The sequence below is a fragment of the Klebsiella sp. CD33 genome (genome assembly GCF_051992865.1).
GTDB lineage: Bacteria > Pseudomonadota > Gammaproteobacteria > Enterobacterales > Enterobacteriaceae > Klebsiella > Klebsiella pneumoniae.
In genome coordinates this window covers 3,285,961-3,401,303 of sequence record NZ_CP197023.1, presented here as the reverse complement: position 1 = coordinate 3,401,303, position 115,343 = coordinate 3,285,961, and the positions used below count along the sequence as shown (strand labels likewise).

The following is a 115,343-nucleotide window of genomic DNA, read 5'->3' as shown; positions in this document are numbered from 1 at the left end:
ATATGGCCGCTTTCGACAGCCCCAGCGCCTGGCCGGACTCCCACTGGCCCTGCGGAACCGCTTTCAGCGCGCCGCGCAGCGTTTGCGAGGCGTAAGCGGCATACAGCAGCGACAGGGCGATCGCCCCGCAGAGGAACGGGCTGACGTCAAAGTTCTCAATCTGCATCTGCACCGGGATCTGCGTGAACCCGAGCGGGATGGTGAAACCGTCAGAGAGCGTCAGCAGCAGCTGGGAAGAGCCGAAATAGATAAACAGCACCACCAGAATTTCCGGTAGCCCGCGCAGGATGGTCACTATGCCGGTTGCAAGCCAGGCTACCGGGCGCCATTTCACTGACTCCAGTACCGCAAAGAGCATCGCCAGGACCAGGCCAATGACGAGCGCGCAAACGGCAAGGCCGACGGTCATCCCGGCGGCGCTTGCTAATGGAAAAATTTCGTTCATTCAGTCTTACTTCTGGAACCATTTGTTATAGATGGTCTGGTAAGTGCCGTCTTTCTTCACTTTTTCCAGCGCAGCGTTAAATTTCTGCTGCAGGTCGGTGTTGCCCTGACGTACGGCAATGCCCAGCCCGGTGCCGAAATAGGCTTTGTCGGTCACTTTATCGCCCACGGCCGCCAGCTTCGGATTGCTCTTCAGCCATTCGGTCACCACGGCGGTGTCACCAAAGACCGCGTCGATACGACCGTTCTGCAGGTCCAGCTTCGCATTCTGGTAGCTGTCGTAAGGCACGGTAGTGATTTCCGGATGTTTATCGGTGATGAATTTCTGGTGGGTGGTGCCGTTCTGCACGCCCACTTTTTTGCCCTTCAGCTGGTCAATGCTGGTGAACTTACCCTGCTGGCCGACGAACAGCGCCGAGTTGTCATAATACGGGGTAGAGAACAGCACCTGCTTTTCACGCTCCGGCGTGATGTCCATCCCGGCCATGACCGCGTCGAAACGGCGGAATTTCAGTCCCGGGATCAGGCTGTCAAAGGCCTGGTTGGTGAAGGTACAGGTGGCGTCGATCTCTTTACACAACGCGTTCGCCAGATCGACATCGAAACCGACGATCTGGTTGTTGGCGTCCACCAGCTCAAACGGAGGGTAAGAGGCCTCGGTGGCGAAACGAATGGTCTGCGCGGCGGAAGCGGAGAGGCTCATGCCTGCGAGCAGGGCGGCAATCAGTACTTTTTTCATCGTCATTTCCCCGAAAAACATCAATGTGAAAGATAGTTTTTAAACGCGTCAGTTTGCGGATGCGTGAAGCAGGAGGCATCCCCTTGCTCGACGATATGGCCATTTTCCATATACACCACCCGGCTGGCCGTCTTGCGCGCCACTTCAACTTCGTGGGTGACGATAACCTGGGTAATGCCGGTTTCAGCCAGCTCGCGGATGATGCTGACGATCTGGGCAGTGATTTCCGGGTCGAGCGCCGCGGTAGGCTCATCGAACAGCAGAACCTGCGGCTCCATCATCAGCGCGCGGGCGATGGCCACCCGCTGTTGTTGGCCGCCGGATAAATGCAGCGGGTAACGATCGCTGTACGGCTTCAGACGCAGGCGCTCCAGCAGCTTCTCTGCGCGAGCCAGCGCCTGATCCTTGCTTAACCCCAGTACGCGACAGGGGGCCTCGATCAGGTTCTGCTGTACCGTCAGGTGCGGCCACAGGTTGTATTGCTGAAAGACCATGCCGACGTTCTGACGCAGCTCGCGAATCGCTTTATCGGACGGCGCTCTGGTGAAGTCGAATTGGTTGCCGGCGATGGATAACGAACCGGACCGCGGCATCTCCAGCAGGTTGAGTACGCGCAGCAGCGAGCTCTTCCCGGCACCGCTGGGGCCGAGCAGCACCAGCGTTTCCCCCTGCGGGCAATCCAGCGTGATGTCGAACAGCGCCTGGTGCGCGCCGTAGAAGCAATTAATGCCGTTTAGTTTAATACTCATCTGGGCAGTCTGATACGAATAGCTATTGAGGCCGCAAATACTACCTTTGGCAGAATAGTTATGCAATATTTATGCGTTAAAAGTTAAATCTAAACCACGTTTAGCTTTAAAATTAGCACAAAATATGGCCTGGTGGGTGAGGGGGGCGCAAATGTCGGCATTCCTGGGGCGAATACCGACATTTTACCGGGGTTATCGTTTCAGCGGCGTCGCTTCAACTCCGGAATCAGCGTTTCTCCAGACTCTGTCGCAGCGTCCCGGCTGGCGCATGGCTGTTGTTGCCGAGATAGCGAACGTCATCGACGGCCCAGCACTGGCCTTCCTGGATCATCAGCACTTCATCTTTCCAGCTCTGGGTGCCCTGTTTCAGATCGACGCGCAGCGGAATATTGCGCGCATCGCGGTTCGGGATGGTGGAGGCGCTGGCGACCACGGCGCTGTCTGCCGGGGTGCTGCTGCTGGAGAACGGATTAGCCTGCAGTAATTTGCTGTTGGCGGGATCCTGGCGGGCGTCATTGAGTAACTGCGCCAGGCCGTCGCTCAGATAGGGGCGCAGCGCCGCCGGATCCTGAGTACGATTCTGGATCTGGGTGTCGTAGAATTTTTGCGCTACGTCGTCAGGGCCGCCTTCGACGCAGGGGCCGCTGCGGGTGCCATTATCTTTATAGGCCGGGGTGACGGTCGTACAGGCGCTGAGCGCCAGCGCGCAAGGGAGAAGTACAGCAAAAAGTTTGTAGCGCATGATGATTTCCTTATAAGCGAACTACGTTTTCAGTTTCCGTTAAAGCATAGCGTATAGCGTGCGGATTGTACTTGACGCAAAGAGCTAAGACCTTGATGTGGCTACAGCCTTAGGGCGGGAAATCGGCACGGGGATGACAGAATTCCGTCAGGCGCTAAAAGGCAGGGCAGTATAAAAATAAACTTAATTTTCCCGTGAACAAGAAATATTGCCCCGTAAAATAGGGAAATGGCTCTTGAAAGATAAGGGTAATTATTTCTTCTTATAGATGCGAGTGGCGACGTGCATTTTTTTATCCGTATTACCGGAGGAGGGGACAATGACGCCCCCCTTGTTCATTTGTTTTTTTAATCAGCTCTTCACGGGCATCGTTGGATGCGGTTTGACCAGTAGAGGAAATGGCGCCGATTTTGGTATATTGCGTATGGACTTTATCAAAAGCTGTTTTGTTAAAATTTCTGCGGAGACGGCATTGGCCGCTTAAAACAATGCTGTACCTGCCACTAAAGCTGCATATTTAATATTCTTAGCCCCTATTGTTTATCTCGCTATCATCATGCTCTTGTTTGCATTCACCAATGAATGATTCAGATTGAACTCACACTGCTTTTTGTAAGCAAAATGCTGCAATTTAATGACGATTAGTTAACGCTTTTTAGCAAAAAGATGACGTATTTCGCAGTGCTGATGCTTGTTTTTTGAGCCGGTTACCTATCGGGAGCGGACCAGGCTATTTTCTTCGGTCGTTAGCTGAAAATCACCCTGAGAGGCCGGAGCTGAGGGGATAGGGCGCTGACAGACATTCCCGGTAACATGGTTTATCATATAGAAAAGCAGGGGCTGCGCCCATGGTCATGCAGGTCACCAGGGAGTTAAGATGTTAACAAATAAGCGAGAGCGCGCCCGGCAGCAGCGAGCCGCGTTGTGGGCCACCAGAGATAATGTCCAGCGCCATGCGCTGTCCATGAGTATGCCCTGGCTGGCCTTTGTCAATATCGCTTTTGCGTTAATGATTTTCTTCCGCAATTTTATCTTTACCTATTTTGATAAGAGGCTACTGACGCACCGGGCGGTTATTCCTTATATCGAAGCGGCGTTGATTGCGGTTATTATCATTTCGGCCATTTTAGTGATTATTGCCCTCACGCCGCGACTGGCGCAGGGACGATATACGTTGAATATCATCACCGGGCTGCTGCTGGCGCTCAGTCTGTGCTGGTCCCTGAGTAATTATTGTTTTATTTTTTTCTGGACCTTGCCCTTTGCCTGGCCGCTGCTGGTGATATTAATGACTACCGGCCTCACCGCGCTGTATCACCATTGGCCCGGCATAACCGCTTTTATGCTGCCGCTATGGGTGACCGCCTTGCTGGCGGGAATACAGCTCCACTATCACACCGAGATCCGCTTTTTGATCCTCTGGGCCATTTTTACCGCGATTTTGCTGTATGGCCGACGTATTTTGCAGCGCTGGTATGACGAAGCCTGGGATACCCACCAGGAGAATATGCAGCTTATTCAGCGGCTGGAAAGTATCGCCAACCAGGATGCCTTAACCGGAACCGCTAACCGTCGGGCGCTCAATGCTTACCTGGCGGCGATCTGGCAGCAAAAAACGCCGCTGGCGCTGATGATGATCGATGTCGATTATTTTAAGCGCTATAACGATCGCTATGGCCATCAGGCTGGTGATGAGTGCTTATCTTCTGTCGCGCAGGTGCTTAAAATGGCGGTCCGGGCGGAGGGCGATCTGGTGGCTCGCTACGGCGGCGAAGAGTTTGTCGTCGTGTTGCCCGGGGTGTCCTTAGCGCATGCCACCGCTATTGCCGAGCGCATTCAGCAGAAGATCCGCGAGGCAGGCCTACCGCACGCCGCTTCGGCGGTGGCGTCGGAGGTCACCGTGAGTATCGGGATCGTCGCCTCCGATGGCACGGTCCCGATAGAGACGCTGATCGCCCGGGCGGACAGTGCGCTGTATCAGGCGAAAAATAAAGGACGTAATCAATGGTCTTATTAACCCGGAGACGCTGCCGGGCAAGGGAGAAGGGATGAAACGGATGATGCGGATCGTGCTGCTGGCGCTGCTGCTAACCGGCTGCGCTGGGGAAAAGGGCATTATCGATCGCGGCGGATACCAGCTGGACACCCGTCATCCGGCGCAGGCTGCCTATCCGCGAATAAAAGTGTTAGTGATCCACTATACGGCTGACAATTTTGATGTCTCGCTGGCCACGTTGACCGATAAAGAGGTCAGCTCCCACTATTTAATTCCTGAACAGCCCCCGCGTTATCAGCATAAACCGCGGATCTGGCAGCTGGTGCCGGAAGAGGATTTAGCCTGGCACGCCGGGGTAAGCTACTGGCGCGGCAGTACGCGCATTAACGATACCTCCATTGGCATTGAGCTGGAGAACCGCGGCTGGCAGAAGACGGCGGGCGTCAAAAGTTTTACCCCCTTTCATCCGGAACAGATTGCGGCTCTGATCCCGCTGGCGCGCGATATCATCGCCCGCTACCACATCGCGCCGCAGAATGTGGTCGCCCATGCGGATATCGCCCCGCAGCGCAAAGACGATCCGGGGCCGTTATTCCCCTGGCAACAGCTGGCGCAGCAGGGGATCGGCGCCTGGCCTGACGAGCAGCGGGTGGCCTTTTATCTCAACGGGCGGCCGGCCAGCGAGCCAGTGGACCCCGAAATCGTACTGGATTTGCTCTCGCGCTATGGCTATCAGGTGACGCCGGAGATGACCCCCGCGCAGAAGAAGCGGGTGATTATCGCCTTCCAGATGCACTTCCGTCCGCAGCGCTGGGATGGGGTAGCGGATGCGCAAACCGAAGCGATAGCCGAGGCGCTGTTAGAAAAATATGGCCAGGGTTAGCGGTGTAGTTTACCGTGGTCGCGAAGCCAGGCGGCGGTGCGCACGATGCCGTCGTCAAGCGTCACCACCGGCTGATAGCCCAGCTCGTCCTGCGCGCGGGTGATATCGAGCGTAAAATCAAAGTTAAGCTTGGAGACGCCGTAGTGGGTAAACGCGGGTTCTTTGGCGGTTTTATCGCCAAAGCGCTCCATGCTGCGGGCGATAATATCCAGCATCGGATAGGGAACTGAGCGGATCCGGCATTTGATGCCGAGCTCGTCGATCAATTTCTGCACGATGCTCCGCAAGGTGCGCGGTTCGCCGTTGCTGATATTCCACGCGCGGGCGGAGGGAAGATGATCGCAGGCCGGCTGGCTCGCCAGCCACATCGCATGTACGGCGTTTTCATAATAGGTCATGTCGACCAGCGCACTGCCGCCGCGCGGGAGCAGGACGCTGCCATAATGCTGCATCATTTGCGCCAGCCGGGGGATAAAGACTTTGTCGTGCGGCCCAAACAGGCTCTGCGGCCGCAGAATGGTAAAACGGGTATGCGGGTTGGCCTGCGCTAGCAGGTTGATCACCTCCTCGCTGGCCGCCTTGCTGCGGGCAAACTCGTTGGCGAAGCGGTGTGGACGGAAATCTTCCTGGATATCACGATGATGGTGATAATCAAAATAGAGCGATGGCGAAGAGATATGGACGAAATTGCGCACTCCCCATGCCACTGACCATTCGCCCAGACGACGGGTGGCGCGGACGTTAGCGAGATCGAAAGCCTGCTGAGTGCCCCATGGCGAGGTAAAGCTGGAGCAGTGCCATAGGGTATCGATACCGGCGAGCATCACTTTAGCCTGCGAAGAGACCAGCTCGGTTAAATCTGCCGGGATGAATTCCGCCCCCATTTTGCTCAGAAGCTTGCCCATCGCTTCGTTGCGCCCGGTCGCTCGCACGCTGATGCCCTTGTTGCGCAGATATTCCACTGCGTTGCGGCCTAATCCGCTGGTCGCACCGGTAACCAGTACCTTCATATCACTCTACTGTCCCAGAAAAGAATTTCGTGCGCATTTTTCCGTGATTCTCCCGACTATGCAATGAGAATCATGAAAGAATAACGCTTATCCTTCGACTCTGCCTGAGATTTGTTCGGCCAGCCGGGCGATGCGTTGCGCCATACCGCGGAAAATAAACAGGTGCGCCGGGATCATCAGCAGCCAGTAGATCAGGCCTGGCATACCGTGCGGGTGCCACCAGGCGCGCACGTCCAGTTCACGACGATCGCCTTTATCGTTAATGGTAAAGCTTAATCGGCCCAGCCCGGGCGCTTTCATACCGAATAGCAGGGTGAGCTGTTTTTCTTCCTCCACGATAATTACCTTCCAGCTGTCGACCGTATCGCCGGTTTGCAGATAAGCGCGCTGCGGCCGCCCTTTGGCCAGCCGGTGGCCGACCAGCAGATCCATCGCGCCGCGGGTTTTCCACAGCAGATTGCCGAAAAAATACCCCTCTTCACCGCCGATTTGGTTAACGACCTGCCACAGGGCCTGGCGGCTTGCCTGAGTGACGACGGTGCAACCTGCCTGCTTCGGATAGTAGCCGTACTCCGGTCGCCAGCGGGCGAAAGCCTGATCGTCGTAGCCCCAGTCGCTGGAGTTTACTAACTGCTCTTCTTCTTTCAGCGTGCGGCGAACCGCCTGATCGAAGGGGATCAGCGTTTGCGGGATCAACGCCCGCAGCGCCCGATCGTCAGCGATTAGATCGTGCTTCAGCCCCTGAATCAGCGCCTTGGCGATGGTCGGCGGCACCGAGGTGATGACATTGAGGAACCACACCGAGATCCAGCGCGTCGGCAGGGGAATGGGAATGAGCGGGCGATGTTTACCGCTGACGGCCATAAAGCGAATGAACTGCTGCTGATAGCTTAACACCTCCGGACCGGCGGCTTCGAAGACGCGGTGCGCATCGGAGGGATGATTCAGCAGCTCAACCAGGTCAACGAGCAGGTTTTCCAGCGCGACAGGGGTGGTACGCGAACGTACCCAGCGCGGAGGGGTTAGCACCGGCAGGTTATAAACCATGTCGCGCATCACCTCGAAGGCGGCGGAGCCGGCGCCGACGATAATCCCGGCCCGCAGCTCGGTCACCGGCACGCCCGACTCACGCAGGAGATCGCCGGTAATCTGACGAGCGCGCAGATGGTCGGACTGCTCCTGCGCCGGGGCCTGCAGCGAACTGAGAAATATCACCTGGCGCACTGATGACTGACGCAGGGCATCGCGCACATACGTCGCCACCCGCCGCTCATGGGCGATAAAATCACCGCCTTCGCCCATGCCGTGGACCAGATAATAAAGGGTATCGATACCGGTGAGTAGCGCAGGCAGGTCCTGCGGTTGATTGAGATCGACTGACCGGCAGGTAACGCCGGGCAAAGCGAGTTTTTGCAATCGGTCGATATGGCGTGCCGCCGCCAGCACCGGATAGCCCCGCGCGCTTAATGCGCGCACTAAATGCTGGCCAATATAGCCGCTGGCGCCGAGCACCAGAACTGATTGCGACACGCCTGACTCCTTAGCGTTGTAAAAAAGCCTGCCAGTGGGCGACCACCTCGCTCAGCTGCTGACGGTTGACATCCAGGTGAGTGACCAGACGGACAACAGGCGAGGCGTTAATCAATACCCCCTGCGCCTGCATAAACTTGCCGAGCGCCGGGGCCTGCTCTTCGCCGACGCGAACGAACAGCATGTTGGTATCGTGACGGGTGACGTCGGCGCCGATAGCACGCAGCTGCTCCGCCATCCACGCGGCGTTGTCATGATCCTCCTGCAGGCGCTGCACGTTATTTTTCAGCGCGTACAGCCCGGCGGCGGCCAGGATGCCCGCCTGGCGCATCCCGCCGCCGACCATTTTCCGCCAGCGGACGGCGCGGCGAATGTACGCCTCGCTGCCGAGCAGCAGCGAGCCTACCGGAGCGCCAAGCCCCTTTGACAGGCAGATGGTGAAGGAGTCGCAGTATTGGGCGATATCGCGTAACTCGCAGCCGTAGGCCACCACGGCGTTAAAGATGCGTGCGCCGTCGACGTGCAGCGCCAGATTGCGCTGGCGGGTAAACGCCCAGGCTTCCTGCAGATAGTCGCGCGGCAGCACCTTACCGTTATGGGTGTTTTCCAGGCTCAGCAGGCGGGTGGGGGCAAAATGGATATCGTCGGGTTTGATTTTCGCTGCCACTTTATCCAGAGGCAGCGAACCATCCGCCGCGGCGTCGATCGGCTGCGGCTGAATACTGCCGAGGACCGCCGCGCCGCCGGCTTCGTACAGATAGTTATGCGCCCCCTGGCCGACGATATACTCTTCGCCGCGCTGGCAATGGCTGAGCAGGCCAACGAGGTTGGCCTGGGTGCCGGTGGGTAGAAATAGCGCCGCTTCTTTGCCGGCCAGGTCGGCGGCATAGCGCTGCAGTTCATTGACGGTAGGGTCGTCGCCATACACATCGTCCCCGACCGGGGCGGCCATCATGGCCTCCAGCATGGCGCGCCCGGGACGGGTAACGGTATCACTGCGTAAATCGATCACGGCTTTTCCTTGGTCTGGTTCAACGTATTGCTTCTGTTTTACCTGAGCCAGTTGGTTTTCGCCAGTTCGATGACCTCATCGCCGCGCCCGCTGATGATCGCCCGCAGCATATACAGGCTAAAGCCTTTGGCCTGCTCCAGCTTGATCTGCGGCGGGATCGCCAGTTCCTCTTTGGCGACGACGACGTCGACCAGCACCGGACCGTCGGTGCGGAAGGCGGTCTGCAGCGCTTCATCCACCTCGGAGGCTTTTTCAACGCGTATACCTTTGATACCGCAGGCCTCGGCGATGCGGGCGAAGTTGGTATCGTGGAGCTCCGTACCGTCGGTGAGATAGCCCCCGGCCTTCATTTCCATCGCCACGAAGCCCAGCACGCTGTTGTTAAAGATGACAATCTTCACCGGCAGCTTCATCTGCGCCAGCGACAGAAAATCGCCCATCAGCATGCTGAACCCGCCGTCGCCGCACATGGCCACTACCTGCCGCTCCGGCGCAGTGGCCTTGGCGCCGATGGCCTGCGGCATGGCGTTGGCCATTGAGCCGTGGTTGAACGAGCCCAGCAGGCGGCGTTTACCATTCATTTTGAGATAGCGTGCCGCCCAGACGGTCGGGGTGCCGACATCGCAGGTGAAAATGGCATCTTCATCGGCAAAATGACTGATCTGCTGCGCCAGATATTGCGGGTGAATGGCTTTATCGCTGGGTTTAGCCAGATCGTCGAGCCCTTTTCGCGCGTCGCGATAGTGCTCCAGCGCCTTATCGAGGAAGTGGCGATCGGTTTTCTCTTCCAGCAGCGGCAGCAGCGCCTTCAGCGTCGATTTAATATCGCCCACCAGCGCCATGTCGACCTTACTGTGTGCGCCGATGCTGCCGGGGTTGATGTCGATCTGGATAATTTTCGCGTCGGTTGGGTAGAAGGCGCGATAGGGGAACTGGGTGCCCAGCAGGATCAGGGTATCGGCGTTCATCATGGTGTGGAAGCCAGAAGAGAAGCCAATCAGCCCGGTCATGCCCACATCGTACGGGTTGTCGTACTCCACGTGCTCTTTGCCGCGCAGGGCGTGGACGATGGGGGCTTTAATTTTGGCTGCGAACTCCACCAGTTCCTGGTGGGCGCCGGCGCAACCGCTGCCGCACATGAGCGCGATATTGCTGGAGTAGCGAATAAGCTGCGCCAGCTTGCGCAGCTCTTCTTCCGCCGGGGTGACCGTCGGCAGCGGCGCATGATACCAGTGGCTGCTGGCGCTTTCCGGGGCGGCCTTCAGTGCCACATCGCCGGGTAGCACCACCACCGAGACGCCGCGGTTAATCACTGCCTTACGCATCGCCACTGCCAGCACCTGCGGGATCTGCTCCGGCGTGGAGACCAGTTCGCAGTAATGGCTGCACTCGCGGAACAGCTCCTGAGGATGGGTTTCCTGAAAATAGCCGCTGCCGATTTCGCTGGATGGGATGTGGGCGGCGATGGCCAGTACCGGGGCATGGTTGCGATGACAGTCAAACAAACCGTTAATCAGATGCAGGTTGCCCGGTCCGCAGGAGCCGGCGCAGACCGCCAGCTCGCCGGTCAGCTGCGCTTCCGCGCCAGCGGCGAAAGCGGCGACCTCTTCGTGCCGGGTGGGCATCCAGTCGATGGTGCCCATGCGGTTAAGGCTATCGCTCAATCCATTGAGGGAATCTCCGGTGACGCCCCAGATACGTTTCACGCCGGCCTGTTCCAGCGTTTTGGCAATGTATGCCGCCACGGTCTGTTTCATGATCTCCATCTCCTTTTTTTGATAACGCCTTCAAGCTTAGATGAAACTGACCGCAATGTAACCGATTACCCCTGATTTTTTGCTGGTTTTATTCCTCTCCGGCTGCGCATACTCTGGAAGTACACAGGATGCAAAACAGGATGCACATCAAATGGTTAAAGGATTGTTAAACACAGTAAATTGCAGGCTGTCGCATGATGACGCCGGTAAACTCTTGTTACGACTTGCCGTCGGCGGCTTAATGCTTTTCCATGGAATCCATAAGCTGATAGATGGTGTGGATGGCATTAGCGGGATGCTGGCGGCGCAGGGATTGCCCGGGTTTATCGCCTACGGTGTGCTGGTGGGGGAAGTGGTCGCTCCCTGCTTGTTAATTCTCGGCGTCCTGACCCGCCCGGCGGCGTTGGTGCTGGCGTTCACCATGGTGGTGGCGTGGCTGATGGTCGGCTTAGATAAGACGTTTGCGCTTGATGCGGTGGGAGCGTGGGCCATTGAGAATCTGGTCTATTTCTTTGTTGGCGCACTGGCGATTGCGCTACTCGGCGCGGGGCGTTATTCGCTGGCCGGTCAGTCGGCCTGGCGGTAAAAATGCCTCATTCGTCCTGGGGCGTAAAGTCGATACTGTTGGCGATTTGCAATTTTTTCAGTCCGGGAAAGCGTTTATCTCATGTCGCCTGAGCGTTTGTTTATTGTCGCCAGGGATTTTCCCGGAGGCGGCGCATTGCGCCTTCTCTGGGCTACCAAATCGCACAGCGCTGTAGCCCCGGTAAGCGGTAGCGCCACCGGGGATTTTGACCTCAGGCGAGAACCAGATCGCTCTGCGGATGACAGGAGCAGGCCAGCACATAGCCGTCGGCGATTTCGGCGTCGGTCAGCGTCATGGTGCTGGTGACGCTGTACTTCCCGGAAACCACTTTGGTTTTGCAGCAGCCGCAGACGCCGGCGCGGCAGGCGACGGTCACCGGCACTTTATTGCTCTCCAGCGCGTCGAGCAGCGTAGTGCCCACCGGCGCGTAAAACTCGCGCGCCGGCTGCAGTTTAGTAAATTTCAGCCCGCTGGTGGCGGCCTCAGCCACCGGGGTGAAGAATTTTTCCTTAAAGAAGCGGGTGACGCCCAGGGCGGCAACATCCTGCTCGACCTTCTCCATATAAGGCGCCGGGCCGCAGGTCATCACGGTGCGGCTGGCTAAATCCGGCACGCTCTGCAGCATCTCCCGGGTCAGACGGCCGGCGACAAAACCGTGCGTCGCGTTGTGCTCCGCTACCAGGGTGACCGGGTAGTTGCGCCACTCTTCGGCAAAGATTACATCTTCCGGCGAACGCACGTTATAAATCACCTGTACGTCGGCCTGCGGTCGATGCTTAGCCAGCCAGCGGCGCATCGCCATGATCGGTGTCACGCCGCAACCGGCGGCCAGCAGCAGGAATTTATCTTCCGCTTTATCGTCGCAGGTAAACTCGCCCATCGCATCGGACAGCCAAAGGTAATCGCCGCGTTTGACCTCGCGGGTTAACCACTGCGAACCCGTACCCTCGTCAATACGGCGAACGGTCAGCGTAATGTATTCGCTGACCCCCGGCGTCGAGGAGAGGGTATAGGCGCGCAGCGTTTCCGCCGAGTTACGCACGCTAACCAGAGCGTACTGGCCAGCGCGGTACGGATAGTAATCGTGGCACAGCAGCGAAAGGGTCCACACGTCCGGGGTTTCCTGGTGAATGTGGTGAACCTGCATCCGCCACGGGCACTGGGAGGTTGGCATAGTCATCAGGGACTCCTTAAGCGCTCAGCAGCTGCTGCATATCTTGTTCCACGGTGGTCACGGAACGCAGACCAAACTTCTCATTGAGGACCGCCAGCAGATCCGGGGTGAAGAAACCTGGCGCCGTCGGACCGGTGACGATGTTTTTCACACCCAGCGACAGCAGCGTCAGCAGGATGACGATCGCTTTCTGTTCGAACCAGGAGAGCACCAGCGACAGCGGCAGATCGTTGACGCCACAGCCCAGTTTCTCCGCCAGCGTGACCGCCAGAATAATCGCCGAGTAAGCGTCATTACACTGCCCGGCGTCGACCAGGCGCGGCAGCCCTTCGATATCGCCAAAGTCCAGTTTGTTGAAGCGGTATTTACCACAGGCCAGGGTCAGGATCAGGCAGTCATCCGGCACGCTGGTGGCGAAATCGGTGAAGTAGTTACGCTCCCCGCGGGCGCCGTCGCAGCCGCCGACGAGGAAGATATGGCGCAGTTTTTCACGACTGACCAGATCGATCAGCGTATCCACCGCGCCAAGCAGGGTCTGACGGCCAAAGCCGACGGTGATCAGATGCGGGATTTCGCTGTACGGGAAGCCCGCCATCTGCTGCGCCTGGGCAATGACCGGGGAGAAGTCTTCGCCTTCCAGATGGTTCACACCCGGCCAGCCGACGATGCTGCGAGTCCAGATGCGATCGTCGTAGGCGCCGACGGTCGGGTCGATGATGCAGTTAGAGGTCATCACGATGGGGCCCGGGAAGCGGGCGAACTCCACCTGCTGGTTTTGCCAGCCGCTGCCGTAGTTGCCAATCAGATGTTTGAATTTACGCAGCTCCGGATAGCCGTGAGCCGGCAGCATTTCGCCATGAGTATAGACGTTGACGCCGGTGCCTTCCGTCTGCTCCAGCAGGTTATACAGATCCTTCAGATCGTGGCCGGAGATCAGGATGCACTTCCCTTCGGTGGCTTTAACGTTGACCTGAGTCGGCGTCGGATGGCCGTATTTGGTCGTTTCACCGGCGTCGAGGATGCTCATCACTTTGAAGTTCATCTGGCCGATTTCCATCGAACATTCGAGCAGCGCATTCATATCCGCAGGCCAGGTGCCCAGCCATGCCATGATTTTATGGTACTGGGCATAGATAGCGTTGTCGTACTGGCCGAGCACGTGGGCGTGCTCCATATAGGCCGCCGCACCCTTCAGACCGTACAGGCACAGCAGGCGCAGACCGAGAATATTCTCGCCGATGGCGGCTTTATCTTTATTCGGGGTATAGTCCGCCGCCTGACGCTGCAGGTCGCCCAGATCGTCGCTGACCAGCTGCAGGTCGGCGACCGGGCTGTCGACCGCGGCGCTGGCATCGATCGCCAGGCATTGCGCTTTCAGCGCCTCACGCAAGGCAATTGCCTGGCGGGCGTAGCCGACGATGCGCGGGGAATCGAAGTTAACGTTAGTCAGGGTGGAGAAGAAGGCGCGAGGGGCAAAGCTGTCGACCTGATGATCGATAATGCCATATTCGCGCGCTTTAAGCGCCCAGGCGGACAGGCCTTGCAGTGACGCAATCAGCAGATCCTGCAGGTCCGAGGTTTCCGCTGTTTTACCGCACATCCCCTGCGCGTAAGAGCAGCCGTTGCCGGCTGGGGTACGAATGGTTTGTTCACATTGCACACAAAACATGGTCACACCTTTAAAGTTATATTTGATATACATGTTTAAGGTTATGCCGCGCGGCAACGGGTGAAAAGGTATTTCTCAGACAACTTAAAGGGAGATTGATTTAGCGCAAATTTGGCGGCAGGAGGGCTGCCGCCAGCGGGTGCTCAGGCGGTAAAAAAGGCGATCAGGATCGGGACCAGCAAACTAAGCAGAAAACCGTGCACGATGGCGGCAGGGACGATTTCGACGCCGCCGGAACGCTGCAGTACCGGTAAGGTGAAGTCCATCGAGGTGGCGCCGCACAGCCCCAGCGCCGTGGAGCGGCTGCGGCGAATAAGGCCCGGAATTAACATGATGGCCAGCAGCTCGCGACAGAGATCGTTAAAGAACGCCGCGCTACCGATCACCGGGCCAAAGGATTCGGTGAGTAAAATACCGGAGAGCGAATACCAGCCGAAACCGCTGGCCATTGCCAGACCGGTCTTTAACGGCAAACCGAGAATAAAGGCGTTAAGTATCCCGCCGAGTAATGAACTGGCCGTAACCACCACGGCGACGATCATTCCCCGGCGGTTAAGGACTATTTGTCGCAGACTCATTCCATTATTGCGTAATTGGATACCGACGAGGAACAGGAGAAAAATCAACGTATATTCGCTGGCTTCTGTCGCGTGCTGTAAAAAAGGCAGTCTGGTCAGACCGAGCAGAAAACCGAGCACGACCACACCGCACAGCTGCAGCGATTCCAGGGCCATGGCCAGGCGCGAGGGTAATTTCTCCTGACGATGCTGACTGCGCCATGGCATTTTACTTTCCAGCCACAGCAGGGCGGCGATATTACACAGTAAAATGATAACCACGCTCACCGCGGCGTAATGCAATATTGCCAGCAGGTTGCTGGCCAGATTGTCGAGGAACGCCAGGCTGATACCCATAAAAAAAAGGATTACATAGACAATCCAGCTGAGCATGCGGTTTATCAGCTTTAGCGCGGAGGAGTGACGAAGAGGCAGTAAATAGCCGACGACCAGCGGCAACAGAATAATAAAGAGTCCCGAAAACATGAACGATGCAGCCCTTGCATGATGAGAATAGCGCCCATGACACTACCCAAATCACCGGGCCGAGTAAAGCTGTCGCCAGAAAGAAAAAGCCCGGAGACCCGGGCTTTGAAAAGCGTTAATCGCGTTTTTCCAGCAGGGTGCGATACAGCACGCCGCCGAGGATCCCGCCGACGATTGGCATGACCCAGAACAGCCACAGCTGCTGCAGCGCCCAGCCGCCCTGGAAAATTGCCACCGCGGTGCTGCGCGCCGGGTTGACCGAGGTGTTGGTGACTGGAATGCTGATCAAATGGATGAGGGTCAGCGCCAGGCCGATGGCGATGGGGGCAAAGCCCGCCGGCGCATGTTTATCGGTCGCGCCATGAATAACCAGCAGGAAGCCGCAGGTCAGGACAATTTCAATGACGATAGCCGACAGCATGGAGAAGCCGCCCGGGGAGTGTTCGCCATAGCCGTTGGAGGCGAAGCCACTGGCGGCGGCATCAAAGCCGGCTTTACCGCTGGCAACCACGTACAGCACCGCCGCGGCAATAATTCCGCCGACCACCTGAGCGATAATATAGCCAATGACCTCTTTTGCCGGAAAACGGCCGCCGGCCCACAGGCCTAAGGTGACCGCCGGGTTGAAATGCCCCCCGGAAATATGGCCGACCGCAAACGCCATGGTTAATACCGTTAAGCCAAATGCCAGCGCGACGCCGGCAAAACCAATACCAAGCTCGGGGAAAGCCGCGGCGAGCACGGCGCTACCGCAGCCGCCAAATACAAGCCAGAAGGTGCCGAAGCATTCGGCTGCTAATTTTCTGAACATAACCACCTCAATTAAATTGTTTACGCGCACGAGCGGACCGTGCCGGTCTTTATTTATCGTGATAAGGGATGACGATAAAAATAAAGCGGCGTTATTCTAGAGATAATCGCCATCCCGGAGCCAGTTAAATATATTGATATTATTTGATTTAGGGCAAGGTGAGTGGATTCCTTTTGCCAGTTTAGCCTTTCCTTTATCCATGGAAGATTATCAATAGTGTAGATCATAACGCCTGAAATAAAACTATTTTGCTTGATGAATAATCAACAGTCGGTAATAGGCGATAAGTGAGTAATTTTATGAATATATTTAATCCGCTGAATATGAGCCACGGATGCGATTAAGCAGAGTGTCATCTTGCCTCCGCCCTCGCTATACTGTTGATTACTGAAGGAGAGTGGTGGTGTAGCGGAGGGGATATGCTTCTTGAGCGCGTAGAAATCGTCGGTTTTCGCGGTATCAATCGTTTGTCGTTGATGCTGGAGCAAAATAACGTCCTGATCGGGGAGAACGCGTGGGGGAAGTCCAGTCTGCTTGATGCGCTGACCCTGCTTTTGTCGCCGGAGTTCGATCTTTATCACTTTGTTCGCGATGATTTCTGGTTTCCCCCGGGCGACATCCAGGGGCGCGAACACCATTTGCATATTATCCTGACCTTCCGCGAAACGGAGCCAGGCCGCCATCGGGTCCGGCGTTTCCGTCCGCTTCAGCGCTGCTGGGTGCCTTGCGATGACGGGTATCACCGGGTGTTCTATCGCCTGGAGGGCGAGCTCGCCGAAGATGACAGCGTGATGACCCTGCGGAGCTTTATCGATGGTGAAGGCGAAGCGTTGGTGCTGGAGGAGATTGATGAGCTGGCCCGACACCTGGTGCGTTTGATGCCGGTGCTGCGCCTGCGCGATGCGCGCTTTATGCGCCGCATCCATAACGGGACGGTACCGCACTCGCCGCAGATAGAGATCACCGCCCGTCAGCTGGATTTTCTCTCCCGCGAACTGGTCAGCCATCCGCAAAATTTATCGGACGGTCAGATCCGTCAGGGGCTATCGGCCATGGTGCAACTGCTTGAGCATTACTTTGCCGAGCAAAGCAGCGCTCAGACGCGGCATCGCCTGATGCGGCGGCGCTCCCATGATGAACAGCGCAGTTGGCGTTATCTGGATATTATCAACCGGATGATCGACAAGCCCGGCGGGCGCAGCCATCGGGTGATCCTGCTGGGGCTTTTTGCCACCCTCCTGCAGGCGAAAGGGACGGTGCGCCTCGATCGCGACGCGCGACCGCTGCTGTTGATTGAAGATCCCGAGACCCGTCTGCATCCGATCATGCTTTCCGTCGCCTGGCACCTGCTGAATTTGTTGCCGCTGCAGCGTGTGACCACCACCAACTCCGGAGAGCTGCTGTCCCTGACGCCGGTAGAGCAGGTCTGCCGGCTGGTGCGTGAGTCGACGCGGGTATCGGCGTGGCGGTTGGGGCCGGGCGGAATGAATGCCGAAGAGAGCCGGCGCATTGCTTTTCACATCCGCTTCAATCGCGCCTCATCGCTCTTCGCCCGCTGCTGGCTGCTGGTGGAGGGAGAGACGGAAACCTGGGTTATCAACGAACTGGCCCGGCAGTGCGGTCATCATTTTGATGCCGAAGGGGTTAAGGTGATCGAATTCGCCCAGTCCGGCCTGAAGCCATTGATCAAGTTTGCCCGCCGGATGGGGATCCAGTGGCACGTGCTGGTGGACGGCGATGAGGCAGGGAAAAAATATGCCGCGACGGTACGAGGTCTGCTTAATAACGATCGCGAGCTGGAGCGCGACCATCTGACCAGTCTGCCGGCGCTGGATATGGAACACTTTATGTATCGTCAGGGATTTGATGACGTTTATCATCGGGTGGCGCAGATCCCGGATAATGTCCCGATGAATATGCGGCGGGTGATCACCAAAGCCATCCATCGCTCATCCAAGCCGGACCTGGCGATTGAGGTGGCGATGGAGGCCGGCCGCCGTGGCGTGGACGCTGTGCCGACGCTGCTGAAGAAAATGTTCTCACGGGTGCTGTGGTTAGCCCGCGGTCGTGCCGATTAATCTCACCGTCGTCGTCATTTACGGCGGCACAAAGCTCTCCGGCAGCTAAACAAAACGTCATTGACGAGAAAAATGGGTGTCCTGTTGCCAGCGGGTTTCGATAGAATCACCGCCTGGAGCGGCAGGGAAACAGCAGGAATCGGAATATGAAAGTGAAGGGAAAACGCAGGACCGTCTGGTGGCTGTTGGCGATCGTTGTGCTGGGGCTGGCTATCTGGGGATGGCGGATCCTCAATGCGCCGCTGCCGAACTACCAGACGCTGGTAGTTCGCAAAGGGGATCTCCAGCAGAGCGTGCTGGCCACCGGCAAACTGGATGCCCTGCGAAAAGTTGACGTCGGCGCCCAGGTCAGCGGACAGCTGAAAACGCTGCACGTCAATATTGGCGATAAGGTTAAAAAGGATCAGTTGCTGGGGGTTATCGATCCGGAGCAGGCGCAAAACCAGATTAAAGAGGTGGAAGCGACGCTCATGGAGCTGCGCGCCCAGCTCAATCAGGCGCGCGCGGAGAGCAAACTGGCGCAAGTGACTCTGGCCCGTCAGCAGCAGCTGGCGCAGCGCCAGCTGGTCTCGCGGCAGGACCTTGATACCGCGGCCACCGATTTGGCGGTGAAACAGGCGCAGATCGGCACTATTGAAGCGCAAATAAAGCGTAACCAGGCGACGCTCGATACGGCGAAGACCAACCTCGATTACACGCGGATCCTGGCGCCGATGGCCGGCGAAGTGACGCAAATTACCACCCTGCAGGGACAGACAGTGATCGCCGCCCAGCAGGCGCCTAACATTCTGACGCTGGCGGATCTCAGCACCATGCTGGTTAAAGCGCAGGTCTCTGAGGCGGATGTCATCCACCTCAGACCGGGGCAAAAAGCGTGGTTTACCGTGCTGGGCGACCCGCTTACCCGTTATGAAGGTAAACTGAAAGACATTCTGCCGACGCCGGAAAAAGTGAATGACGCCATCTTCTATTATGCCCGCTTCGAGGTACCGAACCCGCAGGGGATCCTGCGCCTCGACATGACCGCGCAGGTGCACATTCAGCTGGCTGAGGTGAAGAACGTGATTACTATCCCGCTGAGCGCCCTGGGCGACGCGGTAGGCGATAACCGCTACCACGTTCGACTGTTGCGCACCGGTGAGGTCAAAGAGCGTGAGGTTATCATTGGCGCCCGCAATGATACCGACGTCGCAGTGGTGCAAGGTCTGGAAGAGGGCGACGAAGTGATCGTCGGCGAGAGCGCGAGCGGGGCGGCAAAATGACGGCGCTGCTTGAGCTGCGAAATATACGTCGCAGCTATCCTTCCGGCGACGGCAGCGTTGAGGTCCTGAAGGGGATCACCCTCAGCATCCATGCGGGTGAGATGGTGGCGATCGTCGGGGCCTCCGGCTCGGGAAAATCGACGCTGATGAATATCCTTGGCTGCCTCGACAAACCCACCAGCGGCACCTATCGGGTGGCGGGAACCGATATCGCGCAGCTGGATGGCGATGCGCTGGCCCGTCTGCGGCGGGAACACTTTGGCTTTATCTTTCAACGCTACCATTTGCTGTCCCATCTGACCGCCGCGCAGAATGTCGAAGTGCCGGCGGTGTATGCCGGCAGTGAACGGCGCGCGCGCCTGGCGCGCGCTCATGAGCTGCTGGTGCGGCTGGGGCTGGGCGAGCGCGCCGACTATCAACCGTCACAGTTGTCCGGCGGTCAGCAGCAGCGGGTCAGTATCGCCCGCGCCCTGATGAATGGCGGGGAGGTGATCCTCGCTGATGAACCGACCGGCGCGCTGGACAGCCATTCCGGCGAAGAGGTAATGGCGATCCTGCACCAGCTAAAAGCGCAGGGGCACACGGTCATCATTGTGACCCACGATCCGCAGGTCGCCGCTCAGGCGGAGCGGATCGTCGAGATCCGCGATGGCGAGATCGTCCGCAACCCGCCCGCCAGCCGCCAGGGCGGCGGACTGCGCGCCCGTCCGCAGGCGGAGCCTTCGGCGTGGCGTCAGTTTACCAGCGGCTTTCGCGAAGCGCTGGTGATGGCCTGGCGAGCGATGGCGGCGAATAAAATGCGTACCCTGCTGACCATGCTCGGCATTATTATCGGTATTGCCTCGGTGGTGTCGATCGTGGTGGTGGGGGATGCCGCCAAGCAGATGGTGCTGGCAGATATTCGCGCCATCGGCACCAATACCATTGATGTGTATCCTGGTAAGGATTTTGGCGACGACGACCCGCGCTATCAGCAGGCGCTGAAGTATGACGATTTGCTGGCGATCCAGAAGCAGCCGTGGGTGCGCTCCGCCACGCCGGCGGTTTCAAAAAGCCTGCGCCTGCGCGCCAACAATATTGACGTTGCCGCCAGCGCGGAGGGGGTCGGTCCACAGTATTTTAATGTCTACGGCATGACCTTTAGCGAAGGCAATACCTTCAATGAACTGCAGCTCAACAGTCGGGCACAGGTGGTAGTGCTCGACAGCAATACCCGTCGGCAGCTGTTTCCCAATAAAGCGAAAGTGGTGGGAGAGGTGATTCTGGTGGGCAATATGCCGGCCACGGTGATTGGCGTTGCGGATGAAAAACAGTCGATGTTCGGCAGCAGCAAAATTCTCCGCGTCTGGTTGCCCTACACCACCATGGCGGGAAGAGTAATGGGCCAGTCGTGGCTGAACTCCATCACTGTGCGCGTTCATGAAGGCTACGACAGTGAAACCGCAGAGAAACAGCTGCTGCGTCTGCTGGAGCTGCGGCATGGTAAAAAAGATGTATTCACCTGGAATATGGACAGCGTCTTGAAAACCGCCGAAAGGACCACACATACCTTACAGCTGTTCCTGACATTGGTGGCGGTGATTGCCCTGGTGGTCGGCGGGATTGGCGTAATGAATATTATGCTGGTGTCGGTGACCGAACGAACCCGGGAGATCGGCATCCGCATGGCGGTTGGCGCCCGGGCCAGCGATGTGCTGCAGCAGTTTCTCATTGAAGCGGTGCTGGTTTGCCTGGTCGGTGGCGCGCTGGGCGTAGCATTGTCGCTGATGATCGCCTTTATTTTACAGCTGTTTCTCCCCGGCTGGGAGATTGGTTTTTCTCCGCTGGCGCTGCTGACGGCGTTTCTCTGTTCGACGCTGACCGGGGTGCTGTTTGGTTGGCTGCCTGCGCGCAACGCGGCGCGGCTCGATCCGGTGGATGCCCTGGCGCGAGAATAGGCGGGGCGAGAAATAAAAATGCCAGTCAGAAGGACTGGCATTTTATTAGCAGGATGTACACAATGAAGCAAAAGAGTTATGCAGCCGTTTCCGCTTCCACAGGGACGATCACGCTGGCGTGGTTGCCTTTTGGCCCCTGGTGAACATCAAACCGAACGGCTTGTCCGGCTTTTAGCGTTCTGTAACCATCCATCTGGATGGTGGAGTAATGGGCGAAAATGTCTTCGCCGCCGCCCTCAGGGCAGATAAAACCGAACCCTTTGGCATTGTTGAACCACTTAACAGTACCCATTTCCATACTTCGACATCCTTCGTAAATCTTTATTAGTAAGATGGAATGAACCGGTGGTGGAGTGACGAGTTGTTCAATTGCTCGCCAACTCTCGCCACTACAATTTAGAGAAATACGAAAACGCGTCAAGCGATTGAGGAGGGGGAACGGCGAAAAATGCGTCAAAATTTGAAGCAGTTAACGCTATTGCCGGGGAATGTGACAGCCGTCGCGGATAGAAGCGATAGATGATAGTTATCTATGATCTATTGTAGATTTGTGATGAGCATAACCTCTGGTCATCGACAGGCCTCCGCCTGTTGGCAACAGCAACCGATGATGAACACTGACGATGAGTAAGAGAGATTGGCTGGACTTCGAGCACCTGGTTGACGACGAAGTTCGTGATGCGATTAAACCGCCATCTATGTATAAAGTGATATTGGTCAATGATGACTACACTCCGATGGAGTTTGTTATTGACGTGTTACAAAAATTCTTTTCTTATGATGTTGAACGTGCAACGCAACTGATGCTCACGGTTCACTATGAAGGTAAGGCGATTTGTGGCGTGTTTACCGCGGAAGTGGCGGAGACCAAAGTCGCTATGGTGAATCAGTACGCGAGGGAGAACGAGCATCCATTGCTGTGTACGCTGGAAAAAGCCTGAATACAGGCATGAAAATTGGGGGAGGTGCCTATGCTCAATCAAGAACTGGAACTCAGTTTAAATATGGCTTTCGCCAGAGCGCGCGAGCACCGTCATGAGTTTATGACCGTCGAGCACTTGCTGCTGGCTCTGCTAAGCAACCCCTCGGCCCGTGAGGCCCTGGAAGCGTGTTCAGTGGACCTGGTGGCATTGCGTCAGGAACTTGAAGCCTTCATCGAACAAACCACACCCGTTCTGCCAGCCACGGAAGAAGAGCGCGACACCCAGCCGACGCTAAGCTTCCAGCGTGTGCTGCAGCGCGCCGTCTTCCACGTACAATCTTCTGGCCGCAGCGAAGTGACCGGCGCCAACGTGCTGGTGGCGATTTTCAGCGAGCAGGAGTCGCAGGCCGCCTACCTGCTGCGTAAACATGAAGTGAGCCGTCTTGATGTGGTGAACTTCATTTCTCATGGTACACGCAAAGACGAGCCGAGCCAGTCTTCCGATAACAGCGGAAGCCAGCCTGGCAATGAAGAGCAAGCCGGCGGGGAGGAACGTATGGAAAACTTCACCACCAACCTCAATCAGCTTGCTCGCGTCGGCGGCATTGATCCCCTGATCGGCCGTGAAAAAGAGCTGGAGCGCGCGATTCAGGTCCTGTGCCGTCGGCGGAAAAATAACCCGCTGCTGGTGGGGGAATCCGGCGTCGGTAAAACCGCGATCGCCGAAGGTCTTGCCTGGCGTATTGTGCAGGGCGATGTGCCGGAAGTGATGGCCGACTGCACTATCTACTCGCTCGACATTGGCGCTTTGCTGGCAGGGACCAAATATCGTGGCGATTTTGAAAAACGCTTCAAAGCGTTGCTCAAACAGCTGGAGCAGGATACCAACAGCATCCTGTTTATTGATGAAATCCACACCATTATCGGTGCGGGGGCGGCGTCTGGCGGCCAGGTCGATGCGGCTAACCTGATCAAACCGCTGCTTTCCAGCGGCAAGATCCGGGTGATCGGCTCCACCACTTACCAGGAGTTCAGCAACATCTTTGAAAAAGATCGTGCGCTGGCCCGCCGTTTCCAGAAGATCGATATTACCGAACCGTCGGTGGAAGAGACGGTCCAGATTATCAACGGCCTGAAGCCGAAGTACGAAGCGCACCATGATGTGCGTTATACCGCCAAAGCGGTGCGTGCGGCGGTTGAACTGGCGGTGAAATACATTAACGATCGTCATCTGCCGGATAAGGCGATTGACGTCATTGACGAAGCGGGCGCGCGGGCGCGCTTAATGCCGGTCAGCAAGCGTAAGAAAACGGTTAACGTGGCGGATATCGAATCAGTGGTGGCGCGCATTGCGCGGATCCCTGAGAAGAGCGTCTCCCGCAGCGATCGCGACACGCTGAAAAACCTGGGCGACCGTCTGAAAATGCTGGTCTTTGGACAGGATAAAGCCATCGAGGCGCTGACCGAGGCTATTAAAATGGCGCGCGCCGGGCTGGGCCATGAGCACAAGCCGGTGGGATCGTTCCTGTTCGCCGGGCCGACCGGGGTCGGGAAAACCGAAGTGACCGTCCAGCTGGCGAAGGCGTTAGGGATTGAGCTGCTGCGCTTTGACATGTCCGAATATATGGAACGTCATACCGTCAGCCGTTTGATCGGGGCGCCTCCGGGCTACGTCGGCTTCGATCAGGGAGGGCTGCTGACCGATGCGGTGATTAAACATCCGCACGCGGTATTGCTGCTTGATGAGATCGAAAAAGCGCATCCGGACGTGTTCAACCTGCTGCTGCAGGTGATGGATAACGGGACGCTGACCGATAATAACGGCCGTAAAGCGGACTTCCGCAACGTGGTGCTGGTGATGACCACCAACGCCGGGGTGCGGGAAACCGAGCGTAAATCCATTGGCCTTATTCAGCAGGACAACAGTCCGGATGCGATGGATGAGATCAAAAAGATCTTTACGCCGGAGTTCCGTAACCGCCTCGACAACATCATCTGGTTCGATCATTTGTCTACCACGGTGATCCATCAGGTTGTCGACAAGTTTATCGTCGAGCTGCAGGTCCAGCTGGACCAGAAAGGCGTCTCCCTGGAAGTGAGTCAGGAAGCGCGCGACTGGCTGGCGACGAAAGGCTACGATCGGGCGATGGGGGCACGTCCAATGGGACGCGTCATTCAGGACAACCTGAAAAAACCGCTGGCGAACGAACTGCTGTTTGGCTCGCTGGTCGACGGTGGTCAGGTCACTGTCTCTCTGGACAGCGACAAAAATACGCTGACTTACGACTTCCAGAGCGCTCCGAAGCACAAACCGGAAGCGGCCCACTAAGGCGATATCTTCAATGTAAAAAAACCGGCCAGGGGCCGGTTTTTTTTTGCTGACGGCAGAAATGAAAAGACCGGGAATTATCCCGGCCTTCAGCATCTAACGCCTTAAGGGCGAAAACAATCAGCGACTACGGAAGACAATGCGGCCTTTGCTCAGGTCGTACGGGGTCAGCTCAACAGTCACTTTGTCGCCCGTCAGAATGCGGATGTAGTTTTTACGCATTTTACCGGAGATATGCGCGGTTACCACGTGACCGTTTTCCAGTTCTACGCGGAACATAGTGTTAGGCAACGTTTCAAGTACGGTGCCCTGCATTTCAATATTGTCTTCTTTGGCCATCTAGTCCTCTGGGGTATCACTACCGTAGTTTTGAACCGGCAAGATAATGCCGAAGTTCATCATGTAAGTAAAGTTTTACGTATCTACCCTGAATCATTCACCTTGCCGCAAGGCGCATAGTCAGCGCAGCGGCTACGGAAATATGACGGGTATGAATCGCCGAAGTAGTTTTGGCGCATTGCCCGGGACACACACGGCCATGCCGCGTGACAGGCGCAAACGTAAAGGGGAGTGACAGAACGATGGGCGTTATCTGACTCTTATTATTCCCAAACGGCGGCGGGGCAACAGGCAGAAGCTACTCTACCGCGCAATTATACCATCCTGACGCAAAATGTGCTGAAAACATTTTATTATCCGCCAGGAAATAGCACCCGCGGCACCCAAAATCGCTCGGGCAGTCGGTAGCCGCGTAATACCGACAGATAGTCCAGATAATCGCGGCGGGGAATATCCACTGCGCCTAATGACGCGGTATGGTTGTTCAGTACCTGACAGTCAATTAATTTACCGCCGCTGTGCGCAAAGTCCTGGCAAAATACCAGCAGCGCGGTTTTGGAGGCATTTTCCGCCCGGCTAAACATCGATTCGCCGCAAAACAGCGCTCCCTGCGCTACGCCGTACATTCCTCCCACCAGGGTATTCTCCTGCCAGACTTCAATGGAGTGGGCATGACCCAACTCATGCAGCTGGTGATAGGCGCGAACGATACTGCTGGTTATCCAGGTGCCTTCGTCACGATCGCTGGCGCAGCCCTCAATCACTTCGCCAAAGGCGTGGTTGAGCGTGACCCGGTAGGGCGAACGCTGATGAAAGCGCTTCATGCTGCGGCTGAGATGGAATTGCTCTGGCCAAAGTACCGCCCGGGGGTCGGGCGACCACCAGAGGATCGGGTCGCCAGGGGAAAACCAGGGAAAAATACCACGCTGATAGGCCATCAGCAGCCGCGCGGGGCTCAGATCGCCGCCGAGCGCCAGCAGGCCATTAGGTTCTCGCAAGGCGCCTTCCGGAGAGGGGAAGGCGATAGAGTGCCGGGAGAGCTGAACCAGACGCATTTTAACCTCAATACGCATCAGCAAAAATTAGATAATAGAATAGCCTACAGACGCTGTTTAAACTGGAAGTACCGGCCCTGTTTAGCGAGCAGCTCCACGTGACTACCTTGCTCAATTATCTGGCCGTTGTCCATGACTATTATCTGATTAAAACCCGCCAGGCCCCGCAGACGATGGGTCACCATCAGCACGGTTTTGTCGCGCATGACATCTGCCAGTAGATGCAGGATCTGGCTTTCGGTGGCCGCATCCAGACCTTCTGTCGGTTCATCGAGCAGCATCAGCGGCGCATCGTGGAGCAGCGCGCGGGCAATGGCCAGTCGGCGCAGTTCGCCGCCGGAGAGCTGACGCCCGCCTTCGCCCAGCCAGCCGTTAAGACCACCATCTTGCAGCAGTTTTTCGAGACCCACCTTCTCAAGGGTAGCGCTGAGATGAGCGTCATCCGCTTCAGGCGCCGCCAGCAGCAGGTTGTCGCGCAGGGTGGCGCTGAACAGGTGCACGCGCTGCGGCACTACGCTCATTGCCTGCCGCAGAGTGGCTTCGCTGAGGCCGGAGAGCGGCTGATTGTTGAGCAGAATCTCTCCCTGTGACGGGTCCCAGGCGCGGGTAAGCAACTGCAACAGCGTCGATTTTCCGCAGCCGGTCCGGCCAAGAATGGCGATGTGCTCTCCGGCGGCAATCTGCAGGGAAATATTCTCCAGGGCAGGGGAGGGCTGCTGAGGATAGCGGAAGGTGACCTCCTGAAGCGTTAGGGCCACCTGCGCTGGCGGACTGGCTTCATCTTCGACAAAGGTGACCTCCGGCTGCTGGTCGGTAATCTGCGAGATCCGCCGCGCGGAGGCGATCACCTGGCCTAAATGCTGGAAAGCGCCAGTAACCGGCGCCAGGGCTTCAAAAGCCGCCAGCGCGCAGAATACGAATAGCGCGATCAGCGCCCCGGGCTGACTATTGCCGCCGACGCCGTCTGAGGCCAGCCAGAGCATGGCCACCACGGCGATGCCACCGATTAACAGCATTACCGCCTGCGAAAGCGCGGTCAGCTCGGCCTGGCGCCGCTGTGCATCCTGCCAGCTCAGCTCGGTCTTTTCCATTTGTGCGCGGTAGCGGTCGCTGGCGTTAAATACCATCAGCTCCGCCTGACCCTGCAGCCAGGCGGTGAGCTGTTGGCGATACTGGCCGCGCAGCTGCGTCATACTTTCGCCGGCTGGCTTACCTGCGCGATAGAACAGCGGCGGCATAACCAGCAGGGTCGCCAGCATGATACCGCCGAGCGTCAGCGCGAGGGTGACGTCGAGCAGACTTAATCCGCAGGTGACGACCACAATTACCACCAGCGCGCCGACCAGCGGCGAAATGACCCGCAGGTAGAGATGATCCAGGGTGTCAACGTCGGCCACCACCCGGTTGAGCAGCTCACCCTGGCGAAAGCGCGCCAGCCCCGCCGGAGAGAGGGGGAGCAGTTTGCTGAAGGTGAAAACGCGCAGGTGCTGCAGCACGCGAAAGGTAGCGTCGTGGCTGACCAGGCGCTCAAAGTAGCGCCCGGCGGTACGGATAATTGCCGCGCCGCGAACGCCCGCGGCAGGCAGCATATAGTTAAAACTGTAGATCCCGGCGACGCCCACCACCGCTGAAGCGGAGAGGAACCAGCCGGAGAGCGTCAGCAGGCCGATGCTGGCCAGCAGGGTCACAATGGCCAGCACGACGCCAAGCAGCAGCATCCATTTATGGCGTTTATAGAGCGCCAGATAGGGTAAAAGTGCGCGCATTTAAATCTCCTCCTGACGATGGGCCAGCAGCGCCGAGAAGACCCCACCAGCACGGGCCAGCGTGGCGTAGTCGCCTTGTTCGATAATCTGTCCGTCCTGCATCACCCAGACGTCGTCCCAGTCGGCCAGCCCCTCGAGCTGGTGGGTGACCAGCAGCGTGGTTTGCTCACTGGAGGCGTGGGTCAGGGCCTGCATGACTCGCTGTTCGCTATGGGCGTCAAGGCTGGCGGCAGGTTCATCCAGCAGCAGCAGGCGGCACGGCACCAACAGCGCGCGGGCGACCGCGATACGCTGCGCCTGGCCTACCGACAGACGCCCCGCCTGATCGCCTACGGCGGTATGGATCCCCTGCGGCAGCAGGGCGATAAACTCGCTGACCCAGGCCTTGTCCAGCGCCAGCCTAAGCTGTGCTTCGCTAGCTTCGGGCCACGCCAGCAGCACGTTTTCCCGCAGCGTGGCGGCAGGCAACTGCGGATTCTGTCCTACCCAGCTCAGCAGGCGGCGCCAGCGCTCAGCGTCCAGCTCGCGCAGCTCTACGCCGTTGACCATCAGCGACCCCTCATAGGGCAGAAAGCCGAGCAGTGTATTCAGCAAAGAGCTTTTCCCGGATCCGCTCTGGCCGACCAGCACCACGCGAGCGCCGGCGGGCAGCGCAAAATTAAGCGGCCCCGCCAGAACTTTACCTTCCGGAGATTTGATCACCAGGTCGCGCGCTTCCACGCTAATCAGATCGTTGTCATTTAACGTTTTCTCGCCACGCTCTACCTGGGTCAGCGGCGTTTCCATAAACGTTTTCAGGCTGTCTGCGGCGCCCACGGCCTGAGCTTTGGCATGGTAGAAGGTACCCAGGTCACGTAACGGCTGGAAAAATTCCGGGGCGAGGATCAGCGTCAGGAATCCCGCCATCAGCGTGACGCCCGCGCCATAGTGGCCGAAGTTCAGCTCGCCAAGGTAAGAAAAGCCAAAATACACCGCTACCAGCGCAATGGAGAGGGAGGTGAAAAACTCCAGAACCCCGGAGGAGAGGAAGGCCAGACGCAGGACTTCCATGGTGCGTTGGCGAAAATCCTGCGAGGCGTCGCGAATATTATCGGTTTCTGCCTGACCGCGATGAAAAATACGCAGGGTTTCCATGCCGCGCAGGCGGTCGAGGAAGTGGCCGCTGAGGCGGGCCAGCGCCTGGAAGTTACGCCGGTTGGCGTCGGCGGCGCCCATCCCGACCAGCGCCATGAAAAGCGGGATCAGCGGGGCGGTGCCGAGAAGGATTAGCGCGGCGGCCCAGTTAATCGGAAAAATAGTAATAACGATCAGCAGCGGTACGCAGGCCGCCAGCGTCATCTGGGGCAGGTAGCGGGCATAATAGTCGTGCATGTCGTCGATTTGCTCAAGAATAAGCGTTGCCCAGCTGCCGGCCGGTTTGCCCTGGATCCACGCCGGGCCTGCCTGCTGGAGGCGGTCAAGAACCTGGCGGCGAATTTCATAGCGAATATGCTGCCCGGCCTGAAAGCCGACCCGCTCACGCAGCCAGACCACCCAGGCGCGTAGTACAAAGATCAGCACCAGCAGCGTGAGCGGCAGCAGCAGGGCGGTCGCTGGAATATTCTCCATTACCATCCGGTGCAGGATCCGCGCCAGGAACCAGGCCTGCGCCACGATCAGCAGACCGCTCGCCACGCCAAGCAGGCGGGAAATCATCAACCAGCGACGGGAGATAATGCTTTGCTGTTTTAACCAGCGGGTTAACTCTTGTTGACGGGTTTTATTCATTGCGCGCTTTGCAGGTGTCGTTATCGGAGTATTGGGCACGGCAATGTTACATCGCAGCAAAAATAAAGGCGACTTTTCGTCGCCTTCTTTACCTTTGTTACTGACTTGTAAAGATTATTTGCAAGCGTCAGCCAAACCGTCGAGGTAACGCTCCGCATCCAGCGCCGCCATGCAGCCGGTGCCCGCAGAAGTGATGGCCTGACGATAGATATGGTCCATGACATCGCCGGCGGCGAACACGCCCGGGATGCTGGTCTGGGTCGCATTGCCGTGGATACCGGACTGCACTTTGATGTAGCCGTTCTCCAGCTCCAGCTGGCCTTCAAAGATGGCGGTGTTCGGGCTGTGGCCGATGGCGACAAATAAACCAGCCACTTCCAGGGACTCGACATTGTCGCTGTTTTTGGTATCGCGCAGGCGCAGGCCGCTGACGCCCATCTGGTCGCCGGTCACCTCTTCGAGGGTACGATCGGTATGCAGCACGATGTTGCCGCTTGCCACTTTATCCATCAGGCGTTTGATGAGGATTTTTTCCGCACGGAAGGAATCGCGACGGTGGATCAGGTGTACCTCAGAGGCGATATTCGACAGATACAGAGCCTCTTCCACTGCGGTGTTGCCGCCGCCGATCACCGCCACTTTCTGGTTGCGATAGAAGAATCCGTCGCAGGTAGCGCACGCGGAAACGCCGCGGCCTTTGAAGGCTTCTTCGGAAGGCAGGCCCAGGTAACGGGCGGAAGCGCCGGTGGCGATGATCAGCGCGTCACAGGTGTACTCGCCGCTGTCGCCTGTCAGACGGAACGGGCGGTTTTGCAAATCGACGCGGCTGATATGGTCGAAAATGATCTCGGTTTCAAATTTTGCGGCATGCTCGTGCATGCGCTCCATCAGCAGCGGACCGGTGAGATCGTTCGGATCGCCTGGCCAGTTTTCCACTTCCGTCGTGGTGGTCAGCTGACCGCCTTTTTCCATCCCGGTGATCAGCACCGGCTGCAGGTTGGCGCGTGCGGCATAGACCGCCGCGGTGTATCCCGCAGGTCCAGAACCAAGGATAAGCAGTTTACTGTGTTTGGCTGTGCCCATGAGATCCCCATAATAATTGGCATACATTGGGCTGGGATTGTAGGGAATTTGTTGTCGTAAAAAAAGAGCACAGCGATTTTGTTAACGATGTGTGCAATAGAAGCTGCCAATGAATTGGTGATTTTCCCGGCAAGGAATATAACTATTTCTACTGTCGGCGGGACAATTATAAGACGAAAAAATGAGAATCAACCAGGGCGGATGATGAATATCTGGCATCTTGTACTAAAAATCGATGTTTTGCTTTGACAATCACCTGTGCTTTTGCGAAAACATTCAAGGAAGAAGAAAAGCAGTATTTAGCGTGCGGCGAATTTTCATGCACGCAAATGCCATTTTTATCCGGGTTAACGAAATCTACGCATGGTGTGGACAGACGCCATGCGTGATGTCGGTGACTGCCGTCAGGCAACGGGCTTCTCACGTACCCCTGGGTTACCCAATGTCGTACGGGTGATAACAGGATGGGCTCTGGCAGTGAAGGCTCAGAGCCGGAACAGGAGTAGGGAAGGAATACAGAGAGACAATAATAATGGTAGATAGCAAGAAGCGCCCTGGCAAAGATCTCGACCGCATTGATCGTAACATCCTGAATGAATTGCAAAAAGATGGGCGAATTTCTAACGTCGAGCTTTCTAAACGGGTGGGACTTTCTCCGACGCCTTGCCTTGAGCGTGTGCGTCGTCTTGAAAGACAGGGTTTTATTCAGGGCTATACGGCGCTGCTCAACCCGCATTATCTGGATGCATCACTTCTGGTATTTGTTGAGATTACTCTGAATCGTGGCGCACCGGATGTGTTTGAGCAATTTAACGCCGCAGTGCAAAAACTTGAAGAAATTCAAGAGTGTCATCTGGTTTCCGGTGATTTCGACTATCTGTTGAAAACCCGTGTACCGGATATGTCAGCGTATCGTAAATTACTGGGCGAGACCTTGCTGCGCCTGCCGGGCGTTAACGACACCCGTACCTACGTGGTAATGGAAGAAGTCAAGCAAAGTAATCGTCTGGTTATTAAGACGCGCTAACACGGAACAGGTGCAAACTCGACGTAGTTTGATTACACTCCTGTTAATCCATACAGCAACAGTGCCGGGGAGACCCGGCGCTGTTGTCCGTTTTAGCAGCAGGCAGGAAACAGCCTGATACCTGGAGAGCCTTTCTTGAGCCAGGAATACACCGAAGACAAAGAAGTCAAACTAACCAAACTCAGCAGCGGGCGCCGACTCCTTGAGGCGATGCTCATCCTTTGCTCCCTCTTCGCCATCTGGCTGATGGCGGCACTACTGAGCTTTAACCCCTCGGACCCCAGCTGGTCGCAAACGGCATGGCATGAGCCTATTCATAATTTAGGCGGCGCCCCCGGCGCGTGGCTTGCCGATACCCTCTTTTTCATTTTTGGCGTCATGGCCTACACCATCCCGGTGATCATCATCGGCGGATGCTGGTTTGCCTGGCGGCATCAGGAAAACGACGAATACATTGATTATTTTGCCGTTTCCCTTCGCCTCATCGGTGCGTTAGCCCTGATCCTGACCTCCTGTGGTCTGGCGGCGATTAACGCCGATGATATCTGGTACTTCGCCTCCGGCGGGGTGATCGGCAGCCTGCTGAGCACCACGCTGCAACCCCTGCTGCACAGCAGCGGCGGCACCATCGCCCTGTTGTGTATCTGGGCGGCCGGGCTGACGCTGTTCACCGGCTGGTCGTGGGTCAGCATTGCGGAAAAGCTGGGCGGCGGCATCCTGTCCGTTCTCACCTTTGCCAGCAACCGTACCCGTCGGGATGATACCTGGGTCGATGAAGGCGAATACGAAGGCGACGAGGAAGAGTACGACGACGAAGAGGCGGCCAGGCCGCAGGAATCGCGTCGCGCCCGTATCTTACGCAGCGCGCTGGCGCGGCGTAAGCGTCTGGCCGAGAAGTTTACCAACCCTATGGGGCGTAAAACCGACGCTGCGCTTTTCTCCGGCAAACGGATGGATGACGGCGAAGAGGTGGTGCAATACAGCGCCAGCGGGGCGCCTGTTGCCGCCGACGATGTACTGTTTTCCGGCGCCAGCGCCGCGCGTCCCGCAGAGGATGATGTGCTGTTCTCCGGCGCCAGCGCCGTGCGCCCGGGCGATTTCGACCCTTACGATCCGTTGTTGAATGGCCACAGTATCGCTGAGCCGGTAAGCGCAGCGGCGGCGGCTACTGCCGCGCCGCAGGCGTGGGCAGAATCACCGGTGGGCCATCACGGCGCTGCGCCAGCTTATCAGCCGGAAGCCAGCTATCCGCCGCAGCAGGCCTATCAGCCTGAACCCGCTCCGTTCCAGCAGGCTGCTTATCAGCCGCCAGCGGGGCAAACCGCACCGCAGGCGTATCAGCCTGAGCCAGCGCCGTATCAACAGCCGGTTTACGATCCGCGTGCCGGTCAACCTGCGCCGCAGGCCTATCAGCCTGAGCCAGCGCCGTATCAGCAGCCGGCTTACGATCCGTATGCTGGTCAACCTGCGCCGCAGGCCTATCAGCCTGAGCCAGCGCCGTATCAGCAGCCGGCTTACGATCCGCATGCCGGTCAACCTGCGCCGCAGGCCTATCAGCCTGAGCCAGCGCCGTATCAGCAGCCGGCTTACGATCCGTATGCCGGTCAACCTGCGCCGCAGGCCTATCAGCCTGAGCCAGCGTCGTATCAGCAGCCGACTTACGATCCCTATGCCGGTCAGCCTGCGCCTCAGACCTATCAGCAGCCGGCTTACGATCCGAACGCCGGTCAGCCCGCGCCGCAGACCTACCAGCAGCCGGCTTACGATCCGCATGCCGGCCAGCCCGCGCCGCAGCCGTATCAGCCGGAGCCAGCGGCGTATCAGCCGCAAAGCGCGCCAGTTCCCCCACCGGAGCCAGAGCCCGAGGTCGTGCAGGAGGAAGTGAAACGTCCGCCGCTCTATTATTTCGAGGAAGTGGAAGAGAAGCGGGCGCGCGAACGCGAGCTGTTGGCCTCCTGGTATCAGCCAATTCCTGAGCCGGAAAGTCCGATTGCCACTAAACCGCTGACGCCGCCGACCACTGCGTCCAAACCGCCAGTGGAGACAACCGTAGTCTCTGCGGTAGCGGCTGGGGTGCATCAGGCTACCGCCGCCAGCGGCGGCGCGGCGGCAGCAACCTCGTCCACTGCCGCATCCGCTGCGGCTACGCCATTGTTCAGCCCGGCGTCCAGCGGCCCACGGGTTCAGGTGAAAGAGGGCATCGGTCCAAAACTACCGCGGCCCAATCGTGTGCGTGTTCCTACGCGTCGGGAACTGGCCTCCTACGGCATCAAGCTACCGTCGCAGCGGGAGGCGGAACAGCGCGCGCGGCAGGCGGAGCGCGATCCGCATTATGATGATGAGCTGCTCTCGGATGAGGAAGCGGATGCTATGGAGCAGGATGAACTGGCTCGCCAGTTCGCCGCCACCCAGCAGCAGCGCTACGGTCATCGCTGGGAAGACGATAACGCGACTGATGACGATGAGGCCGACGCCGCGGCGGAAGCGGAGCTGGCGCGTCAGTTTGCCGCTACCCAGCAGCAGCGGTACGCTACCGAGCAGCCGCCGGGCGCCAACCCGTTCTCGCCGGCAGATTATGAATTCTCGCCGATGAAAACGTTGGTCAATGACGGCCCGAGCGAACCGCTGTTTACGCCGACGCCGGAAGTCCAGCCGCAGCAGCCGGCCCAGCGCTATCAACAACCGGCGGCCGCTCCGCAGCAGGGTTATCAACCTGCGCAGCATCAGCCGATACACCAACAGCCTGTGCCGCCGCAGCCGCAGTCCTATCCGACTGCGTCGCAGCCCGTACAGCCGCAACAACCGGTTGCCCCGCAGGGGCATCAGCCTGCCGCCCCTGCGCCGCAGGAGAGCCTGATCCACCCGCTGCTGATGCGCAATGGCGATAGTCGACCGCTGCAAAAGCCGACCACGCCACTGCCGTCGCTGGATCTGCTTACCCCGCCGCCGAGTGAAGTCGAGCCGGTGGATACCTTTGCTCTCGAGCAGATGGCACGCCTGGTGGAAGCGCGACTCGCCGATTTCCGCATTAAAGCGGATGTGGTGAACTACTCACCGGGGCCGGTGATCACCCGCTTCGAACTGAATCTGGCGCCTGGCGTTAAGGCCGCACGGATCTCTAACCTGTCACGGGACCTGGCGCGATCGCTGTCAACGGTCGCCGTGCGCGTGGTGGAGGTGATCCCGGGCAAACCGTATGTCGGGCTTGAGCTGCCGAATAAAAAACGCCAGACCGTCTACCTGCGTGAAGTGCTCGACAACGCCAAGTTCCGTGATAACCCATCTCCGCTCACCGTGGTGCTGGGTAAAGACATCGCTGGCGATCCGGTAGTAGCCGATCTGGCGAAAATGCCGCATCTGCTGGTGGCCGGTACCACCGGTTCCGGTAAGTCTGTTGGCGTCAACGCCATGATCCTCAGCATGCTCTACAAGGCGCAGCCGGAAGATGTGCGTTTCATTATGATCGACCCGAAAATGCTCGAGCTGTCGGTCTATGAAGGAATTCCGCACCTGCTGACGGAAGTGGTCACCGACATGAAAGACGCCGCCAATGCGCTGCGCTGGAGCGTCAATGAGATGGAGCGCCGCTACAAGCTGATGTCGGCGCTGGGCGTGCGTAACCTCGCGGGCTACAACGAGAAGATCGCCGAAGCCGCGCGCATGGGACGTCCGATCCCGGATCCGTACTGGAAGCCTGGCGACAGCATGGACGCCGTACATCCGGTGCTGGAAAAACTGCCGTACATCGTGGTGCTGGTGGATGAATTCGCCGATCTGATGATGACCGTCGGCAAAAAGGTGGAAGAGCTGATCGCTCGCCTGGCGCAGAAAGCGCGCGCGGCGGGGATCCACCTGGTGCTGGCGACACAGCGTCCGTCGGTAGATGTTATTACCGGCCTGATTAAGGCCAACATCCCGACGCGCATCGCCTTTACCGTGTCGAGTAAAATTGACTCACGTACCATTCTCGATCAGGGCGGCGCGGAATCGCTGCTGGGTATGGGGGATATGCTTTACTCCGGGCCGAACTCTACCACGCCGGTGCGTGTCCACGGGGCGTTTGTGCGCGACCAGGAAGTCCACGCCGTGGTTCAGGACTGGAAAGCCCGCGGTCGCCCGCAATATGTGGATGGCATTACCTCCGACAGCGAAAGCGAAGGCGGCGGTGGCGGCTTCGACGGCGGGGAAGAGCTGGATCCGTTGTTCGATCAGGCAGTCAACTTTGTGACCGAGAAGCGCAAAGCGTCGATTTCCGGGGTTCAGCGTCAGTTCCGCATCGGCTATAACCGTGCCGCGCGTATTATCGAACAGATGGAAGCGCAGGGTATCGTCAGCGAGCAGGGCCATAACGGTAACCGCGAAGTGCTGGCGCCGCCGCCCTTTGAATGAGTGCAAAGTTGGGTAAATAAGCGCAAAATCAGCCAATTCTTCTGTCCCACCGCCGCCGGCGGTCCTACAGTAGGGGCAGAAGAGGCTCCCGCGTCGGGAGTGACGCACATTAAGGAAGAACAATGAAAAAACTCGCAATCACCTGTGCATTACTGTCTGGTATGGTCGTCAGCCAGGTCTGGGCAGATGCGGCCAGCGACTTAAAAAGCCGTCTTGATAAAGTGAGCAGCTTCCATGCCAGCTTCACGCAAAAAGTCACCGACGGCAGCGGTAACGCCGTGCAGGATGGGCAGGGAGACCTGTGGGTGAAACGCCCGAACCTGTTTAACTGGCATATGACCCAGCCGGATGAGAGCGTCCTCGTTTCGGATGGTAAAACGCTGTGGTTCTATAACCCGTTCGTCGAGCAGGCCACGGCGACCTGGCTGAAAGACGCCACCAGCAACACGCCGTTTATGCTGATAGCCCGCAACCAGTCCAGCGACTGGCAGCAATATAATATCAAGCAAAATGGCGATGATTTTGTGCTGACGCCAAAAAGCGGTAGCGGCAACCTCAAGCAGTTCACGATCAACGTCGGTCGGGACGGCACTATCCATCAGTTCAGCGCCGTCGAGCAGGATGATCAGCGCAGCAGCTATCAGCTGAAATCGCAGCAGAACGGCGCCGTCGACGCAGCTAAGTTCACCTTTACGCCGCCGAAAGGGGTGACGGTGGACGATCAACGTAAGTAGAGGCGAAAGTGAGCAATCTGTCGCTCGATTTTTCCGACAACGCGTTTCAACCTCTGGCCGCTCGCATGCGGCCAGAAAATTTAGCGCAGTATATTGGCCAGCAGCACCTGCTGGCGCCGGGTAAACCCCTGCCGCGGGCCATTGAGGCCGGGCACCTGCATTCGATGATCCTCTGGGGGCCGCCGGGTACCGGCAAGACCACTCTGGCGGAAGTGATTGCCCGCTACGCCAGCGCCGATGTCGAACGGATCTCAGCGGTAACCTCCGGGGTGAAAGAGATTCGCGAGGCTATTGAGCGCGCGCGGCAGAATCGCAACGCCGGCCGGCGGACCATCCTGTTTGTTGACGAAGTGCATCGCTTTAATAAAAGCCAGCAGGATGCCTTTCTGCCGCATATTGAAGACGGTACCATTACTTTTATTGGCGCGACCACCGAAAACCCCTCCTTTGAGCTTAACTCGGCGCTGCTCTCCCGCGCTCGCGTCTACTTACTGAAATCGCTCACCACCGACGATATCGAGCGGGTGCTTGACCAGGCGATGAACGATAAAACCCGCGGCTACGGCGGCCAGGATATCGTTTTGCCGGATGAGACCCGCAGGGCCATTGCCGAGCTAGTGAATGGCGACGCGCGGCGAGCGCTGAATACCCTGGAAATGATGGCCGATATGGCCGAAAGCGATGACTCGGGCAAGCGGGTGCTGATGGCGGAACTGCTGACCGAGATCGCCGGCGAGCGAAGCGCGCGCTTTGATAATAAAGGCGACCGGTTCTACGATTTGATTTCCGCCCTGCATAAGTCGGTGCGCGGTAGCGCGCCGGATGCGGCACTTTACTGGTACGCGCGGATCATCACCGCCGGCGGCGATCCGCTGTACGTTGCCCGCCGCTGTCTGGCGATTGCCTCGGAAGATGTCGGCAACGCCGACCCGCGGGCGATGCAGGTCGCCATTTCGGCGTGGGACTGCTTTACCCGCGTCGGGCCGGCGGAAGGCGAACGGGCGATTGCCCAGGCCATTGTCTATCTGGCCTGCGCGCCGAAGAGCAACGCGGTGTACACCGCCTTCAAAGCGGCGCTGGCCGACGCGCGGGATCGTCCTGACTACGACGTTCCGGTGCATCTGCGCAATGCGCCGACGAAGCTGATGAAAGAGATGGGCTACGGCCAGGAGTATCGTTACGCTCATGACGAACCCAACGCCTACGCCGCCGGCGAGCAGTACTTCCCGCAGGAAATGGCGCAAACGCGCTATTATCACCCGACAAACCGGGGGCTTGAGGGTAAAATTGGCGAAAAGCTCGCCTGGCTCGCTGAACAGGATCAAAATAGCCCGATAAAACGCTACCGCTAATTGAGGCGTTGCGGTAAGGTTATTACACTATTTCCGTGGTCGTAGTCTGCGGCCACTTTTCTTTTTTAATTCGATAAGCACAGGATAAGCATGCTCGATCCCAATCTGCTGCGTACCGAGCCAGACGCAGTCGCAGAAAAACTGGCACGCCGGGGCTTTAAGCTGGATGTAGATAAACTTCGCGCGCTTGAAGAGCGTCGTAAAGTTCTGCAGGTGCAAACGGAAAACCTGCAGGCGGAGCGTAACTCCCGATCGAAATCCATTGGCCAGGCGAAAGCGCGCGGGGAAGACATCGAGCCATTACGCCTGGAAGTTAACAAGCTTGGCGAACAACTGGATGCTGCAAAATCCGAGCTGGAAACGCTGCTGGCGGAAATTCGCGATATCGCGCTGGCGATCCCGAATATTCCTCATGATGATGTGCCGGTTGGTCGCGACGAAAACGACAACGTTGAAGTTAGCCGCTGGGGTACGCCGCGTCAGTTCGATTTTGAGGTGCGCGATCATGTGACGCTGGGTGAAATGCACGGGGGGCTGGATTTTGCCGCCGCCGTTAAGCTCACCGGCTCGCGCTTCGTGGTGATGAAAGGGCAGCTGGCCCGTCTGCACCGCGCCCTGGCGCAGTTCATGCTGGATCTGCACACCGAACAGCATGGCTACAGCGAAAACTATGTCCCGTACCTGGTAAACCAGGATACCCTGTATGGCACTGGCCAGCTGCCGAAATTCGCTGGCGACCTGTTCCATACCCGTCCGCTGGAAGAAGAGGCTGACAGCAGCAACTACGCGCTGATCCCGACGGCGGAAGTGCCGCTGACCAACCTGGTGCGCGATGAAATCATCGACGAAGACGATCTGCCGATCAAAATGACCGCCCATACGCCGTGCTTCCGCTCTGAAGCCGGTTCCTATGGCCGCGACACCCGCGGTCTGATCCGTATGCACCAGTTCGATAAAGTTGAAATGGTGCAGATCGTCCGCCCGGAAGACTCTATGGCCGCGCTGGAAGAGATGACCGGTCACGCCGAGAAAGTGCTGCAGCTGCTGGGCCTGCCGTACCTTAAGGTCGCGCTGTGCACCGGCGATATGGGCTTCAGCGCCTGCAAAACCTATGACCTCGAAGTATGGGTTCCGGCGCAAAACACTTATCGTGAGATCTCCTCCTGCTCCAACGTCTGGGATTTCCAGGCGCGTCGTATGCAGGCTCGCTGCCGCAGCAAGTCCGATAAGAAGACCCGTCTCGTTCATACCCTGAATGGTTCTGGCCTGGCAGTAGGTCGTACGCTGGTGGCGCTGATGGAAAACTATCAGCAGGCTGATGGCCGTATCGAGATCCCGGAAGTGCTGCGCCCGTATATGCGCGGCCTCGAATATATCGGCTAAACTTCTCACTCCTTCTTTTAAAAGCGCCTGCGGGCGCTTTTTTTACGCCCTTATTGATACCGGGCAATAATCCTTGCCGCGAATGCAGTGATACTCCCTTTGGATTAAACCAGCATAAAAAACTAATAATATCGCAAAGCATTATATATATATCTATATAACGCTTGTCAGTTTATTGTGAGCAACCAAAGCGAGTATCCATGAAAATTAAAGCCCCTGATGCTTTACTGGCTGCTGAGGTAAGCCGCCGTGGTCTGATGAAAACCACGGCAATAGGCGGCCTGGCGCTGGCCAGCAACGCACTAACGTTACCCTTTACCCGACTGTCGCATGCTGCCGATACGCCGGCGCCCGCCAGTGAGAAGGTGGTCTGGAGCGCCTGCACCGTCAACTGCGGTAGCCGTTGCCCGCTGCGCATGCACGTGGTGGATGGCGCGATTAAATACGTCGAAACCGATAATACCGGTGACGATAACTATGACGGTTTGCACCAGGTCCGCGCCTGCCTGCGTGGGCGTTCAATGCGCCGCCGGATCTATAATCCGGACCGTCTGAAGTACCCGATGAAGCGCGTTGGTAAACGCGGTGAGGGCAAGTTCGAGCAAATCAGCTGGGAAGAGGCGTTGGATACCATCGCCAGCAATATGCAGCGGCTGATTAAAGAGTACGGCAACGAATCCATCTATCTGAACTACGGCACCGGCACGCTCGGCGGGACGCTGACCCGCTCCTGGCCGCCGGGGAAAACGCTGATTGCCCGTCTGATGAACTGCTGCGGTGGCTATCTCAACCATTATGGCGACTATTCATCAGCGCAGATTGCTGCCGGTCTGAATTACACCTACGGCGGCTGGGCGGACGGCAACAGCCCATCGGATATTGAAAACAGTCAGCTGGTGGTGCTGTTCGGCAATAACCCCGGCGAAACGCGGATGAGCGGCGGCGGGGTGACGTACTACCTTGAACAGGCGCGGCAGAAATCCAATGCCCGGATGATAATCATCGATCCGCGCTATACCGACACCGGCACCGGGCGTGAAGATGAATGGATCCCGATTCGTCCTGGGACCGATGCGGCACTGGTTTCGGGCCTCGCGTGGGTGATGATCACCGAGAATCTGGTCGATCAGCCGTTCCTCGATAAATACTGCGTGGGATACGACGAGAAAACGCTGCCCGCCGGTGCGCCAGCCAATGGTCATTACAAAGCTTACATTCTTGGCCAGGGCACTGACGGTATCGCCAAAACGCCGGAGTGGGCCTCGACAATTACCGGTATTCCGCGCGAACGCATTGTTAAACTGGCGCGCGAAATTGCCACCGCTAAACCGGCCTATATTAGCCAGGGCTGGGGTCCGCAGCGTCACGCCAACGGTGAGATCGCCACCCGCGCCATCTCAATGCTCGCCATTCTGACGGGTAACGTCGGGATCAACGGCGGCAATAGCGGGGCGCGCGAGGGCTCGTATAGTCTGCCTTTTGAGCGTATGCCGACGCTGGAGAATCCGGTTGAGACCAGTATCTCGATGTTTATGTGGACCGATGCGATTGAGCGCGGCCCGGAAATGACCGCTCTGCGCGACGGCGTACGCGGTAAAGATAAGCTCGACGTGCCGATCAAGATGATCTGGAACTATGCGGGCAACTGTCTGATTAACCAGCATTCTGAGATCAACCGGACCCACGAAATCCTGCAGGACGACAAGAAATGCGAGATGATTGTGGTCATTGACTGCCATATGACCTCCTCGGCGAAATACGCCGATATTCTGCTGCCGGACTGTACCGCCTCCGAGCAGATGGATTTCGCGCTGGATGCCTCCTGCGGCAACATGTCCTACGTTATCTTTGCCGATCAGGCCATCAAGCCGCGTTTCGAATGCAAAACCATCTATGAGATGACCAGCGAACTGGCAAAGCGTCTGGGCGTCGAAGAGCAGTTTACCGAAGGCCGTACCCAGGAAGGCTGGATGCGCTATCTGTATGAGCAGTCGCGCAAAGCGATTCCCGACCTGCCGGATTTCGACACCTTCCGTCAGCAGGGCATCTATAAGCAGCGCGATCCGCAAGGTCATCATGTGGCCTACAAAGCCTTCCGTGAGGATCCGCAGGCTAATCCGCTGACCACGCCTTCGGGCAAGATCGAAATCTACTCGCAGGATCTGGCGAAAATCGCGGCCACCTGGGAGCTGCCGGAAGGGGATGTTATCGATCCGCTGCCGATCTACACCCCGGGTTTCGAAAACTACAACGATCCGCTGACAGCGAAATACCCGCTACAGCTCACCGGCTTCCACTATAAATCTCGCGTCCACTCGACCTACGGCAACGTCGATGTGCTGAAGGCCGCCTGTCGGCAGGAGATGTGGATTAACCCGATCGATGCCCGCAAGCGCGGCATTGCCAACGGCGATCGTATTCGCATCTTCAACGATCGGGGTGAAGTGCATATCGAAGCAAAGGTGACGCCGCGCATGATGCCGGGCGTCGTCGCGCTGGGGGAAGGGGCCTGGTACAACCCGGACGCCTCGCGTGTGGATCAGGCGGGCAGCATCAACGTGCTGACCACCCAGCGTCCGTCGCCGCTGGCGAAGGGAAACCCGTCGCATACCAACCTCGTTCAGGTTGAGAAGCTGTAAGGAGTAACCGATGACAACTCAGTATGGATTTTTTATTGATTCCGCCCGTTGCACCGGTTGCAAAACCTGCGAACTGGCCTGTAAGGACTACAAGAACCTGACCCCGGAGGTCAGCTTCCGCCGCATCTATGAATATGCCGGCGGCGACTGGCAGGAGGACAACGGCGTCTGGCAGCAGAACGTGTTTGCCTATTACCTCTCCATCGCCTGTAACCACTGTGAAGATCCGGCCTGCACCAAGGTCTGTCCGAGCGGCGCAATGCATAAGCGCGAAGACGGTTTTGTGGTGGTCAACGAAGAGGTATGCATTGGCTGCCGCTACTGCCATATGGCCTGCCCGTACGGCGCCCCGCAGTACAATGCCGACAAAGGCCATATGACCAAGTGCGATGGCTGTCACGAGCGCGTCGCCGAGGGGAAAAAGCCGATCTGCGTCGAGTCCTGCCCGCTGCGGGCGTTGGATTTCGGGCCGATTGCCGAACTGCGCGCTAAGCACGGCCAGCTGGCCGCGGTAGCGCCGCTGCCGTCGGCGCACTTTACCCGGCCGAGTATCGTTATCAAACCTAACGCCAATGCCCGGCCGTGTGGCGATACCACCGGTTACCTGGCGAACCCGAAGGAGGTGTGAGATGGGAAACGGATGGCATGAATGGCCGCTGATGGTCTTTACGGTCTTCGGCCAGTGCGTCGTAGGCGGCTTTATTGTTCTGGCGCTGGCGCTGATGACAGGCAAGCTTTCCCGTGAGCAGGAGCAGCGCGTGGTGGGCAGCATGTTCGGCCTGTGGGTATTGATGGGGATCGGGTTTATTGCCTCGACGATGCACCTTGGCTCGCCGCTGCGGGCCTTTAATTCGCTGAATCGCGTGGGAGCCTCGTCGCTGAGTAATGAAATAGCCAGCGGGGCGATCTTCTTCGCCGTCGGCGGAATTGGCTGGCTGCTGGCCGTGTGCAAAAAGCTGCCTGCCGGCCTGCGGAGCCTGTGGCTGGTGGTGACCATGGTGCTGGGCGTGATTTTCGTGTGGATGATGGTGCGGGTGTACAACACCATCGACACGGTGCCGACCTGGTACACCGTTTGGACGCCGCTGAGCTTCTTCCTGACGCTGTTTATCGGCGGTCCACTGCTGGGCTACCTGCTGCTGCGCGTCGCGGGCGTCGATGGTTGGGCGCTGCGCCTGCTGCCGGTGGTTAGTTTGCTGGCGCTGCTGGTCAGTATTATGGTGGTCGTGATGCAGGGAAGTGAACTTGCCACTATCCGCAGCTCAGTTCAGCAGGCCTCCGCCCTGGTGCCGGATTACGGGTTGCTTATGGCCTGGCGCGTGGTGCTGCTGGCCCTGGCCCTGGCCTGCTGGTGCGTGCCGCAGATTCGCGGCCGCAAACCGGCGGTCTCGCTGCTCGGCCTGGCCTTTGTTCTGATACTGGCGGGAGAGATGATCGGCCGCGGCGTATTCTATGGCCTGCATATGACCGTTGGGATGGCTGTCGCCAGTTAACCACCTCCATCATGCCGGTGCCTAACCACCGGCATGATGAAAACGTGCTGTCGATAGATGAAATTTTTCAACTGAAATTAACTTCGGCATTTATTAATAAACCAGCAAAAACAATAGCGTATTATCTGTTGTCTCACCTTTTTCCATCCTCTGGATAAAAAACTTCTATCGTAGCCGACAAAACCGCGTCACGCCTGATTTCAGGTGGATTGACAATGTTTTTAGCAGTGGCATGATGCGCTCGCGATCTGAACATTCCTCACGGTTTTTACCCATGACCATCTACACCCGGCCAGTGCAAATGCTGCTCTGTGGCCTGCTTTTATTGACCCTGGCGATAGCGGTGCTGAATACGCTCGTCCCGCTCTGGCTCGCCCATGAAAACATGCCAACCTGGCAGGTCGGCATGGTGGGGTCATCCTATTTTACCGGCAACCTGGCCGGTACGTTGCTGGCCGGCTGGGTGATCAAGCGCCTGGGGTTTAACCGTAGCTATTATCTCGCATCGTTAATTTTCGCCGTCGGCTGCGTAGGGCTGGGGATCACCGTTGGCTTCTGGACATGGCTGAGCTGGCGTTTTATCGCCGGCGTAGGTTGCGCGATGATCTGGGTGGTGGTGGAAAGCGCGCTGGTTTGCAGCGGCACTTCCCGCAGTCGCGGTCGTCTGCTGGCGGCGTACATGATGGTCTATTACGTCGGTACCGTACTGGGCCAGCTGATGGTCAGTAAATTACCCACCGATTTAATGAGCGTCCTGCCGTGGGTGACCGGCCTGGCGCTGGCGGCGATCCTGCCGTTGCTGTTTACCCGCATTATGGGGCAGGCAGAAGAGCCGCATGAAACGGTACGTATCTGGCCGATGCTGAAGCTACGCCAGGCGCGCCACGGGGTCAATGGCTGTATTATTTCGGGGATTGTCCTCGGCTCGCTGTATGGCCTGATGCCGCTGTGGCTGAACCATCAGGGCGTCAGCGACTCCGGCATCGGCTTCTGGATGGCGGTGATGGTGAGTGCGGGGATCCTCGGCCAGTGGCCGGTAGGGCGCCTGGCAGACCGCTACGGTCGCCTGCTGGTGCTGCGGGTACAGGTCTTTGTGGTCATTCTGGGATGTCTGGCGATGCTTAGTCAGGCGGCAATGGCCCCGGCGCTGTTTGTGCTTGGGGCATCTGGATTCACGCTGTATCCGGTGGCGATGGCCTGGGCCTGTGAAAAAGTGGAGCACCATCAGCTGGTGGCGATGAATCAGGCGCTGCTGATGAGCTATACCATCGGCAGCCTGCTGGGCCCGACCCTGACGGCGATGCTGATGCAGAACTTCTCAGACAACCTGCTGTTTATCATGATCGCCAGCGTGTCGTTTATCTATCTGCTGACCCTGCTGCGCAAAGCCGGGCATCATCCGACGCCGGTGGCGCACGCCTGACCCTGCAGCGCGCAGCGCATGCTGCGCGTCATCTGCTGCAATCGCATAGGCTTACTGCCGCAGAGAGGACAAGTCGTTTTTCATGAGAATGAAACGGCGGGGCGGACACAGCTTCCCACGCCGTTGCAGGCCGGCATAAGCGCATCACCGGCCCGGGCGGGATTAGTACATTACTTTGTGACCATACTGCTCAAGGATGCCTTTTACCCGCTCCATGGTCTCTTTCTTCGGCGGATGGACGCCGTCCAGCTTGTACTCTTCGCCCATCGCTACCCATTTGTGTTTACCCAGCTCATGGTAGGGCAGCAGCTCGATTTTTTCGACATTGCCCATATCGCGGGTAAATTCGCCCAGGCGGTGCGCGGAATCATCATCGTCTGACCAGCCGGGAACCACCACGTAGCGGATCCAGACATTGATATTCTTCTTCGCCAGATACTGGGCGAATTCCAGCGTACGATGGTTAGAGACGCCGACCAGGTTCTGGTGAATCTCATCGTTCATCTGCTTGAGATCCAGCATCACCAGGTCTGTTACCTCCAGCAGCTCGTCGATAACCGGATCGTAGCGACGTACGAAGCCGTTGGTATCCAGGCAGGTGTGGATGCCTTCTTTCTTACACGCGCGGAACCAGTCGCGAACAAACTCCGCCTGCAGGATCGCCTCACCGCCCGAGGCGGTGACGCCGCCGCCGGAAGCATTCATAAAGTGACGATAGGTCACCACCTCTTTCATTAATTCTTCAACGGTGATTTCTTTGCCGCCGTGGGTATCCCAAGTGTCACGGTTATGGCAGTACAGGCAGCGCATCAGGCAGCCCTGGAAAAAGGTAATAAAGCGGATGCCCGGGCCATCAACGGTACCACAGGATTCAAAGGAGTGAATGCGACCAATAACTGACATTGCGGTGTTTTCTCCAGATGTGGCCCATCCGGGGCCGTGTTGGTGCGCAGCTCAGCGGCTGCGTCGAGTCTGTTTTGACAGGTACCCAAAGTATAGATAACTGGCAAAGCAGGCTGGGGCGGGGAATGCTTGTTAAAAAGGCCCCACTGATGTGGGGCCTTTATTGTACGCCTTTTCAGTCAGACAGGGAATTACATGGTCTGAGTGAAGGTACGGGTAATAACATCCTGCTGCTGTTCTTTGGTCAGGGAGTTAAAACGTACGGCGTAGCCAGATACACGGATGGTCAGCTGCGGATATTTTTCCGGGTTTTCCATCGCGTCGAGCAGCATTTCGCGGTTCATGACGTTCACGTTCAGGTGCTGACCACCTTCGATGGACGCTTCGTGATGGAAGTAACCATCCATCAGACCCGCCAGGTTGGTCTTACGAACTTCGTCGTCTTTACCCAGCGCGTTCGGCACGATAGAGAAGGTATAAGAGATACCATCTTTCGCGTAAGCAAACGGCAGTTTAGCGACGGAGGTCAGAGAGGCTACTGCGCCTTTCTGGTCACGGCCGTGCATCGGGTTAGCACCTGGACCGAACGGCGCGCCAGCGCGACGACCGTCTGGGGTATTACCGGTTTTCTTACCGTACACCACGTTAGAGGTGATGGTCAGAACAGACTGAGTCGGGATAGCGTTGCGGTAGGTGTGCAGTTTCTGAATTTTCTTCATGAAACGTTCAACCAGGTCAACGGCCATGTCATCGACGCGAGGGTCGTTGTTACCAAACTGCGGGTATTCGCCTTCGATTTCGAAGTCGATAGCCAGACCGTCTTCGTCACGAATCGGTTTAACTTTCGCATATTTGATAGCAGACAGGGAGTCAGCAGCAACGGACAGACCAGCGATACCACACGCCATGGTGCGGATAACGTCACGGTCGTGCAGCGCCATCAGAGAGGCTTCGTAGCTGTACTTGTCGTGCATGTAGTGGATGATGTTCAGCGCGGTGACGTACTGTTTAGCCAGCCAGTCCATGAAGTGATCCATGCGATCCATTACTTCGTCGAAGTTCAGGACGTCGCCTTTGATCGGTTCAGATTTCGGACCAACCTGCATTTTCAGTTTTTCATCCACGCCGCCGTTGATAGCGTACAGCATGGTTTTCGCGAGGTTAGCGCGAGCGCCGAAGAACTGCATTTGCTTACCAACAACCATCGGGCTTACGCAGCATGCGATAGCGTAGTCGTCGTTGTTGAAGTCCGGACGCATCAGGTCATCGTTCTCATACTGCAGAGAAGAGGTATCGATGGACACTTTAGCGGCGAATTTCTTGAAGCTCAGCGGCAGTTTTTCAGACCACAGGATAGTAATGTTCGGCTCCGGAGACGGCCCCATGGTGTACAGGGTGTTCAGGAAGCGGAAGCTGTTTTTGGTCACCAGAGTACGGCCGTCAACGCCCATACCGCCGATGGATTCCGTTGCCCAAATCGGGTCGCCGGAGAACAGTTCATCATATTCCGGGGTACGCAGGAAGCGAACCATACGCAGTTTCATGACCAGGTGGTCAACCATTTCCTGCGCGTCTTGCTCGGTGATTTTACCCGCCTGCAGGTCACGCTCGATGTAGATATCCAGGAAGCTGGAGGTACGACCGAAGGACATTGCCGCGCCGTTCTGAGATTTCACGGCAGCCAGGTAACCGAAGTAGGTCCACTGAATCGCTTCCTGAGCGGTGGTCGCCGGACCGGAGATGTCATAGCCATATTTAGCGGCCATCTCTTTGATCTGGCCCAGTGCGCGGTGTTGTTCAGCGATTTCTTCACGCAGACGGATGGTCGCTTCCAGGTCTTCGCCGCTTTCCAGTTTCGCTTGCAGAGAGTTGAACTGGGCGAATTTGTCTTTCATCAGGAAGTCGATACCGTACAGCGCAACGCGACGGTAGTCACCGATGATACGACCACGACCGTAAGCATCCGGCAGACCCGTCAGCACGCCGGATTTACGGCAGCGCAGGATGTCCGGGGTATAGACGTCGAAAACGCCCTGGTTGTGAGTTTTACGGTACTCTGTGAAGATTTTTTTCAGCATCGGGTCCAGCTCGCGATTATACGCTTTGCAGGAACCTTCAACCATTTTGATACCACCGAACGGGATGATCGCACGTTTCAGCGGCGCTTCGGTCTGCAGACCAACGATTTTTTCCAGACCTTTCTCGATATAGCCCGCGTCGTGAGAGGTGATGGTGGAAGCCAGGGCAGTGTCAAAATCAACAGGCGCGTGAGTGCGGTTTTCCTGTTTTACACCTTCCATTACGGTGTCCCACAGCTTGGTGGTCGCTTCAGTCGCGCCAGCCAGGAAGGATTCGTCGCCTTCGTATGGGGTGTAGTTTTTCTGAATAAAGTCACGGACGTTGACTTCATTCTGCCAGTCACCTTTCGCAAAACCTTCCCAGGCTGTGGCTAACTTTTCATTAAGCTCGGACATGTAACACCTACCTTCTTAAGTGGATTTTTTATTTACTGCCTGAAACAACCCTTAGTGATGGTCGTTGCCACGCAGGTAAATGACCCAGTATGTCAACCCGACCAGCAGACCCCCGCCGATAATGTTCCCGATAGTTACCGGAATCAGGTTATCAGTGATGAAGTTCATAACGGTCAAGTGAGAGAAACTTTCCGGAGTCGAACCGATGGCGGTCCAGAATTCCGGGCTTGCAAAGTTGCGGATTACGATACCCATCGGGATCATAAACATGTTGGCGATGCTGTGCTCAAAGCCGCTGGCAACGAACATCGCTACCGGCAGGACCATGATCATCGCTTTATCCATCAGGCTACGACCGGAATAGCTCATCCATACGGCGAGACAAACCATCAGGTTAGCGAGGATACCCAGGCTCACGGCCTCCACAAAAGTATGGTGCATTTTGTGGTCGGCGGTCTGCAGAACGTTTAGCCCCCAGCCGCCGTTGGCAGTCATATATTCGCCTGATAACCACATCAGCAGCACAAACAGCAGCGCGCCCACCAGGTTACCAAAATAGACGTTGAGCCAGTTTTTTGCCAGTTGCCCCCAGGTAATTCGACCGCTGGCTTTGGCCACCACGATCAGTACCGTAGAGGTAAAGAGGTCAGCGCCGCAGATAACGCACAGAATCAGACCCAGAGAAAAACAGATCCCACCGATAAGTTTGGCAATCCCATAAGGCATCGCGGCAGTGCCGGTGGTCGCGGTGATATAGAATACGAAAGCGATGGAGATGAAAACGCCAGCGGTGATCGCCAGATAAAACGTCTTCATCGGATGCTTCGTTGCTTTATAGACACCTGCTTCTTCGGCGACTTTCGCCATCGCGGCAGGGAGCAAAAGATCAAAAGGGTTGTCAGCTTTCACACTAACTCTCTCTTTATATAAGTTGGCGGTGAGATACTAACAAAGCATTATAGAAGGGAAATTGATATAGATCATATCTCGCCGGAACTATATGCCTTTTTAGTGTGTGGTTTTTATTGAAATCATCTATAACTGCATGAAATGTATAGAGAAAATAATTTTTAAATTTTATAAATAATGTTGAATTTTTTCTTTTTTACCCCCATTTTTGAGTTAATTAAAATGGAGTATTTTTATTAAATTTAACAATTGATAAATGATGAAATGGCGTTATTTAACATTAATTAACTTTACAACTACAAATTATAGGAGGCGCTTTCTCAGGGTTAAATAACGGAGCCGCTGAGGGCTCCGTTGTAAGCATGAACGATGGCGCAAGCTGGGCTTATTTTGCCCAAAACGCCGCTTTCGCCCGCTGCAGTTTTTCATAGGCTTTCAGCAGCGACTGATGGGCCGGGAAGGCCTGCAGATCGCTATCGACCGCCTGGAGACCATAGAACGGCGCTTCCCCGCTCAGCGCCGCGCTGGCGGCTTCGACCGCGTCGGCGCCGTACATACGGATGAAGGCGTTCAGGTACTGCAGCGGCTGACGCTCTTCTTCCTGGCTCAGCAGCAGCAGGGTTTGCAGACAGCGATAGTAGTTCGCGCGCTCCGCGCTGAAGACCGAAGCATTAAATTCCATGGTCCACTCGGTCCAGATCAGCGCCTGTTCCAGATCGCCGCCGGCCAGGGCCAGCATCGCTTTCAGCTCGCCGACGCGCAGGGTATACCAGCCGTTGTCTTTTCCGGTGGCGAGCCCCAGCAGTTCGCGAACGCGGGTGAAATCATCCAGACCTTCATCGTCCATCTGCTCGATCAGCGCCAGGTAATCTTCTTTATCCCACTCGCTGCCCGGCAGGGACAGAATGGTGTCCCGCAGATGAGCGCCCATGCTGTTGTTCGCCAGCCACAGGTCTTCCGCCGGGTATATGTCCGACATCCCCGGGACGATGATACGGCAGGCGTAAACGCCCAGGTGCTCGTAGTCGGCGATGTACACTTCTTTATCTTCGGCCTTGAAGATGGCCATCAGGGTGGCGAACTCTTCTTCGGTAGTACCAGAGAAGCTCCAGTCAACGAATGGATAGTCGGCGTCCTGCTTGAACATATCCCAGGAGATCAGGCCGCTGGAGTCGATAAAGTGGGTTTCGAGGTTCGCGTGCTCGGCGACCTCTTCGTCATCGAAGGTTGGCGGCGTGAAGACGTCGAGGTCTTTCAGGCTGCGGCCCTGCAGCAGTTCGGTGACGGTTCGCTCCAGCGCCACGCCAAAGTCCGGGTGGGCGCCGAAGGAGGCGAAGCAGGTGCCGTTAGCCGGGTTAAACAGCACGACGCAGATAACCGGATATTTGCCGCCGAGCGAGCCATCATAGGCAAAGATCGGGAAACCTTCAGCTTCCAGTTTGGCGATCGATTCCACGACGCCCGGATAGCGCGCCATGACTTCCGCCGGGATCTCCGGCAGGCTGATGCTTTCAGCGATGATGCGGTTTTTAATGTGACGTTCAAAGACCTCTGACAGACCCTGTACCCGCGCTTCGTTGCGGGTGTTACCGGCGGACATGCCGTTGGAGACGTACAGGTTACCGACAATATTCATCGGAATATAGACGGTTTCGCCGTCGGACTGGCGGGTAAAAGGCAGACCGCACACGCCGCGCTCATCGTTACCCGACTGCAGATCCACCAGCATACTGGCCGTTAACTGATCGTCAGGATCGTAGAACGCGCGCAGGCGGGCATCCAGCAGACCTTCCGGGACTTCATCATCCTCAGTCAGCGGGAACCACTTTTCGTTCGGGTAGTGAACAAACGGGCCGTTAGCGATTGTGTCGCCTAACCAGAAGTCGGCGAAGAAATAGTTAGTGGACAGACGTTCGAAATATTCGCCCAGCGCGGAGGCCAGGGCTGCCTTTTTGGTGGCGCCTTTACCATTGGTAAAGCACAGCGCGCACGCTTTATCGCGAATGTGAACGGACCACACGTGCGGCACCGGGTTCAGCCACGAGGCCTCTTCGATATCAAATCCGAGGTCGAGCAATTTCTGCTGGAAGCGAGCGATGGAATCTTCCAGGGCGGCATCTTTGCCGGGAATAAACGTTTGGGTCATGGCGATCACTTTTGTCGTACGGAAAGCGCGCAATGATACGGCTTTTATCTGACAGGTGCTATCTCCATCATCTGGCTATGCTTAGAGGCATCTTTAATACACAGGGAGATGGAAAATGAAAGCCTTTGACTGGCAGCGGATGGCGCTCGATAAAGTACCGGTGGAATTCCTGGCGGAGGTGGCGTTGCGCAGCCTCTATACCTTCGTTCTGGTCTTTATTTTCCTCAAGATTACCGGACGGCGCGGCGTGCGGCAGATGTCGCTGTTCGAGGTGCTGATTATTTTGACCCTCGGCTCGGCGGCGGGTGACGTGGCGTTTTATGACGATGTGCCGCTGCTGCCGGTGCTGGTGGTCTTCGTTACGCTGGCGCTACTGTATCGCGGCATTATGTGGCTGATGGGGCATAGCGAAAAGCTGGAGGATCTACTGGAGGGGAAACCTATCGTAGTGGTGGAAGAGGGGCAGTTGGCCTGGGAGAAGCTGCATGCGGAAAACATGACCGAATTCGAATTTTTTATGGAGCTGCGGGTCAACAGCGTCGAGCAGCTTGGCCAGGTCCGGCTGGCAATCCTCGAAACCAACGGGCAGATCAGCGTGTTTTATTATCCCGATGAAGAGGTGAGGGCCGGATTATCGATCCTTCCAGCGCATTGTACCACACGCTATACCACCATTCCGCAAGAGGGGATCTATGCCTGCGTGCGCTGCAGCATCGTAATGGCGATGCAGGCGGGAGAAAAACGAATATGTCCGCGCTGCGCAAATGCAGAATGGTCGAAGGCCAGCCGGGCGAAACGGCTTACCTGACAGCAAATATGTCGGTTTTATTACGTCAAGCCGATAGATTCTGTTGTGTGACGGCGGCCGCGTTTTACCGTCGGCGAGTTTTAGCCATTGCGGACCGTGTCACTGAATGATAAAACCGATAGCCACAGGAATAACTTATGCCCGCGGCGGTTCGCGGGCAAAACAACATAGCAACGTGGTGAGGGGAAATGGCTCAGGTCTATAACTTCAGTTCGGGCCCGGCGATGCTGCCGGCGGAAGTACTCAAACTGGCGCAGCAGGAACTGTGCGACTGGCACGGTCTGGGGACGTCGGTCATGGAGATCAGTCACCGTGGTAAGGAGTTTATCCAGGTGGCAGAAGAGGCAGAACAGGACTTCCGCGCTCTGCTGAACATCCCTTCCAACTATAAAGTTTTATTCTGCCACGGCGGCGGCCGCGGCCAGTTCGCCGGGATCCCGCTGAACATCCTCGGCGATAAAAAGGTCGCTGACTATGTGGACGCCGGCTACTGGGCGGCCAGCGCGGTCAAAGAGGCGAAGAAATACTGCACGCCGAACGTTATCGACGCGAAAATCACCGTCGACGGCAAGCGCGCTGTGAAGCCGATGAGCGAGTGGCAGCTGACCCCGGGGGCGGCCTATCTGCACTACTGCCCGAACGAAACCATTGACGGTATCGCGATTGATGAGACGCCGAACTTCGGCGACGACGTCATCGTGACCGCCGATTTCTCCTCCACCATTCTTTCCCGCGAAATTGACGTCAACCGCTTCGGCGTAATCTACGCCGGCGCGCAGAAGAATATCGGTCCGGCTGGGCTGACGCTGGTCATCGTGCGTGAAGATCTGCTGGGCAAAGCCAGCGTGGCCTGCCCGTCAATTCTTGACTACACCGTGTTAAGCGAGAATGACTCGATGTTTAACACACCGCCGACGTTCGCATGGTATCTGGCTGGACTGGTGTTTAAGTGGCTGAAGCAGCAGGGCGGGGTTGCCGCGATGGATAAAATCAACCAGCAGAAAGCCGAACTGCTCTACGGCGTGATCGATAACAGCGGCTTCTATCGTAACGATGTGGCGCAGGCCAACCGTTCGCGTATGAACGTACCGTTCCAGCTGGCGGACAGCGCCCTGGACAAACTGTTCCTCGAAGAGTCGTTTGCTGCCGGGCTGCACGCGCTGAAGGGCCACCGGGTGGTGGGCGGCATGCGTGCTTCCATCTACAACGCCATGCCGCTGGACGGCGTGAAGGCGTTAACCGACTTTATGCTGGACTTCGAACGCCGCCACGGTTAATCGCCTGTTTCTTTATTCCTCCCCGCGGCCTGTCTGCGGGGTTTTTATTCTGTTTGTTTGAGAGTGAAGTTTGATGGAATCCCTGACGTTACAACCCATCGCACGCGTAGAGGGCACCGTGAACCTGCCAGGTTCGAAAAGCGTCTCCAACCGCGCGCTGCTGCTGGCTGCCCTGGCCCGCGGCACGACGGTGCTGACCAACCTGCTGGACAGCGACGATGTGCGCCATATGCTGAATGCCCTGAGTGCGCTGGGGGTTCAATATACCCTGTCTGCCGACCGCACCCGCTGCGAAGTGACCGGCAACGGCGGCCCGTTGCGCTCTGCCGCGGCGCTGGAGCTGTTCCTTGGCAACGCCGGTACCGCGATGCGTCCGCTGGCGGCGGCTCTGTGCCTTGGCAGCAACGATATCGTGCTGACCGGCGAACCGCGGATGAAAGAGCGTCCGATCGGCCATCTGGTGGATGCCCTGCGTCAGGGCGGCGCTCAGATCGACTATCTGGAGCAGGAAAATTATCCACCGCTGCGCCTGCGCGGCGGTTTTCAGGGCGGCAACGTCGAGGTTGACGGCAGCGTCTCCAGCCAGTTCCTGACCGCGCTGCTGATGACCGCGCCGCTGGCGCCGCAGGATACCGTCATCGTCATTAAGGGCGATCTGGTGTCGAAACCCTATATCGACATTACGCTGCACCTGATGAAAACCTTCGGCGTTGAGGTGGACAATCAGTCTTATCAGCGATTTGTGGTGCGCGGCAAGCAGCAGTATCAGTCGCCGGGAGATTACCTGGTGGAAGGCGATGCTTCCTCGGCCTCGTATTTCCTCGCCGCTGGCGCCATTAAGGGCGGCACGGTAAAAGTCACCGGTATCGGCCGCAACAGCGTACAGGGCGACATTCGTTTCGCCGACGTACTGGAGAAAATGGGCGCCACCGTCACCTGGGGCGACGATTTCATCGCCTGCACCCACGGCGAGCTCAAGGCGGTCGATATGGATATGAACCATATCCCGGACGCCGCGATGACCATCGCCACCGCCGCGCTGTTCGCGCAAGGGACCACTACCCTGCGCAATATCTACAACTGGCGGGTCAAGGAGACGGACCGTCTGTTCGCCATGGCGACCGAGCTGCGTAAAGTGGGCGCCGAGGTGGAAGAGGGGGAAGATTATATCCGCATCACCCCGCCGGCAAAGTTGAAGTACGCAGAAATCGGCACCTATAACGACCACCGGATGGCGATGTGCTTCTCGCTGGTAGCGCTGTCTGATACGCCGGTGACCATCCTTGATCCCAAATGTACGGCCAAAACGTTCCCTGACTACTTTGAGCAGCTGGCGCGGATCAGTACCCTCGCCTGAGTAAAACTTTGTCATCCCGCGGGCTGATGTCCTGTCAGCCCGCTATAATTGCGCAAAACTTCTGCTTTTCATTTCCTGTAGTCCGTAATTTACAAGCAATGCTCACTTTCCGGCGTATTGATGCGTATAATGCGCGGCGTTTATATTCCATGCGCCTTGCTGAAGGAGAAAAAGATGACGGCGAATATTCCGGTAATCACCATTGATGGGCCTGGCGGTGCGGGTAAAGGTACGTTGTGCAAGGCAATGGCGGAAGCGCTGGGCTGGCATCTGTTAGATTCAGGCGCGATCTACCGCGTTCTGGCGCTGGCGGCGCTGCATCATCATGTCGACGTGGAGTCCGAAGAGGCGCTGGTGCCCCTGGCTGCCCATCTTGACGTGCGTTTTATTTCTACTGACGGCAACCTGGAAGTGGTGCTGGAAGGGGAAGATGTCAGTAGCGAAATTCGCACTCAGGAGGTCGCGAACGCGGCCTCGAAAGTGGCGGCTTTTCCGCGCGTTCGCGAAGCGCTGCTGCGCCGCCAGCGCGCCTTCCGCGAACTGCCGGGGCTTATCGCCGACGGTCGCGATATGGGAACGGTAGTTTTCCCGGACGCGCCGGTGAAAATTTTCCTCGATGCCTCGGCCGACGAGCGGGCGCATCGCCGCATGCGGCAGTTGCAGGAAAAGGGCTTTGATGTTAACTTTGAACGTCTTTTGTCCGAGATAAAAGAGCGTGACGATCGCGACCGAAATCGCGCCGTGGCGCCGCTTGTCCCGGCTGCCGATGCATTAGTTCTCGATTCAACCGAACTAAACATTGAGCAAGTGATTGAAAAAGCGCTACAATATGCGCGCGAAAAATTGGCCGTTGCGTAGGCCTTAACCGGTAACGCGCCGAAGCCTCCGAATTATAGCAGTACCCCGCGGCAATGGATGGTCAGCGGGTATGTGAAACAACCCCATCCGGCACGGAGCCAGGTGGACGTTAATATTAACCTGAAGATTAAACATGACTGAATCTTTTGCTCAACTGTTTGAAGAATCCTTAAAAGAAATCGAAACCCGCCCGGGTTCCATCGTTCGTGGTGTTGTTGTTGCTATCGACAAAGACGTAGTACTGGTTGACGCCGGTCTGAAATCTGAGTCCGCCATCCCGGCTGAGCAGTTCAAAAACGCCCAGGGCGAGCTGGAAATCCAGGTTGGTGACGAAGTTGACGTTGCTCTGGATGCAGTAGAAGACGGCTTCGGTGAAACTCTGCTGTCCCGTGAGAAAGCTAAACGTCACGAAGCTTGGATCACGCTGGAAAAAGCTTACGAAGACGCTGAAACTGTTACCGGTGTTATCAACGGCAAAGTTAAAGGTGGCTTCACTGTTGAGCTGAACGGTATTCGTGCGTTCCTGCCGGGTTCCCTGGTAGACGTTCGTCCGGTGCGCGACACGCTGCACCTGGAAGGCAAAGAGCTTGAGTTCAAAGTCATCAAGCTGGACCAGAAGCGTAACAACGTTGTTGTTTCTCGTCGTGCCGTTATCGAATCCGAAAACAGCGCAGAGCGCGATCAGCTGCTGGAAAACCTGCAGGAAGGCATGGAAGTCAAAGGTATCGTTAAGAACCTCACTGACTACGGTGCATTCGTTGATCTGGGCGGCGTTGACGGCCTGCTGCACATCACCGATATGGCCTGGAAACGCGTTAAGCATCCGAGCGAAATCGTAAACGTTGGCGACGAAATCACTGTTAAAGTGCTGAAGTTCGACCGCGAGCGTACCCGTGTATCCCTGGGCCTGAAACAGCTGGGCGAAGATCCGTGGGTAGCTATCGCTAAACGTTATCCGGAAGGTACCAAACTGACCGGTCGCGTGACCAACCTGACCGACTACGGCTGCTTCGTTGAAATCGAAGAGGGCGTTGAAGGCCTGGTTCACGTTTCCGAAATGGATTGGACCAACAAAAACATCCACCCGTCCAAAGTTGTTAACGTTGGCGACGTTGTGGAAGTAATGGTTCTGGATATCGACGAAGAGCGTCGTCGTATCTCCCTGGGTCTGAAGCAGTGCAAATCTAACCCATGGCAGCAGTTCGCGGAAACCCACAACAAGGGCGACCGTGTTGAAGGTAAAATCAAGTCTATCACTGACTTCGGTATCTTCATCGGCCTGGACGGCGGCATCGACGGCCTGGTTCACCTGTCTGACATCTCCTGGAACGTTGCAGGCGAAGAAGCAGTTCGTGAATACAAAAAAGGCGACGAAATCGCAGCAGTTGTTCTGCAGGTTGACGCAGAGCGTGAGCGTATCTCCCTGGGCGTTAAACAGCTCGCGGAAGATCCGTTCAACAACTACGTTGCTCTGAACAAGAAAGGCGCTATCGTTGTTGGTAAAGTGACTGCAGTTGACGCTAAAGGCGCAACCGTAGAACTGGCTGACGGCGTAGAAGGTTACCTGCGTGCTTCTGAAGCATCCCGTGACCGCGTTGAAGACGCAACTCTGGTTCTGAGCGTTGGCGACGAAGTTGAAGCGAAATTCACCGGCGTGGATCGTAAGAACCGCGTAGTGAGCCTGTCTGTACGTGCGAAAGACGAAGCGGAAGAAAAAGACGCTATCGCTACCGTGAACAAGCAGGAAGACGCGAACTTCTCCAACAACGCTATGGCTGAAGCGTTCAAAGCAGCGAAAGGCGAGTAATCTTTGTCATTCAGGTAATAACAACCTGAATAGCGACGAGTTTACTTGACAGATTGCAGGATTCGTCCTGTAATCAAGCACAAAGGGCGGCTACGGCCGCCCTTGTTTAAGCTGTTAGCTAATTTTTGCCTTGAAGGAAACCGGAGGAATAATGACCAAGTCAGAATTGATTGAAAGACTTGCCAGCCAGCAATCTCACATTCCGGCGAAAGCGGTGGAAGATGCTGTTAAAGAAATGCTGGAACATATGGCCTCAACGCTTGCTCAAGGTGAGCGCATTGAAATCCGCGGTTTCGGCAGCTTTTCTCTGCACTATCGAGCACCTCGCACCGGACGTAACCCGAAAACTGGTGATAAAGTCGAACTGGAAGGTAAGTACGTTCCGCACTTTAAGCCCGGGAAAGAATTACGTGACCGCGCCAATATTTATGAAGGGTGAGTTGCACGACGTGCAGCCTGCCTGACGATAAAGAAAGCACCTTCGGGTGCTTTTTTTGTGCCCGCCATTTACGGCCATCCTCACAAAAAAAGCGTGCCCGGCTGCAAGCGAGGCGATTGTCTGGAATGCGCCGCGCAAACCTGAATTCGCCGCCAGGACGCCAGCACCGCTTTGCGTAACACTGCCCACTCACAGGGAGGTGTTTATGCGTCTACCATGGCTTGCCGGATGCGCCATCATTGCAATGCTGCCGCTTCTCTGGCTACCCGTCTTGCCGGGCCCGTGCAGTCTGGCGGGCGCGAGCGCACTGGCGCTGGCGCTGATTCGTCTGCATGGAAGGGCCGTCGCCGGAGTGGCGATGACGCTTCTGCTGGTGGTCTGGGGAGTATTGAGCGCGCATCAGGCGCTGTGGCCGACCCGGCACCTTACCGGCGCCATCCGGCAAGCGGAAGTGATCCTTAGCGAGACGGATGGCCAGACCTTGCACCGTGGACAGATGGTGCGCCTGCGGGGCCGCTATCTGTTTCCCCCGGTAGGCGTAACGCTGTACGGGGAACTTGCACCTGCGCCAGCCTGTGCGGGTCAACACTGGCTGATGACGCTGCGCCTGCGCCCGGTGCACGGGCAGCTCAATGACGGGGGCTTCGACAGCCAGCGCTATGCGCTGGCGCAGCACCGACCGCTGAGCGGAGGGATCGTCGCCGCTTCCGCGCTGGATGCCCGCTGCAGTCTGCGCGCCCGCTATCTGACGTCGCTGACCCGGCGACTGCAGACTTATCCCTGGCGCGCGGTGATGTTGGGATTAGGAATGGGGGAGCGGCTGTCTCTGCCGACGGAGATAAAGGTCCTGATGCAGAACACGGGCACTTCCCATCTGATGGCTATCTCGGGTCTGCATATCGCTCTCGCGGCTTCTCTTATCATGCTGTTGCTGCGCGGCGTGCAGTATATTCTCCCGGGCCGCTGGATTGGCTGGCGGTTGCCCCTTGTCGCCGGGCTGGCGGGCGCCGTCGGCTATGCCTGGCTGACCGGTATGCAGCCGCCGGCCCTGCGCACTTGCTTAGGGCTTGCGGTCTGTTGTGCTTTACGTTTGTCGGGTCAACGCTGGACGGCGTGGCAGGTGTGGCTCTGCTGTCTGGGAGCGATACTGGTTGCCGACCCGCTGGCGGTCCTGTCGCAAAGCCTGTGGCTATCTGCCTTCGCCGTGGCGGGGCTGATCTTCTGGTTCCAGTGGCTCCCGTTGCCTGCCGGCCGCTGGCGCTGGCCGTGGAAGACCATAATTGCTCTTGTTCATTTGCAGGCTGGCGTGACGCTGCTGCTGCTGCCGCTGCAGTTGTTGCTATTCCATGGCATAAGCCTGACGTCGATGGCGGCTAATTTGCTGGCGGTACCGTTAGTCACCCTGTTGGCGGTGCCGCTTATTCTGACCGCGATGCTGGTGCATCTCTCGGGGCCGGAGTTAGTGGAGTCGCTACTCTGGCTGGCGGCCGATCGCGTGCTGGCGCTACTGTTTTGGGGATTACGACGTTTACCGGACGGCTGGTTGATGCTGGATACTCGCTGGCTGTGGATCAGTATCCTGCCGTGGCTGTTGGTGATGGGCTGGCGTTTTCAGAGCTGGCGGCATTCACCGGCGCTGTGTCTCAGCGTGCTGTTTTTACTGACGCGGCCATTCAGCCGACAACCGCCTGCGGACGAATGGCGGGTGACGATGCTGGATGTCGGACAGGGGCTGGCGATGGTGATCGAGCGTCACGGTAAGGCATTGCTTTACGATACCGGGCCGGCTTGGCCGCAGGGTGATAGCGGTCAACAGGTGATTATCCCGTGGCTGCGCTGGCACCATCTGCAGCTGCAAGGGATTATGCTGAGCCATGAACATCTGGATCATCGCGGCGGCCTTGATTCAGTGCTGCAGGCATGGCCGCAGGCGTGGGTGCGCAGCCCGTTAGGCTGGGCGCATCATCTGCCGTGTCATCGCGGTGAGCGCTGGCAATGGCAGGGACTCAACTTCCAGGCCCTGTGGCCGCTACCGGGCAGCACGGCAAAGGGTAACAATCATTCCTGTGTGGTGCGGATCGATGATGGTCGCTCCAGCATCCTGCTCACCGGCGATATAGAACGTCAGGCGGAGCAGGCGATGATCAGCCGTTACTGGCGGCATCTGACGTCTACACTTATTCAGGTTCCCCACCACGGCAGCAATACCTCCTCCAGCGCGCTGCTGGTCCGCCGGGTGGATGGCGCGGCCGCGCTGGCCTCCGCTTCGCGCTACAATGCGTGGCGGATGCCCTCGTACAAGGTGGTTCAGCGCTACCGCCAGCGGGGTTATCGCTGGTTCGCCACGCCGCAGCAGGGGCAGATAACGGTGGTTTTTTCCGCAGAAGGGTGGCAAATCCATAGCTTACGGGATCAAGTTTTACCGCGTTGGTATCATCAGTGGTTTGGCGCGCCCGCCGATAACGGGTAGAATATGCGGCTATTTCAACACAAGCTGGTTTATTGAATGCAGAACGATAAAGATCTCTCCACGTGGCAGACCTTCCGCCGACTTTGGCCGATTATCGCGCCGTTTAAAGCCGGGCTAATCGTAGCGGCGGTGGCGTTGGTGCTTAACGCGGGCAGTGACACCTTCATGTTATCGCTTCTTAAACCGTTATTGGATGATGGTTTTGGTAAAACGGATCGCTCAGTGCTGCTATGGATGCCGCTGGTGGTTATCGGCCTGATGGTGCTGCGTGGGATCACCAGCTACATCTCGAGCTATTGTATTTCCTGGGTTTCCGGCAAAGTGGTGATGACCATGCGTCGTCGCCTGTTCGGCCACATGATGGGTATGCCGGTGGCCTTCTTTGACAAGCAGTCTACCGGAACGCTGCTGTCACGCATCACCTATGATTCTGAGCAGGTCGCCTCCTCCTCTTCCAGCGCGCTGATCACCGTGGTCCGCGAAGGGGCATCGATTATCGGTCTGTTCGTGATGATGTTCTATTACAGCTGGCAGCTGTCGCTGATCCTGATCGTACTGGCGCCGATTGTGTCGGTGGCGATCCGCGTGGTCTCCAAGCGTTTTCGCAATATCAGTAAGAATATGCAGAACACGATGGGGCAGGTCACCACCAGCGCCGAGCAGATGCTGAAAGGGCACAAAGAGGTGCTGATGTTTGGCGGCCAGGAAGTGGAAACCAAACGTTTTGATAAAGTCAGCAATAAAATGCGTCTGCAGGGGATGAAGATGGTTTCCGCCTCGTCTATCTCCGACCCGATCATTCAGCTTATCGCCTCCCTGGCGCTGGCCTTTGTCCTGTATGCCGCCAGCTTCCCGAGCGTGATGGACACCCTGACCGCCGGGACCATTACCGTGGTCTTCTCCTCGATGATTGCGCTGATGCGTCCGCTGAAGTCGCTGACCAACGTCAATGCCCAGTTCCAGCGCGGGATGGCGGCGTGCCAGACGCTGTTTGCGATCCTCGATTCCGAGCAGGAAAAAGACGAAGGTACGCGGGTCATTGAGCGGGCGAAAGGCAATCTCAAGTTCGAGAACGTCACCTTTACCTACCCGGGTCGCGAAGTGGCCGCGCTGCGCAATATCAATCTCGATATCCCGGAAGGGAAAACCGTGGCGCTGGTGGGGCGCTCAGGGTCGGGTAAATCGACCATTGCCAGCCTGATCACCCGCTTCTACGATGTCGACGAGGGGCAGATCCTGCTGGATGGCCACGACCTGCGCGAGTACAAGCTGAGCTCGCTGCGCGACCAGGTGGCGCTGGTTTCGCAAAACGTGCATCTGTTCAACGATACCGTCGCCAACAATATCGCCTATGCCCGTACCGAAGAGTACAGCCGCGAGCAGATTGAAGAGGCCGCGCGCATGGCCTACGCCATGGATTTCATCAACAAGATGGATAATGGTCTGGATACCATCATCGGCGAGAATGGCGTGATGCTGTCCGGCGGCCAGCGCCAGCGTATTGCTATTGCCCGCGCGCTGCTGCGTAACAGCCCGATCCTGATCCTTGATGAAGCCACCTCGGCGCTGGATACCGAGTCTGAGCGTGCCATTCAGGCGGCGCTGGATGAGCTGCAGAAAAACCGTACCTCGCTGGTTATCGCTCACCGTCTGTCGACCATTGAGCAGGCTGATGAAATCGTGGTGGTTGAAGACGGGCGGATCGTGGAGCGCGGAACGCACCATGACCTGCTGGAGCATAAGGGCGTGTACGCCCAGCTGCATAAGATGCAATTCGGCGAATGATCGCGCGCATCTGGTCCGGGGAATCGCCGCTGTGGCGCCTGCTGCTGCCGCTCTCCTGGCTGTATGGCCTGGTGAGCGGGGTGATTCGCCTCAGCTATCAGCTGGGGTGGCAAAAAGCCTGGCGCGCGCCGGTGCCGGTGGTGGTGGTTGGTAACCTGACCGCCGGCGGCAATGGCAAAACGCCGGTGGTGATCTGGCTGGTGGAGCAGCTGCAGCAGCGCGGTATTCGCGTTGGCGTCGTGTCTCGCGGCTACGGCGGTAAAGCCGACCGCTATCCGCTGGTGTTGGACGACAGAACCAGTACGGCGCTGGCGGGTGATGAACCGGTGTTGATCCATCAGCGTACCGGTGCCCCGGTCGCTGTCGCTCCGCTACGCAGCGACGCGGTAAAAGCATTGCTCAGCGCGCACGATCTGCAGATGATTGTGACCGACGACGGGTTGCAGCACTATAAGCTCGCGCGGGACAGAGAAATTGTCGTTATTGACGGCGTGCGCCGCTTTGGCAACGGCTGGTGGCTGCCTGCCGGGCCTATGCGCGAGCGGGCGTCGCGCTTGCAAAGCGTTGATGCGGTTATCGTTAACGGCGGCGTGGCGCGTCCGGGTGAGATCCCGATGCGGTTGCGCCCAGGGATGGCGGTTAACCTGCTTACCGGCGAACGTCGCGATGTCTCCACCTTCACGAACGTAGTGGCGATGGCCGGCATCGGCCATCCGCCGCGCTTCTTCGCCACCCTCGAAAGCTGCGGCGTCCAGCCGGTCAAAACCGTGGCGCTGGCGGACCATCAGGCGCTGAGCCAGGATGATGTCGCCGCCCTGGTGACCGCCGATCAGACGCTGCTGATGACCGAGAAAGATGCCGTGAAATGTCGCGATTTCGCCGCTGCAAACTGGTGGTATTTACCGGTCGACGCCATAATGGCCGATGAACGCGCACAGCGGTTGCTTGCGGACTTAGCGACGTTGGCGCAACGTTAACTGACGCGCCGGCTTTGCTCGCCGCTGTGCTGGAATTCCTGACGGAGAACCTGCATGTCGGTATTGCAACTATCGCTTAACGAGGCGCGCCACCTCCATCTCGCGGCGCAGGGGTTGTTAAAGAAGCCCCGACGTCGCGCTCGCCCGAAAGACATTCTTTCCACCATCCAGCAGATGTCGCTGCTGCAAATCGATACCATCAACGTGGTGGCCCGCAGCCCCTACCTGGTGCTGTTCAGCCGTCTTGGCAGCTATCCGCAGCACTGGCTGGATGAGTCGCTGCGCAACGGCGAGCTAATGGAATACTGGGCGCATGAAGCCTGCTTTCTGCCGCGCAGCGATTTCGCCCTGGTGCGCCATCGCATGTTGAATCCCGACAATATGGGCTGGAAATACCATCGCGCATGGATGGAGGAGCATGCCGGGAGTATTGCCGAGCTGGTGGCGCATATCGGGCAAAACGGCCCGGTTCGCTCGGCGGATTTTACCCACCCGCGCAAAGGCGCCAGCGGCTGGTGGGAGTGGAAACCGCATAAGCGCCACCTGGAAGGGCTGTTTACCGCCGGCGAAGTGATGGTGGTGGAGCGGCGCAATTTTCACCGCGTGTATGATCTAACCCGGCGGGTGATGCCGGACTGGGACGACGAGCGCGACGCGCTCTCCCGCGAAGACGCAGAGGCCATTATGTTGCGCAATAGCGCCCGTAGCCTCGGCATCTTCCGCGCCCAGTGGCTGGCCGATTACTATCGCTTGCGCCAGCCGGCGCTACCGGGTCTGCTGGCGGCCTGGCAGGAAGAGGGGCTGGTGGTGCCGGTTAACGTGGAAGCACTCGGCGAGATGTGGCTGCATCACGAGGCGCTGGCGCAGCTGGAGACCGCGCCCGGCGGTAAGCTGACCGCCAGCCATAGCGCCGTGCTCTCGCCCTTCGACCCGGTGGTCTGGGATCGGAAACGAGCTGAGCAGCTGTTCAACTTCAGCTATCGCCTGGAGTGTTATACCCCGGCGCCGAAGCGTCAGTATGGCTACTTCGTACTGCCTCTGCTGCACCAGGGAAAACTGGTCGGGCGGATGGACAGTAAAATACATCGCAAAAGCCGGGAGCTGGAGATCTTCGCCCTGTGGCTGGAGGAGGGGGTGAAGATCACCCGTGGTCTGGAGCAGGGGCTGCGCCGGGCGATTAACGACTTCGCACACTGGCAATCGGCAGAGCGGATCCTTTGCCGACGCCTGCCGGAAGGGCTGTTTGTCGGCCAGGAGCAGGGGTGGGAAATCGACGCCGATTGATCCCGGCGCCTGCCTTCCTGTGATATGCTGCTGAGAAATCTATCCGGTCCATCAGGAGGAAACATGGATCACCGTTTACTTGAAATCATCGCCTGCCCGGTCTGTAACGGCAAGCTGTATTACAGTCAGGATAAGCAAGAACTTATTTGCAAACTTGATAGCCTGGCGTTTCCGCTGCGCGACGGTATCCCGGTGCTGCTGGAGACAGAGGCGCGTCCGCTGGCGCTAGAAGAGAGTCACTCATGAGTTTCGTGGTCATTATTCCTGCGCGTTTCGCCTCCACGCGCCTGCCGGGAAAACCACTGCAGGACATTAATGGTAAGCCGATGATTGTCCATGTGCTGGAGCGCGCTCGCGAATCCGGCGCGGATCGCATTATTGTCGCCACCGATCACGAAGATGTCGCCCGGGCGGTTGAAGCCGCCGGCGGCGAGGTCTGTATGACCCGCGCCGACCATCAGTCCGGCACCGAACGGCTGGCGGAAGTGGTGGAAAAGTGTGCGTTCAGCGATGACACCATTATCGTCAATATTCAGGGCGATGAGCCGATGATCCCCCCGGCGATTGTCCGCCAGGTGGCGGAGAATCTGGCTGCCAGCAGCAGCGGAATGGCGACGCTGGCGGTACCGATCCATGATGCGGAAGAGGCGTTTAACCCGAATGCGGTCAAAGTGGTGATGGATGCCAAGGGTTACGCGCTCTATTTCTCCCGCGCGACTATTCCCTGGGATCGCGATCGCTTTGCCCAATCCCGCGAGACCATCGGTGACTCCCTGCTGCGTCACATCGGCATCTATGGCTATCGCGCCGGCTTTATCCGCCGCTATGTCAGCTGGGCGCCGAGCCCGCTGGAGCAGATTGAAATGCTCGAGCAGCTGCGAGTGCTGTGGTATGGCGAGAAAATCCATGTCGCCGTAGCGGCGGAAGTGCCCGGCACCGGCGTGGATACCCCGGAAGATCTGGAGCGCGTCCGCGCTGAGCTGCGTTAGTCCTCTGTCCCCTCCTTGCTGGAGGGGATATCCCCGTCGGTTTTTCGCTTTTTTTACCCCTTTTTGATCTTATCCGATGACAAGCCAGGTGCGGGCGCTCATTATGAAACCAGTAGTGTTCATAGGGGTAATCGACAATGGAACAGTTGCGAACCGAACTCAGTCATCTTCTTGGCGAAAAGCTAAGCCGGGTGGAGTGTGTCAGTGAACAAGCCGCTACGGCGCTGTGGTTCCTGTACGATGCGCAGGGAAACCCGATGCCGCTGCTGGCGCGAAGTTTCACCACGCCCGGCGTGGCGCGGCAGCTGGCATGGAAGATCTCGACCCTGGCGCGTAATGGTACGGTGCGTATGCCGGTGGTTTATGGCGTCATGACGCACGAAGAACATCCCGGACCAGATGTGCTGTTGCTTGAGCGCCTGCGCGGCGTACCGGTGGAGGCGCCGACGCGCACCCCGGCGCGCTGGGAGCAACTGCAGGAGCAAATCGTCGAGGCGCTGCTGGCGTGGCATCGGCAGGACAGTGGCGGCTGCGTGGGAATGGTCGACAATACCCAGGAAAACCTGTGGCCGAACTGGTACCGCCAGCGGGTAGAGATATTGTGGAGCACCCTGAACCTGTATCAGGACACCGGTCTCACCATGCAGGATAAGCGCCTTTTGTTCCGCTCCCGCGAGTGCCTTCCGGAGCTGTTCCGCGATTTCAATGATAATGCTGTGCTGGTGCATGGCAACTTCACTCTGCGCAGCATGCTAAAAGATCCGCGCAGCGATCAGCTGCTGGCGATGGTGGGGCCGGGGATGATGCTGTGGGCGCCACGCGAGTATGAACTGTTCCGCCTTGCTGAAGGCGGCCAGGCGGAACAGCTGCTGTGGCGCTACCTGCAGCAGGCGCCAGTTTCCGAGGCCTTTGTCTGGCGGCGCTGGCTTTATCTGCTGTGGGATGAGGTGGATAGTCTGGTCAACACCGGGCGCTTTGATCGCGCCCGTTTTGACCTCGCTGCAAAATCACTCCTGCCCTGGCTCGCCTGAGCTGCCTTTCAGCCATTGCCAGACGCGACCAAGGGTTTCATAGCCGACCCGGTCGCTGTGCATCAGCCACACTGGAGAAGGAATGGCCCGCTCCCACGGATTGAGCGGCGAGGTCACCGCCAGCTGATTGGCCGGCGCGGGAAGCGGATCCAGGCCGGCATGGCGAAAGAATATCATCGCCCGCGGAAGGTGTGACGCCGAGGTGACCAGCAGGAAGGGCGCGTCGCCGATGGCGCGCTTCACCGCCAGCGCTTCCTCTTCTGTATCTTTCGGCCGATCGAGCACAATGATATCGCTGCGAGGTACGCCAAGGCTCTCCGCCACTCTCGCCCCGGCTTCCGCTGTGCTGACGGGGTTCGTTTTCGCCGCCGCGCCGGTAAAGATCATTTTCGAACCGGGATTCGCCTGCCACAGGCGGATGCCCTCCGTCAGGCGCGGCAGGCTGTTATTGATAAGATTAGAGCTTGGCGCCCACTCCGGATTCCAGGTATAGCCGCCGCCCAGCACCACCACGTAGTTCACCGGCTGCTCGCCGCGCCAGGTGGGGTAGGTATCTTCAATCGGTTTTAGCAGGCTGTCGGCCACGGGCTGCAGGCTCAGCAGCGTCAGCAGCAGCCAGCCGAGGCTCACGCATAGCTTACCGGTACGCTGAAAGCGGCTGAACCATAACAGCGCGATCCCGATACCGATCAGCAACAGTAAGGCGGGTAGCGGCAACAGCAGGCCGCCGACGATCTTTTTTAGCGTGAAAAGCATGCCAGATGGTTCCTTTTTTAACCATATAACCAAAGTTATGTTCGGATCTTATAACAGATCGCTTCATTCTCGGCGCGGGTATGACAAAATAGCGGTTTTGTGTTGGCTTGTGGAGTCACTCGTGCAGGATCGCAATTTCGATGACATTGCTGAAAAGTTTTCGCGCAATATTTACGGCACCACAAAAGGCCAGTTGCGTCAGGCGATCCTCTGGCAGGATCTGGAACCGCTGTTGGCGCAGCTGGGGCCGGGACCGCTGAGGGTGCTGGATGCCGGCGGCGGGGAAGGGCAAACGGCCATCAAAGTCGCGCAACTGGGCCATCACGTGACGCTGTGCGATCTCTCCGCTGAGATGGTGGCTCGCGCCCGCCAGGCGGCCGCCGATAAAGGTGTGATCGACAACATGCATTTTGTACAATGCGCGGCTCAGGATATTGCGCAGCATTTGGAAAGCCCGGTCGATCTGGTACTGTTTCATGCGGTGCTGGAGTGGGTGGCGGAGCCCCAGGAAATACTGCATACCCTGTGGTCGACGCTGCGTGCTGGCGGTGGACTGTCATTGATGTTCTACAATGCTAACGGCCTGTTGATGCACAATATGGTTGCCGGTAATTTTGATTACGTTCAACTGGGCATGCCAAAAAAGAAAAAACGCACGCTGTCGCCGGATTATCCGCGTGAACCACAGCAGGTTTATCACTGGCTGGAAGAGATTGGCTGGCAGATCGTCAGCAAAACCGGCGTGCGGGTGTTTCATGATTATCTGCGTGAAAAACGCCAACAGCATGACAGCTATGCGGCGCTGCTGGCGCTGGAGACGCGCTACTGTCGTCAGGAGCCGTATCTCAGCCTGGGCCGTTATATTCATGTCACCGCGCTTAAGAGCCAGGCTCATAGCCGCAGATGCAAGGATAAAGTATGAGTGAATTTTCCCAGACAGTCCCCGAACTGGTTGCCTGGGCCAGAAAAAATGATTTTTCAATCTCGCTACCGGTCGACAGACTCTCTTTCCTGCTGGCGATCGCCACTCTGAATGGTGAACGACTGGAAGGGGAAATGAGCGAGGGTGAACTGGTGGATGCGTTCCGCCACGTCAGTGATGCGTTTGAGCAGACCAGCGAAACCATCAGCCAGCGCGCCAATAACGCGATCAACGATTTGGTGCGCCAGCGTCTGCTGAACCGCTTTACCAGCGAAATTACCGAAGGCAATGCGATCTATCGCCTGACGCCGTTGGGGATTGGGATCACCGATTATTATATCCGTCAGCGCGAATTCTCGACGCTGCGTCTCTCGATGCAGCTGTCGATCGTCGCCGGCGAGCTGAAGCGCGCGGCGGACGCCGCGGAAGAGGGCGGTGATGAATTCCACTGGCATCGCAACGTTTTTGCGCCGCTGAAGTATTCCGTAGCGGAAATTTTCGACAGCATCGACCTGACGCAGCGCATTATGGATGAGCAGCAGCAGCTGGTGAAAGACGATATCGCGCAGTTGTTGAATAAAGACTGGCGCGCGGCGATTTCCAGCTGTGAACTGCTGCTGTCGGAAACCTCCGGCACCCTGCGCGAACTGCAGGATACGCTGGATGCGGCAGGGGATAAGCTGCAGGCGAACCTGCTGCGCATTCAGGACTCGACCATGGCGCGCGACGATCTCCATTTTGTCGATCGGCTGGTGTTCGATCTGCAAAGCAAGCTCGACCGCATCGTCAGCTGGGGTCAGCAGGCGATTGACCTGTGGATCGGCTACGACCGCCATGTGCACAAGTTTATCCGTACCGCTATCGATATGGATAAGAACCGCGTCTTCGCCCAGCGTCTGCGCCAGTCGGTACAGACCTATTTTGATGAACCGTGGGCGCTAACTTACGCCAACGCCGACCGCCTGCTGGATATGCGCGATGAAGAGATGGCCCTGCGCGATGAAGAGGTCACCGGCGAGCTGCCGGCGGACCTCGAATTTGAAGAGTTTAACGAAATTCGCGAGCAGCTGGCGGCGCTGATCGAAGCGCAGCTGGCGGTCTATAAAGAGAAAGGAATACCGCTGGATCTCGGCCTGGTGGCGCGGGAGTTCCTGGCGCAGTATCCGCGCGGGCGTCACTTCGACGTGGCGCGGATCGTCGTGGATCAGGCGGTACAGCTGGGCGTCGCCCAGGCAGATTTCACCGGACTGCCGGCAAAATGGCAGCCGATTAATGATTACGGAGCCAAGGTACAGGCGCATGTCATTGACAAATATTGAACAAGTGATGCCGGTTAAGCTGGCGCAGGCGTTGGCCAATCCGTTATTTCCGGCGCTGGACAGCGCCCTGCGCGCGGGCCGTCATATCGGTCTCGACGAGCTGGATAATCACGCATTTTTGATGGATTTTCAGGATTACCTGGAAGAGTTTTACGCTCGCTATAACGTCGAGCTGATCCGCGCGCCGGAGGGATTCTTCTACCTGCGCCCGCGGTCCACCACGCTGATTTCGCGCTCGGTACTGTCCGAGCTGGATATGATGGTGGGCAAAATTCTTTGCTATCTCTATCTCAGCCCGGAGCGCCTGGCGAACGAAGGGATTTTTACCCAGCAGGAGCTCTATGACGAGCTGCTGACCCTGGCCGATGAATCCAGGCTGCTGAAGCTGGTGAACAACCGTTCCACCGGTTCGGATCTGGACCGCCAGAAGCTGCAGGAAAAAATGCGGGCCTCGCTTAACCGCTTACGCCGTCTGGGGATGGTGTGGTTTATGGGCCACGATAGCAGCAAGTTTCGCATTACCGAATCGGTATTCCGCTTTGGCGCCGATGTGCGCGCCGGCGACGACCCGCGCGAAGCGCAGCGCCGTCTGATCCGCGACGGGGAAGCGATGGCCCTGGAAAATCACCTGCAGCTCAATGATGAGAATGAAGAAAACCAGCCGGATAGCGGGGAGGAAGAGTAATGATTGAACGCGGTAAGTTTCGCTCGCTAACGCTGGTTAACTGGAACGGCTTCTTTGCCCGGACCTTTGATCTTGATGAACTGGTGACCACCCTCTCCGGGGGGAACGGCGCGGGTAAGTCCACGACCATGGCGGCCTTCGTCACGGCGCTGATCCCGGATTTAACCCTGCTGCACTTCCGTAACACCACCGAAGCGGGGGCCACCAGCGGCTCACGCGATAAAGGCCTGCACGGTAAGCTGCGCGCCGGGGTGTGTTACTCGGTACTCGATGTGATCAACTCCCGCCACCAGCGCGTGGTGGTCGGCGTGCGCCTGCAGCAGGTCGCCGGGCGCGATCGTAAAGTCGATATTAAACCTTTCGCCATTCAGGGACTGCCGACCTCTATCCTGCCGACCCAGCTGTTGACCGAAACGCTGAACGATCGCCAGGCGCGCGTCGTGAGCCTCAACGAGCTGAAAGATAAACTCGAGGCGATGGAAGGGGTCCAGTTTAAACAGTTCAACTCGATCACCGAATATCACTCGCTAATGTTCGATCTGGGCGTGGTGGCGCGTCGCCTGCGTTCCGCCTCCGATCGTAGCAAGTACTACCGCCTGATTGAGGCCTCGCTGTACGGCGGGATCTCCAGCACCATTACCCGCTCGCTGCGCGACTACCTGCTGCCGGAAAACAGCGGCGTGCGTAAAGCGTTCCAGGATATGGAAGCGGCGCTGCGGGAAAACCGCATGACGCTGGAAGCCATTCGCGTTACCCAGTCCGACCGCGATCTGTTTAAACACCTGATCAGCGAAGCCACCAACTACGTGGCGGCGGACTATATGCGTCACGCCAACGAGAGGCGCATTCACCTGGATAAGGCGCTGGAGTATCGCCGCGATCTCTTCACCTCGCGTTCGCAGCTGGCGGCTGAGCAGTATAAGCACGTCGACATGGCGCGCGAACTGCAGGAGCATAACGGCGCGGAGGGCGATCTGGAAGCCGATTACCAGGCCGCCAGCGATCACCTGAACCTGGTGCAGACTGCGCTGCGTCAGCAGGAAAAAATCGAGCGCTACGAAGCGGATCTCGACGAGCTGCAGATCCGTCTGGAAGAGCAGAATGAAGTGGTGGCGGAAGCCGTCGATCGTCAGGAAGAGAACGAAGCCCGCGCTGAGGCCGCCGAGCTGGAAGTGGATGAGCTGAAAAGCCAGCTCGCCGACTATCAGCAGGCGCTCGATGTGCAGCAGACCCGCGCCATTCAGTATAACCAGGCGCTGCAGGCGCTGGAGCGCGCGAAGGCGCTGTGCCATCTGCCGGATCTGACCCCGGAGAGCGCCGACGAGTGGCTGGAAACCTTCCAGGCGAAAGAGCAGGAAGCGACGGAGAAAATGCTGTCGCTGGAACAGAAAATGAGCGTGGCGCAAACCGCGCACAGCCAGTTTGAACAGGCTTACCAGTTGGTGGCGGCGATTAACGGCCCGCTGGCGCGCAATGAAGCCTGGGACGTGGCGCGCGAATTGCTGCGCGACGGCGTGAACCAGCGCCACCAGGCCGAGCAGGCGCAGGGGCTGCGCAGCCGCCTCAACGAGCTTGAACAGCGCCTGCGCGAGCAGCAGGACGCTGAGCGTCAGCTGGCCGAGTTCTGCAAACGCCAGGGTAAACGTTACGATATCGACGATCTGGAAACGCTGCATCAGGAGCTGGAAGCGCGCATCGCGTCGCTGGCCGACAGCGTCTCCAATGCTCAGGAGCAGCGCATGGCGCTGCGTCAGGAGCTGGAGCAACTGCAGTCGCGTACCCAGACGCTGATGCGCCGGGCGCCGGTCTGGCTGGCGGCGCAGAACAGCCTTAACCAGCTGTGCGAGCAAAGCGGCGAGCAGTTTGCGTCCGGCCAGGAGGTCACCGAATACCTGCAGCAGCTGCTGGAGCGTGAACGAGAGGCTATCGTTGAACGTGACGAGGTCGGCGCCCGCAAGCGCGCCATCGACGAAGAAATCGAGCGTCTCAGCCAGCCGGGCGGTTCGGAAGATCCGCGCCTCAACGCCCTGGCGGAACGGTTCGGCGGCGTTCTGCTGTCCGAGATCTACGATGATGTTAGCCTCGACGATGCGCCGTACTTCTCCGCGCTGTATGGTCCGTCGCGCCATGCGATCGTGGTTCCGGATCTGTCGCGGGTAGCCGAGCAGCTTGAGGGGCTGGAAGATTGCCCGGAAGATCTCTATCTGATCGAAGGCGATCCGCAATCCTTTGACGACAGCGTATTCAGCGTCGACGAGCTGGAAAAAGCGGTGGTGGTGAAGATTGCCGATCGCCAGTGGCGTTATTCGCGCTTCCCGTCGCTGCCGCTGTTTGGCCGCGCGGCACGTGAAAACCGCATTGAAACCCTGCATGCCGAGCGTGAATCGCTGTCAGAGCGTTTTGCGACCCTGTCGTTCGATGTGCAGAAAACCCAGCGCCTGCACCAGGCCTTCAGCCGCTTTATCGGCAGCCATCTGGCGGTGGCTTTCGAGGACGATCCGGAAGAAGAGATCCGCAAACTCAACAGCCGCCGCGGCGAGCTGGAGCGTGCGCTAAGCGCCCATGAAAGCGATAACCAACAGAACCGTGTGCAGTACGAGCAGGCGAAAGAGGGCGTGTCGGCGCTCAACCGCCTGCTGCCGCGCCTGAACCTGCTGGCGGATGATACGCTGGCCGACCGCGTGGACGAGATCCAGGAACGTCTGGACGAAGCGCAGGAAGCCGCGCGCTTTATTCAGCAGTACGGTAACCAGCTGGCGAAGCTGGAGCCTATTGTTTCGGTGCTGCAGAGCGATCCGGAGCAGTTTGAGCAGCTGAAAGAAGATTACGCCTATGCGCAGCAAACCCAGCGCGATGCACGTCAGCAGGCTTTTGCCCTGGCGGAAGTTGTGCAGCGCAGGGCCCACTTCAGCTACTCCGATTCGGCGGAAATGCTCAGCGGCAACAGCGATCTCAACGAGAAGCTGCGCCAGCGTCTGGAGCAGGCGGAGTCCGAACGCAGCCGCGCGCGCGACGCGATGCGTGCCCATGCGGCGCAGCTTAGTCAGTACAATCAGGTGCTGGCCTCGCTGAAGAGCTCGTATGACACCAAGAAAGAGCTGCTCAACGATCTGTATAAAGAGTTGCAGGACATTGGCGTGCGCGCCGACACCGGCGCGGAAGAGCGTGCTCGCGCGCGTCGCGATGAGCTGCACATGCAGCTGAGCAATAACCGCTCCCGACGCAATCAGCTGGAGAAAGCGTTGACCTTCTGCGAAGCGGAAATGGACAACCTGACCCGTAAACTGCGCAAGCTGGAGCGCGATTACTGCGAAATGCGCGAGCAGGTGGTGACCGCCAAGGCGGGCTGGTGCGCGGTGATGCGTCTGGTGAAAGACAACGGCGTCGAACGTCGTCTGCATCGCCGCGAGCTGGCCTATCTCTCCGCCGATGAGCTGCGCTCAATGTCGGATAAGGCGCTGGGGGCGCTGCGTCTGGCGGTCGCCGATAACGAACACCTGCGTGACGTGCTGCGTATCTCGGAAGATCCGAAACGTCCGGAGCGCAAAATTCAGTTCTTCGTTGCCGTGTACCAGCATCTGCGGGAGCGTATTCGTCAGGATATTATTCGCACCGATGATCCGGTGGAAGCGATCGAGCAGATGGAGATCGAGCTCAGCCGCCTGACCGAAGAGCTGACCAACCGTGAACAGAAGCTGGCGATCAGTTCCCGCAGCGTGGCCAACATTATTCGCAAAACCATTCAGCGCGAGCAGAACCGTATCCGGATGCTCAACCAGGGTCTGCAGAGTGTCTCCTTCGGCCAGGTCAACAGCGTGCGTCTGAACGTCAATGTGCGTGAGACCCACTCGATGCTGCTCGACGTGCTCTCCGAGCAGCATGAGCAGCACCAGGATCTGTTTAACAGCAATCGTCTGACCTTCTCTGAGGCGCTGGCCAAGCTCTATCAGCGTCTCAACCCACAGATCGACATGGGGCAGCGTACGCCGCAAACCATCGGTGAAGAGCTGCTCGACTACCGCAACTATCTGGAGATGGAAGTGGAAGTTAACCGCGGCTCCGACGGCTGGCTGCGCGCGGAGTCCGGCGCGCTGTCTACCGGGGAAGCTATCGGTACCGGGATGTCGATTCTGGTGATGGTGGTGCAGAGTTGGGAAGATGAATCCCGTCGCCTGCGCGGCAAGGATATCTCGCCTTGCCGTCTGCTGTTCCTCGATGAAGCGGCGCGTCTCGACGCCCGCTCCATCGCCACCCTGTTCGAGCTGTGCGAACGTCTGGAGATGCAGCTGATTATCGCAGCGCCGGAGAACATCAGTCCGGAAAAAGGCACTACCTATAAACTGGTGCGTAAGGTGTTCAATAATCACGAACATGTGCACGTCGTGGGGCTGCGCGGGTTTGCCGCGCCGCTGCCGGAAGCGCTGCCGGGAACGGCCGACGCCTCGTGACGATGCAGCTCACTACTGGCGGGTAAGCGCTGAAAAGGGCAACGTTAAGTTGCCCTTTTTGCTATCCAGCTTGCTATGCCAGGGTGGTATAATCTTTAAGCTTCTTTACATTAGGTAAGGCAAAAGCCTTTTCGTCTTTATATACTGTGTTAAAGCCCACGAATTTGTGGGCGGCAATGTGTGACAACAGGGGGCAAGGGATGTTGCTTAAGAAACGGTATGGTCGTCCATTGTCAGCGCTCAGTCTGAGCCTGGCAATGGCATTTGCTCCGCTGTTCAATGTCCAGGCCGCAGAGCCTGAAGTCGTACCAGGTGATAGCTCCGCTACGCCTGGAGAGCTTTCCGTCGCGCTGTCGCAAAGCGACGGGCAATCGCCGGCGGTCGCGAAGCTGGCCGGTGAGCAGCCGCTGTCGATGGAAGCCGCGGCGAACAGTCGCGCCCAGATCGAAGCGCTATTGCCGGCTGGCTACAAACCCGTCTTTATGAATCCGCTGGTCTCGCTATACGCCGCCAGGGATATGAAACCGATGTGGGAAAACCGCGAGGCGGTGCAGGCGTTCCAGCAGCAGCTGGCGGAGATCGCCATCGCCGGTTTTCAGCCGCAGTTTACCACCTGGGTCAGTCTGCTGACCGATCCTGCCGTCACCGGTATGGCGCGCGATGTGGTGTTGTCTGATGCCATGATGGGCTACCTGCACTTTATCAGCGGCATCCCCACCCAGGGGACCCGCTGGTTATATAGCTCGACACCGTACAAGATGGCGACCCCGCCGCTGTCGGTGATTAACCAGTGGCAGCTGGCGCTGGATAATGGCTCCCTGCCGGCGTTTATCGCCGGCCTGGCGCCGCGTCATCCGCAGTATGAGGCCATGCATCAGTCGCTGCTGGCGCTGGTGGCTGATTCACGTCCATGGCCGCAGATGACCGGCAGCGGCTCGCTGCGTCCGGGAGAATGGAGCAATGATATCGGCGCGCTGCGCGAGATCCTCCAGCGTACTGGGATGCTGGAAAATTCCGCCAATATCGTTCTGCCCGGCGACGTGGTGAGTCCTTCGGCGAAGAAAAAGAGCAAGCCCGCGGCGCGCGGTGTGTACGATCGCCAGCTGGTGGAGGGCGTTAAGCGCTTTCAGGCCATGCAGGGGCTGGGGGCGGATGGGGTCATCGGCCAATCCACCCGTGACTGGCTCAATGTCTCATCGGCGCAGCGCGCTGGCGTGCTGGCGCTGAACATTCAGCGTCTACGTCTGCTGCCAGGCAAACTATCGACCGGTATCATGGTGAATATTCCCGCGTTTTCGCTGGTCTATTACCAGGACGGCAGCCAGGTGCTGGCCTCGCGGGTGATCGTCGGACGTCCGGACCGCAAGACGCCGATGATGAGCAGCGCGCTGAACAACGTAGTGGTCAATCCGCCGTGGAACGTACCGCCCACCCTGGCGCGCAAAGATATTCTGCCGAAGGTGCGTAATAATCCTGGCTATCTGGAGCAGCATGGCTACACCGTGATGCGCGGCTGGAACAGTAAAGAGACCATCGATCCTTACCGGGTTGACTGGTCAACCATCACCGAGAACAATTTACCGTTCCGTTTTCAGCAGGCGCCTGGGGCACGTAATTCACTGGGGCGTTACAAGTTTAATATGCCGAGTTCGGATGCTATCTATCTGCACGATACGCCGAACCATAATCTGTTTCAGAAGGATGTCCGTGCGCTCAGTTCCGGCTGCGTCAGGGTCAATAAAGCCTCGGAGCTGGCCAATATGCTGCTGCAGGACGCGGGCTGGAATGACACGCGCATTTCCGACGCCCTGAAGCAGGGGGATACGCGCTATGTCAATATTCGGCAAAATATACCGGTGAATTTATATTACTTAACGGCGTTTGTGGACGCTGATGGACGTACACAATATCGAACAGATATTTACAATTACGATATCACCGCGCGATCCAGCGCACAAATTCTGACGAAAGCGGAACAATTAATCAGGTAAATGAAGTAGTTCAATGGATTTTGTTGTCCTAGCACTGGGTAAAAAAGGGCGCTGCACCTCTGCAGCGCCCGATTTTCCTGGGGTGAGGCTGCCTTGACGTTGGCAATAATGCCCGGTAAGGTGCCTTTCGTGCGCCAGAAGTGCATATACATATCATTCCGCTCAATGCGTAGCGCGGTTAGCGCGAACGCTCTCCTTTGCCGGGCAACATCTCGGTCGTGGCGAGCGATAGCGAGCTGATCCTGGCATCGCGCAAAGCGGAAAAAGTATATAACGATTCATTGACTGTAGACCTGATTATCATGGACAAATTTGACGCTAATCGCCGCAGATTGCTGGCGTTGGGTGGCGCTGCGCTGGGTGCTGCCGCCATTCTCCCTGCGCCGGCATTTGCCACCCTCTCGACCCCCCGTCCGCGTATTTTGACGCTGAATAACCTGCATACCGGTGAATCGCTCAGGGCGGAGTTTTTCGATGGCAGAGGCTATATTCAGGATGAATTAGCAAGACTTAACCATTTTTTCCGTGACTATCGCGCGAATAAAATTAAGTCCATCGATCCAAATCTGTTCGATCATCTTTATCGGTTGCAGGGACTACTTGGCACCAACAAACCTGTCCAGCTTATCTCTGGCTATCGTTCCCTCGATACCAACGATGAGCTTCGCGCACGAAGCCGTGGTGTAGCGAAACACAGCTATCACACCAAGGGGCAGGCGATGGATTTCCATATTGAAGGTATTTCGTTAAGCAATATTCGCAAAGCGGCGTTATCTATGCGCGCAGGTGGTGTAGGATATTACCCACGTAGTAACTTTGTGCATATTGATACCGGTCCCGTAAGGCACTGGTAACGAAAGGAGCGTCATGAACTATCGTATTATTCCGGTTACCGCGTTCGCGCAGAACTGTTCTCTTATCTGGTGCGGGCAAACCCGGCTGGCGGCGCTGGTCGATCCTGGCGGCGATGCTGAACGTATCAAAGCGGTGGTGGCGGAGGCTGGCGTCACGCTGATGCAGATCCTGCTGACGCATGGCCACCTCGATCACGTTGGCGCCGCGGCTGAACTGGCGCAGCATTATGGCGTACCGGTTATTGGTCCGGAAAAAGAGGATGAGTTCTGGCTGGAAGGATTACCGGCGCAAAGCCGGATGTTCGGCCTGGAGGATTGCCAACCGCTGCGTCCGGATCGCTGGCTCAATGAAGGCGATGTGGTCAATGTGGGGAATGTGGCGCTGCAGGTGCTGCACTGCCCGGGCCATACGCCGGGCCATGTGGTCTTTTTTGATGACGCCTCCCGACTGCTGATCTCCGGAGACGTGATTTTCAAAGGCGGGGTGGGACGCAGCGATTTTCCGCGCGGCGACCATGGGCAGCTGATTGCGGCTATCAAGGAAAAGCTGTTGCCGCTGGGCGATGATGTGACCTTTATTCCCGGCCATGGTCCGCTGTCGACGCTGGGTGAGGAACGCCGTAATAACCCGTTTCTGCAGGATGAGATGCCGGTCTGGTAACAGACATGACGTGAACACATAAAAAAGGCCGCATTCGCGGCCTTTTTCTTTATACCGAATACTATCGCTTACAGTACGGCGACGATGGCTTCGCACAGCGGCGCCATATTGTCAGGCGTCATCCCGGCCACGTTGATACGTCCGGAAGCTACCGCATAGATGGCGAACTCTTCACGCAGGCGCAGCACCTGCTCTTTAGTCAGGCCGCTGAATGAGAACATGCCGTTCTGCTGGCTGATAAAGCTGAAGTCGCGGCTCGCGCCTTTCTCCTGCAGGGTATTGACGAACAGCAGACGCATACGCTGGATGCGCTGGCGCATATCGGTCAGTTCCTGCTCCCAGATTGCCCGTAGCGCATCGTTGCTCAGAATGGTGGCGACCACGGAGGCGCCGTGCGCAGGCGGGTTGGAGTAGTTGGCGCGGATCACCGACTTCATCTGACTGAAGGCGCGGTCTACAGTCTCCTGATCCGCGGCGACCAGAGTGCAGGCGCCGACGCGCTCGTTGTACAGGCCAAAGTTTTTCGAGTAGGAGCTGGCGACCAGCAGCTCTTTATGTAGAGCAGCAAAAGCGCGTAGCCCTTCAGCATCTTCTTCCAGACCGCGGGCGAAGCCCTGGTAGGCGAAATCGAACAGCGGTAGCCAGCCTTTTTCCACCGACAGCTGCGCCAGCTGCTGCCACTGATCGAGCGTCGGATCGATACCGGTCGGGTTGTGGCAGCAGCCGTGGAACAGTACCACGTCGCCCGCCTGGGCTTCGTTCAGGCTGGCCAGCAGACCATCAAAGTCCAGCGCGTGGTTAGCCGCGTCGTAGTAAGCGTATTCGCGCACTTCCAGCCCGGCAGAGGTGAATACGCTTTTATGGTTCGGCCAGCTCGGATTACTTACCCACACACGTTTCACGTCGGTGTTTTTGGCGAGGAAGTCTGCGGCGACACGCAGCGCACCGGTACCGCCCGGTGTCTGCGCGGTGCGGGCGCGTTTATCAGCGATAATCGCATTGCCTTTACCGAACAGCAGCTCCTGGGTGCAGCGACCAAATTCAGGAATACCATCGATGCCCAGATAGTTTTTAGTCGTTTCATTTTCCAGCAGATACTGCTCTGCTTTTTTGACGCTGGTCAGAACGGGCGTTTTACCGGTTTCATCCTTGTAAACACCAATTCCGAGGTTAATTTTTTCAGGGCGGTCATCGGCACGAAACAGATCGGCCAGACCTAAAATCGGGTCGGCTGGGGCGGCGGTAATGTTCTCAAACATGACGAGGTTCCATTGTGATTACTGAAGGGAAATCCGCTATCAGGTTAACGGGAGAATAACGAATTGCCAACCGTTTGCGACAAAAAGCGCGAAGGTTTTCGAAAGAGACGATCTTTGTCTCACGAATACAGAAAAGCAGGACCGAAGTCCTGCTTTGAAGGCATATCACGAAGGGGTGTACTGCAGATTAGAACTGGTAAACGATACCCACGGCCGCCTGGTCGTCAGTGGCGACACCAGCCGCTTTGGTGTAATCGTTGTCGTCCAGCTGGTTGAATTTATACGCAGCGTAGACGTTCATGTTCTTGTTAAAGTAGTACCAGGTACCCACTTCGATGTATTTAACCAGATCCGCATCGCCGCCGGAGAAGCCAGCACGCGACTGCAGGTCCTTGCCTTTGGTCTGTACGTAGCCGATGGACGGACGCAGGCCGAAGTCAAACTGATACTGTACAACTGCTTCAAAGTTCTGAGTTTTACCGGCGAAGTGGTTATCTTCTTCCGGAGTCATGTTGTAAGTCTGGGAGTACATGACGGCCGCATAGATGTTGTTAGCGTCATATTTTGCAGAGGTCGCCCAGGCTTCGGCTTTGTCGCCATTGCCGTCAGCTTTCTGATCGACGCTACGGTTAGAGCTGGAGTAGCCTGCAGACAGTGCGATACCGTTGTCGAACGCGTAGGTGGCTGCGGTGCTGAAGCCGTCGCCATTCTGCTTGCGAATCGCACGGTCGTGGTCGTTTTTACCCTGGTACTGCAGCGCGAAGCTCAGACCGTCAACCAGACCGAAGAAGTCAGAGTTACGGTAGGTTGCGACGCCGTTGGTACGACCGGTCATGTAGTTGTCGGTGTAGTTCCAGCCGTCACCGCCCCATTCAACCAGCATATCGGTTGCCGCTTCGACGTCGTAGATCGCGCCGTAGTTACGGCCATAGTCGAATGAACCGTATTCGCCCGCTTTCAGGCCCGCGAACGCCAGACGGGTTTTTGTGGTCTGGGAACCTTCAACATTGGACGCGTCCATGTTGTATTCCCACTGGCCGTAGCCGATCAGCTGATCGTTAATCTGAGTTTCGCCTTTCAGGCCGATACGGGCATAGGTGGTATCGTCGCTACTGGTGTCGCCATTGGTGGTCCAGACGTGCTCGCCGACCATTTTTCCATAGAAGTCCAGTTTGTTGCCGTTTTTGTTATAGATTTCTGCAGCGTTGGCTGCACCGGCTACCAGCAGGGCAGGGATCACCACTGCCAGAATATTGCGCTTCATCATTATTTATTACCCTCATTAATATTTTTTATATGAACACGTGCCACTGCCGTCAATAAGTTCTGTCAATAAAAACTTACAGAACCATTGATGAGAGTTTGGTGTCTGAAGGCATCTTTCCATCCGCGACAACGTTTCGCTAGCCGGAAAATGCTACGAATATCTCATATGAGTAACAAAACGAAAAATCATGTAACTAAATGTGTATTTAACGGAACTTTGTGAACTTAATCAAAATTCCGTTCCACCGGATAAGGGCAAACGCGATTACTTATCTATCTATATGAATTATTTATGATTAATTTGGCTAAGCGGCAATTCGTTCATTTTGTGTATTGAATTCGTATTCTTTTTATTCAGTCTTTGTCTTTGCAAGATGTGCGGGTAAAGGTCAAAAAATGAGCAAATTTATCAGCGGTTTTGCTCAGTTATGAACATAAAGTGCGATCTACATCACCAGGATGCACCGAAACAGTGCGTAACATAATTGTGATTTCCAGGTCTTGATGTTTAAGGTTGTTGAATTTTACTAACAGTAATTGACATAAAAAAAGGCCAGCTTGCGCTGGCCTTTCAGATTGATGTCAGAAAAATTTAGAATGTCGCGTTGCGCGGCGTCCGCGGGAACGGAATAACATCGCGGACGTTCTGCACGCCGGTGACGTAAGCGATGAGGCGTTCGAAGCCCAGACCGAAGCCGGAATGCGGCACGGTGCCGTAGCGACGCAGGTCGCGATACCACCAGTAGTCTTCTTTGTTAAGCCCCATCTCTGCCATACGCGCGTCAAGCACGTCGAGACGCTCTTCACGCTGGGAACCGCCGATAATCTCGCCGATGCCCGGCGCCAGAACGTCCATTGCCGCGACGGTTTTACCGTCTTCGTTAAGGCGCATATAGAACGCTTTAATGTCTTTCGGGTAGTTTTTCACCACCACCGGCGCTTTGAAGTGCTCTTCGGCCAGGTAACGTTCGTGCTCAGAGGAGAGATCCACGCCCCAGTACACCGGGTTCTCGAACTGTTTGCCGCAGTTTTCCAGAATGGTGACGGCGTCGGTGTAATCCACCTGGGCAAAATCAGCGGTGATAAAGCGCTGCAGACGGTCGATAGCGTCTTTATCCACGCGCTCGGCGAAGAACTGCATGTCGTCCGCACGCTCTTCCAGTACCGCTTTGAAGACGTACTTGAGCATCGCTTCCGCCAGGCCGGCAACGTCGTTCAGGTTGGCGAAGGCCACTTCCGGCTCCAGCATCCAGAATTCCGCCAGGTGGCGGCTGGTGTTGGAGTTCTCGGCGCGGAAGGTCGGGCCGAAGGTATAAATCTTCGACAGCGCACAGGCGTAGGTCTCGCCGTTCAGCTGGCCGGAAACGGTCAGGAACGACTCTTTACCGAAGAAGTCTTTGTCGAAATCGACTTTGCCCTGATCGTTACGCGGCAGGTTTTCCAGATCCAGCGTCGACACGCGGAACATTTCGCCGGCGCCTTCGGTATCGGAGGCGGTGATCAGCGGGGTGGAAACCCAGAAGAAGCCCTGTTCGTTGAAGAAGCGGTGCAGCGCCTGCGCCAGGGTGTGACGCACGCGGGCTACCGCGCCAATCAGGTTGGTGCGCGGACGCAGGTGCGCTACTTCACGCAGATACTCGATGCTGTGGCGCTTGGCCGCCATCGGGTAGGTGTCCGGGTCTTCCACCCAGCCGGTCACTTCCACGCTGGTCGCCTGGATCTCAAAGCTTTGACCCTGACCCTGAGAAGCTACGACTTTACCGGTGACAATCACCGAGCATCCGGTGGTCAGACGCAGCACTTCCTGATTGTAATTGGGCAGAGAATTATTAATAACGGCCTGTACAGGATCAAAGCAGGAACCGTCATAGACGGCGAGGAAAGAAAAGCCAGCTTTAGAATCTCGGCGGGTACGCACCCATCCGCGGACCGTGACTTCGCTGTCAACGGCAACGCGGCCCTGGAGTACGTCGGCTACAGGCACAACGCTCATAATAATCTCTCTATGTAGTCCAATAAAAAAGTCTCTTCCCCCAACAGCGGGGGGATATCTATGTTACCTGTCATCTTCCATCAGACAAGTAGATTTCGCACAGGGAAGGGTGGATTTCGGAAATAAATACACCTCCGGGGCGTTCTTTGGCTCCCCATTTCGACTTTTACACGACTTACTCGATAATGACCGTCATTTCCTGCTTCGCATTTTGCATCGACACGATGGTCCGGAAAGACTTGATATTTCCCGAGGCAAAAAAGAGTTCACGGGTTAGCGCTTCGTATTCCGCCATATCACGGACGTTGATCACGAGCAGGAAATCGAAGTCGCCAGTGACATAGTAGACCTGCTGCACTTGCGGACAGGTTACGAAACGCTGTTTATCCTCCTCAAGCAGATCGAGACGTTCATTCTCAATGGTCACCTGCACCATAATGGTGATTGGTCTTCCCACTTTACTGGCGTCCACTAAGCTAACACTGCCTTTAATCACCCCTGCATCCTCCAGTGCAGCGATACGCCGATTGACTGCCGAAGGAGACAGGCTGATCCGATCGGCGATCTCCCGTTGCGACAAGCGATTATTACGCTGCAAGAGCGTAAGAATTTTTTTATCCCATGCGTCAAGTTTCATCATATATCTCGTCCTGCAAGCCTGTGATCAACCTCACTAATGCAACGTTGTTGCGTGAGAATGATAAAACAGAGTGAAAATTGCGGCGCGATGGGCAACTTTGCGCCAATTAACCGCCTGGCGCAGTGTACCATCACAGGCAGTGGGAAAGCGGTATATCGCGACAAAAAGCCTCTCACATTCTGACTTAACCAATTTAAAGCGACCGTCCTGTCTCAGGCCGCACGGATCCGTGCACCCGTCGTTTAGGCGGAATGGTCGCAAATAACGTTATCGTCGCAGGACGATATGAAAATAGAGGTGCCTGAATAGTGGACACAATTAAATTTCAACTTAACGCCCGGCGGCAGCCCTATGGCCAGGGAGCAGACTTGAGTCTGCTGAATGAAAGCGTGGGGAACGAAGTGCTGGCATTCCATCAAAAATTTCCTGATTACCGGGTCACGCCGCTGCGTAAGCTGGAATTTTTAAGCCAGCGGCTGGGGCTGGGATCGATCCATATAAAAGATGAAGCGCAGCGATTCGGTTTGAATGCGTTTAAAGGATTAGGCGGATCTTATGCGATGGGGAAATATCTCGCCGCTCTGCTTGAGCGAGATATTAATACGTTGAGCTTTGCCGAGCTTAATTCACCAGTGATTAAGGCGCGTATCAAGGACATCGTATTTGTGACTGCTACCGACGGTAACCACGGACGTGGCGTGGCGTGGGCGGCTGAGCAGCTTGGGCTGCGTGCGGTGGTGTATATGCCAAAGGGCTCGTCGCCGGTACGCGCGCAGAATATTCGCCGACATGGCGCCGAATGCACGATTACTGAACTGAACTACGACGACACAGTTCGGCTGGCGGCCAAAACCGCGCGCGAGCAGGGATGGGTTCTACTCCAGGATACCGCCTGGCAGGGCTACGAGCAGATCCCCACATGGATCATGCAAGGCTATATGACCCTCGCTGTTGAAATCTGGCAGCAGCTGGCAGAAAGCGGAGCGCCGATGCCGACGCATCTGTTTTTACAAGCCGGGGTCGGGTCGTTTGCCGGTAGCATCATGGGATATTTCATCGAAAAGATGCAGCAGCAGGCTCCCACCATCATCATCGTTGAGCCGCACAAGGCGAACTGCCTGTATCGCTCGGCAACCATTAATGACGGACTGCCGCACAGCGTCGGCGGGGATATGTCAACTCTGATGGCCGGGCTTGCCTGTGGTGAACCTAACATCACCAGCTGGCCAATGCTCCGCGACCATGCCACCTGTTTTATTTCCGCCGACGATTGTCTGGCGGCCAACGGCATGCGCCTGTTGGCCGCTCCGCGTCCAGGTACTGACGAACCTTTTGTCTCCGGGGAATCCGGCGCTATTGGCACAGGAGTGCTTTATGCGCTGATGACTCAACCGGCGTATCGCGAGCTTGCCGAATCGCTGCGCCTGAATGCCGATGCACAGGTTCTGTTAATCAGCACGGAAGGAGATACATCACCCGATGTCTATGAAGACATCGTCTGGTTTGGCCGTAATGGTTGAGCGCTATCGACAATAACAAGGGGGCCATCTTACCTACCCTACAAGCCCTCGGTATGACAAGCGTTCTGACTCATAACGAAAACATACGCGCTTTCGCGTCATGCATAGAGAGAACCTGACCGATGAATACTGAAAATATAATTATCAATAAAGGATATTCCGATCCCGCAAAGTGGCATAGCGAAGATACCGTTTGGGTCCTTGGCCTGTTCGGTACCGCCATTGGCGCTGGGGTGCTGTTTCTGCCGATTAATGCCGGAATTGGCGGCTTCTGGCCGCTGCTGATTGTTTTTGTCCTCGCTTTTCCTATTACTTATCTGGCTCACCGCGGTCTGGCGAGATTCATTTACTCTTCCAATACGCCGGAAAGCAGTATTACCGATGTTATTGGCGAGCATTTTGGCGCGCTGGCGGGAAAAGTATTTACCGTCATCTATTTCTTCGCCGTCTATACCATTCTGATTATGTATGCGGTGGCTATCACCAACACCGCGCAGAGCTTTATCACCCACCAGTTGGCGATGGCCGAGCCTCCCCGGTCGCTGGTGGCCATCGTTCTGATCCTCGGGCTGATGTTTATCGTCCGTTTCGGACAGCGTTTGATAATGCGGGTGATGAGCACCCTGGTTTATCCCTTCATCATCTCGCTTATTTTTATGGCACTTTTTCTGATTCCGCACTGGAACGGCGCAATTTTGCAAACCGTAAGCTTCAGCGCCACGGGCGATGGGCAGGGGATCATGTTATCCCTGTGGATGACCTTCCCGGTACTGGTGATGTCGTTTAACCACTATCCCATCATTTCGCCGATGGTGGTGCGCCAGAAGCAGCGTTACGGTCTGGCGCTCGCTGAGGGTAAATGTGCGCAGATCCAGCGCTACGGTATCCTGCTCATGACGGTGGTGGTGCTGTTTTTTGTTCTCAGCTGCGTGTTAAGCCTGTCGCCGCAGCAACTGGCGGAAGCCAAAGCCCAGAATCTGTCGATTTTGTCCTATCTGGCCAATCAGTACGATACACCGATTATTGCCTGGCTATCGCCGATTATCGCCTTTGTCGCTATTACTAAATCATTTCTTGGCCACTACATCGGCGCCTATGAATCGCTGCGCGACCTGATTCTGGAGGCCGCCGCCGCACGCGGTAAAAAACCAGGTATTCGCCTCGTCGACGCGGTCATCCTGGTGTTTATGGTGCTTACCTGCTGGTTCGCCGCGTACAAGAACCCCAGTATCCTCGGTATTATCGAATGCATCAGCGGTCCCACCGGGGCGGCAATTCTGCTGCTGTTGCCTATGTACGCCATTCATAAATTACCGGTGCTTGCCCCCTGGCGCGGTAAAGCGAGCAACGTTTTCGTCACCCTGATCGGTCTTATCACCGTATCTGCCATTTTTTACGGCATGTTCCAATAACCACCATTATTAGCGAGATGTTATATGAGTCATTATCTGCAGATTAACGGCCAACGGCTTATCGATTCCCTGTATGCACTTGGCGAACATGGTGCGCTGCCAGGCGGCGGCGTATGCCGCCTGGCAGCGACTGCCGAAGATAAAGCCGGCAGGGACTTTGTTGTAGCCCGCATGAAGGCGCTGGGCCTGAGCGTGTCAATTGATGCTATCGGCAATGTCACCGGCGTTTATCACGGCGAGGAGACGTTGCCGATGGTGATGATGGGGTCACATATCGATACCGTCGCCACCGGTGGGTTATACGATGGCAACTACGGCGTTATGGCCGGCCTTGAGGTGATTGCCACCCTCCAGGATGCCGGGATCCGCACCCGACGACCGTTGGCGGTAACCTTCTTTACTAACGAGGAGGGGGTGCGATTTCAGCCCGATATGATGGGCAGCGTGGTGTTTGCCGGCGAGTATCCGTTGGCGCAGGCGCTCGCGGCAAAAGATCTCGACGGTATCACGCTCGATGAAGCGCTGCGTAACATTGGTTATAAAGGCGAACGTCAGCCGGGAGATATGGCGGTAGATAGCTACGTTGAGCTGCATATCGAACAGGGACCAATTCTTGATAAAGAGCAGATTGATATTGGCGTGGTTACCGGCGTACAGGGTATTTCGTGGCAGGAATTTACCCTGAGAGGCGTATCGAATCATGCGGGTACTACCCCAATGTCCATGAGACGTGATGCCGGGCTGGCGGCTGCGAAAATCGCTGTTTTTGCCCGTGAGCTGGCGCTAAGCCTTGGTGGTAATCAGGTAGCTACCGTTGGACATTTCAGCGTGAAGCCTAATCTGATCAACGTCATTCCCAACCATGTCGTCATGTCAGTGGATCTCCGCAATACCGATAATGCGATCTTATGTCTGGCGGAGCAGCAATTAGCCGAATTTGTCGCGAAAACGTCGCAGGAAGAGGGCGTGGAGATAACCAGCCGCTCACTGGTGCGCTTTAATCCGGTCATTTTTGCCGATGAGATCGTCAATGCGGTGGAAGCCGAGGCGGAGCGTCAGGCGCTCAGTTACCGACGTTTGCCAAGCGGCGCCGGACACGATGCACAATTTATGGCGTCGGTATGTCCCGCCGGGATGATTTTTGTCCCCTGCGTCGATGGCATTAGCCATAACGTCAAAGAACATAGCGCAGCCAAAGATCTGATTGCTGGCGCCAATGTGCTGCTGCAGGTGGTTTTACAGCGCGCCCAGCGTATGGACTAATGTTTACAGGAGCAGAGAATGAATCAGCAACAGCTAAAGCAGCAGCTTATCGCCTGGCGTCACTATTTGCATGCTCACCCGGAAAGCGCCTTCGAGGAGCAGAATACTTCACGGTTTATTGCCGAAAAGCTCGAAGCTATGGGCATTGAGGTGCACCGCGATATTGGCAAAACCGGGGTGGTGGGGAGATTGAAATGCGGCGACGGGAAGGGCGTTATCGCTATTCGTGCCGATATCGATGCCATTCAATTGACCGAACAGGGAGACTGGTCTTACCGCTCCATGACCGCCGAGCGGATGCACGGCTGCGGACATGATGGTCATACCTGCATTGCGCTGGGCGCGGCGCAGTTGCTATTGCAGCGGCAGAATTTTAACGGCACGGTCTGCTTTGTTTTTCAGCCTGCTGAGGAACCTGGCTATGGCGCCAGAGCGATGATGGACGATGGCGTTATTGAACGCTTTGGCATAGAGGAAATCTACGGTCTGCATAATATGCCGGGTATGAAAGCCGGAACTATCGCCACGCGAGTCGGTGGCATTATGGCCAGTGAAGATAACTTTATTATTCGTATTAAAGGGCAGGGAGCGCATGCGGCGCGGCCGCATATGGCGAAAGATCCGCTGGTCATTGCGGCGGAAATCATCCTGGCTTTGCAGACAATTGTTTCGCGAAATGTTGATCCGAACATGCCAGCGGTCATTTCCTGTACTGAACTGCACACCGATGGCATCCGCAATGCGATTCCGACGCACGTCGAAATCAAAGGGGATACGCGCAGCTTTGCACCGGAGGTGCAGATGCTGCTCGAAGAACGAATGCGTACCATTAGCGAAGCGATTTGCGCGATGCACGGTGCGACGTGCCAGTTCAGCTATACCCATGAATTTGCGCCAACGGTGAACTGGCAGCAATGCGTTGATGTGGCGGTCACCGCTGCGATTAACGTGGTAGGGGCTGAGAAGGTGGACGGCAACGTCGCACAGATGATGATTTCGGAGGATTTTGGCGCTTTTCTGCAAAAAATCCCCGGCTGTTTCATCTTTTTAGGCAACGGCGATAGTTCAGATGCTCAGGGCAATACACCGTTGCATAATGCCTGCTACGACTTTAATGATGAGATATTGCTAACTGGCGCGGAGTATTTTGCCGAGGTCGTCAGAGCCCGTTTGCCGCAGGAGTGATATTGATTGGCCCGATAGCAGAATGCCGTCGGGCCATGTTTTTTAGCTTGCCTTTTTAATCGGCGGCAGGTCGAAAGCCTCGCGCAGGGCGCGGACGAAGGCCTTATCGTGGCAGATGGTTTTCCCCGGGCTGTCGGAGAGTTTCGCCACCGGCTTGCCGTTACATTCCACCAGCTTAATCACGATATTGAGCGGTTTAACCTGCGGCAGATCGCAGGTTAAACGGGTGCCGATCCCAAAGCTGAGCTTCACCCGCGAGGCGAAGTGGCGGTACAGATCGACGGCTTTGGCCAGGTCGAGATTATCGGAGAAGACCAGCACTTTGCTCAGCGGATCGATACCCAGCTTCTGATAATGGGCGATAGCTTTTTCTCCCCATTCCACCGGGTCGCCGGAATCGTGGCGCAACCCCTGATAGCGGGTGGCGAATTCCGGACCGAAATCGCGCAGGAACGCATCCATAGTGATGCAGTCGGTCAGCGCGATCCCCAGCTGGTCGGGATACTCTTCCAGCCAGGCGGCAAGGGCCGCCCGCTGGCTGCTGGCAAGGCTGGGGCTGATCTGCTGGTGGGCCTGGAACCACTCATGGGCCTGGGTACCCATCGGGGTTAAATTCAGACGGCGCGCCAGATCGTAATTGCTGGTGCCGACAAACCATGGTTCCTGCTGCAGACGCCGCACAATACCTTCCTGCACCTCGCGTGAGAAACGACGGCGGGTGCCGAAGTCCATCAGACGGAAGGCGCTCATGTCGAGGTCAGCGGTCATGGTGGCGAAGTCGCCTAGCTTATGTTCCAGCGTGTTGAGCGCCTGATCGACGCCCATCTCTGGTGAACGATAGCGATGGACCAACTCGCTTATCACCGCCAGCAGCGGGACTTCCCACATGATGGCTTCCCGCCATGGGCCGGTAAGGCGAATGTTCAGCTTACCATTGTCATTGCTGACCGTGACCTGGCTCGGGTCATAGCGAAAATCGCGCAGCCAGTTGAGGTAATCCTGGCGAAAAAAGGGAAGGGTGGACAGCCAGCGATATTCATCATCCCGCAGCCTCAGGTCGCGCATGGACTCCACCTGCTCGCGGATCGCGTCGGCATAGATGCCGAGCAGGTCGTCTCCGCGGCAGCGAAACTCCGCCGCCACATGCACATCGCCGTAGCGGTGGAAGACAGCCTGCTGCATGTGCAGCTTATAGGCATCCGTATCAAGCAGCGAGTGCAGTACAGGAGAAGTGAATTGTGTCATGGTGCGCAGTAGCATCCTCTCACTGGAGCGTCCCATCGAAACCGACGCGGAAAATGGAGGCGGAGTATACCTTTATTACCCGACTCTGTCCCGCGATGGCGAGCAATGGTGACGCTGACGGTCATTTGCGAGGCCTAGTTTAATATATTGAACATGGATCACACCACAAGCTTTGCGTCGGGTCGAGGGCATTTCGTGCCGCGAGTGTTAACAAAATGTAGCGATTTCCGTGTTTCACGTTGAAAAGATGAAGATTCTGCATAGCGCGATTGACACAACAGGAATAGACTGGGACGACACTTTACCGAAGATGCTAAAGGTTTTTTATGACACAACAGCCCCAAGCCAAATACCGCCACGACTATCGTGCGCCGGAGTATCTGATTAGCGATATCGATTTGACCTTTGACCTGGATGCCGCAAAAACCGTTGTTACGGCCGAGAGCAAGGTCTCCCGCCACGCGGCTGCGCCTGATGTGCCATTGCGCCTGGACGGCGAAGATCTGACCCTGATCGCTCTGCAGGTGAACGGCCAGCCGTGGAGTGACTATAAAGAAGAAAACAATCAGCTGGTGATCGGCGGCCTGCCGGAGCATTTCACCCTGACCATCGTCAATGAGATCAGCCCGGCGGCGAACACCGCGCTGGAAGGCCTGTATCAGTCAGGCGAAGCGCTGTGCACCCAGTGCGAAGCGGAAGGTTTCCGCCATATCACCTGGTATCTGGACCGTCCGGATGTGCTGGCGCGCTTTACCACCAAAATTATCGCCGATAAAGCTAAATACCCGTTCCTGCTTTCCAACGGCAACCGTATGGCGGAAGGGGAGCTGGAGAACGGTCGTCACTGGGTACAGTGGCAGGATCCGTTCCCGAAGCCGTGCTATCTGTTTGCGCTGGTGGCCGGTGATTTTGACGTCCTGCGCGATTCATTCCGCACCCGCTCTGGCCGCGAAGTGGCGCTGGAGCTGTACGTCGATCGCGGCAACCTCGATCGCGCGCCCTGGGCGATGACCTCGCTGAAAAACTCTATGAAGTGGGATGAGGAGCGCTTTGGCCTCGAGTACGACCTCGATATCTATATGATTGTCGCCGTCGACTTCTTTAATATGGGTGCCATGGAGAACAAAGGACTCAACGTCTTTAACTCCAAATATGTTCTGGCCCGTACCGATACCGCCACCGATAAAGACTACCTCGATATTGAGCGCGTGATTGGTCATGAATATTTCCATAACTGGACCGGCAACCGCGTCACCTGTCGTGACTGGTTCCAGCTCAGCCTGAAAGAGGGGCTGACCGTGTTCCGCGATCAGGAGTTCAGTTCCGACCTCGGCTCACGGGCGGTGAACCGCATCAACAACGTGCGCACCATGCGCGGGCTGCAGTTTGCCGAAGACGCCAGCCCGATGGCGCACCCGATCCGTCCGGATATGGTTATCGAGATGAACAACTTCTACACCCTGACGGTCTATGAAAAGGGTGCCGAAGTGATCCGCATGTTGCACACCCTGCTGGGTGAAGAAAACTTCCAGAAAGGGATGCAGCTGTACTTTGAACGCCATGACGGCAGCGCCGCCACCTGCGACGATTTCGTGCAGGCGATGGAAGATGCCTCTAACGTCGACCTGTCGCACTTCCGCCTCTGGTACAGCCAGTCCGGTACGCCAATCGTCACCGTGCATGACGACTATAATCCGGAGACCGAGCAGTATACGTTGACCATCAGCCAGCGTACGCCGCCGACCGCCGAGCAGGCCGAGAAGCAGCCGCTGCATATCCCGTTTGCCATTGAGCTGTACGATAACGAGGGCAAGGTGATCCCCCTGCAGAAGGGTGGCCACCCGGTACACCCGGTGCTTAATGTGACCCAGGCCGAGCAGACGTTTGTCTTCGATAACGTTTATTTCCAGCCGGTGCCGGCGCTGCTGTGCGAATTTTCAGCGCCTGTGAAACTGGAATACAAGTGGAGCGATCAGCAGCTGACCTTCCTGATGCGTCACGCGCGGAATGATTTCTCGCGCTGGGATGCGGCGCAGAGCCTGCTGGCGACTTACATCAAGCTGAACGTCAACCGCCATCAGCAGGGGCAGCCGCTGTCGCTGCCGGTGCACGTAGCGGATGCCTTCCGCGCCATCCTGCTGGATGAGAAGATTGATCCGGCGCTGGCCGCTGAGATCTTAACCCTGCCGTCAGCCAACGAAATCGCCGAGATGTTCGCGATTATCGATCCGATCGCCATCGCCGCCGTGCGCGAAGCGCTCACCCGCACCCTGGCGAACGAACTGGCGGACGAATTCCTCGCGGTTTATAACGCCAATAAGCTCGACAGCTATCGGGTGGAGCACGCCGATATTGGTAAACGTGCTCTGCGCAATACCTGCCTGCGCTATCTGGCGTTTGCGGAACCGACGCTGGGCGATAAGCTGGTGGCGACGCAGTATCACCAGGCAGATAACATGACCGACGCGCTGGCCGCCCTGTCGGCGGCGGTTGCCGCTGAGTTGCCGTGCCGCGATGCGCTGATGCAGGAGTACGATGACAAATGGCATCAGGACGGTCTGGTGATGGATAAGTGGTTTATCCTGCAGTCCACCAGCCCGGCAGCCAACGTGGTGGAAACCGTGCGCGGTCTGCTGAACCACCGTTCGTTCAGCATGAGCAACCCGAACCGTGTGCGCTCGTTAATCGGCGCTTTCGCCAGCAGCAACCCGGCGGCGTTCCATGCTGAAGATGGCAGCGGCTATCAGTTCCTGGTGGAGATGCTGACCGAGCTTAACCAGCGTAACCCGCAGGTGGCGTCGCGCCTGATTGAGCCGTTGATTCGTCTGAAGCGTTATGATGAGAAGCGACAGGCGCTGATGCGCGCCGCGCTGGAGCAGCTGAAGGGGCTGGAGAATCTCTCTGGCGACCTGTTCGAGAAAATCAGTAAGGCGCTGGCGTAACGGTGGCATAACCCCGGATTGCGGCGCGCCTTGCGCCCTGTCCGGGTTACCCGTTAGCGTGGTGATGTTGTCGGGCGGCGCGATGCTTACCCGACCTGGAATACACGGCTGATTTGGCGTTGGTAGCCCGGCTGTGCAACGCGCGAGCCGGGGACATGTCGGATGACGATATGCCCCCGTTCAGACAGCAGACAGTTACGCCGGTCAGCCATGACTAAACAAACGCGGCGCACGCTCGCTGTCGCCGCGTTTCATCACCCGATCCAGTACTTCAGCCTCCAGCTCGGCCAGCTTCGCCGAACCGGTGCGCCGCGGTCGCGGGATATCCACGCTTAAATCGAGGCCAATCTTCTTCTCTTCAATTAACAGTACCCGATCGGCCATGGCCACCGCTTCACTGACGTCGTGCGTGACCAGCAGGACCGTAAAGCCATGCTCCTGCCACAGGGAGACGATCAGCTCCTGCATCTCCAGACGGGTGAGGGCATCCAGCGCCCCCAGCGGTTCGTCCAGCAGCAGCAGGCGCGGGCGATGGATCAGCGCGCGGGCCAGCGCAACGCGCTGCTTCTGCCCACCCGACAGCGCGGCCGGCCACTCCTGTGCGCGGCTTTCAAGTCCGACGCTGGCCAACGCCTGCAGGGCGGCGTCGCGCCAGGCGCCTTTTAACCCCAGCCCCACGTTATCAATCACTGTTTTCCACGGCAGCAGGCGCGCATCCTGAAACATCATCCGGGTGTCGTCCTGGATCGCCGCCAGGGGCGTCGCGCCAGCCAGCAGTTCGCCGGCGTTTGGTTTTTCCAGACCTGCCAGCAGGCGCAGCAGGGTACTTTTGCCGCCGCCGCTGCGGCCTACCACCGCCACAAACTGGCCGCTGGGAATATGCAGATCCAGCTCGTTAAGAATGGTGTTGTCGCCATAGCGTTTCGTCACCCCGTTCAGCAGCAGCGGGATACCTGGGTTGAGACGGGCAGTGTTCATGCGTTAGCCTCCTGAAGATGATACGCCGGATTCCAGCGCAGCCAGAGCCGTTCCAGCAGCTGGGCGCAGACGTCGGCCAGTTTGCCAAGGATGGCGTAAAGGATGATCGCCACTACCACCACGTCGGTTTGCAGAAATTCACGCGCGTTCATCGCCAGATAACCGATGCCGGCATTCGCCGAGATAGTTTCGGCGACAATAAGCGTCAGCCACATCAGACCAAGGGCAAAACGCACGCCGACCATAACTGAGGGCAGGGCGCCGGGTAATATCACGTGACGGAACAGGGCGAAGCCGGATAAGCCATAGCTGCGCGCCATCTCAACCAGCCCACGGTCAATATTGCGGATCCCGTGCCAGGTGTTGATATAGATCGGGAACAGGGTGCCCAGCGAGACAAGGAAGATCTTGGCGGTCTCATCGATGCCGAACCACAAGATCACCAGCGGGATCAGCGCCAGATGCGGGACATTGCGCAGCATCTGGATCGAGGTATCCAGCAGACGCTCGCCCCAGCGAGACAGGCCGCTGATCAGGCCGAGTATTAGCCCGATCGAGCCGCCGATGGCGAAGCCGACCAGCGCCCGCCATGAGCTGATGGCCAGATGCTGCCACAGCTCACCGCTGGCCGAGAGGGTCCAGAACGCTTTCAATACCCCCTCCGGCGAGGGCAGCACCCGCGTCGACAGCCAGCCGACGGACGAGGCCAGCTGCCAGACAATGACCGTCCCTACCGGCAGCAGCCAGGGGGCGAGGCGTAACAACAGGGGATGGGTTGATTTTGCCATCACGGTCTCCTCAGCTTTGCGCTACTTTACGCGGAATAAACTCGTTGGCGACCGCTTCCCCCTGCAGGCGCAGGTTTTGCGGCTGCGGGATGGACGGCACCGCGACGTCAAGCAGGGGGAACAGCAGCTCTCCGACCCGGTACGCCTCTTCCAGATGCGGATAGCCGGAAAAGATAAAGCTATCGATACCCAGCGCGGCGTATTCATTGATCCGTTCGGCAACGGTGGCGGCATCGCCCACCAGCGCGGTCCCGGCGCCGCCGCGCGCTAAACCCACGCCAGCCCACAGGTTGGGGCTGATTTCCAGCTTATCGCGTCGCCCGTTGTGCAGGGCCGCCATCCTTTGCTGGCCGACGGAGTCGGTTCTGGCGAAAGCCGCCTGGGCGCGGGCGATCGTCTCGTCGTCAAGATGGGAGATAAGGCTGTCCGCCGCCTGCCACGCTTCCTCGTTGGTTTCCCTGATGATCACGTGCAGACGGATGCCAAAACGCACCTGGCGACCATGCCGGGCGGCTTTCTCTCGCACCTGAGCTATTTTCTCTGCCACCTGGGCCGGCGGTTCTCCCCAGGTAAGATAAAGATCGACCTGCTCAGCGGCCAGCTCCTGCGCCACCTCAGACGAGCCGCCGAAATAGAGCGGTGGACGCGGCTGCTGCAGTGGCGGAAACAGCAGTTTGGCGTCGCGAACGCGCTGATGCTTGCCGTTAAAGGTGACGGTTTCTCCCTCCATCAGCTTGCGCCAGATGTGGGTAAATTCAGCCGAGGCCTCATAGCGCTCGGTGTGGTCGAGGAAGACGCCGTCGCCTGCCAGTTCGGCAGGATCGCTGCCGGTGACCAGATTGAACAGCGCCCGGCCGTTTGACAGCCGGTCCAGGGTCGCCGCCTGACGCGCGGCCACCGTCGGCGATACCACGCTTGGCCTGAGGGCGACAAGGAACTTCAGCCGCTGCGTCACCGGGATCATTGAGGCCGCGACCAGCCACGCATCCTCACAAGAGCGTCCGGTCGGGATCAGCACGCCGGTGAAGCCCAGCCGATCCGCCGTCTGCGCGATTTGCTGCAGATAGCCATAATCGACCGGACGGGCACCCTCTTCGGTACCCAGATAACGACCATCACCATGGGTCGGTAAAAACCAGAACATATTCAGACTCATGATTTCGCTCCTTGTGTGGCGGCGGGCTGCCAGATGCGGGCCCGGATATCAACTTTTTTTGGCACCAGCTTGTTCTCGTAGAACAGGTCTGCCGTCTGCTGCTGGCGAGCGGCGGTTTCGGCGCTCACCGGGGTAACCGCGGTGGGGGGACGATGGTCCAGATAGCTGGCGATCACCGCCTCCGGTAAGCCCATCGTTTTCGCCAGCAGCGTAATGCTTTGCGCGCGTTGGCTGTGGGTCAGGGCATCGGCCTGAGTAAAGGTGTCGAGTACGCCTTCAATGAAAGCGCCATTGCGTTCAGCGTAGGGCCGGGAAGCAAGATAGAAGGATCCCGTCTGTTTCAGATCGGTTCCGTCAGTGAGTACCCGGGCGCCGCCCTGCAGTAGCGCGGCGGAGTAGTACGGATCCCAGATGGCCCATGCGTCGACATTGCCCTGCTGGAAGGCGGCGCGCGCATCGGCGGGGGCAAGGTAAACCGGCTGAATATCGCTAAATTTCAGACCTGCGAGCTGCAGGGCGCGCAGCAGCAGATTGTGGGAGCTGGAGCCTTTCTGAAAAGCGACCTTTTTCCCTTTTAACTCAGCAACGTTATGAATCGGGCTGCCCTGCGCCACCAGGATCACCTCCGCCTTGGGCTTGGGCGGCTCCGCGCCGATATAGACCAAATCGGCGCCTGCCGCCTGGGCAAAGATAGGCGGAATATCGCCGGTACTGCCGATATCAATGCTGCCGACGTTCAGCGCCTCCAGCATCTGCGGACCGGCCGGGAACTCAATCCACGAGATATGGGTTTGCGGATAGCGCTGCTCCAGCAGCTGATGGCTCTTCGCCAGCACCATGCTGACGCTGCCTTTCTGGTAGCCGATGCGCAGAGCGTCAGGCGCCGCCGGGGCGGCGTGACCCAGCGTAGAGATTAGCAGCAGTCCGCCCAGAGTCAGGGCGCGGAGAGGATTAAGCATGCTCCACCCCACGCAGAGATGTTAACGACGGCGCACGGCTGCTGGGGCGATGCAGCGCCTGCCAGAAGGTCTCCAGGGCGTCATCAAGGCGCCGCTGCAGATTCGCGGTAAACTGCGGCTTATGCTGGTAATCGGTCACCTGGCTGTCATCAGCGAAGACGCCATGGAGGATCTCCTGGGCCTTGAGGGCATTCAGCACTGGCTTCAGCGCGTAGTCCACTGCCAGCATGTGGGCGATGGTGCCGCCGGTGGCCAGCGGCAGCACAATTTTGCCCTCCAGCGCTCGCTCAGGCAGCAGGTCGAGCAGCGTTTTCAGCGCGCCGGAGAACGAGGCTTTATACACCGGCGTGGCGATGATCAGGCCATCAGCCCCGGCCAGCTGTTCGTTGAGCGTCTGCAGCGCCGGGTTGTCAAAACGAGCGTACAGGAGGTCTTCCGGGGCAAAGTTCTGCAGATGCCAGTGGCAGACTTCGATATCGGCGGCGGTGAGCGTCTCTCTGGCGTATTCCAGCAAAGCGCTGGAACGGGAAGGGTAACGCGGGCTGCCCGCAAGCGTAATGACGCGCATCTCTCTCTCCTTATAACTAAATGTTTGCATTTATCTATAATTGATAACATTTATAGTGAGTGTGACAGAGGGCCATTATTTCCCTAAATGATTTATCCGCGGTTAGATAGCCGAAAAGCGCATAATGGCGCGCGGGGTAGGTAATCGTTTGCGCTGATGGGGGATTTTTTGTCGCAGGTCAATTCCCTTTCCGCAACAGATCGCACATAATACGCCCCCGGTTTGCACACCGGGAATCCAGGAGAGTTCATGTACTACCCCTTCGTTCGTAAAGCCCTTTTTCAGCTCGATCCTGAGCGCGCTCATGAAGTTACCTTTCAACAATTACGCCGTGTCACCGGGACGCCGCTGGAAATGCTGGTTCGCCAGAAGGTACCGGCCAGGCCTGTCACCTGCATGGGGCTAACCTTTAAAAACCCGCTGGGTCTGGCGGCCGGGCTGGATAAAAATGGGGAATGCATTGACGCGCTGGGCGCGATGGGGTTTGGTTCGATTGAGATCGGCACCGTGACGCCGCGTCCGCAGCCGGGCAACGATAAGCCAAGGATCTTCCGTCTGGTTGATGCCGAGGGATTGATCAACCGCATGGGCTTTAATAACCATGGCGTCGATAACCTGGTTGAGAATGTGAAAAAGGCGCATTTTGACGGCGTGCTGGGTATCAATATCGGCAAAAATAAAGATACGCCGGTTGAGCATGGGAAAGATGATTACCTGATTTGTATGGAAAAAGTCTATCCGTACGCCGGGTATATCGCCATTAATATCTCCTCGCCGAATACCCCAGGGCTGCGCACGCTGCAATACGGCGAAGCGCTGGATGATTTACTCTCCGGTATTAAAAATAAGCAGCTCGAGCTGCAGCAGAAGCATCAAAAATATGTCCCGGTCGCCGTAAAGATCGCGCCGGATCTTTTGCCTGAGGAATTGATCCAGGTTGCCGATAGCCTCGTGCGTCATAATATTGATGGCGTGATTGCAACCAATACCACCCTCGATCGTTCCCTGGTTCAGGGAATGAAACATTGCGATGAGACCGGCGGGCTTAGCGGTCGTCCATTACAATTAAAAAGCACTGAAATTATCCGTATGCTCTCCGCTGAGCTGAATGGCCGTTTGCCTATCATCGGCGTGGGCGGCATTGATTCGGTGATTGCCGCGCGGGAAAAGATTGCCGCCGGGGCATCGCTGGTGCAGATCTATTCTGGATTTATTTTTAAAGGTCCGCCGCTGATTAAAGAAATTGTTACCCACATCTAATCTTTTCCTCCTCTGAATCCCACCCAGGGCTTTATTTCCGGCCCTGGTTGTTTTATATTCCCTCACTGTTGCTTATTTAAACATTTTAGACTTTTCTTAATTTTAGAAAATATTCTGCGGTAAGTCGCAACAACTTTGCAGAGGCGTATGAAAGGGTACAGGGGGAAAAATGCGGATTAAACCTGACGATAACTGGCGTTGGTATTACGATGAAGAGCACGACCGCATGATGCTCGATCTGGCCAATGGCATGTTATTTCGCTCGCGCTTCGCCCGGCGCATGCTGACTCCGGATGCCTTTGCCCCTTCGGGATTTTGCGTTGATGACGCCGCGCTCTATTTCTCTTTTGAAGAAAAATGTCGCGATCTCGAGCTATCGAAAGAGCAGCGGGCGGAATTAGTCCTTAACGCGCTCACCGCCATCCGTTTTCTCAAACCGCAGATGCCGAAAAGCTGGCACTTTATCGCCCATACCCATCACTGGCAGCCGAGCGGCGGCGACGCCGCCTGCGTTTGGCTGAGCGATACCGGCGAGCAGGTGAATTTACTGGTGGTGGAGCCGGGCGATAACGCCGCGCTCTGTCTGTTGGCTCAGCCGGGTCTCACCCTTGCCGGCCGCGTCATGCAGCTAGGCGATGTCATTAAAATCATGAATGACAGACTGCAGCCGGCGCAGAGCGCGGTCAGCTACAGTCTGGGGCAGGCGGTTTAAGGCGCCAGGCGTAGCGCTGTTTTCGGTACACAGCTGCAGGCGAGAATAGTGCCATCTCCGGCAACCGCGTTTTTCTTTAACGGACTCACTTCTCCCTCTTCCAGCCGGATGCGGCAGCTGCCGCAGATCCCCGCCCGACACGAATAGGGTACGCGAATGCCCTGTTGTTCCAGTTGCTCCAGCAGCACCTGCTGGTTATTGCCGGTAAACTGTTGACCCTGCCATTCGATGGCAACCGTAGCCTGCTGCTGCGCCTCGGGAGCCGGGGTATCGTCGCTTTCACCTGCCCCGTAGGCTTTCGCCGGGCCGCGGGTAAGGATTTCCACTTCATCTCCCACCCGGATCACCCCGCTGTTGCGGGCAATCAGGTTCTGGCCAAAATCGACATCGCCATTGTCCAGCGCGGTACGAAAACGCTTTAAGGTTTCCAGCGGCTCCCCGGCGGGATGCTTCTGACCGCGCTCCGGGCTGACGGTGGTAAAAATGCAGCGGCTGCACGGCTTAGCGACATCAAACACCACCTCGCCGATGCGGATCACTTTCCAGCTATCTTCATCCCAGGCCGCCGCGCCGGTGACCACAAGGTTAGGGCGAAACTGTTCTATGCTTACGCTGGCCGGGCAGCGCTGTTGCAGATCGCGCAGGGAGGCCTCGTTAGCCAGCAGGTAAGGGTAGCCGTCGGCGAAGGAGAGCGGCACCGCATCATGGCGCTTTACCCGGCGGGTTAGCTGCGGCCCCAGCCAGCGCAGCTGGACATCGCGCTTGAAAAAGCCGCTGAGCCACTGGTTAACGGCGGCGGGCGCGATGAGGGCGGTAAAATGGTTGCCCCAGACTTCGGTCGGCTCGGCCTGCGTGGCGAAATCGCTAAAACGCACCACGGCGCTGCTGCCGTCCGGTGCGGTCAGGTGAAGGCCATCATGCAGCGGCGCCGGAATAAATTTCACCATTTGCGGAAACTGGCGAGCGGTAATAAAGGTCCCGTCGGTTTCGGTGACCATAAACAGGCGATCGAAGGCCAGGCCGCTGATATCAGCAAAGGCGTGGGTCAGGCCCATGCCGCGCATGGATTTAACAGGATGAATAAAAAGTCGCGATAGCGTTACCATACGCTGCCTCCGGGTTCCAAAAATAAGCCTATAACTTTATGACATAGGGCACATATTGGCTATAATGCGCACCAATTTTCTTTAAGTAAAAGTGACGATATGAATTCTCTGTTTGCCAGTACGGCTCGTGGGCTGGAAGAGCTGTTAAAAACTGAACTGGAAGGGCTTGGCGCGACGGACTGCCAGGTAGTCCAGGGCGGGGTCCATTTTCAGGGGGATACGCGCCTGCTGTATCAAAGCCTGATGTGGAGCCGGCTGGCTTCGCGCATCATGCTGCCGCTGGGCGAATGTCGCGTATACAGCGATCTGGATCTGTACCTCGGCGTACAGGCCATTCCGTGGACGGAGATGTTCAACCCTGGCGCCACCTTCGCGGTGCATTTTAGCGGCCTCAATGACGAGATCCGTAACAGCCAGTACGGCGCGCTGAAGGTTAAAGACGCCATTGTCGACAGCTTCACCCGTAAGAATCTACCGCGCCCGAACGTCGATCGTGAGTCGCCCGATCTGCGGATCAACGTCTGGCTGAACAAAGAGACGGCGCACATCTCGCTGGATCTGAGCGGCGAAGGCCTGCACCTGCGCGGCTATCGCGATGGTACCGGAATGGCGCCGATCAAAGAAAACCTCGCGGCGGCGATCGTCATGCGCTCTGGCTGGGTACCAGGTACGCCGCTGCTCGATCCGATGTGCGGCTCCGGTACCCTGCTGATTGAAGCGGCGATGCTGGCGACCGACCGCGCGCCGGGCCTGCACCGCGGCCACTGGGGCTTTGGCGGCTGGGCGCAGCACGATGACGGCATCTGGAAAGAGGTGAAGGCGGAAGCGCAAACCCGCGCTCGTCAGGGATTGGCAGCGTATGAGTCACGCTTCTACGGCTCAGACGTCGACGCGCGCGTAATCGAGCGCGCGCGCCGCAACGCCCGCCGCGCCGGCATTGGCGAGCTGATCGATTTTGACGTGAAAGACGTCGCCCAACTGAACAACCCGCTACCGAAAGGCCCGTACGGGACGGTGATCAGTAACCCGCCGTACGGCGAACGTCTGGAAAGCGAGCCAGCGCTGATCGCTCTGCACAGCCTGCTTGGCCGGATAATGAAAAGTCAGTTCGGCGGCTGGAACCTGTCGGTATTCAGCGCTTCGCCGGAGCTGCTGAGTTGCCTGCAGCTGCGTGCCGACAAGCAGTTTAAAGCCAAGAACGGCCCGCTGGACTGCGTGCAGAAGAATTATCACCTGGCGGAGAGCGAAGGCGGCAAGCCGGCGATGCTGGCGGAGGATTTTGCTAACCGTCTGCGTAAGAACCTGAAGAAGTTTGAAAAATGGGCCCGCCAGGAAGGAATCGAATGCTATCGCCTGTACGATGCTGATCTACCGGAATACAACGTGGCCATTGACCGCTATGCCGACTGGGTGGTGGTCCAGGAGTATGCCCCGCCGAAAACCGTCGACGCGCATAAGGCGCGCCAGCGTCTGTTCGACATCATCGCTGCGACTATCGCCGTACTGGACATGGCGCCTAACAAGCTGGTGCTGAAAACCCGTGAACGGCAGAAGGGGAAAAACCAGTATCAGAAGATGGCGGAGAAGGGCGACTTTATTGAGGTACAGGAGTATAACGCGCGCCTGTGGGTCAACCTCACCGACTACCTGGATACCGGTCTGTTCCTCGACCACCGTATCGCCCGTCGCATGCTCGGCCAGATGAGTAAAGGTAAGGACTTCCTGAACCTGTTCTCCTATACCGGCAGCGCCAGCGTCCACGCAGGCCTCGGCGGTGCGCGATCCACCACCACGGTGGATATGTCACGCACCTACCTGGAGTGGGCGGAACGCAACCTGCGTCTCAATGGCCTGACCGGCCGCGCGCATCGCCTGATGCAGGCGGACGTGCTGGGTTGGCTGCGGGAGAGCACCGAGCAGTTCGATCTGATCTTTATCGATCCGCCGACCTTTTCCAACTCCAAACGAATGGAAGATGCGTTTGACGTCCAGCGCGATCACATTCGCCTGATGACCGATCTAAAACGTCTGCTGCGTAAAGGCGGCACCATTATGTTCTCGAATAACAAACGCGGTTTCCGTATGGATCATGACGGGCTGGCGGCGCTTGGCCTGAAGGCGCAAGAGATTTCGCAAAAAACGCTGTCGCAGGATTTTGCCCGCAACCGTCAGATCCACAACTGCTGGCTGATTACCGCAGCCTGAAAGGAATAAATAATGTCACTGATTAGTATGCACGGCGCCTGGCTTTCCTTCAGCGATGCGCCGCTGCTGGATAATGCCGAGCTGCATATTGAAGATAACGAACGCGTCTGCCTCGTCGGACGCAACGGCGCCGGTAAATCTACCCTGATGAAGATCCTCAACCGCGAGCAGGGGCTGGATGACGGACGCATCATTTATGAACAGGACCTGATCGTGGCGCGTCTGCAGCAGGATCCACCGCGGAACGTTGCTGGTACGGTGTACGATTTCGTCGCCGAAGGGATCGCCGAGCAGGCGGCTTATCTGAAAGCCTACCATGACGTGTCGCATCAGGTGATGACCGATCCGAGCGACAAAAATTTAAATGAACTGGCGCGCCTGCAGGAGCAGCTCGATAACCTGGGACTATGGCAGCTGGACAGCCGCATTAACGAAGTGATTGAGCAGCTGGGCCTTGACGCCAATGCGCAGCTGGCGTCGCTGTCCGGTGGCTGGTTACGTAAAGCGGCGCTGGGCCGCGCCCTGGTCAGTGGGCCGCGCGTGCTGCTGCTGGATGAGCCCACTAACCATCTCGATATCGAAACCATCGACTGGCTGGAAGGTTTCCTGAAAACCTTTAAAGGCACGATTATCTTTATTTCGCATGACCGTTCCTTTATCCGCAATATGGCGACGCGCATTGTCGACCTCGATCGTGGCAAGCTGGTGACCTATCCGGGAAATTACGATCAGTATCTCCTCGATAAAGAAGAAGCCCTGCGGGTCGAAGAACTGCAGAATGCAGAATTTGACCGCAAGCTGGCCCAGGAAGAGGTGTGGATCCGTCAGGGTATCAAAGCGCGCCGGACCCGTAACGAAGGCCGAGTCCGCGCGCTGAAGGCGATGCGCCGCGAGCGCGGTGAGCGTCGGGAAGTGATGGGCAGCGCGAAGATGCAGGTTGAGGAGGCTTCCCGTTCCGGCAAAATCGTCTTTGAGATGGAAAACGTCAACTATCAGGTTGACGGCAAAGTGCTGGTGAAGGATTTCTCCGCACAGATCCAGCGCGGCGACAAGATCGCCCTGATCGGCCCCAACGGCTGCGGGAAAACCACGTTGCTGAAGCTGATGCTCGGCCAGCTGCAGGCCGACAGCGGGCGGATCCATGTTGGCACCAAGCTGGAAGTCGCCTACTTCGACCAGCACCGCGCGGAGTTGGATCCGGATAAAACGGTGATGGACAACCTGGCGGAAGGCAAACAGGAGGTAATGGTTAACGGTAAGCCACGTCATGTGCTGGGTTATCTACAGGACTTCCTGTTCCATCCGAAACGAGCGATGACCCCGGTACGTGCGCTTTCCGGAGGGGAACGTAACCGCCTGCTGCTGGCCCGGCTGTTCCTGAAACCCAGCAATCTGCTGATCCTTGATGAACCGACTAACGACCTCGATGTTGAAACGCTGGAGCTGCTGGAAGAGCTGATCGATGGCTATCAGGGGACCGTGATGCTGGTGAGCCACGATCGTCAGTTTGTCGACAATACCGTGACCGAGTGCTGGATCTTCGAAGGCGGCGGTCGTATTGGCCAGTACGTCGGCGGCTATCACGACGCCCGCGGTCAGCAGGCCCAGTCTTTGGCGCAAAAGCAGACGGTCGTTAAAAAAACGACGGAAGTCGCTCAGCCAAAAGCAGAAACTGTCAAACGCGGCGGGAACAAACTAAGCTATAACCTGCAGCGCGAGCTGGAACAACTGCCGCAGAAGCTGGAGGCTCTCGAGGCCGAACTGCAGACGCTGCAGGATCAGGTTGCCGATCCCGATTTCTTCGGGCAACCGCACGATCGCACGCAGCAGGTGCTGGCGCAGCTGGCCGAAGCGGAGCAGGCGCTGGAAGCGGCCTTTGAACGCTGGGAATATCTCGAAGGATTAAAGAACGGCGCCTGAGCTGAGGAGTTGTCATGTGCGATCATCATCATGCTGCGCGACATATTCTATGTCCCCAATGTGATTTGCTGGTGGCTTTGCCGCAGCTTGAGCATCGCCAGAAAGCCGCCTGCCCGCGCTGCGGTACAACGTTAACCACCACGTGGGACGCGCCTCGCCAGCGTCCCACGGCGTATGCGCTGGTCGCGCTGTTTATGCTGCTGCTGGCCAACCTGTTCCCTTTTATCTATATGAAAGTGGGCGGCATCAGTAGCGAAATAGAGCTGCTGGAAATTCCCAACGTACTGTTTACCGAGGATTACGCCAGTCTCGGGACTTTCTTTTTACTCTTTGTTCAATTAGTGCCGGCGTTTTGCCTGGTCACCATTTTGCTGCTGGTTAATCGGGTCAGAATGCCTGCCGGCCTGAAGACGTTCCTTGCGCGAATTCTCTTTCAACTGAAAACCTGGGGCATGGCGGAGATCTTTCTTGCCGGCGTACTGGTGAGCTTCGTCAAGCTGATGGCCTACGGTGATATCGGCATCGGTCTGAGCTTTGTTCCCTGGTGTATGTTTTGCCTGCTGCAGTTACGTACTTTTCAGTGCGTCGACCGCCGCTGGCTATGGGATGATATTGCCCCCATGCCGGCCATTACCCAGCCGCTGAAGGTCGGGGTGACCGGGATCCGTCAGGGGCTGCGCTCCTGTGCCTGCTGTACGGCTGTGTTGCCGGTCGATCAGACCGTCTGCCCGCGCTGTAACAGTAAAGGAACGGCGCGGCGCAAAAATAGCCTGCAGTGGACGCTGGCGCTGCTGGTGACGTCATTTATCCTTTATCTCCCTGCCAACATTATGCCGATCATGATCACCGATCTGCTGGGCGATAAAATGCCATCGACCATTATGGCCGGGGTGATTTTACTGTGGAGCGAAGGTTCTTATCCGGTGGCGCTGGTGATCTTTATCGCCAGTATTATGGTGCCGACGCTGAAGATGATCGCTATCGCCTGGTTATGCTGGAACGCCAACGGCAACGGCGCGCGAGATTCGGAGCGCATGCATCTGATCTATGAGGTGGTGGAATTTGTTGGCCGCTGGTCAATGATTGACGTTTTTGTCATCGCCGTGCTCTCTGCGCTGGTCCGCATGGGAGGGTTAATGAATATCTATCCAGCCATCGGCGCGGTCATGTTTGCGCTGGTGGTGGTGATGACCATGTTTTCAGCCATGACATTTGATCCCCGTTTACTGTGGGATCGTGAGCCAGATTCAAGCCATGAGGAAATACAACAACATGGAAAATAAGAGCGGAGAAGCGAAAGTGCAGAAGGTGAAGAACTGGTCACCGGTGTGGATCTTCCCTATCGTCACTGCGCTAATCGGGGCATGGATCCTGTTTTATCATTACAGCCATCAGGGGCCTGAGGTCACGCTGATCACCACCAATGCGGAAGGGATTGAAGGGGGAAAAACCCGGATCAAGAGCCGCAGCGTAGACGTTGGGGTGGTGGAGAGCGCGACGCTGACCGACGATCTCACCCACGTGGAAATCAAAGCCCGCCTCAATTCCGGGATGCAGAAGCTGCTGCACAACGATTCCGTCTTCTGGGTGGTAAAACCGCAGGTTGGCCGCGAGGGGATCAGCGGTCTTGGGACATTGTTGTCCGGGGCCTATATTGAACTGCAGCCGGGAACGAAAGGTTCGGTGCCAGCTCAGTATCCGCTACTGGATTCTCCGCCGCTGGCCTCGCCGGATGCCAAGGGGATCCGTATTCTGCTGGAAAGCAGCAAGGCGGGCCAGCTGTCGCCGGGCGATCCGGTGTTGTTCCGCGGCTATCGCGTGGGGTCAGTGGAAACCAGCACCTTCGACACGCAGAAACGTCGTATAACTTACCAGCTGTTCATCAATGCGCCGAACGATCGCCTGGTGACCACCAACGTTCGTTTCTGGAAAGACAGCGGGATCGCTGTAGATTTGACCTCGGCGGGGATGCGCGTCGAGATGGGCTCGCTGTCGACGCTGTTTGGCGGCGGGGTGAGCTTCGATATTCCTGAAGGACTGGACCTCGGCGAGCCGGTGGCGAATAAAACGGAATACCATCTGTTTGACGATCAGAAGAGCATCCAGGATTCAGTCTTTACCGAGCATATCGATTACGTCATGTTCTTCAAAGACTCGGTTCGCGGCCTGCAGCCGGGCGCGCCGGTGGAGTTCCGCGGTATCCGTCTGGGCACCGTCGGCAAAGTGCCGTTCTTTATTCCGGGGCTGAAGCAGCGTTTGAACGATGACTATCGTATTCCAGTGGAAGTGCGGGTTGAACCGCAACGGCTGATTAATCAGCTTGGCGGCGATCCGAATATTCGCGCCCACATTGACGATCTGATCAACCGCGGACTGCGCGGCTCGCTGAAAACCGGTAACCTGGTGACCGGCGCGCTGTATATCGATCTCGACTTCTATCCGAAGGCGCCCCCGCGCGGGAAAATACAGGAGTTTAACGGCTATCCGATTATCCCGACCATCAGCGGTGGACTGGCACAGATCCAGCAGCGTCTGATGGATGCGCTGGATAAGATTAATAACCTGCCGATTAATCCGCTGCTGGAGCAGGCGACCAGTACCCTGGCGCAGAGCGAGAAGACGATGCAGCACGTGCAGACCACGCTGGATAATCTGAATAAGATCACCTCCAGCCAGTCAATGCAGCAGCTGCCCGCCGATATGCAGACGACGCTGCGTGAGCTGAACCGTAGCATGCAGGGCTTCCAGCCTGGCTCTGCGGCCTACAATAAGATGGTGGCCGATATGCAGCGTCTGGATCAGGTGCTGCGTGAGCTGCAGCCGGTTCTGAAAACGCTAAATGATAAGAGCAATGCGCTGGTATTTGAGGCGAAGGATAAAAAAGATCCACAGCCGAAGGGAGCGAAACAATGAAAAAATGGTTACTGGCGGCAGCCGTATGCGTACTGACGGCGTGCAGTAGCGGCGGGGAAAGCAAGACATACTATCAGCTACCGGTTGTGCAGGGCGGCGCGCAGAGCGCCGCCAGTCAGGGGGCACGTCTGCTGTGGGTAGAGCAGGTCAGCATCCCGGATTATCTGGCGGGTAACGGGGTGGTCTATCAGACCACCGACGTGCAGTATGTGATCGCCAATAATAATCTGTGGGCCAGTCCGCTGGATCAGCAGCTGCGCACTACGCTGGTGGCAAATCTCAGCCAGCAGTTGCCCGGCTGGGTAGTGTCGTCCCAGCCGCTGGGGAGCGAGCAGGATACCCTCAACGTTGCGGTCAATGGCTTTCATGGTCGCTATGACGGGCGGGTTATCGTTAGCGGTGAGTGGCTGCTGAAGCATCAGGGACAGCTGATTAAGCGCCCGTTTAACATCGTCCTCAGGCAGGAACAGGATGGTTATGACGCGATGGTCAAGACCCTGGCGCAGGCGTGGAGCCAGGAGGCGGCTGCCATTGCCAGCGAGCTTAATCGTCTGCCATAAGTAAAATTCATCATAATGACCTGCCGCGCGGTTCACCTGGGCCGCGCGGCATTTTTTTTGCCAGGTCAGTTTGTTACCGGCGGCTACGCCGAGCGAACAAAAAATGAACTCTTATATAGGTCACAAATATGACACTGGCGTGAATTTTGCGCATTGACGTTGCCTTCTTTTCGCGGTATTCGTAACCCGTGGCTGCACAATTTGCGACCACTGTTTTCTTTTCCACCAGATCAAAGAATGAGGGAAACGAGGCATGAAGAGACAAAAACGAGATCGCCTGGAACGGGCACACCAACGCGGATATCAGGCGGGTATCGCGGGAAGATCGAAAGAAATGTGTCCATACCAGAGCCTGAATCAACGCTCATGGTGGCTGGGAGGCTGGCGAGAAGCCATGGAGGACAGGGTACTAACGGCCTGACACTGTCTCTTTAAAAAAGAAGCCTCCGCATAGCGGGGGCTTCGCCTTTTAATCGCTACTGAATGTTATCAGAAAGCGGAAGTATCCTGGAACAGACCCACTTTCAGATCGTTCGCGGTGTAGATCAGACGATCGTCAACCAGCACTTCACCATCCGCAAGTCCCATAATCAGACGACGGTTAACAATGCGCTTGAAGTGGATACGGTAGGTGACTTTTTTCGCGGTCGGCAGAACCTGACCGGTAAATTTCACTTCGCCAACGCCCAGCGCGCGGCCTTTGCCTTCGCCGCCCAGCCAGCCAAGATAGAACCCGACCAGCTGCCACATAGCATCCAGGCCCAGGCAGCCCGGCATCACTGGATCGCCGATAAAGTGGCAACCGAAGAACCACAGGTCAGGATTGATGTCGAGTTCTGCCTCAACATAACCTTTATCGTAGTTACCACCGGTTTCGGTCATTTTGATGACGCGGTCCATCATCAGCATGTTTGGTGCCGGTAACTGCGGGCCTTTCGCGCCGAACAGTTCACCACGACCAGAGGCAAGAAGATCTTCTTTTGTATAGGATTCGCGTTTATCTACCATGTTTTCAGTAAGCCTTATTTTAAGTTCGGGACGCAGGATAGCTAACACGTGTAAGCTGAACAAGTCCGATCAGTTAGAACTTGTCCCACCTAACCAGCGTAGCGGCCACGGAAAACGATGGCGAGTCTCTTGCTGGGTCGCCTGCGCTATCCGCTCCTGAATGGTTTGTCGCAGCGTCTGTCCTTCACCGTCCCACATCAGCTGGGTCAACATCGGCAGCGCTTCGGTAATATCGTCAATGGCCCAGATAGCAAACTGGTTGTCGGCAACGGCCTGACGTAGCTCGTGGCTCAGGCTGAGATGACGAACGTTGGCGGCAGGGATAATCACTCCCTGTTTGCCGGTTAAACCGCGCTGCTGACAGATAGTGAAGAAGCCTTCAATTTTCTCGTTCAGGCCGCCGACCGGCTGCACGCGACCAAACTGGTCGACGGAGCCGGTGATCGCGATGCTCTGATTTATCGGTACGTTGGCCAGGGCGCTGATTAAGGCGCAGAGTTCCGCCATGGAGGCGCTGTCGCCATCCACTTCACTGTAGGACTGCTCAAAGGTCAGCGAAGCAGTGAAGGGAAGCTGCTGCTCCAGCTCCAGCTCGGACATCAGAAAAGCCTGCATGATCATCATGCCTTTCGCATGAATGTTACCGCCCAGCTCGGCTTTACGTTCGACGTCGATAAATTCGCCATCGCCAATGTGCACGACGCAGCTGATGCGTGAAGGTTCACCGAACGCGCGTGGATGACCGGGGAATTCGATCACCGACAGGGCGTTGATCTGCCCGACGCATTCGCCTTCGGTTTCAATCAGGATCTGTTCCTGCAGGATTTCATCCTGCATACGCTCCGCCAGGTAGCCTTCACGCCATACCCGGCGCGCCAGCATGGTCTGCATCGCTTCGCCGGTAATCTCCTCTCCTTCGCAGAAGGCGGCAGCCTCCCGCAGCTGGCGGGTTATCCATAGCGGACTGAGCGGCAGGGTCTCCTGGTCGCCGGTATAGCGCGTTCCCTCATCGATCAGCAGAGGCCAGGCATCGGCTGCCGGGCCCGGCAGCTCCAGCTGCTGCGCATTCTGCCATACCCACTGGCACCAGACCTTTAGCGTGTCGGCGTCAGCAAACTGCAGAGTGTCTTCATACTCGCTATAGATCGCCTGCGCAGCCAGCTCCGGCTCCATTTCCTGGAAATCGGCCAGCGATTCGCGTTCGCCCACCAGGATGATTTTCAGACTCAGCGGCATAGAGGGAATGCTGACCGGCAGCGGACGCGATTCATCCATAGAAAGCCAGTCAAAGCGCTGACGAGTCACCATATTTTTCAGACGCACCCACAGCAGCGGTTGCGCCAGCAGTGTACGTAGCGAAAGCACAAGCACGCCGCCGTTGGCCTGATGGACCAGCCCAGGCTGGAGGGTGATTGCACCGTTAAACTGGCGTACGCAGCCAAACAGCTGTTCCGCTTCTACCCAATCGGCCATCACGACCGGGGCAGTGCTGGCGAAATTATCCTCAGCGCCCTGCGCCGGTGCGAGCGTCACCTGAGCGTCGGTTACCTCATAGCGGACGCCGTAAAGCGGTGCGGCAGGCTCGTGCAGAGCTCGGGTTTCAGCCGCCAGCCATTGCAGATATTCCGGCTCTTCAGGGGCTTTCACCAGCATGAAGGAGGAGACTGCCGGCGTGTACAGCAGCTGCTCAAGCCCATAGAACAAACGCGGCTGCAGATCGCCCGAGAGGGAGGGGGCCGGATGGGAAAGTTCAGCTTGAGCAAACAGCGCCTGGTAAGCTTCCAGATCAGGCGCAAGGTCGGTTCGGGTCAGTTTCGTAATGGTCAAAGTCGCTGTTTTTTAGTTAGATGTAAAGCGCGCAATTATACCTGATGCCGCGACCGAGCACACGGAGGATTATGGTTACCCTGATGATTACCCGGTCGCAGACTTCACGAATAATGATTTATATTCAGCACATCAGAAAAAAACTGATATCCTGAAAAGAGTTACACGGTCACATTGAGATCGCAATGAAATATCAACAACTGGAAAATCTTGAAAGCGGCTGGAAATGGAAATATCTGGTAAAGAAGCACCGGGAAGGTGAGCTGATTACCCGCTACATTGAGGCCAGCGCTGCGCAAGCTGCGGTAGATGACTTGCTGACGCTCGAGAATGAACCTGTGCTGGTGCATGCCTGGATTGAGCAGCATATGAATCCGGCGCTGATGAACCGCATGAAGCAGACTATCCGCGCGCGACGGAAACGCCATTTTAACGCTGAGCATCAGCATACGCGTAAGAAGTCTATCGACCTTGAGTTTGTCGTTTGGCAGCGTCTTGCTGGCCTGGCGCAGCGGCGGGGCAAAACCTTGTCTGAAACCATCGTCCAGCTGATTGAAGATGCCGAGCACAAAGAGAAATATGCCAGCAAAATGTCGAGCCTGAAGCACGATCTGCAGGTACTGTTAGGGAAAGAATAGCCAGGTAAGAGCGTCGACCCGCCTGCCGGTGGTTGCCCTGGCCGGGGACTGCTTCACAGCTCTCAGCCGCTGAAGTGGGCGAGAGGGCATAAAAAAAACCCGCCGAAGCGGGTTTTTTTATCGGTTATAACTTAAGCCGCCGGCTGAGTTACAACTTCTTTGTAGCCTTTAACTTCGATCTCTACACGACGATCCGGAGCCAGGCAATCGATCAGGGCAGCGCGAGCTTTCACGTTGTCGCAGGTGTTGCCAGTAACCGGGTTGGATTCACCCATGCCGCGAGCGGAGATTTTGCCAGCCGGGATGCCTTTAGCAACCAGGTAGTCAACAACGGACTGAGCACGTTTCTCAGACAGCTGCTGGTTGTAAGCTTCGGAACCGATGCGGTCGGTGTAGCCCAGAACAACAGCGGAACCGTCTTTCGGATCCATGTTGCTCAGCTGAGTGTACAGCTGATCCAGAGCCTGCTGACCTTCCGGTTTCAGGGTAGCTTTGTTGAAGTTGAACAGAACGTCAGACTTCAGGGTGAAGTGCTTGGTAGCCACTTCCGGAGCCGGAGCCGGAGCCGGAGCAACAACCGGTGCAGCATCTTCCTGACCGAAGCGGTAGGAAACGCCCAGGCTCAGCATGCCGTTATCAGGACGAACGCCAACGGTGCCCGCGTCGCCGATGTTGTTAACCCACTGGTATTCCAGACGGGTAGCGATGTCACGAGTCACAGCCCACTCTACGCCGCCAGCAAATACCGGAGATACGCCAGTGTCGTGGTTGTCGCCAGCGATGCTGTTGCTGGAGTCTGCGCGCCATACCATGCCGCCCAGACGGGTGTAGATGTCCAGATCGTCAGTGATCGGGTAACCCAGTTTAGCGGTCAGCTGAACGCCCTGAGCTTTGAATGCGCCATTAACCTGGTCGCCTTTGTACGGCATACGGCCCAGCCAGTCGTAACCCATTTCGAAACCGAGGTACGGGTTAACCTGGTAACCACCGAACGCACCAGCGCCCAGCTGGCTTTCGTGGGTCGGACCATTGTTGTTCAGAGAGCTGTTGTACCAGCCAGTGTCATGGAACTGGGACCAACCCAGTTTACCACCTGCATACCAGGTGTTATCTTTCGGAGCGGCCTGCGCTACGGTAGCGAAGCCAGCCAGTGCCACTGCAATCGCGATAGCTGTCTTTTTCATTTTTTGCGCCTCATTATCATCCAAAATTCGCCATGAAGTTACAAAAGACCTCACGGTTAAATCCTTCACCGGGGGCGTGACTTGTTGTTAACTATGCTGATACATGCAGCGTAAGCCGATCACCCCTGGCGATGTAAAGTCTACAACTTAGTTCGAAACTTACAAGTGTGAACTCTGTCAGGCATATGAAAAAAAAGGGTTGTGTACACAATATTTAACAAATATGGTTGATTTTCGTACACGAAAAAAAGACAGAAATCCCCGTGTGGCAGGCATTCCGCGAAAAAGACCATAAAAAACGCTGTACCTTTCCCAGCGGTAAAAAAAATTCCAGGAATAATCCTAATTTCACTCAATGATACAAATTTGAGTGAATTTTTAGCCCGCTGAGTTGTCTGCCGAGCGTGCCCTGATTTCGCACCGGGCGCATGATGAATCCCATCGCGGACCCTACCTGGGCAGCGTTAACGAGACGTTCATGTTCGTCAGCGGTTAACTCCTCCGCCAGCCAGCAGATAACCACACTATAATTACCCGTGCGCAGGGCACGGATCATTGAGTCTATGGTATGGCAGGGAGAGAGCTGGCTAATTTGCATGACCTTGGACAGCGGCAGACCGGCGGACTGAACCCATTCGCGGCTGAGCTTTTGTTGCGGCGTGAGCCACAGCTGCCAGCGCGACTGTTGACCCAGCTGCTGTAATAAAGGTAGCAGCAATAACTGCGTCATCATGGGTTGATCTTCACGATAGACAATTTCACTGATCAGCCCATTGGTGTTCTGTTCGCCAGAACGATGAGCGTAGTGGCCTGCCGGAGCAGAAGCCTGTGCTGAACGGTTTGCATGAGCTGAAGTAAACATAGTCTATCCCGCCTTTAGTTACTGTATGCATATACAGTATCTTCACCAGGGGAAAAGATCAACCGCAATTTGCCATTTTGCTGCCGGGAATTTAATCGCTTCTCGTGGTTCCGTATCTGTCAAGAGAAGCCCCTGCATTATCCAATCCTTAACGCGCGCTAATGGTTTCATTTCTCCCTGTCGATTGCTGCAACGCTTGCGATTTTCTGAAAGCGTCTCGCAAAACCGCATTCTGGTGAAAAAGTCGGCGAAAATCATCTTGCTGCTGCCCGGGAAGTCCCTTATGTTTTCTCTTAGCGGATCCGTTAACAACTTAAGTTTAATTACATGATTAACAAAGGAATGATCATGAGAAAACTAGTTTGTCCGCGGCTCCCGCAATTTCAGGCCTGCGTCTCACCGCTGGGTCAACTGCATACTCGTCCGCTCTTTGGCGGCTACAGCCTGGCTATTGATGATACGGTGTTTGCGATGGTGGCCGAGGGGAACATTTATCTGAAGGCCTGCGAGCAGAGCGCTGCTTATCGGGTGGAACATCGTAATCCTCTGTTAACGCTGCGCCGACACGGCCGCATAGTGCCGCTGAAGTATTATCAAATTGACGACACTTTATGGCGCGATGAGCAGCAGCTTTTTCGGCTATCGCTACTGTCGTGGCAGAGTGCGCAGCGCGAAAAGAACTACCGACGGGCGTCGGGCCGCCTGAAGGATTTACCCAATATCAGCTTTCATATGGAATTGCAGCTGATTCACGCGGGCATACCGGACGTTAGGACGTTGCGGGAAGTTGGTGCGCAGGAGGCATGGCTGAGGCTACGCGTAAATAATGCTTCTTTATCGCTGAGCGTATTGCTGGCGCTGGAGGGGGCGATTGCCGGGGTACATGCCGCCGCGCTCCCGACGCCACGGCGTCAGGAGCTTCTCGAATGGGCGGCTACCCGGTAGCGGAAAAGCCTTGTTATTCGGTTTGGGCGTGGACCCGTTGCTGCAGGCGGCAGATTTCAGGCAGCAGCGCCAGCAGCAGGCCAATCTGCTGTAAGACCAAGGGTTCCTTACTGTCCGCGCGCGGTTCCAGATGATGGATCCGGCTTTGCAGGCTGTTCAAAGCCTGTTGCACCCGCTGTTCATCCGCGGGGGTATGGTGCAAGGCGTCATCCACATAACAGACTGCATCATCCAGCAGGGCGAGGATTTCCGGCGTGGACAGTTTTTCCCGATGCGCGCCAAGAGCGGAGATGTAGCTGGTGAACGTGTGGTTGAGGCATAGCAGACGAAAGGCGGTTTCTCGCTGGGTGGCATCCGCGCGTGGTTCAGTCGATAAGTTCGAGACGACGGAGGCCAGCTCAGCATCACGGTTGTAGGCGTCACGACGCGCGACACGGTAGGCCAGCCGGTTGTCGCGGCCCTGATGATACTGCTCCAGAATCGCGTCCAGATAGCGGCAGTTCGCGTTCATTGCCCGGTCCAGCACCCGCGGCAGGTTGCGAAATTTCCAGTCCGGCCAGATGAAGCTGACCGCTGCCCAGGCGATGGCGCAGCCGATCAGCGTATCAATGATACGCGGCAGCGCGACTTCAAAGCCCTCGCCAAGCAGGTTAAAGCACAGCAGCACCAGCAGCGTAATAAACATCGTGGCATGGGCGTACTGCACGTTACGGAAGGCAAAAAACAGCACGCCGGTCAGGACGATCAACAGCAGTT

General features: G+C 57.2%; 91 protein-coding genes (2 of these 91 only partly in view). 52 read left to right on the top strand and 39 right to left on the bottom strand.

Going from position 1 to position 115,343, the window contains the following annotated elements; all coding sequences use genetic code 11:
• The 4 genes from artQ to ACR809_RS16835 all read right to left on the bottom strand — a co-directional run.
• Positions 1-445: the 5' portion of an arginine ABC transporter permease ArtQ gene (artQ, locus tag ACR809_RS16850; protein WP_002896386.1), read on the bottom strand. 272 nt of this gene lie to the left of the window's left edge; only the first 445 of its 717 coding nucleotides appear in the window; the start codon lies at positions 443-445; the stop codon falls past the left edge of the window.
• Positions 446-451: 6 nt separating this feature from the next.
• Positions 452-1,183 (bottom strand): arginine ABC transporter substrate-binding protein ArtI, encoded by a 732-nt coding sequence (artI, locus tag ACR809_RS16845; RefSeq protein WP_002896390.1) that lies wholly within the window; start codon positions 1,181-1,183, stop codon positions 452-454.
• 20 nt (positions 1,184-1,203) lie between these two features.
• Entirely contained in the window at positions 1,204-1,932 is a 729-nt protein-coding gene (gene artP, locus ACR809_RS16840) for an arginine ABC transporter ATP-binding protein ArtP (protein ID WP_002896392.1), read from the bottom strand.
• A gap of 226 nt (positions 1,933-2,158) precedes the next feature.
• Entirely contained in the window at positions 2,159-2,674 is a 516-nt protein-coding gene (locus tag ACR809_RS16835) for a lipoprotein (protein WP_002896394.1), read from the bottom strand.
• Between the two features lie 877 nt (positions 2,675-3,551).
• On the opposite strand from ACR809_RS16835, the gene ACR809_RS16830 reads away from it, so the two are divergent.
• Together ACR809_RS16830 and ACR809_RS16825 are read left to right on the top strand one after the other, a co-directional pair.
• Positions 3,552-4,691: a GGDEF domain-containing protein gene (locus tag ACR809_RS16830; protein WP_004176708.1), complete on the top strand. Its 1,140-nt coding sequence runs from the start codon at positions 3,552-3,554 to the stop codon at positions 4,689-4,691.
• Positions 4,692-4,722: 31 nt separating this feature from the next.
• Positions 4,723-5,553: an N-acetylmuramoyl-L-alanine amidase gene (locus tag ACR809_RS16825; RefSeq protein ID WP_122051442.1), complete on the top strand. Its 831-nt coding sequence runs from the start codon at positions 4,723-4,725 to the stop codon at positions 5,551-5,553.
• Here ACR809_RS16825 and ACR809_RS16820 read toward each other — a convergent pair.
• The 4 genes from ACR809_RS16820 to poxB form a co-directional block, all read right to left on the bottom strand.
• Positions 5,550-6,563 (bottom strand): NAD-dependent epimerase/dehydratase family protein, encoded by a 1,014-nt coding sequence (locus ACR809_RS16820; protein ID WP_002896399.1) that lies wholly within the window; start codon positions 6,561-6,563, stop codon positions 5,550-5,552. The genes ACR809_RS16825 and ACR809_RS16820 overlap by 4 nt on opposite strands.
• Positions 6,564-6,650: 87 nt before the next feature.
• The gene (locus ACR809_RS16815; RefSeq protein WP_048268988.1) at positions 6,651-8,093 is read right to left on the bottom strand and encodes an SDR family oxidoreductase; all 1,443 of its coding nucleotides are present in this window, start codon (positions 8,091-8,093) and stop codon (positions 6,651-6,653) included.
• Positions 8,094-8,103: 10 nt separating this feature from the next.
• Positions 8,104-9,105, bottom strand: a complete 1,002-nt coding sequence (ltaE, locus tag ACR809_RS16810) for a low-specificity L-threonine aldolase (RefSeq protein ID WP_004176702.1) — start codon at positions 9,103-9,105, stop codon at positions 8,104-8,106.
• A gap of 38 nt (positions 9,106-9,143) precedes the next feature.
• Entirely contained in the window at positions 9,144-10,862 is a 1,719-nt protein-coding gene (gene poxB / locus ACR809_RS16805; RefSeq protein ID WP_122051657.1) for a ubiquinone-dependent pyruvate dehydrogenase, read from the bottom strand.
• Between the two features lie 151 nt (positions 10,863-11,013).
• On the opposite strand from poxB, the gene ACR809_RS16800 reads away from it, so the two are divergent.
• Positions 11,014-11,448: a DoxX family protein gene (locus ACR809_RS16800; RefSeq protein WP_004183518.1), complete on the top strand. Its 435-nt coding sequence runs from the start codon at positions 11,014-11,016 to the stop codon at positions 11,446-11,448.
• A 211-nt stretch (positions 11,449-11,659) separates the two neighbouring features.
• On the opposite strand, the gene hcr is transcribed toward ACR809_RS16800, so the two are convergent.
• From hcr to aqpZ, 4 genes are all read right to left on the bottom strand, one after another.
• Positions 11,660-12,628, bottom strand: a complete 969-nt coding sequence (gene hcr / locus ACR809_RS16795; RefSeq protein ID WP_122051441.1) for an NADH oxidoreductase — start codon at positions 12,626-12,628, stop codon at positions 11,660-11,662.
• Positions 12,629-12,638: 10 nt separating this feature from the next.
• The gene (gene hcp / locus ACR809_RS16790) at positions 12,639-14,291 is read right to left on the bottom strand and encodes a hydroxylamine reductase (RefSeq protein WP_122051656.1); all 1,653 of its coding nucleotides are present in this window, start codon (positions 14,289-14,291) and stop codon (positions 12,639-12,641) included.
• 143 nt (positions 14,292-14,434) lie between these two features.
• Positions 14,435-15,334, bottom strand: a complete 900-nt coding sequence (locus ACR809_RS16785; protein ID WP_004147773.1) for a lysine exporter LysO family protein — start codon at positions 15,332-15,334, stop codon at positions 14,435-14,437.
• 115 nt (positions 15,335-15,449) lie between these two features.
• Positions 15,450-16,145 (bottom strand): aquaporin Z, encoded by a 696-nt coding sequence (gene aqpZ, locus ACR809_RS16780; protein ID WP_002896434.1) that lies wholly within the window; start codon positions 16,143-16,145, stop codon positions 15,450-15,452.
• Between the two features lie 419 nt (positions 16,146-16,564).
• On the opposite strand from aqpZ, the gene ACR809_RS16775 reads away from it, so the two are divergent.
• The 3 genes from ACR809_RS16775 to macB all read left to right on the top strand — a co-directional run bounded on the left by ACR809_RS16775 (position 16,565) and on the right by macB (position 21,422).
• Positions 16,565-18,223, top strand: coding sequence for an ATP-dependent endonuclease (locus tag ACR809_RS16775; RefSeq protein ID WP_004176693.1), 1,659 nt, complete (start codon positions 16,565-16,567; stop codon positions 18,221-18,223).
• Positions 18,224-18,369: 146 nt separating this feature from the next.
• Positions 18,370-19,485 carry a macrolide transporter subunit MacA gene (macA, locus tag ACR809_RS16770; RefSeq protein ID WP_002896440.1) on the top strand — a complete coding sequence of 372 codons (1,116 nt, stop codon included), beginning with the start codon at positions 18,370-18,372 and terminating at the stop codon, positions 19,483-19,485.
• On the top strand, positions 19,482-21,422 hold the full coding sequence (macB, locus tag ACR809_RS16765; RefSeq protein ID WP_004147781.1) for a macrolide ABC transporter ATP-binding protein/permease MacB: 1,941 nt from the start codon (positions 19,482-19,484) through the stop codon (positions 21,420-21,422). The genes macA and macB overlap by 4 nt, the downstream gene beginning before the upstream one ends.
• 76 nt (positions 21,423-21,498) lie before the next feature.
• Here the strand turns inward: macB and cspD are convergent, their stop codons facing one another.
• Positions 21,499-21,720, bottom strand: coding sequence for a cold shock-like protein CspD (gene cspD, locus ACR809_RS16760; protein ID WP_002896516.1), 222 nt, complete (start codon positions 21,718-21,720; stop codon positions 21,499-21,501).
• Positions 21,721-22,045: 325 nt separating this feature from the next.
• On the opposite strand from cspD, the gene clpS reads away from it, so the two are divergent.
• Both clpS and clpA read left to right on the top strand, forming a co-directional pair.
• On the top strand, positions 22,046-22,363 hold the full coding sequence (clpS, locus tag ACR809_RS16755) for an ATP-dependent Clp protease adapter ClpS (RefSeq protein ID WP_002896520.1): 318 nt from the start codon (positions 22,046-22,048) through the stop codon (positions 22,361-22,363).
• Between the two features lie 30 nt (positions 22,364-22,393).
• Positions 22,394-24,673 carry an ATP-dependent Clp protease ATP-binding subunit ClpA gene (gene clpA, locus ACR809_RS16750; RefSeq protein ID WP_122051440.1) on the top strand — a complete coding sequence of 760 codons (2,280 nt, stop codon included), beginning with the start codon at positions 22,394-22,396 and terminating at the stop codon, positions 24,671-24,673.
• 120 nt (positions 24,674-24,793) lie between these two features.
• Here clpA and infA read toward each other — a convergent pair whose 3' ends face one another.
• The 5 genes from infA to trxB all read right to left on the bottom strand — a co-directional run bounded on the left by infA (position 24,794) and on the right by trxB (position 30,683).
• Positions 24,794-25,012: a translation initiation factor IF-1 gene (gene infA, locus ACR809_RS16745; RefSeq protein WP_001040187.1), complete on the bottom strand. Its 219-nt coding sequence runs from the start codon at positions 25,010-25,012 to the stop codon at positions 24,794-24,796.
• 353 nt (positions 25,013-25,365) lie between these two features.
• The gene (aat, locus tag ACR809_RS16740; RefSeq protein ID WP_002898014.1) at positions 25,366-26,067 is read right to left on the bottom strand and encodes a leucyl/phenylalanyl-tRNA--protein transferase; all 702 of its coding nucleotides are present in this window, start codon (positions 26,065-26,067) and stop codon (positions 25,366-25,368) included.
• 44 nt (positions 26,068-26,111) lie between these two features.
• Positions 26,112-27,833: a heme ABC transporter ATP-binding protein/permease CydC gene (gene cydC / locus ACR809_RS16735; protein ID WP_012737718.1), complete on the bottom strand. Its 1,722-nt coding sequence runs from the start codon at positions 27,831-27,833 to the stop codon at positions 26,112-26,114.
• On the bottom strand, positions 27,834-29,600 hold the full coding sequence (gene cydD, locus ACR809_RS16730; RefSeq protein ID WP_002898017.1) for a heme ABC transporter permease/ATP-binding protein CydD: 1,767 nt from the start codon (positions 29,598-29,600) through the stop codon (positions 27,834-27,836).
• 114 nt (positions 29,601-29,714) lie between these two features.
• Positions 29,715-30,683 (bottom strand): thioredoxin-disulfide reductase, encoded by a 969-nt coding sequence (gene trxB / locus ACR809_RS16725; protein ID WP_002898019.1) that lies wholly within the window; start codon positions 30,681-30,683, stop codon positions 29,715-29,717.
• Between the two features lie 532 nt (positions 30,684-31,215).
• Here trxB and lrp point away from each other — a divergent pair.
• From lrp to ACR809_RS16680, 9 genes are all read left to right on the top strand, one after another.
• Complete coding sequence (gene lrp / locus ACR809_RS16720; RefSeq protein ID WP_000228469.1) at positions 31,216-31,710, top strand: leucine-responsive transcriptional regulator Lrp; 495 nt, start codon at positions 31,216-31,218, stop codon at positions 31,708-31,710.
• Between the two features lie 135 nt (positions 31,711-31,845).
• Entirely contained in the window at positions 31,846-36,099 is a 4,254-nt protein-coding gene (ftsK, locus tag ACR809_RS16715; RefSeq protein WP_122051439.1) for a DNA translocase FtsK, read from the top strand.
• Between the two features lie 122 nt (positions 36,100-36,221).
• Positions 36,222-36,833, top strand: a complete 612-nt coding sequence (gene lolA / locus ACR809_RS16710) for an outer membrane lipoprotein chaperone LolA (protein WP_002898132.1) — start codon at positions 36,222-36,224, stop codon at positions 36,831-36,833.
• Positions 36,834-36,841: 8 nt separating this feature from the next.
• Positions 36,842-38,185, top strand: a complete 1,344-nt coding sequence (gene rarA, locus ACR809_RS16705; protein ID WP_004191141.1) for a replication-associated recombination protein RarA — start codon at positions 36,842-36,844, stop codon at positions 38,183-38,185.
• 90 nt (positions 38,186-38,275) lie between these two features.
• Positions 38,276-39,568 carry a serine--tRNA ligase gene (gene serS / locus ACR809_RS16700; RefSeq protein ID WP_122051438.1) on the top strand — a complete coding sequence of 431 codons (1,293 nt, stop codon included), beginning with the start codon at positions 38,276-38,278 and terminating at the stop codon, positions 39,566-39,568.
• 200 nt (positions 39,569-39,768) lie between these two features.
• Positions 39,769-42,207, top strand: a complete 2,439-nt coding sequence (gene dmsA, locus ACR809_RS16695; RefSeq protein ID WP_016946994.1) for a dimethylsulfoxide reductase subunit A — start codon at positions 39,769-39,771, stop codon at positions 42,205-42,207.
• A gap of 10 nt (positions 42,208-42,217) precedes the next feature.
• Positions 42,218-42,835 (top strand): DMSO/selenate family reductase complex B subunit, encoded by a 618-nt coding sequence (locus ACR809_RS16690; RefSeq protein ID WP_004150845.1) that lies wholly within the window; start codon positions 42,218-42,220, stop codon positions 42,833-42,835.
• Between the two features lies 1 nt (position 42,836).
• Entirely contained in the window at positions 42,837-43,700 is an 864-nt protein-coding gene (locus ACR809_RS16685) for a dimethyl sulfoxide reductase anchor subunit family protein (RefSeq protein ID WP_004150844.1), read from the top strand.
• A 274-nt stretch (positions 43,701-43,974) separates the two neighbouring features.
• Positions 43,975-45,123, top strand: a complete 1,149-nt coding sequence (locus tag ACR809_RS16680) for an MFS transporter (protein ID WP_004150843.1) — start codon at positions 43,975-43,977, stop codon at positions 45,121-45,123.
• Positions 45,124-45,285: 162 nt separating this feature from the next.
• On the opposite strand, the gene pflA is transcribed toward ACR809_RS16680, so the two are convergent.
• The 4 genes from pflA to ycaO form a co-directional block, all read right to left on the bottom strand.
• Positions 45,286-46,026, bottom strand: a complete 741-nt coding sequence (gene pflA, locus ACR809_RS16675; RefSeq protein ID WP_002898145.1) for a pyruvate formate lyase 1-activating protein — start codon at positions 46,024-46,026, stop codon at positions 45,286-45,288.
• A 191-nt stretch (positions 46,027-46,217) separates the two neighbouring features.
• Positions 46,218-48,500 carry a formate C-acetyltransferase gene (pflB, locus tag ACR809_RS16670; protein ID WP_002898148.1) on the bottom strand — a complete coding sequence of 761 codons (2,283 nt, stop codon included), beginning with the start codon at positions 48,498-48,500 and terminating at the stop codon, positions 46,218-46,220.
• A gap of 51 nt (positions 48,501-48,551) precedes the next feature.
• The gene (gene focA, locus ACR809_RS16665; RefSeq protein ID WP_002898150.1) at positions 48,552-49,409 is read right to left on the bottom strand and encodes a formate transporter FocA; all 858 of its coding nucleotides are present in this window, start codon (positions 49,407-49,409) and stop codon (positions 48,552-48,554) included.
• Positions 49,410-49,794: 385 nt separating this feature from the next.
• The gene (gene ycaO, locus ACR809_RS16660) at positions 49,795-51,555 is read right to left on the bottom strand and encodes a 30S ribosomal protein S12 methylthiotransferase accessory factor YcaO (protein ID WP_004150842.1); all 1,761 of its coding nucleotides are present in this window, start codon (positions 51,553-51,555) and stop codon (positions 49,795-49,797) included.
• 115 nt (positions 51,556-51,670) lie between these two features.
• Here ycaO and ACR809_RS16655 point away from each other — a divergent pair, with 115 nt between their 5' ends.
• The 13 genes from ACR809_RS16655 to ACR809_RS16595 all read left to right on the top strand — a co-directional run bounded on the left by ACR809_RS16655 (position 51,671) and on the right by ACR809_RS16595 (position 66,637).
• Positions 51,671-52,363: a DUF421 domain-containing protein gene (locus ACR809_RS16655; protein WP_002898152.1), complete on the top strand. Its 693-nt coding sequence runs from the start codon at positions 51,671-51,673 to the stop codon at positions 52,361-52,363.
• A 188-nt stretch (positions 52,364-52,551) separates the two neighbouring features.
• Complete coding sequence (serC, locus tag ACR809_RS16650) at positions 52,552-53,640, top strand: 3-phosphoserine/phosphohydroxythreonine transaminase (RefSeq protein ID WP_002898155.1); 1,089 nt, start codon at positions 52,552-52,554, stop codon at positions 53,638-53,640.
• Between the two features lie 73 nt (positions 53,641-53,713).
• Positions 53,714-54,997: a 3-phosphoshikimate 1-carboxyvinyltransferase gene (gene aroA, locus ACR809_RS16645; protein WP_002898157.1), complete on the top strand. Its 1,284-nt coding sequence runs from the start codon at positions 53,714-53,716 to the stop codon at positions 54,995-54,997.
• A 174-nt stretch (positions 54,998-55,171) separates the two neighbouring features.
• Positions 55,172-55,855 (top strand): (d)CMP kinase, encoded by a 684-nt coding sequence (gene cmk, locus ACR809_RS16640; RefSeq protein WP_002898160.1) that lies wholly within the window; start codon positions 55,172-55,174, stop codon positions 55,853-55,855.
• Positions 55,856-55,988: 133 nt separating this feature from the next.
• On the top strand, positions 55,989-57,662 hold the full coding sequence (gene rpsA / locus ACR809_RS16635; RefSeq protein WP_002898162.1) for a 30S ribosomal protein S1: 1,674 nt from the start codon (positions 55,989-55,991) through the stop codon (positions 57,660-57,662).
• A 151-nt stretch (positions 57,663-57,813) separates the two neighbouring features.
• Positions 57,814-58,101, top strand: a complete 288-nt coding sequence (gene ihfB / locus ACR809_RS16630) for an integration host factor subunit beta (RefSeq protein ID WP_002898165.1) — start codon at positions 57,814-57,816, stop codon at positions 58,099-58,101.
• A gap of 205 nt (positions 58,102-58,306) precedes the next feature.
• Positions 58,307-60,571, top strand: a complete 2,265-nt coding sequence (locus ACR809_RS16625) for a ComEC family protein (RefSeq protein WP_014907896.1) — start codon at positions 58,307-58,309, stop codon at positions 60,569-60,571.
• A 36-nt stretch (positions 60,572-60,607) separates the two neighbouring features.
• Positions 60,608-62,356: a lipid A ABC transporter ATP-binding protein/permease MsbA gene (msbA, locus tag ACR809_RS16620; protein WP_002898170.1), complete on the top strand. Its 1,749-nt coding sequence runs from the start codon at positions 60,608-60,610 to the stop codon at positions 62,354-62,356.
• Complete coding sequence (lpxK, locus tag ACR809_RS16615) at positions 62,353-63,333, top strand: tetraacyldisaccharide 4'-kinase (protein ID WP_004147813.1); 981 nt, start codon at positions 62,353-62,355, stop codon at positions 63,331-63,333. The genes msbA and lpxK overlap by 4 nt, the downstream gene beginning before the upstream one ends.
• 54 nt (positions 63,334-63,387) lie before the next feature.
• Positions 63,388-64,617, top strand: a complete 1,230-nt coding sequence (locus ACR809_RS16610; RefSeq protein ID WP_002898176.1) for a winged helix-turn-helix domain-containing protein — start codon at positions 63,388-63,390, stop codon at positions 64,615-64,617.
• 63 nt (positions 64,618-64,680) lie between these two features.
• Positions 64,681-64,863, top strand: a complete 183-nt coding sequence (gene ycaR, locus ACR809_RS16605) for a protein YcaR (protein WP_002898177.1) — start codon at positions 64,681-64,683, stop codon at positions 64,861-64,863.
• On the top strand, positions 64,860-65,606 hold the full coding sequence (gene kdsB, locus ACR809_RS16600; RefSeq protein ID WP_002898180.1) for a 3-deoxy-manno-octulosonate cytidylyltransferase: 747 nt from the start codon (positions 64,860-64,862) through the stop codon (positions 65,604-65,606). The genes ycaR and kdsB overlap by 4 nt, the downstream gene beginning before the upstream one ends.
• Before the next feature lie 137 nt (positions 65,607-65,743).
• Positions 65,744-66,637: a YcbJ family phosphotransferase gene (locus ACR809_RS16595; RefSeq protein ID WP_002898182.1), complete on the top strand. Its 894-nt coding sequence runs from the start codon at positions 65,744-65,746 to the stop codon at positions 66,635-66,637.
• Here the strand turns inward: ACR809_RS16595 and elyC are convergent.
• Positions 66,614-67,393: an envelope biogenesis factor ElyC gene (elyC, locus tag ACR809_RS16590; RefSeq protein ID WP_004141786.1), complete on the bottom strand. Its 780-nt coding sequence runs from the start codon at positions 67,391-67,393 to the stop codon at positions 66,614-66,616. The two genes, ACR809_RS16595 and elyC, sit on opposite strands and share 24 nt — an antisense overlap.
• A gap of 121 nt (positions 67,394-67,514) precedes the next feature.
• On the opposite strand from elyC, the gene cmoM reads away from it, so the two are divergent.
• The 7 genes from cmoM (at position 67,515) to ACR809_RS16555 (ending at position 78,273) form a co-directional block, all read left to right on the top strand.
• Positions 67,515-68,315, top strand: a complete 801-nt coding sequence (cmoM, locus tag ACR809_RS16585; RefSeq protein ID WP_002898187.1) for a tRNA uridine 5-oxyacetic acid(34) methyltransferase CmoM — start codon at positions 67,515-67,517, stop codon at positions 68,313-68,315.
• Positions 68,312-69,634: a chromosome partition protein MukF gene (mukF, locus tag ACR809_RS16580; protein WP_002898189.1), complete on the top strand. Its 1,323-nt coding sequence runs from the start codon at positions 68,312-68,314 to the stop codon at positions 69,632-69,634. The genes cmoM and mukF overlap by 4 nt, the downstream gene beginning before the upstream one ends.
• The gene (mukE, locus tag ACR809_RS16575) at positions 69,615-70,319 is read left to right on the top strand and encodes a chromosome partition protein MukE (RefSeq protein WP_004150840.1); all 705 of its coding nucleotides are present in this window, start codon (positions 69,615-69,617) and stop codon (positions 70,317-70,319) included. The genes mukF and mukE overlap by 20 nt, the downstream gene beginning before the upstream one ends.
• Positions 70,319-74,767: a chromosome partition protein MukB gene (gene mukB, locus ACR809_RS16570; protein ID WP_122051437.1), complete on the top strand. Its 4,449-nt coding sequence runs from the start codon at positions 70,319-70,321 to the stop codon at positions 74,765-74,767. Before mukE ends, mukB begins: the two co-directional genes overlap by 1 nt.
• A gap of 200 nt (positions 74,768-74,967) precedes the next feature.
• Positions 74,968-76,758, top strand: a complete 1,791-nt coding sequence (gene ldtD / locus ACR809_RS16565) for a L,D-transpeptidase (RefSeq protein ID WP_002898195.1) — start codon at positions 74,968-74,970, stop codon at positions 76,756-76,758.
• Positions 76,759-77,060: 302 nt separating this feature from the next.
• Positions 77,061-77,612, top strand: a complete 552-nt coding sequence (locus tag ACR809_RS16560; RefSeq protein WP_002898198.1) for a YcbK family protein — start codon at positions 77,061-77,063, stop codon at positions 77,610-77,612.
• 13 nt (positions 77,613-77,625) lie between these two features.
• Positions 77,626-78,273: an MBL fold metallo-hydrolase gene (locus ACR809_RS16555; protein WP_002898200.1), complete on the top strand. Its 648-nt coding sequence runs from the start codon at positions 77,626-77,628 to the stop codon at positions 78,271-78,273.
• A 68-nt stretch (positions 78,274-78,341) separates the two neighbouring features.
• On the opposite strand, the gene ACR809_RS16550 is transcribed toward ACR809_RS16555, so the two are convergent.
• The 4 genes from ACR809_RS16550 to ACR809_RS16535 all read right to left on the bottom strand — a co-directional run bounded on the left by ACR809_RS16550 (position 78,342) and on the right by ACR809_RS16535 (position 83,428).
• The gene (locus tag ACR809_RS16550) at positions 78,342-79,532 is read right to left on the bottom strand and encodes an amino acid aminotransferase (protein ID WP_002898202.1); all 1,191 of its coding nucleotides are present in this window, start codon (positions 79,530-79,532) and stop codon (positions 78,342-78,344) included.
• Positions 79,533-79,719: 187 nt separating this feature from the next.
• Complete coding sequence (gene ompK35 / locus ACR809_RS16545) at positions 79,720-80,799, bottom strand: porin OmpK35 (RefSeq protein WP_004141771.1); 1,080 nt, start codon at positions 80,797-80,799, stop codon at positions 79,720-79,722.
• A 591-nt stretch (positions 80,800-81,390) separates the two neighbouring features.
• Complete coding sequence (asnS, locus tag ACR809_RS16540; protein ID WP_002898206.1) at positions 81,391-82,791, bottom strand: asparagine--tRNA ligase; 1,401 nt, start codon at positions 82,789-82,791, stop codon at positions 81,391-81,393.
• 175 nt (positions 82,792-82,966) lie between these two features.
• Positions 82,967-83,428 carry an Lrp/AsnC family transcriptional regulator gene (locus tag ACR809_RS16535; protein ID WP_002898209.1) on the bottom strand — a complete coding sequence of 154 codons (462 nt, stop codon included), beginning with the start codon at positions 83,426-83,428 and terminating at the stop codon, positions 82,967-82,969.
• 311 nt (positions 83,429-83,739) lie between these two features.
• Here ACR809_RS16535 and dpaL point away from each other — a divergent pair, with 311 nt between their 5' ends.
• The 4 genes from dpaL to ACR809_RS16515 all read left to right on the top strand — a co-directional run bounded on the left by dpaL (position 83,740) and on the right by ACR809_RS16515 (position 88,811).
• Complete coding sequence (gene dpaL / locus ACR809_RS16530; protein WP_004199498.1) at positions 83,740-84,951, top strand: diaminopropionate ammonia-lyase; 1,212 nt, start codon at positions 83,740-83,742, stop codon at positions 84,949-84,951.
• A gap of 122 nt (positions 84,952-85,073) precedes the next feature.
• Positions 85,074-86,363: an aromatic amino acid transport family protein gene (locus ACR809_RS16525; RefSeq protein ID WP_004176676.1), complete on the top strand. Its 1,290-nt coding sequence runs from the start codon at positions 85,074-85,076 to the stop codon at positions 86,361-86,363.
• A 24-nt stretch (positions 86,364-86,387) separates the two neighbouring features.
• Positions 86,388-87,626, top strand: a complete 1,239-nt coding sequence (locus tag ACR809_RS16520) for a Zn-dependent hydrolase (RefSeq protein ID WP_004141764.1) — start codon at positions 86,388-86,390, stop codon at positions 87,624-87,626.
• An 18-nt stretch (positions 87,627-87,644) separates the two neighbouring features.
• Positions 87,645-88,811, top strand: coding sequence for a M20 aminoacylase family protein (locus ACR809_RS16515; protein ID WP_069196481.1), 1,167 nt, complete (start codon positions 87,645-87,647; stop codon positions 88,809-88,811).
• Positions 88,812-88,853: 42 nt separating this feature from the next.
• Here the strand turns inward: ACR809_RS16515 and pncB are convergent, their stop codons facing one another.
• Positions 88,854-90,056 (bottom strand): nicotinate phosphoribosyltransferase, encoded by a 1,203-nt coding sequence (pncB, locus tag ACR809_RS16510; RefSeq protein WP_002898217.1) that lies wholly within the window; start codon positions 90,054-90,056, stop codon positions 88,854-88,856.
• A gap of 326 nt (positions 90,057-90,382) precedes the next feature.
• On the opposite strand from pncB, the gene pepN reads away from it, so the two are divergent.
• The gene (gene pepN, locus ACR809_RS16505) at positions 90,383-92,998 is read left to right on the top strand and encodes an aminopeptidase N (RefSeq protein ID WP_101970333.1); all 2,616 of its coding nucleotides are present in this window, start codon (positions 90,383-90,385) and stop codon (positions 92,996-92,998) included.
• Positions 92,999-93,202: 204 nt separating this feature from the next.
• On the opposite strand, the gene ssuB is transcribed toward pepN, so the two are convergent.
• From ssuB to ssuE, 5 genes are read right to left on the bottom strand one after another with little or no spacing between them, the layout of a single operon-like run.
• Positions 93,203-93,976: an aliphatic sulfonates ABC transporter ATP-binding protein gene (ssuB, locus tag ACR809_RS16500; RefSeq protein ID WP_004150838.1), complete on the bottom strand. Its 774-nt coding sequence runs from the start codon at positions 93,974-93,976 to the stop codon at positions 93,203-93,205.
• On the bottom strand, positions 93,973-94,764 hold the full coding sequence (ssuC, locus tag ACR809_RS16495) for an aliphatic sulfonate ABC transporter permease SsuC (RefSeq protein WP_004141755.1): 792 nt from the start codon (positions 94,762-94,764) through the stop codon (positions 93,973-93,975). Before ssuC ends, ssuB begins: the two co-directional genes overlap by 4 nt.
• 10 nt (positions 94,765-94,774) lie before the next feature.
• Positions 94,775-95,920 carry an FMNH2-dependent alkanesulfonate monooxygenase gene (ssuD, locus tag ACR809_RS16490; protein ID WP_122051436.1) on the bottom strand — a complete coding sequence of 382 codons (1,146 nt, stop codon included), beginning with the start codon at positions 95,918-95,920 and terminating at the stop codon, positions 94,775-94,777.
• Positions 95,917-96,879: a sulfonate ABC transporter substrate-binding protein gene (locus ACR809_RS16485; protein WP_122051435.1), complete on the bottom strand. Its 963-nt coding sequence runs from the start codon at positions 96,877-96,879 to the stop codon at positions 95,917-95,919. The genes ssuD and ACR809_RS16485 overlap by 4 nt, the downstream gene beginning before the upstream one ends.
• Complete coding sequence (gene ssuE, locus ACR809_RS16480) at positions 96,872-97,447, bottom strand: NADPH-dependent FMN reductase (RefSeq protein WP_002898296.1); 576 nt, start codon at positions 97,445-97,447, stop codon at positions 96,872-96,874. Before ssuE ends, ACR809_RS16485 begins: the two co-directional genes overlap by 8 nt.
• A gap of 249 nt (positions 97,448-97,696) precedes the next feature.
• Between ssuE and pyrD the strand changes: the two genes are divergently transcribed.
• Both pyrD and zapC read left to right on the top strand, forming a co-directional pair.
• Positions 97,697-98,707, top strand: coding sequence for a quinone-dependent dihydroorotate dehydrogenase (gene pyrD, locus ACR809_RS16475; RefSeq protein WP_002898303.1), 1,011 nt, complete (start codon positions 97,697-97,699; stop codon positions 98,705-98,707).
• A 169-nt stretch (positions 98,708-98,876) separates the two neighbouring features.
• Positions 98,877-99,419 (top strand): cell division protein ZapC, encoded by a 543-nt coding sequence (gene zapC, locus ACR809_RS16470; RefSeq protein WP_002898308.1) that lies wholly within the window; start codon positions 98,877-98,879, stop codon positions 99,417-99,419.
• Here the strand turns inward: zapC and ACR809_RS16465 are convergent.
• Positions 99,416-100,525: a YcbX family protein gene (locus ACR809_RS16465; protein ID WP_004179196.1), complete on the bottom strand. Its 1,110-nt coding sequence runs from the start codon at positions 100,523-100,525 to the stop codon at positions 99,416-99,418. The genes zapC and ACR809_RS16465 overlap by 4 nt on opposite strands.
• A 99-nt stretch (positions 100,526-100,624) precedes the next feature.
• Here ACR809_RS16465 and rlmKL point away from each other — a divergent pair, with 99 nt between their 5' ends.
• The 6 genes from rlmKL to rmf all read left to right on the top strand — a co-directional run bounded on the left by rlmKL (position 100,625) and on the right by rmf (position 108,544).
• Positions 100,625-102,730 carry a bifunctional 23S rRNA (guanine(2069)-N(7))-methyltransferase RlmK/23S rRNA (guanine(2445)-N(2))-methyltransferase RlmL gene (gene rlmKL, locus ACR809_RS16460; RefSeq protein WP_004191110.1) on the top strand — a complete coding sequence of 702 codons (2,106 nt, stop codon included), beginning with the start codon at positions 100,625-100,627 and terminating at the stop codon, positions 102,728-102,730.
• 12 nt (positions 102,731-102,742) lie between these two features.
• Positions 102,743-104,650, top strand: coding sequence for an ABC transporter ATP-binding protein (locus ACR809_RS16455; protein ID WP_004147848.1), 1,908 nt, complete (start codon positions 102,743-102,745; stop codon positions 104,648-104,650).
• 14 nt (positions 104,651-104,664) lie between these two features.
• Complete coding sequence (gene pqiA, locus ACR809_RS16450; protein WP_004147849.1) at positions 104,665-105,933, top strand: membrane integrity-associated transporter subunit PqiA; 1,269 nt, start codon at positions 104,665-104,667, stop codon at positions 105,931-105,933.
• Positions 105,923-107,563: an intermembrane transport protein PqiB gene (pqiB, locus tag ACR809_RS16445; protein WP_004179201.1), complete on the top strand. Its 1,641-nt coding sequence runs from the start codon at positions 105,923-105,925 to the stop codon at positions 107,561-107,563. The genes pqiA and pqiB overlap by 11 nt, the downstream gene beginning before the upstream one ends.
• Positions 107,560-108,123 (top strand): membrane integrity-associated transporter subunit PqiC, encoded by a 564-nt coding sequence (pqiC, locus tag ACR809_RS16440; RefSeq protein WP_002898392.1) that lies wholly within the window; start codon positions 107,560-107,562, stop codon positions 108,121-108,123. The genes pqiB and pqiC overlap by 4 nt, the downstream gene beginning before the upstream one ends.
• A gap of 253 nt (positions 108,124-108,376) precedes the next feature.
• Positions 108,377-108,544 carry a ribosome modulation factor gene (gene rmf / locus ACR809_RS16435; protein WP_002898396.1) on the top strand — a complete coding sequence of 56 codons (168 nt, stop codon included), beginning with the start codon at positions 108,377-108,379 and terminating at the stop codon, positions 108,542-108,544.
• Positions 108,545-108,612: 68 nt separating this feature from the next.
• On the opposite strand, the gene fabA is transcribed toward rmf, so the two are convergent.
• Complete coding sequence (gene fabA, locus ACR809_RS16430; RefSeq protein WP_002898398.1) at positions 108,613-109,131, bottom strand: bifunctional 3-hydroxydecanoyl-ACP dehydratase/trans-2-decenoyl-ACP isomerase; 519 nt, start codon at positions 109,129-109,131, stop codon at positions 108,613-108,615.
• 69 nt (positions 109,132-109,200) lie between these two features.
• Complete coding sequence (locus ACR809_RS16425; protein WP_122051434.1) at positions 109,201-110,958, bottom strand: AAA family ATPase; 1,758 nt, start codon at positions 110,956-110,958, stop codon at positions 109,201-109,203.
• A 185-nt stretch (positions 110,959-111,143) separates the two neighbouring features.
• Here ACR809_RS16425 and matP point away from each other — a divergent pair, with 185 nt between their 5' ends.
• A complete protein-coding gene (gene matP, locus ACR809_RS16420; protein ID WP_002898404.1) occupies positions 111,144-111,596 on the top strand; it encodes a macrodomain Ter protein MatP in 453 nt (150 codons plus the stop codon).
• 131 nt (positions 111,597-111,727) lie between these two features.
• Here matP and ompA read toward each other — a convergent pair whose 3' ends face one another.
• Positions 111,728-112,780, bottom strand: coding sequence for a porin OmpA (gene ompA, locus ACR809_RS16415; protein ID WP_095221503.1), 1,053 nt, complete (start codon positions 112,778-112,780; stop codon positions 111,728-111,730).
• 352 nt (positions 112,781-113,132) lie between these two features.
• Positions 113,133-113,642: an SOS-induced cell division inhibitor SulA gene (gene sulA / locus ACR809_RS16410; RefSeq protein ID WP_004179215.1), complete on the bottom strand. Its 510-nt coding sequence runs from the start codon at positions 113,640-113,642 to the stop codon at positions 113,133-113,135.
• 348 nt (positions 113,643-113,990) lie between these two features.
• On the opposite strand from sulA, the gene ACR809_RS16405 reads away from it, so the two are divergent.
• Entirely contained in the window at positions 113,991-114,587 is a 597-nt protein-coding gene (locus tag ACR809_RS16405; RefSeq protein WP_004150836.1) for a TfoX/Sxy family DNA transformation protein, read from the top strand.
• Positions 114,588-114,600: 13 nt separating this feature from the next.
• Here the strand turns inward: ACR809_RS16405 and yccS are convergent, their stop codons facing one another.
• Positions 114,601-115,343 carry the end of a YccS family putative transporter gene (gene yccS / locus ACR809_RS16400; RefSeq protein WP_002898422.1) on the bottom strand. Its footprint extends 1,393 nt past the window's final position, so 743 of the gene's 2,136 nt are visible here — the last part of the coding sequence; its start codon lies off the right edge, out of view; it ends in the stop codon at positions 114,601-114,603.

Excerpts from the sequence above, each read along its gene's own strand:
- artI (WP_002896390.1), bottom strand. The coding sequence starts at position 1,183 with ATGAAAAAAGTACTGATTGCCGCCCTGCTCGCAGGCATGAGCCTCTCC.
- artP (WP_002896392.1), bottom strand. The coding sequence starts at position 1,932 with ATGAGTATTAAACTAAACGGCATTAATTGCTTCTACGGCGCGCACCAG.
- ACR809_RS16835 (WP_002896394.1), bottom strand. The coding sequence starts at position 2,674 with ATGCGCTACAAACTTTTTGCTGTACTTCTCCCTTGCGCGCTGGCGCTC.
- ACR809_RS16830 (WP_004176708.1), top strand. The coding sequence starts at position 3,552 with ATGTTAACAAATAAGCGAGAGCGCGCCCGGCAGCAGCGAGCCGCGTTG.
- ACR809_RS16825 (WP_122051442.1), top strand. The coding sequence starts at position 4,723 with ATGAAACGGATGATGCGGATCGTGCTGCTGGCGCTGCTGCTAACCGGC.
- ACR809_RS16820 (WP_002896399.1), bottom strand. The coding sequence starts at position 6,563 with ATGAAGGTACTGGTTACCGGTGCGACCAGCGGATTAGGCCGCAACGCA.
- poxB (WP_122051657.1), bottom strand. The coding sequence starts at position 10,862 with ATGAAACAGACCGTGGCGGCATACATTGCCAAAACGCTGGAACAGGCC.
- ACR809_RS16800 (WP_004183518.1), top strand. The coding sequence starts at position 11,014 with ATGGTTAAAGGATTGTTAAACACAGTAAATTGCAGGCTGTCGCATGAT.
- hcr (WP_122051441.1), bottom strand. The coding sequence starts at position 12,628 with ATGACTATGCCAACCTCCCAGTGCCCGTGGCGGATGCAGGTTCACCAC.
- hcp (WP_122051656.1), bottom strand. The coding sequence starts at position 14,291 with ATGTTTTGTGTGCAATGTGAACAAACCATTCGTACCCCAGCCGGCAAC.
- ACR809_RS16785 (WP_004147773.1), bottom strand. The coding sequence starts at position 15,334 with ATGTTTTCGGGACTCTTTATTATTCTGTTGCCGCTGGTCGTCGGCTAT.
- aqpZ (WP_002896434.1), bottom strand. The coding sequence starts at position 16,145 with ATGTTCAGAAAATTAGCAGCCGAATGCTTCGGCACCTTCTGGCTTGTA.
- ACR809_RS16775 (WP_004176693.1), top strand. The coding sequence starts at position 16,565 with ATGCTTCTTGAGCGCGTAGAAATCGTCGGTTTTCGCGGTATCAATCGT.
- macA (WP_002896440.1), top strand. The coding sequence starts at position 18,370 with ATGAAAGTGAAGGGAAAACGCAGGACCGTCTGGTGGCTGTTGGCGATC.
- macB (WP_004147781.1), top strand. The coding sequence starts at position 19,482 with ATGACGGCGCTGCTTGAGCTGCGAAATATACGTCGCAGCTATCCTTCC.
- cspD (WP_002896516.1), bottom strand. The coding sequence starts at position 21,720 with ATGGAAATGGGTACTGTTAAGTGGTTCAACAATGCCAAAGGGTTCGGT.
- clpS (WP_002896520.1), top strand. The coding sequence starts at position 22,046 with ATGAGTAAGAGAGATTGGCTGGACTTCGAGCACCTGGTTGACGACGAA.
- clpA (WP_122051440.1), top strand. The coding sequence starts at position 22,394 with ATGCTCAATCAAGAACTGGAACTCAGTTTAAATATGGCTTTCGCCAGA.
- infA (WP_001040187.1), bottom strand. The coding sequence starts at position 25,012 with ATGGCCAAAGAAGACAATATTGAAATGCAGGGCACCGTACTTGAAACG.
- aat (WP_002898014.1), bottom strand. The coding sequence starts at position 26,067 with ATGCGTCTGGTTCAGCTCTCCCGGCACTCTATCGCCTTCCCCTCTCCG.
- cydC (WP_012737718.1), bottom strand. The coding sequence starts at position 27,833 with ATGCGCGCACTTTTACCCTATCTGGCGCTCTATAAACGCCATAAATGG.
- cydD (WP_002898017.1), bottom strand. The coding sequence starts at position 29,600 with ATGAATAAAACCCGTCAACAAGAGTTAACCCGCTGGTTAAAACAGCAA.
- trxB (WP_002898019.1), bottom strand. The coding sequence starts at position 30,683 with ATGGGCACAGCCAAACACAGTAAACTGCTTATCCTTGGTTCTGGACCT.
- lrp (WP_000228469.1), top strand. The coding sequence starts at position 31,216 with ATGGTAGATAGCAAGAAGCGCCCTGGCAAAGATCTCGACCGCATTGAT.
- lolA (WP_002898132.1), top strand. The coding sequence starts at position 36,222 with ATGAAAAAACTCGCAATCACCTGTGCATTACTGTCTGGTATGGTCGTC.
- serS (WP_122051438.1), top strand. The coding sequence starts at position 38,276 with ATGCTCGATCCCAATCTGCTGCGTACCGAGCCAGACGCAGTCGCAGAA.
- dmsA (WP_016946994.1), top strand. The coding sequence starts at position 39,769 with ATGAAAATTAAAGCCCCTGATGCTTTACTGGCTGCTGAGGTAAGCCGC.
- ACR809_RS16690 (WP_004150845.1), top strand. The coding sequence starts at position 42,218 with ATGACAACTCAGTATGGATTTTTTATTGATTCCGCCCGTTGCACCGGT.
- ACR809_RS16685 (WP_004150844.1), top strand. The coding sequence starts at position 42,837 with ATGGGAAACGGATGGCATGAATGGCCGCTGATGGTCTTTACGGTCTTC.
- ACR809_RS16680 (WP_004150843.1), top strand. The coding sequence starts at position 43,975 with ATGACCATCTACACCCGGCCAGTGCAAATGCTGCTCTGTGGCCTGCTT.
- pflA (WP_002898145.1), bottom strand. The coding sequence starts at position 46,026 with ATGTCAGTTATTGGTCGCATTCACTCCTTTGAATCCTGTGGTACCGTT.
- pflB (WP_002898148.1), bottom strand. The coding sequence starts at position 48,500 with ATGTCCGAGCTTAATGAAAAGTTAGCCACAGCCTGGGAAGGTTTTGCG.
- ycaO (WP_004150842.1), bottom strand. The coding sequence starts at position 51,555 with ATGACCCAAACGTTTATTCCCGGCAAAGATGCCGCCCTGGAAGATTCC.
- ACR809_RS16655 (WP_002898152.1), top strand. The coding sequence starts at position 51,671 with ATGAAAGCCTTTGACTGGCAGCGGATGGCGCTCGATAAAGTACCGGTG.
- serC (WP_002898155.1), top strand. The coding sequence starts at position 52,552 with ATGGCTCAGGTCTATAACTTCAGTTCGGGCCCGGCGATGCTGCCGGCG.
- aroA (WP_002898157.1), top strand. The coding sequence starts at position 53,714 with ATGGAATCCCTGACGTTACAACCCATCGCACGCGTAGAGGGCACCGTG.
- cmk (WP_002898160.1), top strand. The coding sequence starts at position 55,172 with ATGACGGCGAATATTCCGGTAATCACCATTGATGGGCCTGGCGGTGCG.
- rpsA (WP_002898162.1), top strand. The coding sequence starts at position 55,989 with ATGACTGAATCTTTTGCTCAACTGTTTGAAGAATCCTTAAAAGAAATC.
- ihfB (WP_002898165.1), top strand. The coding sequence starts at position 57,814 with ATGACCAAGTCAGAATTGATTGAAAGACTTGCCAGCCAGCAATCTCAC.
- ACR809_RS16625 (WP_014907896.1), top strand. The coding sequence starts at position 58,307 with ATGCGTCTACCATGGCTTGCCGGATGCGCCATCATTGCAATGCTGCCG.
- msbA (WP_002898170.1), top strand. The coding sequence starts at position 60,608 with ATGCAGAACGATAAAGATCTCTCCACGTGGCAGACCTTCCGCCGACTT.
- lpxK (WP_004147813.1), top strand. The coding sequence starts at position 62,353 with ATGATCGCGCGCATCTGGTCCGGGGAATCGCCGCTGTGGCGCCTGCTG.
- ACR809_RS16610 (WP_002898176.1), top strand. The coding sequence starts at position 63,388 with ATGTCGGTATTGCAACTATCGCTTAACGAGGCGCGCCACCTCCATCTC.
- ycaR (WP_002898177.1), top strand. The coding sequence starts at position 64,681 with ATGGATCACCGTTTACTTGAAATCATCGCCTGCCCGGTCTGTAACGGC.
- kdsB (WP_002898180.1), top strand. The coding sequence starts at position 64,860 with ATGAGTTTCGTGGTCATTATTCCTGCGCGTTTCGCCTCCACGCGCCTG.
- ACR809_RS16595 (WP_002898182.1), top strand. The coding sequence starts at position 65,744 with ATGGAACAGTTGCGAACCGAACTCAGTCATCTTCTTGGCGAAAAGCTA.
- elyC (WP_004141786.1), bottom strand. The coding sequence starts at position 67,393 with ATGCTTTTCACGCTAAAAAAGATCGTCGGCGGCCTGCTGTTGCCGCTA.
- mukF (WP_002898189.1), top strand. The coding sequence starts at position 68,312 with ATGAGTGAATTTTCCCAGACAGTCCCCGAACTGGTTGCCTGGGCCAGA.
- mukE (WP_004150840.1), top strand. The coding sequence starts at position 69,615 with ATGTCATTGACAAATATTGAACAAGTGATGCCGGTTAAGCTGGCGCAG.
- mukB (WP_122051437.1), top strand. The coding sequence starts at position 70,319 with ATGATTGAACGCGGTAAGTTTCGCTCGCTAACGCTGGTTAACTGGAAC.
- ldtD (WP_002898195.1), top strand. The coding sequence starts at position 74,968 with ATGTTGCTTAAGAAACGGTATGGTCGTCCATTGTCAGCGCTCAGTCTG.
- ACR809_RS16560 (WP_002898198.1), top strand. The coding sequence starts at position 77,061 with ATGGACAAATTTGACGCTAATCGCCGCAGATTGCTGGCGTTGGGTGGC.
- ACR809_RS16555 (WP_002898200.1), top strand. The coding sequence starts at position 77,626 with ATGAACTATCGTATTATTCCGGTTACCGCGTTCGCGCAGAACTGTTCT.
- ACR809_RS16550 (WP_002898202.1), bottom strand. The coding sequence starts at position 79,532 with ATGTTTGAGAACATTACCGCCGCCCCAGCCGACCCGATTTTAGGTCTG.
- ompK35 (WP_004141771.1), bottom strand. The coding sequence starts at position 80,799 with ATGATGAAGCGCAATATTCTGGCAGTGGTGATCCCTGCCCTGCTGGTA.
- asnS (WP_002898206.1), bottom strand. The coding sequence starts at position 82,791 with ATGAGCGTTGTGCCTGTAGCCGACGTACTCCAGGGCCGCGTTGCCGTT.
- ACR809_RS16535 (WP_002898209.1), bottom strand. The coding sequence starts at position 83,428 with ATGAAACTTGACGCATGGGATAAAAAAATTCTTACGCTCTTGCAGCGT.
- ACR809_RS16525 (WP_004176676.1), top strand. The coding sequence starts at position 85,074 with ATGAATACTGAAAATATAATTATCAATAAAGGATATTCCGATCCCGCA.
- ACR809_RS16520 (WP_004141764.1), top strand. The coding sequence starts at position 86,388 with ATGAGTCATTATCTGCAGATTAACGGCCAACGGCTTATCGATTCCCTG.
- ACR809_RS16515 (WP_069196481.1), top strand. The coding sequence starts at position 87,645 with ATGAATCAGCAACAGCTAAAGCAGCAGCTTATCGCCTGGCGTCACTAT.
- pncB (WP_002898217.1), bottom strand. The coding sequence starts at position 90,056 with ATGACACAATTCACTTCTCCTGTACTGCACTCGCTGCTTGATACGGAT.
- pepN (WP_101970333.1), top strand. The coding sequence starts at position 90,383 with ATGACACAACAGCCCCAAGCCAAATACCGCCACGACTATCGTGCGCCG.
- ssuB (WP_004150838.1), bottom strand. The coding sequence starts at position 93,976 with ATGAACACTGCCCGTCTCAACCCAGGTATCCCGCTGCTGCTGAACGGG.
- ssuC (WP_004141755.1), bottom strand. The coding sequence starts at position 94,764 with ATGGCAAAATCAACCCATCCCCTGTTGTTACGCCTCGCCCCCTGGCTG.
- ssuD (WP_122051436.1), bottom strand. The coding sequence starts at position 95,920 with ATGAGTCTGAATATGTTCTGGTTTTTACCGACCCATGGTGATGGTCGT.
- ACR809_RS16485 (WP_122051435.1), bottom strand. The coding sequence starts at position 96,879 with ATGCTTAATCCTCTCCGCGCCCTGACTCTGGGCGGACTGCTGCTAATC.
- ssuE (WP_002898296.1), bottom strand. The coding sequence starts at position 97,447 with ATGCGCGTCATTACGCTTGCGGGCAGCCCGCGTTACCCTTCCCGTTCC.
- pyrD (WP_002898303.1), top strand. The coding sequence starts at position 97,697 with ATGTACTACCCCTTCGTTCGTAAAGCCCTTTTTCAGCTCGATCCTGAG.
- zapC (WP_002898308.1), top strand. The coding sequence starts at position 98,877 with ATGCGGATTAAACCTGACGATAACTGGCGTTGGTATTACGATGAAGAG.
- ACR809_RS16465 (WP_004179196.1), bottom strand. The coding sequence starts at position 100,525 with ATGGTAACGCTATCGCGACTTTTTATTCATCCTGTTAAATCCATGCGC.
- rlmKL (WP_004191110.1), top strand. The coding sequence starts at position 100,625 with ATGAATTCTCTGTTTGCCAGTACGGCTCGTGGGCTGGAAGAGCTGTTA.
- ACR809_RS16455 (WP_004147848.1), top strand. The coding sequence starts at position 102,743 with ATGTCACTGATTAGTATGCACGGCGCCTGGCTTTCCTTCAGCGATGCG.
- pqiA (WP_004147849.1), top strand. The coding sequence starts at position 104,665 with ATGTGCGATCATCATCATGCTGCGCGACATATTCTATGTCCCCAATGT.
- pqiB (WP_004179201.1), top strand. The coding sequence starts at position 105,923 with ATGGAAAATAAGAGCGGAGAAGCGAAAGTGCAGAAGGTGAAGAACTGG.
- pqiC (WP_002898392.1), top strand. The coding sequence starts at position 107,560 with ATGAAAAAATGGTTACTGGCGGCAGCCGTATGCGTACTGACGGCGTGC.
- rmf (WP_002898396.1), top strand. The coding sequence starts at position 108,377 with ATGAAGAGACAAAAACGAGATCGCCTGGAACGGGCACACCAACGCGGA.
- fabA (WP_002898398.1), bottom strand. The coding sequence starts at position 109,131 with ATGGTAGATAAACGCGAATCCTATACAAAAGAAGATCTTCTTGCCTCT.
- matP (WP_002898404.1), top strand. The coding sequence starts at position 111,144 with ATGAAATATCAACAACTGGAAAATCTTGAAAGCGGCTGGAAATGGAAA.
- ompA (WP_095221503.1), bottom strand. The coding sequence starts at position 112,780 with ATGAAAAAGACAGCTATCGCGATTGCAGTGGCACTGGCTGGCTTCGCT.
- sulA (WP_004179215.1), bottom strand. The coding sequence starts at position 113,642 with ATGTTTACTTCAGCTCATGCAAACCGTTCAGCACAGGCTTCTGCTCCG.
- ACR809_RS16405 (WP_004150836.1), top strand. The coding sequence starts at position 113,991 with ATGAGAAAACTAGTTTGTCCGCGGCTCCCGCAATTTCAGGCCTGCGTC.